Raw genomic sequence first — 115,343 nt, forward strand, 5'->3', positions numbered from 1 at the left:
GCTGCTGTGCGACGAAGCCACCAGCGCACTGGACCCGGCAACCACACGTTCGATCCTCGAATTACTGAAGGACATTAATCGTCGCCTCGGTCTGACCATTCTGCTGATCACACACGAGATGGATGTGGTTAAGCGTATCTGTGACTGCGTGGCCGTGATCAGCAACGGCGAACTGATAGAACAGGATACGGTCAGTGAAGTGTTTTCCCACCCGAAGACCCCGCTGGCGCAAAAATTTATCCAGTCCACGCTGCATCTCGACATTCCGGAAGATTATCTGGAGCGTCTGAAACCAGCCCCCGAAGCCGATAGCGTACCGATGCTGCGCATGGAGTTCACCGGTCAGTCGGTTGATGCGCCGCTGCTTTCCGAAACAGCGCGTCGCTTTAACGTCAATAACAACATTATTAGCGCGCAAATGGATTACGCTGGCGGCGTGAAGTTCGGCATTATGCTGACGGAAATGCACGGCACTCAAGAAGAAACACAAGCCGCCATTGCCTGGCTGCAAGAACACCATGTAAAAGTAGAGGTACTGGGTTATGTCTGAACCGATGATGTGGTTGCTGGTTCGTGGCGTCTGGGAAACGCTGGCGATGACCTTTGTATCCGGATTCTTTGGTTTCGTTATCGGTTTACCGGTTGGCGTGTTGCTCTACGTCACGCGTCCCGGGCAAATTATCGAAAACGCGAAGCTCTACCGCATTCTTTCCGCGGTGGTGAATATCTTCCGGTCAATTCCGTTTATTATTCTTCTGGTCTGGATGATTCCGTTTACTCGCGTCATTGTCGGAACCTCAATCGGACTGCAGGCCGCGATTGTGCCGCTTACCGTTGGCGCCGCGCCGTTTATCGCCCGCATGGTGGAAAACGCGCTGCTGGAAATCCCAACAGGATTGATTGAAGCGTCACGCGCGATGGGTGCGACGCCGCTGCAAATCGTGCGTAAAGTTCTGCTGCCCGAAGCGCTGCCGGGTCTGGTGAACGCGGCGACTATCACGCTGATTACCCTTGTCGGCTATTCAGCCATGGGAGGCGCTGTGGGCGCTGGCGGTCTGGGCCAGATCGGTTACCAGTATGGCTATATCGGCTACAACGCGACCGTGATGAACACGGTGCTGGTATTACTCGTCGTTCTGGTTTATTTAATTCAGTTCGCAGGCGATCGCATCGTTCGGTCTGTAACGCACAAGTAACGTTAACCACAACACAAATAACTCATTAAGGAAATAAGCATGGCGTTCAAATTCAAGACCTTTGCGGCAGTAGGAGCCCTGATTGGTTCTCTGGCTCTTGTGGGTTGCGGACAGGATGAGAAAGATCCCAACCACATCAAAGTGGGCGTTATCGTCGGTGCTGAACAGCAGGTTGCCGAAGTTGCGCAGAAAGTCGCAAAAGAAAAATACGGGCTGGACGTAGAACTGGTGACGTTCAATGACTACGTGCTGCCTAACGAAGCGCTGAGCAAAGGCGACATTGATGCCAACGCCTTCCAGCACAAACCGTATCTGGATCAGCAGATCAAAGATCGCGGCTACAAACTGACGCCTGCGGGCAATACTTTTGTCTACCCGATTGCGGGCTACTCCAAAAAAATCAAATCGCTGGATGAACTGCAGGATGGCGCGCAGGTCGCCGTACCAAACGATCCGACCAACCTCGGTCGTTCGCTGCTACTACTGCAAAAAGTGGGTTTGATCCAACTGAAAGACGGCGTGGGCCTCCTGCCAACCTCACTGGACATTGTCGGAAACCCGAAAAATCTGAAAATTGTCGAACTGGAAGCCCCGCAACTGCCCCGTTCTCTTGATGATGCGCAGATCGCCCTGGCGGTGATCAACACCACCTATGCCAGCCAGATCAACCTAACCCCGGCGAAAGACGGTATCTTTGTGGAAGACAAAGATTCCCCGTACGTCAACCTGATCGTCACCCGTGAAGATAACAAGGATGCGGAAAACGTGAAGAAATTCGTGCAGGCCTATCAGTCTGACGAAGTCTACGAAGCTGCCAATAAAGTCTTTAACGGCGGCGCAGTGAAAGGCTGGTAATTTTTAGGCTCTTTTCTCAAACTGTAATATCATTCAGGACGGGCACTTGCCCGTCTTGTCATTTATGCAAGCTCCTGATTCAATATCTGACAGTTAGATCATTCATTGAGGAAATATTATGCGTGCTTTACCGATCTGTTTATTGGCACTCATGCTGAGCGGCTGTTCCATGCTAAGCAGATCCCCCGTTGAACCTGTTCAAAGCACTCCAACCCCACCTAAAGCGGAGCCGGAAAAACCTAAAGCGCCGCGCGCAGCTCCTGTCAGAATTTATACCAGTGCTGAAGCGCTGGTCGGCAAGCCGTTCCGCGATCTGGGTGAAGTCAGCGGCGACTCATGCCAGGCAACGAATCAGGATTCTCCACCGAGCATCCCTACGGCGCGTAAGCGTATGCAGATTAACGCGTCAAAAATGAAAGCGAATGCCGTCCTGCTGCACAGCTGTGAAGTGACCAGCGGTACGCCGGGCTGCTACCGTCAGGCTGTCTGCATTGGTTCTGCGCTTAACATTTCGGCTAAATGAGTCATTTTCAGTTTGAGCAAATCGGTGTCATTCGCTCACCTTACAAAGAAAAGTTCGCCGTCCCTCGCCAGCCGGGTCTGGTAAAGAGCGCGCATGGCGAACTGCACCTGCTGCCGCCCTTTAATCAGGCCGATGCCGTCCGTGGTCTGGAGGCGTTCAGCCATCTGTGGGTGCTCTTTGTGTTTCATCAGACAATGGAAGGCGGATGGCGTCCGACCGTACGTCCGCCTCGCCTTGGCGGCAATGCGCGCATGGGGGTCTTTGCCACCCGCTCGACGTTTCGCCCAAACCCTGTCGGCATGTCGCTGGTTGAGCTAAAGGACATTTCCTGCCACAAAGAACGCGTCATTCTGAAGCTCGGCAGTCTGGATCTGGTTGATGGAACGCCGGTTATCGACATTAAGCCTTATTTGCCGTTCGCCGAATCGCTTACAGATGCCCGGGCCAGCTATGCGCAACATGCGCCAGTGGCCGAAATGCAGGTAAGCTTTAGTGATGAACTTGAGCGGCAATTCCCGACGCTGGAAAAACGCTACCCGCAGCTTAAAACATTTATTCGCGATGTGCTGGCGCAGGATCCGCGTCCCGCTTATCGTAAAGGTGAAGAAACAGGGAAAACGTACGCGGTCTGGTTGCATGATTTCAACGTGCGCTGGCGCGTAACGGAAACGGGATTTGAAGTCTTTGCGCTCGAACCCCGCTAATTTCATGCCCTTCTCTTTTGACATCCCTTTCTCGCTGGTAAACTAAATCACTTTTTTTGTGTCAGGCTCACGTTGAGCCTGTTCGATCGTCCAACTGGAACCGTAACAACATGCGTACTAGCCAATATCTGCTCTCCACTCTGAAGGAGACACCTGCCGACGCCGAGGTTATCAGCCATCAGCTGATGCTGCGCGCCGGGATGATCCGCAAGCTCGCCTCCGGGTTATATACCTGGCTGCCGACTGGCCTGCGCGTTCTGAAAAAAGTCGAAAACATCGTGCGTGAAGAAATGAACAACGCCGGCGCGATCGAGGTGTCTATGCCAGTGGTTCAGCCAGCTGACCTGTGGCAAGAGAGTGGCCGTTGGGAACAGTACGGTCCGGAACTGCTGCGTTTTGTTGACCGTGGCGAGCGTCCGTTCGTACTCGGCCCAACCCACGAAGAAGTCATCACCGATCTGGTGCGTAACGAACTCAGCTCATATAAGCAGCTGCCGCTGAACTTCTTCCAGATCCAGACGAAGTTCCGTGACGAAGTGCGTCCGCGTTTCGGCGTCATGCGCTCCCGCGAGTTCCTGATGAAAGATGCCTATTCTTTCCACACCTCGCAGGAATCCTTGCAGGAAACCTACGACGCGATGTACGCAGCCTACAGCAAAATCTTCACCCGTATCGGTCTGGAATTCCGCGCAGTGCAGGCTGACACGGGTTCGATTGGCGGTAGCGCGTCTCACGAATTCCAGGTGCTGGCGCAGAGTGGCGAAGATGACATTATCTTTTCTGACACCTCCGATTACGCCGCCAACATCGAGCTGGCTGAAGCCGTCGCGCCAAAAGCCCCGCGCGCTGCCGCGACGCAGGAGATGACGCTGGTTGATACGCCAAACGCGAAAACTATCGCGGAGTTAGTTGAACAGTTTGCTCTGCCGATTGAGAAAACCGTGAAAACGCTGTTGGTGAAAGCGGTCGAAGGCAGCAGCTATCCGCTGGTCGCGCTGCTGGTTCGCGGCGATCACGAACTGAATGAAGTTAAAGCGGAAAAACTGCCGCAGGTCGCCAGCCCGCTGACCTTCGCAACCGAAGCGGAAATCCGCGCCATCGTCAACGCAGGCCCGGGTTCACTTGGTCCGGTCAACATGCCGATCCCGGTTGTCATCGACCGTACCGTTGCGGCGATGAGCGATTTCGCGGCAGGCGCTAACGTTGACGGCAAGCACTACTTCGGCATCAACTGGGATCGCGACGTGGCAACGCCGGAAGTGGCAGACCTCCGTAACGTGGTCGCAGGCGATCCGAGCCCGGATGGTCAGGGTACGCTGCTTATCAAGCGCGGCATCGAAGTGGGTCATATTTTCCAGTTGGGTACCAAATACTCCGAGGCGCTGAAAGCCGCCGTTCAGGGTGAAGATGGCCGTAACCAGATCCTGACCATGGGCTGCTACGGAATCGGCGTAACACGTGTGGTTGCAGCCGCGATTGAACAAAACTACGACGAGCGCGGCATCGTGTGGCCCGACGCTATCGCACCGTTCCAGGTCGCTATTCTGCCTATGAATATGCATAAATCTTACCGTGTGCAGGAACTGGCGGAAAAACTGTATGCCGAACTGCGAGCCCAGGGCATTGAAGTGCTGATGGACGACCGTAAAGAACGTCCAGGCGTGATGTTCGCGGATATGGAGCTGATCGGTATTCCTCACACTATCGTGCTGGGCGACCGTAACCTCGACAATGACGACATCGAATACAAATATCGTCGTAATGGCGAGAAGCAATTGATTAAAACCGGTGACATCGTTAGCTATCTGGTCAAACAGATCAAAGGCTGATGCACAAAAAACCCCGCAGCCGCGGGGTTTTTCTTTTTCATACTCATGCGCTATTGCTGAGCACAGCTTTTACCCGGCATAAACGTAATCGCTTTATCCGCGTTCAGGGTCTTCACTGGCGCTCCCGTGTCCGGGTTGGCTTCAAGCGTGAAGTGCCCTTCTACCGACAACAGGACGGGTTTTTCGCTGTTCCCCCTGGCAGCAAGATAACCGCGCTCAAGCTCGGCGTTATTCGCCACAGAAACACGCTTACCGGTTGCACAATCGGTAAAGGTCGCTGCATCTGCCATATAGAAATACATACCGCGCATCGGCATTGGGGTTACCGGTAAAGTGGCCTTCACGGGTTCAAGCGTATAGTTAAACTGCGACTCAACCGGGTTGCCTTCACGGTCGAGCATCTCAAGCGCATCGCCTTTAGCGCGATAATACGCTTTCTCGCCCTTACTGTCGGTGAGCACCAGCTTATCGGCGGTACGCGCCCAGGTACCATAGGAAGCAAAGGAAGATGGTTCGTCACGGACGCCCTGGTAGCGTTCATTCATCACCCAGGTGCCATCTTTTTCAAGAAACAACGAGGTTTCAATTCCTTCACAATCTGCGCACGGTAAAATGCCCCGCCAGCTTTGCTGCATCGGTTTAAGTTCCGCAGCCTGCGTCGGTTGAAGGACATCGACTTCTGAACGGTTGTTACAACCTAACAATGAAAAAAGCGAAAGCGCTGCTATCGCCGAAATGAGTGTCTTTTTCACCCCGAATTCCTTCTGCATTTTTATTCCTGCCCGTCAATCCACGCGACGGACTTTACCGCGGAGGGCTTTCACTGTGGATTTTTGCGCTTTCGAAGACAATCTTCGTTCTTTCGAGGCGCGCGTTGGCCGGGTTGCCCGTCGGCTTTTTTGTTCCGCGGTGAGTTCTTTGATCACTGCCACCAGTCGGGCCAGCGCCGCTTCACGGTTTAGCGTCTGGCTTCGGTATTCCTGCGCCTTAATGATAATGACGCCATCAGGGCTAATCAGGTGATGACTGGCAGCAAGTAAACGTTCTTTGTAATACTCTGGCAGGCCAGAGGCCCGGATGTCAAAACGCAAATGGATCGCCGTTGAGGCTTTATTCACATGCTGTCCGCCTGCGCCCTGCGCGCGAATTGCCGTAATTTCCAGCTCATCATCGGCGATAGAGACGTTTCGCGAAATAACAATCATGCCGGTTGTTGCCAGGCAGCCAGATGAATTTCCAGATTATTCTGAGCATCCGAAAGCCAGATGGCTCCGTCCTGAATGGTGGCTTGCAACGTCATCGTCCGTTCCGCGAAGGCGCTTAACTTCGCCAGTTGCTCATCATCAAGATACCAGACTGCCAGATTCGGAAACTGTGCGCACTTATTCTGGTTCTGCTGCCACCAGATCTGCGCCGCTCGGCTGTTGTAAGCAAACAGCGCAACGTTTTTTGCCTGGGTGCAGGCTTTCTTGATCCGCCGCTCTTCCGGTAACCCCAGTTCAATCCACAGATCGATCCCCAAATGGTCGTTACGCAGCCAGGCTTCCGGCTCGTCTTCTGCGCTCAAACCTCGCGTAAACTGCAAGCGCTCATCCGCATATTTGATCCACGCCAGCAGGCGCAGCATCATGCGCTCCTGGGTTTCTGAAGGATGACGGGCCAGCGTCAACGGCGCGTCCAGAAACTGGTTGCGGTCCAGGTCCGCCACATTTACCACGGCTTTGTATATTGTCGCTTTAAGCGCCATGAAAAAACTCCTTTCGAATCAGGCAAACATTGTAACGAAAACGACGACAAAAGGCTGTTAATGGTTCGGCTATCAAGCTGCTGATTTCGGCGGAATGGCTGTGGTATAGTCACCTTGCTAAACAGAGTTTATCTTCGTAGGCTTAGACTTGCATCCACGGTGAAGTCAGAATACTGACAGGAGGGCATGTGGAAAAATATTGTGAGTTAATACGCAGGCGGTATGCGGAAATAGCCAGCGGAGACTTAGGGTATGTCCCGGATGCGCTGGGGTGCGTTTTAAAGGTGCTTAACGAAATGGCCGCAGACAGCGACCTTTCAGAGTCGGTCAGGGAAAAGGCGGCGTATGCTGCTGCGAACTTACTGGTGAGCGATTATGTCAATGAATGAAACATATCAACCCATCAACTGCGATGACTACGACAACCTTGAGCTCGCCTGCCAGCATCATCTGTTGCTGACGCTGGAACTGAAAGATGGCGAAGTTCTGCAGGCAAAAGCCAGCGATCTGGTGTCGCGTAAAAATGTGGAATACCTGATTACCGACGTTGCAGGTGAAACGCGCGAACTGCGTCTCGACAAAATCGCCAGCTTCAGTCACCCGGAAATCGGTACCGTGGTGGTCAGCGAATCCTGAATAGTGGTCGCCGGATGGCGCTACGCTTACCCGGCCTACAATGTGCGGTTACTGTAGGAGGAATAAGCGTAGCGCCATTCGGCATTTTAGTCTGCTTCCCGCCATAACAGCTGTAGTCCCTCTTCCTCCACCGCCATCCCTTCATCAGTGACAAAAACGCCAGCGGCAGCAATGAGCGTATCGCCGTAAAACAGCAAAGGCGTAGTATCACGTCGCCAGGGCGGAACCCCGTGTTCCTGCCAAATCTTCTTCAGCTTACGTCCACCGTTCCGTCCGACGATATGCAGCAGGCCCGGCGCTTTAAAGCGAATGGAAACCGGTTCATCCGTTCGCGGTGTTCTCAGTTCACCGCCGGGCGCCAGCGCGACTTCGCCCAGCCCGGCGGGTAGCATGAGCGGCTTGCGCCTGTCGCGCCACGCCAGCGTCGTTTCACTCTGACCGCCAACCGATTTTATCCACCACAGCTGCGCCTGGTAGCGGCGAACCTCATACACGCCAAAACGCAAACAGGGCGCAGCGTCTTCACGCGCCAGCGCCACTTCCTGCCAGATGCGCTCAAGGCCGTCACGCGAGGGCATCGGCGCATCCTTCGTCGCCAGCCAGCGGCGGATCACTGCGGCGCGGCGAGACTGGCTCATCGACAGCAGCGGCGCAAGCTGAAGCGTACCGTGCGGGGTAACGCAGCCTGACAGCTCTTCCGCCAGCAGTTCATCCAGCAGGCTTTCCTGGCTGGCGCACAGCGCCGCGCTGCGCGCCGTCGCTTCAGCAAAATGCGGCCAGCGCTGTTGCAGAAGCGGCAGCACACGCAGGCGCAGGAAGTTACGATCGAAGGCATCATCCTGATTGCTTTCATCTTCAATCCAGCGAAGCTGATGATCCGTTGCCCACTTTTCCAGGTCGCGACGGCTTTGCTGCAGCAAGGGACGAATAAGGTGGGTACCCGCAAACGCGGACACCTCGGCCATTGCGGAAAGTCCCGCCGGCCCACTACCGCGCTTGAGCGCCAGCAGAAATGTTTCACATTGATCGTCAAGATGCTGGGCGGTCGCCAGCACTTCCCCTGGCAACAGCGCCTGTGCGAATGCTTTATAACGCGCCTGTCTGGCATGCGCTTCCGTGCCCAGCCCTTCATGCGCCAGCTGTACGCGCTCAACCACCAGCGGCACCTGCCACTGCGCGCATACCGCCTCACAGTGCGCCACCCACGCATCGGCATGAGTGCTCAGGCCGTGATGAATATGAATCGCCCGTAGCGTGATACCTGGCTGCTGGGCCCGCCATTGCACGAGTTGATGCAGGAGAACGGTAGAGTCCAGCCCGCCGCTGTATGCGACGAGAATTTGCTGAGCGCTAAACAGTGAAGTCTTCAGGGTGAGTGTAGTCATGGCGATTATTTACAGTGACGTTGCCCGGCACGTTACCGGGCAATCCTCGCGATCGCAAGTCTCACTGTTCATACAGTTCGAGCGGCAGGCCATCCGGATCGTTAAAAAAGGTGAAACGCTTGCCGGTAAACGGATCAACGCGTACAGCTTCGCATTTGACGTTTTTCGCCGCAAGGTGCGCGATAGCCTTCTCCACGTCATCAACGCTGAAAGCCAGATGGCGCAGACCGCAGGCCTCCGGTCGGCTTGGGCGCTGCGGCGGAAAGGGGAACGAAAACAGCTCAATAACATATTGCCCGTTCAGCGCGAGATCGCCTTTCCAGGAATCACGCTCCTCTCTGTAAGCTTCACTCATCAGGGTAAAGCCCAGCACATCGCAGTAGAACGCCTTACTTACCGCATAGTCGGTGGCGATAATTGCAATATGATGAACCTGTTTTAATCCCAGCATAGTGTCAGTGTCTCCATGTTATGTTATCTGCACGTTACCCGCCCGGGGTCCGCAAAAGCAAGCCGTTACGCGCTTTTTAAGACTCGTACGTGGTACACGCCATCATCATCCTGTTTTGCGCCGTGAATATCCGTTTCAAAGCCAGGATAGTGGTGCCCTATCGAGCAAAGCATCAGGAGAAAGTCGAGCACCGCGCGGCTCTGCTCGGTGATCATCTCCCCCGGCATCAGCAGCGGCACGCCCGGCGGATACGGCAGGATCATATTAGCTGACACTCGCCCAACCAGTTGATCCAGCGTTACCGTCTCCACCTCGCCTTTGATCTGCCGCTGCCACGCCTGATGCGGCGTCATAATCATATCCGGCAGCGTGTCGAACGCCCGCAGCATGAGCCCGGAAAGATCGTGTTGGCGAATCAGTTTATGGATCCCCTGCGCCAGATCCTGAATGCGCATATTGCGATAAAAATCAGGATCTTCAGCGTACAGATCCGGCAACATGTTCTTCACTCGCAGGTTAAGATCATAGGCCCGCTTAAATTCGGTCAAACCGCGCAACAGGCCCATTGCCCGGGTTTTATCAATGCCGATACTGAACAAAAACAGTAAATTGTAGGGGCCGGTTTTCTCAACGACCACGCCGCGTTCATCAAGAAATTTCGCCACCAGCGCGGCGGGGATGCCCTCGTCGCTCATGTTCCCTTGCTCATCCATCCCCGGCGTCAGGATCGTGACTTTCACCGGATCGAGAAACATATGATCGTCGTCTGCGTCGGTGAAACCGTGCCAGTCCGCGCCTGGCGCGACAGGCCAGCATTCGGCTTCATCGACCTCCTCCGGCTGCCAGATATCAAAGAACCAGCCCTCGGACTCCTCTCGAAGCCGCTGAATCTCTTTGCGAAAATGCAGCGCCCGCTCCACCGAGCGGTTAATTAACCGCTTGCCCGGGTTACCGCGCAGCATCGCCGCTGCCGTTTCAATGGAGGCGACAATGGGATAGCTCGGCGAAGTGGAAGTGTGCATCATAAACGCTTCATTAAAGGTCTCTTCGTCATACTCACCTTTAATATGAATCAGAGAAGCCTGGGATAGCGCGGCCAGCATCTTGTGCGTCGATTGCGTTTCGAAAATCACTTTGCCGGGCACCCGATCGCCGCTCATGCCGCTTTTACCCTGGTAGATGGGATGAAAATGCGTATATGGCACCCAGGCGGAATCAAAGTGGATCGACGGCACATCCAGCGTCTGCTTGATCCAGTTGGTGTTGTAGAGCAAGCCGTCATAAGTTGAGTTGGTAATGACGGCGTGTACCGGCCACTGCGCCTGCGGCGTTTCGGTGACTTTACGTTCAATACTCGCGCGCGTGAACTCGCGTCGGGGGATGCCGCCCAGGATGCCGAGCGCATTCCGCGTCGGTTTCAGCCATAAAGGGACAACGTCGCTCATCATCAACAAATGCGCCAGCGACTTATGGCAGTTGCGGTCAATCAGCAGCGAGCTCCCCGTCGGCGCGGCGTACATGCCAACGATTTTATTCGATGTCGATGTCCCGTTGGTCACCATGTAGCTCTGTTCAGCGCCGAAGGTGCGGGCAATATACTCCTCGGCTTCCAGATGCGGGCCGCTATGATCGAGCAGCGAACCAAGTTCAGTGACAGAAATCGAGACATCCGCCTTCAGCGTATTGCCGCCGAAAAAATCATAGAACAGGCAGCCTACCGGACTCTTTTGATAGGCGGTTCCCGCCATGTGTCCCGGCGTACAGAAGGTGTATTTCCCCTCTTTCACATAGGTGAATAACGCTTTGGTGAAAGGCGGCGTAATATTGTCGAGATACTCACCGGTATATTGACGGATACGCGTGGCGATATCCTCCGCCTGTCCCAGCGCGTACTCAAAAAACCACAGCGCCATACGCATATCATGTACGCTGACATCCATGGTGGAATGGGTATTGATAAAAGCGTACAGCGGCAGATATTCGTTTAACTGATTAATGTCGCTGCACAGATCGAGACTGTATTCATCCCAATCAAAAATAACGCCGCAAATACGCGGATTGTGTTCAATAAACTTCAGCAGGTCGACGCTGTTTTGTGGCCAGATAATCTGGAACCCTTGCGATTGCAGCGCGCGCTCAAGCTCCTTAATGGGCTCATCTTTATAAAAAACGCCGTGCGGTCCCATAATGGCAATGATATTCATGCGCTCCTCCTGGAAAATCCTTAGCTAATCATAGACTGTTCAAACCGCAGGTAAAAAAAAGGGCCACAATTCGTGGCCCTTTTCAGAATGGTCAACGCTTACGCGTAGCCGTAGCTCATCAGACGCTGATAGCGACGGTTTTTCAGATCGTCAGTGCTTAGCACATCAAGGTCCGCAAGGTCAGCCAGCAGTTGCGCTTTCAGCGACGCGGCCATTGCTTCCGGGTTACGGTGCGCGCCGCCCAGCGGTTCCTGAATAATGGAATCGATCAGCTTCAGCTCTTTCAGGCGTGGCGCGATAATCCCCATCGCTTCTGCGGCCAGCGGCGCTTTATCTGCGCTTTTCCACAGAATGGACGCACAGCCTTCCGGGGAGATAACCGAATAGGTGCTGTATTGCAGCATATTCACTTTGTCACCCACACCGATCGCCAGCGCGCCGCCGGAGCCGCCTTCACCGATAACGGTGCAGATGACCGGCACGCTGAGGCGCGACATTTCGCGCAGGTTACGCGCGATGGCTTCAGACTGGCCGCGCTCTTCCGCCCCGACGCCCGGGTAAGCGCCCGGGGTGTCAATGAAGGTCACGATCGGCATCTTAAAACGTTCGGCCATTTCCATCAGACGCAGCGCTTTACGGTAGCCTTCTGGCGCCGGCATACCGAAGTTACGACGGATTTTTTCTTTGGTTTCACGGCCTTTCTGATGGCCAATGACCATCACCGGACGACCATCCAGACGCGCGATACCGCCGACAATTGCTTTGTCGTCCGCATAGGCGCGGTCGCCCGCCAGTTCGTCAAATTCCTCAAACGCCAGGCGAACATAATCCAGGGTGTAAGGACGCTGCGGGTGGCGCGCCAGTTGGGCTACCTGCCATGCGCCGAGATCGGCGAAGATTTTGCGCGTCAGTTCTACGCTTTTTTCACGCAGACGATGCACTTCTTCATCGATGTTAATATCCAGTTTCTCGTCCTGACGGCTCACCGCAGTCAGAGAATCGATTTTTGCTTCCAGCTCGGCAATCGGCTGTTCAAAATCAAGGAAATTCAGACTCATAGTATTCCTGTATTAGTCAAACTCCAGTTCCACCTGCTCCGAACCAATGAGGCCACGGAGATCGTTGAGTAAACGATCGCTCGGAGAAACGCGCCACGTCGCGCCAAAACGCAACCGCGCGCGCGCATCCGCCCTCTGATAGTAGAGATGTACTGGAATTGTCCCCGAGCGGTGGGGTTCCAGAGACTGACGGAGTCGGTTTAAAAGCTGGTCATCAATTTGCCTGTCCGTCAGCGAGATAGCAAGCCCGCGAGCATATTTTTCCCGGGCTTCGTCAATATCCATCACTTCGCGGGCGGTCATTTTAAGCCCCCCGCTGAAGTCATCAAAGCTGACCTGTCCGCTGACGATAAGTATGCGGTCTTTTTCCAGCAGTTGCTGGTATTTATCCAGAGCGTCGGTAAATAACATGACTTCAAGACGTCCGGAACGGTCATCCAGCGTACAGATGCCGATACGATTGCCGCGCTTGGTGACCATAACCCTTGCGGCAATGACGAGCCCCGCAGCCGTGGTGACTTTACCACGTTCTGTCGGATGCATGTCTTTCAGCCTGTAGCCTCCGACATAGCGCTCAATTTCTTTTAAATACTGGTTGATGGGGTGCCCCGTCAGGTACAGACCCAACGTTTCGCGCTCGCCATCCAGCACCACTTGTTCCGGCCACGGCTGGCAGCTGGCGTAGGACTGTTCAATTTGTTCCGGCTCTTCCGCCAGTACGCCGAACATATCGGCCTGACCAATCGCTTCCGCTTTGGCATGTTGATCGGCGGCCTTTAACGCATCGCCAAGCGAATTCATCAACGCGGCGCGGTGGGGTCCCAGGCGGTCAAACGCCCCGGACATAATTAACTTTTCCAGTACCCGGCGGTTCAGTTTTTTGGTGTCAGTACGGGCGCAAAGATCGAACAGCTCGCGGAAGTATCCGCCGTTGTTGCGCGCCTCGATGATCGCCTCAATCGGGCCTTCACCAACACCTTTGATCGCCCCGATACCGTAAACGATCTCACCTTCGTCGTTAACGTGAAAGTGATACAGGCCGGAATTGATGTCCGGCGGCAGGATCTTCAGCCCCATCCGCCAACATTCGTCCACCAGACCTACCACTTTTTCCGTGTTATCCATATCGGCGGTCATAACCGCCGCCATAAATTCGGCGGGATAGTGCGCCTTCAGCCATAGCGTCTGATAGGAGACCAGCGCATACGCGGCGGAGTGTGACTTGTTAAATCCGTAACCGGCGAATTTCTCCACCAGGTCAAAGATTTTCATCGCCAGTTCGCCGTCGATCCCGTTCTTCTTCGCGCCCTCTTCAAAGACAGATCGCTGTTTGGCCATCTCTTCCGGCTTTTTCTTACCCATCGCACGACGTAACATGTCCGCGCCGCCGAGGGTATAACCAGACAGCACCTGGGCGATCTGCATGACCTGTTCCTGATACAGGATGATGCCATAGGTCGGTTCCAGTACGGGCTTCAGGCTTTCGTGCTGCCACTGTACGTCAGGATAAGAAATTTCTTCACGCCCGTGCTTACGGTCGATGAAGTTATCCACCATCCCCGACTGCAGCGGGCCCGGGCGGAACAGCGCCACCAGCGCGATCATATCTTCAAAGCAGTCAGGTTGCAGACGCTTGATCAAATCTTTCATGCCGCGGGATTCAAGCTGGAACACCGCCGTGGTTTCCGAGCGTTGCAGCATGTCGAAGCTTTTCTTGTCATCCAGCGGGATGGCCGCAATATCCAGCGGCGGCTCGCCGTTTTTCTCACGACGGGCGTTAATCATTTCCAGCGCCCAGTTGATAATCGTGAGCGTTCGCAGGCCGAGGAAGTCAAACTTCACCAGCCCGGCGTATTCCACGTCGTTTTTATCAAACTGCGTAACCGGATGCAGCCCCTGCTCATCGCAATACAGCGGCGCAAAATCGGTAATTTTCGTCGGGGCGATAACCACACCACCGGCGTGCTTACCGGCGTTACGCGTGACGCCCTCCAGCTTACGCGCCATGTCGATCAGCGCTTTGACCTCTTCGTCGGCTTCGTAGATTTCCGGCAGTTGCGGCTCAGCTTCAAACGCTTTTGCCAGCGTCATGCCCGGATCGGGCGGCACCAGCTTTGAAATACGGTCTACGAAGCCATACGGATGGCCCAGCACGCGGCCCACGTCACGGATAACCGCTTTCGCCGCCATGGTACCGAAAGTAATAATCTGCGATACCGCATCACGCCCATACATATCCGCCACGTGCTCGATCACCTGGTCGCGTTTCTCCATACAGAAGTCAACGTCGAAGTCAGGCATCGAAACACGCTCCGGGTTAAGGAAGCGTTCGAACAGCAGGTCAAATTCCAGCGGGTCGAGGTCGGTGATTTTCAGCGCGTAGGCCACCAGCGATCCCGCGCCGGAACCACGGCCTGGCCCGACCGGCACGCCGTTATCCTTCGACCACTGGATAAACTCCATCACGATCAGAAAGTAGCCGGGGAACCCCATCTGGTTAATAACCTGTAGCTCAATGTCCAGACGCTCGTCATATTCCGGGCGGCGTTTTTTACGCTCTTCTGCATCCGGGAACAGGAATTCAAGACGCTCTTCAAGACCTTCTTTCGATTTCTTGACCAGATAGTCTTCGGTGGTCATATCACCGGTCGGAAACTGCGGCAGGAAATATTCGCCCAGACGCACCGTCACGTTACAGCGTTTGGCGATCTCAACGGTGTTTTCCAGTGCTTCCGGAATGTCCGAGAAGAGCTCGCACATCTCCTCTTCCGTACGCATATACTGCTGCGGCGAATAGTTACGTGGGCGCTTAGGGTCGTCGAGAGTAAAACCGTCGTGAATGGCGACGCGAATTTCATGCGCGTCAAAATCATCGCTGTTAATAAAGCGCACGTCGTTGGTAGCGACGACCGGCAAGCCGCGCGCTTCCGCCAGTTCTACGGCTGCGTGCAAATAGCTTTCTTCATCCTGTCTGCCGGTACGGATCAGCTCAAGGAAGTAACGATCCGGGAAATGCGTTTCATAGAACGAGACGCACTCCTCAACCAGCGCGCTATTTCCCCGCAACAGGCTGCGGCCAACGTCGCCCATGCGTCCACCGGAAAGCAGAATTAACCCCTCTTTCAGTTCGATCAGCCAGTCGCGATCGATAACCGGACCCGCCGCGCCGTAACCGCGTTGATAAGCTTTAGAAATAAGCAGCGTAAGGTTCTGATAACCGGTGTTATTCGACGCCAGCACCGTTAAATGAGTGAGTTCTTCACCCATTTGTTCGCTCTGAACGTGGAAATCGGCGCCAACAATGGGTTTAATCCCGGCGCCATGACCCGCCCCGTAGAACTTCACCAGACCGCAAAGGTTGGTAAAATCGGTGATCGCCAGCGCGGGCATGCCCAGTGCGGCCGCCTTTTTCACCAGCGGTCCGGTTTTGGCCAGCCCATCGATCATGGAGTAGTCGCTGTGCACCCGCAGGTGGACGAAACGAGGTTCAGACATCTTCAGATTCCTTTAACCCAGAGATCAGGACGCGAGTCCCAGTGCGCGTTTGACCGGGCCAAAGCTGCGTCGATGGTGCTCTGTCGCGCCATGAGCAGCCAGCGCCTCCAGATGAAAAGCGGTTGGATACCCTTTGTGCTGGGCAAAACCGTACTGCGGGAAAACGCTATCCAGCGCGGCCATTTCCGCATCCCGCGTGACTTTCGCCAGAATAGACGCAGCGCTGATTTCCGCCACACGGCTGTCGCCTTTTACCACCGCCATTGACGGTACCGGCAGCGCGGGGCAGCGATTGCCGTCGATGAGCACGTATTCCGGCGCGATATGCAGACCAGCGACCGCACGCTGCATCGCCAGCATGGTGGCATGAAGAATATTCAGCTCATCTATCTCATGCGGCTCCGCACGGCCCAGACTCCAGCTTAACGCTTTTTCTTTGATTTCGTCATACAGCGCCAGACGGCGCTTTTCAGATAATTTTTTAGAATCGTTAAGACCCACAATCGGACGCGCCGGGTCGAGAATCACAGCGGCTGTCACCACCGCGCCGACCAACGGTCCCCGTCCAACTTCATCCACACCGGCGACTAAATGCATGTGCGGATAAACAAATTCGATCATTGTGCTAACTCCAGAACCGCGTCAGCCGCCTGCTCGTCGGCATTGCAGCGGATCTGCTGATGCAGCTCGCGGAAAGTATCATGCATCGCATGGCTGGTTTTACCGTTAGCCAGAAGCGGCAGTAGCGCTTGCGCGAGTTTCTGCGGCTCGCACTCTTCCTGCAGCAGCTCTTTGACGAGTTCTCTCCCTGCCAGCAGATTCGGCAACGACACATAGTCGGTTTTCACCAGCCGCTTCGCCAGCCAGAAGGTAAACGGCTTCATGCGATAACCTACCACCATCGGGCACTTCGCCAGCATACACTCAAGCGCGGCGGTTCCCGACGCCAGCAGCGCGGCGTCGCTGGCGACCATCGCTTCGCGTCCCATCCCGTCAAGCAGATGCACGGACAGTTCCGGTGCGACATCCGCTTTGATTTTCTCAAACTGTTCACGCCGTTTGGCATTCACTAACGGCACCACGACTTCGAGATCGGGGTAATGCTGACGCAAAAGCTGCGCCGTTTTCAGGAAGTCGGCGCTGAGCATCTCCACTTCTGCGCCACGGCTACCAGGCAGCAACGCCAGGCAATGGGCGTCATGCGGAATGCCCAGGACATCACGGGCCGCGTTTTTATCCGGGTCAAGCGGCATGGCATCCGCCATCGTGTGTCCAATAAAACGGCACGGCACGTTATATTTATCGTAAAACGCTTTTTCGAAAGGCAGAAAAGCCAGCACCATATTGGTGGATCTGCCTATTTTGAAAACACGTTTCTGCCGCCACGCCCAGACGGACGGACTGACATAATGAATGGTTTTGATACCCTGTTTTTTCAGGTTGCCTTCCAGGGTGATGTTGAAGTCAGGCGCATCAATCCCTACAAAGACATCCGGCTTAAGCCCGGTAAAACGACGGGTTAAATCGGCGCGAATGTGCAGCAGGCGACGGAGGCGTCCAAGCACCTCAACAATCCCCATAACCGCCAGTTCTTCCATTTCGTACCAGGCTTCACAGCCTTCAGCCTGCATACGCGGACCCGCTACGCCGACAAAACGGGCGTGAGGGACACGCGCCTTCAGGGCACGGATCAAGCCTGCGCCAAGAATATCGCCGGAGGTTTCTCCGGCGACCAAGGCAATCGTTAAAGGACGCTGTTCAGCCATTAACGAATCAAACCGCGCGTTGAGCGGGCAAAAAAGTCGCTGAACGGTTGCACTTCCGGATACTGCTTCGCCAGCTCGGCGATTTCCGGTTTTGCTTCATCCAGCGTTTTACCGCTGCGATACAGCGCTTTATATGCGTTGCGGATCGCGGTGATCGCTTCGCGGGTAAAGCCGCGGCGCTTCAGCCCTTCAATGTTCACGCCAAACGGCGTGGCGTGGTTGCCCTGTGCGATAACGAACGGCGGAACGTCCTGAGCGACGCCAGAACAGCCGCCCACCATCACGTGCGCGCCGATAATACAGAACTGGTGCACGGCGGTCATGCCGCCGATGATGACGTAATCGTCCAGCGAAACATGGCCCGCGAGGGTTGCGTTATTCGCCAGAATACAGCGATCGCCTATTGTGCAATCGTGCGCCACGTGGGCGTTGATCATCAGCAGGTTATCGCTGCCCACCTTCGTTAATCCACCGCCCTGCACCGTGCCACGATGAATGGTTACGCTTTCGCGAATGCGGTTACGATCGCCAATTTCCACACGGGTCGGTTCACCAGCGTATTTCAGATCCTGGTTCACTTCACCGATAGAGGCGAACTGATAAATCTCGTTATCGCGGCCAATTTTGGTGTGGCCATTCACGACAACGTGAGACTTCAGTACGGTACCCTCACCAATTTCAACATGGGGTCCAACGAGACAAAAAGGTCCAATGTGGACGTTAGCGCCAAGAGAAGCGCCTTCTTCCACAATGGCGGTTGGATGAATAAAGGCGGATTTATCAATCACGTATCAGGCCTCCCGGCTACGAGCGCACATCATCGTTGCTTCGCAAACTACTTTACCGTCGACCAGAGCAACCCCTTTGAAGCGGGTCAGGCCACGGCGCGTTTTCTCGAAAGTCACTTCCATGATCATCTGATCGCCAGGCACGACAGGACGCTTAAAGCGCGCTTCATCAATACCTGCGAAATAGTAAAGTTCTCCCGGCTCCAGTTTACCCACGCTTTTAAACGCCAGAATACCGGTAGCCTGTGCCATTGCTTCCAGAATCAGAACGCCCGGAAAGATCGGCTTGCCCGGGAAATGTCCCTGGAAAAACGGCTCGTTAACGGAAACATTCTTCACTGCGCGGAGAAAGCGACCTTCTTCAAAATCCAGCACCCGATCCACCAGCAAAAACGGGAAACGGTGCGGCAGAAGTTCTAAAATCTCTTCAATGTGCAGAGTATGAGTGTTAGTAGTCAAAATACTCTTCCTGTCCAAATATACTAAAAGCCAATAATAACACGGCCTGCCGCAATCGTATGAATGCCGACAGGCCGTAAAGTATGTGTGACCGGGTGAGAGTTTAGTCTTGTTGATTAACCTTGCGCTCAATCGCTTTGAGACGCTTGCTCATATCATCAATGTTCATCACCAGTGCGGCTGTCTTACGCCATACTTTGTTAGGTTGCAGCGGAATGCCTGAGGAATAGACGCCAGGCTCCGTGATGGGACGCATCACCATCCCCATGCCCGTCACCGTCACCTTGTCGCATATTTCCATATGGCCATTAATGACGCTGGCGCCGCCAATCATACAGTAACGGCCAATCTTCAGGCTGCCCGCCATAATGACGCCACCGGCAACCGCCGTATTGTCGCCAATCACAACGTTATGCGCAATCTGACACTGGTTATCAATGATAACACCGTTGCCGATCACCGTATCATCCAGCGCACCACGGTCGATGGTGGTACAGGCGCCGATCTCCACGCGATCGCCAATAATAACGCGACCAAGCTGCGGGATCTTCACCCAGTTGCCGCGATCGTTGGCATAGCCAAAACCGTCGGCGCCAATCACCGTACTGGACTGGATCAGGCAATTCTCACCTATCTGGATGTCGTGGTAAACCGTTACATTCGCCCATAAGCGCGAGCCGGCACCAATTTTCGTATTTTTCCCGACGAAGCAGCCCGCGCCGATAACCACGTTATCGCCCAGCGCTACGCCTGATTCAATGACCGCATTTGCGCCGATTGAAACATTGCTACCCAACGTCGCCGTCGCATCTACCACCGCACTTGGTGCGATATTCTGCGCCGGCTGCGGCGTGGTATCTAAAATTTGCGCCATTCGCGCATACGTGAGGTAGGGATTCTTCACTACCAGCGCGGCGCTTTTAGCAAAAGGAAGATCGTCCTGCGTCATGACAACGGCAGACGCCTGGCATAAAGCCAGGTGCTCACGGTATTTCGGATTCACCATGAACGTAATGTGACCCGTTTGCGCAGATTGCATGGACGCAACGCCGGTGATGACGATATCGCCATCACCGTGTAATTCTGCATCCAACTGCTCTGCTAAATCAGACAGTCGAATTGAAGGCATTACTTATTTAACCTGTTTCAGTACGTCAGCGGTAATATCTTTTACATCGCTGCTGTTGTAAGCAACGCTGTTCGCGTCAACGACCAGATCGATGCTCTGGCTGTTGGCAACGGATTTCACCGCAGTCTGGATACGGGTAACCAGTTTGCCACGTTCTTCGTTGGAACGACGTGCGCGATCCTGCTCAAAAGCCTGCGCTTTCTGAGAGAACGTCTGGCGCTGCGCCATCACGTCTTTTTCCAGCTTGGTACGTTCGCCACCTGCTTTCATGGACTGCAGACGCTGCATTTTGGACTGCAGGTCAGTTTCCATACGTTGCAGTTCGCTGGCGCGGCTTTTGAACTCGTTTTCCAGCGTTTTGGAAACGCCAGTCTTCTGCGCAACCTGCTGGAACAGGCTACCCATGTTGACGATTGCAATTTTGTCAGCAGCCTGTGCAGACGTAACCATTGCTAAACCGAGACCTGCCGCTAATAACCACTTTTTCACAATAAACTCCTTACCATCCCATTTGCACCCGAAGGTGCAGTTCTTTGCGTGGCCAGGCGACCCCATGCAAGATCGCCTAAAGTCATCGCTACACTACCATTACATTCCCTTGTGAAGAACCGTTACCAGGTTTTACCAATGTTAAACTGGAACTGTTCTGCTTTGTCTCCATCGTACTTTTTAAACGGCTGGGCGTAGGAGAATACCAACGGCCCCAATGGGGACATCCATTGTAATGCGATACCAGCGGACATACGGATATTGCTCGGATCGCTGTAATCAGGATAGCCTGAGAAACGGCTGGAATCCCAGTTTGTATCCCAAACGGTACCCATATCCCAGAAGAAGGAGGTACGTACCGAGTTCGCGTATTTATCGCTGATAAACGGCGTTGGGGTAATGAACTCAAGGCTGGCGACAGCCATTGCGTTACCGCCCACTGCGTCATCGGATTCACACGGTGCCGTGTTGGTGCTTGCACATTCGTTATCGTAGTCATCATCGCCATCATGACGGCTGCTGGCTGGCAGATAGACCGCTTTCGGACCGATGGTGTTCGACTGGAAACCACGTACGGTGCTGGAGCCGCCCGCATAGAAGTTTTCATAGAACGGCATCTCTTTGCCGCCGATACCATCACCGTAACCCCAACGCGTACGACCCAGCACAACCCATTTGTGGTCGTCGTCGATCGGCACATAAGTCGCGGTGTCCAGCGTCGCTTTGTAGTATTCGTTATCAGAACCCGGAATGGTCACTTTACCGTTCAGGTTGATACGCGTACCTTCCGTCGGGAAGAAGCCACGGTCGAGCTTGTTATACGTCCAGCCGTAGTTAAAGGTGAAGTCATCCGCGGCGAAGCTGTTGCGATCGTTCGTCGGATCCGGGTTTTCCCCCATCGAGTTCAGATAACGCCACATGGCGACCTGCGGCTGCATGTTGGACAGTTTGTTATGCACATAACCGAGGCCCGCGCGCAGCGTGTTGTATTCATTCACCGGGAAGCCCAGCGTCACGTCCGTACCGTAGCTCTTGTTGGTATAGTCGGACAGATCGGCGTCATCCGCCTGGAAATCGTTATAGAACACGCGACCGCCGAGACTTACGCCGTCAACGGTGAAGTACGGGTTGGTCACAGACAGTTCGGTATAGGTCTGGTAGTCGTTCTTCGTACCATTGATCCCTACCGCATAACCGGTACCCAACCAGTTATCCTGCTGTACGCCCGCCTGGAAGCTGACGCCGCTTTCTGTACCGTAACCGATACCGAAGTTGAAGCTACCGGTGTTACGCTCTTTCACCTTGTAGACCACGTCCACCTGGTCCGGGCTACCCGGAACGCGCTGGGTGTCAGTATCGACGGTTTCGAAGTAACCTAAACGGTTCAGACGTTCTTTACCCTGGTCGACCAGATCGCTGCCCAGCCATGCCCCTTCCATCTGACGCATTTCACGACGCAGAACGGCATCTTTAGAGGTGTCATTGCCTTCAAAACGGATCTTACGTACGTAGAAACGGTTACCCGCATCAACGTTGACGCGCAGGTTAACGGTTTTATCCGTATCGTTGATTTCCGGCTGAGACTGAACGCGTGGATAGGCGTAACCATAGCGACCAAGAAGCTTTTTAATGTCATCTTCCATTTTGGTCACTTTGGTGCCGTTATACAGCTCGCCCGGCTCGATTTTGGTCAGGCTTTCGATCTCAGCAGAGTGACCCGCCAGGTTACCGCTCACCTGCACGCCAGAAAGCTTGTACTGATCGCCTTCCGTGACGTTAACGGTGATATAAATGCCTTTCTTGTCCGGCGTCAGGCTGACCTGAGTAGAGTCAATGTTGAAGCGCGCGTAGCCGCGATCCAGATAGTAGCTGCGCAGGGTCTCTAAGTCGCCCGCCAGTTTCTGTTTCTGGTATTTGCGATCGCCAACCACGTTCCACCACGGCACTTCGTCGCGCAACTGGAAGTGAGAGATCAGTTCGTTGGTACTGAAAGCATGGTTGCCAACGATGTTGATCTGCTGGATCTTCGCGGACACGCCTTCCTGGAAGACCAGTTTCAGGTCAACACGGTTACGCGGCAGCGGAGTCACCACCGCTTTAACGCTGGCGCTGTATTTACCGACACTGTAGTAGAAGTCTTCCAGCCCTTTTTCGATATCGGCAATGGTGGTGCGATCCAGAGATTCGCCGACACGCACGCCAGACGCCTCGAGGTTTTGCTTCAGCATATCGTCTTTCACCGATTTGTTACCGGAGAACGTGATGCTGGCAATAGTCGGGCGTTCTTTTACCTGAACCAGAAGGGTATCACCATCACGAAGGACGCGGACGTCCTCAAAGTTGCCGGTGGCAAACAGAGCGCGAATGGTATTACTGATATCTTCATCATTAACCGTGTCGCCTGTGCGCACCGGCATACTGAGGAGGGCCGCACCAACGGCGACACGCTGCAGGCCTTCGAAATGAATGTCCTTCACTACGAACCCTTCAGCACCGTATACGGTGGCGCTGCTAAACAGCAGCGACGCTATGAGCAACTTTTTCATCGCCATCGTTATTATGCGTTCTTCCTAACTAACTCTCTTACAACCGAGAGAAATCATTGAAAAGTGCAAGCCCCATTAACAGCACCAGCAAAATCGAGCCAATGCGATAACTAAAGTCTTGAACCCGCTCGGATACCGGCCCGCCCTTAAGCTTTTCAATCGCCAGGAACAGCAGATGCCCCCCGTCAAGAACGGGCAGCGGAAACAGGTTGATTATCCCGAGGTTCACGCTGATAAGCGCAAGGAACATCAGGTAATATATCACCCCGAACTCCGCTGACATCCCAGCCCCCTGAGCGATAGAAATCGGCCCACTGAGGTTGTTCAGTTTCACATCACCGGTTATCAATTTTCCCAGCATACTGACCGTCAGCTTCATCAACTGCCACGTTTTATCCGTGGCCTGTGCGATGGCGCTAAACGGCCCATACTGGCGTACTGTCTTGTACTCATCCGGCAGAGGAATGATTTTCGGCACAACGCCGGCAAAACCTTCCGCCTTTCCGTTACCCGATTTGGTATCCGGAATTAACGTCAAAGACAAGGCACTCCCCTGCCTTTCAATTTCCAGCGCTAACGGCTTACCGGGATTATCGCGCACAAGCGTCACGAAATTCATCCATTGCGTTAACGGTTGACCATCGACTTTAACGATCCTGTCGCCAGCTTGCAAACCCGCTTTACTTGCCGCGGACTGCGCCTGCACTTCTGACAGCACCGGTTCGATCTGAGGCCCGCGCGGTCGAATCCCCAAAGAAGATACAGGATCTTCCTTGTCTGGCTCAAATGCCCAATGACGCAAATCCAGCGTTTTCTCCTGACGCTGGTTACTGCCAAAAGGCGCGACGCTGAGCGTCGTCTGCTCGTCGCCGATTTTCGCGACCAACTGTAAACGCACCGCATCCCAATCAGGGGTTTCGATACCGTCAATGGCTTTAAGTTCCGTTCCCGGCGCAATTTGCGCGTCGGCGGCAATCGAGTTGGGGGTTATTTCACCAACCACCGGACGAACGCCAGGGACGCCGATGATAAACACCAGCCAGTAAGCGAAGATGGCAAAAAGGAAATTAGCAACCGGGCCGGCGGCGATAATTGCCGCACGCTGACCTACGGTTTTGTTGTTGAACGCGTGGTGGCGCAGTTCCGGAATCACCGGCTCAGCGCGCTCATCCAGCATTTTGACGTAACCGCCCAGCGGGATAAGGGCGATAACATATTCAGTACCAGACCTGTCGGTACGGCGCCAAAGCGCTTTACCAAAGCCAATGGAAAAGCGCTCTACACGGACACCGCAACGCCGTGCAACCCAGAAATGACCAAATTCATGCACGGTGATAAGCACGCCCAGTGCAACAATGAATGCAGCCAGATTCCAGAGAATACTCAGCATAAAACCTTCCGTTAAAGCGTTTTGAATACCAGTAACAACAGGCACGCAAAGACCGGTACTGCCGCCGTCAGGCTATCAATACGGTCCAGAACACCACCGTGTCCTGGAATCAAATGACCGCTGTCTTTAATTCCTGCTTCACGCTTGAACATGCTCTCAGTAAGATCGCCCAGCACAGAGGCCAGCGCGGCAATAATAGAGCAAATTAACAAGGTGACCGGCGCAACGTCCAGGTTCGCCCACATGCTGTAACCCCAGGAGATTACCGCTGCTGTCGCGAGACCGCCAAAAAAGCCCTGCCAGGTTTTCCCTGGCGACACCTTCGGCGCCAGCTTATGTTTGCCAAACAGTTTGCCAAACATATACGCCCCGGAGTCCGCGCCCCAAACGAGGATCATGACATAGAGTAGCCATATCGCGCCACTGTAATGATTATCGTCATAATGCCAGGCGCGAAGCGCCAGCATGCCCCAGAAAAAGGGAACGATAGTCAACACGCCGAAAATTATGCGTAATGTCTTCGAATTACGCCAGATCGCCGCTGAACCGGGATAGAAAAACACCAGGAGTAAAGCAACGATCCACCAGCCTAACGACGCCCAAAGTGAGACCTCGACCAGCGGCTGGTGAATATTATGATGGTATTCCGGCAGTAAAAACAGCATTAGCGCGAGTAACAGCCCGCACAGTACCGCCAGCCATACGCGTTGCGTGCGAGTGGCAAAACCGCTTAACTGTCCCCATTCCCACGCAGCCAGCATACACACCAGCAGCGTAACAATAGCGAACCCCACCGGCGGCAGCAGAAACAGCGCCGCGATGACCACGGGTATTAAAACAAAAGCAGAAATCAGGCGATACTTCAGCAAAAGCGACCCCCATCAGGCTTTGTCATCACCGGGCTCGGTGCCGCCGAAACGACGCTCTCGATTAGCAAAGGCATGCAGCGCACCTTCAAAGTCTTGTTCATCGAAATCGGGCCAGAGCACATCAGTAAAGTAAAGTTCGGCGTAGGCAATTTGCCAAAGCAAAAAGTTACTTATTCTATGCTCTCCCCCAGTCCTAATTACTAAATCCACAGGAGCCAGCTCATGCATACAGATTTGTTGGTTGAGCATTTCTTCATCAATCTGTTCCGGGCGCAGTACACCGTCCTGCACCTGTTCCGCCAGTTTTCTGACTCCCTGGACAATATCCCAACGTCCGCCGTAATTCGCCGCAATGTTCAGCGTCAGCCCGGTATTCTGGGCAGTTAGCGCTTCCGATTTACGAATACGTTCCTGCAAACGCGAGTTAAATCGACTGGTATCGCCAATGATGCGCAGGCGGACGTTATGGCGGTGCAGGCTTTTGACTTCGCTGTCAAGCGCCCACACAAACAGCTCCATTAACGCGCTAACTTCCTGCGCTGGTCGGTTCCAGTTTTCACTACTAAAGGCATACAGCGTTAACGCATCAATACCGTTGTTGGCAGCAAAAGAGACGGCCCGGCGGACGGATTTCGCTCCGGCCTTATGCCCGAATGCCCGTATCTTCCCTTGCTTTTTTGCCCAGCGACCATTGCCATCCATAATGATCGCGACATGACGACAGCCATGTGCTGGCAAATTTTCGCTTACTGGTTGAGTTGCAGACAACATAACGCGTTTTTAGTCCCTGAAAGGATTTAGCGGTACTCAGGAATACAGAAGCCTTTTACACTTCATCTTTCAGGCTGCCTCTTGTCAGCTTGCTGTCCCGCGTCACGTACCGCTGTACGCGCCCGGGAACGCATCCACTCGCCGCCCTGATGCAACCTGAATGATTTTGCGTATCCACAAAAAAGCCGTGTCAAACCACGGCTTGCCTGACCGAAAAAAGCCAAATACCTGCGATCAGGTGGCGCAGACTATATCACTGAAGCCCAACGCTAACAAATAGCACGATCTTCTGTAGCCGGATTATCCTCAGCTTGCGAGACGCGTCACTTGTTTTCTGGCGACTTCTCGCGCAATGGCATCCACTCGCAGGACGTCATCCACACTCTGAGGCTCTTGCAGGTCCATCTGTTCCAGCACAGCTAAATTGAGATCGGCAATATCGGTAAAGCGAAGTTCTTCAGCAAGAAATGCAGCTACGACGATTTCGTTTGCCGCATTCAACGCAGTGGTTGCCGCCTGCCCTTGCTCAAACGCTTCCATTGCCAGTTTCAGGCACGGATAGCGCTCATAGTCCGGCGCGCTAAAAGTCAGCGCGCTGAGCTGGCAGAAATCGAGCGGCTTAACACCCGAGGTCACGCGATTCGGCCAGGCCATGGTATGGGCAATTGGCGTACGCATATCCGGCTCCCCCAGTTGCGCCAGAACGCTGCCGTCCTGATAACGCACCATTGAGTGAATAACCGACTGCGGATGAATCAGCACGTCCATCTGGCGGGCACTGGCGTTGAACAACCAACGCGCTTCTATGTATTCCAGACCTTTATTCATCATGGTGGCGGAGTCGACGGAAATTTTACGCCCCATCGACCAGTTCGGGTGACGGCATGCCTGCTCGGGCGTCATTGAGGCCAGATCGCGCAGCGGCGTTTCCCGAAACGGGCCACCAGACCCGGTAAGCAAAACCGACATCACGCCATTTTGCTCAAGGTCAGCGTATCCCAGATTGTGTTGAATGGGTTGGGGCATACTCTGAAAAATAGCGTTATGCTCGCTGTCCACCGGTAAAAGCCGTGCGCCACTTTGCTTTACCGCATCCATAAACAGGCGTCCGCAGGTGACCAGCGACTCTTTATTAGCCAGCAGAATGGTTTTACCGGCGCGAATGGCGGCCAGCGTCGGCAACAGCCCTGCTGCGCCCACAATGGCCGCCATGACTTGATCCACGTCATCCAGCGCCGCCATCTCACAGGCTGCCTGTTGCCCGCTAAGAACCTCTGTGCGGCAACCGTGTTGCTGCAACGTGGCTTTAAGCAGCGCTGCGCTGGCTTCGTCATCCATCACCGCGTAATGCGGGGAGAATTCCAGGCACTGCTCCACCATACGGGTGACATTTTTACCTGCCACCAGCGCGACAACGCGAAAGTCGTCAGGGTTCTGGCGCACCACGTCAAGCGTGCTGCAACCAATAGAGCCGGTCGAGCCCAGAAGGGTTATGTGCTTCATTGAACGTCCAGTCTGAAAGTGAGACAGGGTAAAAGGTAAAAAGCAAAACGCCGCCAGCCGATCCAAAAGATCTTCTGAGCGGCGTTTTCGTCGTACCGGTGAATCAGAACTGCATCAGTTCCGCTTCTTTGTCTGCCAGCGCCGCTTCCACTTTCTTGATAGCGGCATCGGTCAGTTTCTGAATATCGTCCTGAGAACGACGGTCATCATCTTCGCTGATCTCTTTGTCTTTCAGCAGCGCCTTGACTTTATCGTTAGCGTCACGACGCACGTTACGCACGGCAACGCGAGCCTGCTCCGCTTCGCCACGCACGATTTTCGTCAGGTCTTTACGACGTTCTTCAGTCAGCGGCGGCAGTGGAACACGGATATCGCTGCCGGCAGAACTTGGGTTCAGACCGAGGTCAGACGCCATGATCGCTTTTTCAACGGCCGGGCTCAGAGAACGGTCAAATACGTTGATTTTCAGGGTACGGGAATCTTCTACCGTTACGCTTGCCAGCTGACGCAGCGGCGTCGGCGTACCGTAATATTCCACAACAATGCCATCCAGCAGGCTGGGAGAAGCACGACCCGTGCGAATTTTGCTGATTTGGGTTTTGAATGCTTCAACGCATTTGTCCATGCGTACTTCAGCATCTTTTCTGATATCGCTAATCACGTTACGAATCCTTGGAAACTAGTCTCAGTCAGACCAGACAATTGCACATAGTGGAAATGCGCTTAGTATAGCCCTGATTAAAATATTACGGGTAATCCCGCGATACTGACGCAAAATCTTACCGCGATTTCTGCACAAAATCATTCAGGTTGTATCAAGACGGCAGCTGAACGACAAATTTGTCAGGAACAAATTTGAACAGCCGCAGGCGTCCTTCAGTGAGGGACAAGGATGCCCCTCATTTATTCCCAGCAGCTTACACATGTAAGTGACTGGGGTGAGCAAAGGCAGCCAACGCAGAGACAGCCTGAAAGATGAAGTGTAACACGGGAATTACTCCGTGATTAACGTCCCTTCTTTCTCACCCATGACCACACGACGCAGCGCGCCCGGCTTGTTCATGTTGAACACGCGAATCGGCAATTTGTGGTCACGCGCCAGCGTAAACGCCGCCAGATCCATCACTTTTAGCTCTTTTTCCAGCACTTCGCTGTAGGTCAGCTGCTCGTACATGGTGGCCGACGGATCTTTTGCCGGATCGGCGGTGAATACACCATCCACCTTGGTTGCTTTCAGGACAACGTCCGCTTCAATTTCAATACCGCGCAGGCAGGCTGCAGAGTCGGTAGTAAAGAACGGGTTACCGGTCCCGGCAGAGAGGATCACCACGCGGTTATTACGCAGCAGGCTGATCGCTTCCGCCCAGCTGTAGTTGTCGCACACGCCGTTAAGCGGAATCGCCGACATCAGGCGAGCGTTCACATAGGCGCGATGGAGCGCATCGCGCATCGCCAGGCCGTTCATCACGGTGGCCAGCATGCCCATGTGGTCGCCCACAACGCGGTTCATTCCCGCTTTCGCCAGACCTGCGCCACGGAACAGGTTACCGCCACCAATAACCACACCAACCTGAATCCCCAGTTCAACCAGTTCTTTGATTTCCTGAGCCATACGATCCAGTATGCTTGCGTCAATACCGAAGCCTTCCGAACCCTGCAGAGCTTCGCCACTCAACTTAAGCAGAATACGTTTATAGACGGGTTTTGCATTGGTAGCCATGTTTCTTTCCTGAGACTGTCAACGATTTAAAAAGGGGGTAAATTCTGGCGACAATGATATGTCGCTTCTCAGTACAACGAAATAAGAGCCATACTGATTTTGCGTGACGGGTGACAAAAAGAAGCCGCCCTCAGGCGGCTCCTTTTCAATCATTAAGACTGCTTGGACATTGCAGCAACTTCTGCTGCGAAGTCAGTCTCAACTTTTTCGATGCCTTCGCCCACTTCGAAGCGGATGAAGCCAGTCACGTCAGCGTTGTGCTCTTTCAGCAGCTGACCAACAGACTTGCTCGGATCCATAACGAAAGGCTGGCCAGTCAGAGAAACTTCGCCGGTGAATTTCTTCATGCGGCCTTCAACCATTTTCTCTGCGATTTCTTTCGGTTTGCCAGACTGCATGGCGATGTCCAGCTGTACCTGGTATTCTTTCTCTACCACTTCAGCAGACACGTCTTCCGGCTTAACGAATTCCGGCTTGCTTGCCGCAACATGCATTGCCAGCTGCTTAACCAGTTCTTCGTCAGCGCCTTTCGCGGCAACCAGAACACCGATGCGCGCACCGTGCTGGTAGCTACCCAGAACGTCGCCTTCCAGGGAAGCGATACGGCGGATGTTGATGTTCTCGCCGATTTTCGCAACCAGCGCAACGCGCTCTTCTTCGAACTGCGCTTTCAGTACTTCAACGTCAGTGATTTTACCCGCAACCGCTGCGTCCAGAACTTTGTCAGCGAAAGCCTGGAAACCGCCGTCTTTCGCAACGAAGTCAGTCTGGCAGTTAACTTCCAGAATGAACGCGATATTGCCTTCGATTTTGGTTTTGATTACGCCGTCAGCAGCAACGTTGCCTGCTTTTTTCGCTGCTTTGATCGCACCGGACTTACGCATGTTTTCGATTGCCAGCTCGATGTCGCCATTCGCTTCAGTCAGTGCTTTTTTGCAATCCATCATGCCTGCGCCAGTACGCTCACGCAGCTCTTTTACCAGGGATGCGGTAATTTCAGCCATTCTAAAATCCTCGGAAGATTTGATCTGCCCGGCGTCAAACCGCACAGATTTAAAAGTGAAAAAGGGGGCCATTGATAGGCCCCCTAACCAAACGTGATACTACCTGGTCCAAAAAGGGGCTCGAACGAGCGTTCCTTATTATTCAGCTTCTACGAAGCTTTCTTCCGCCTGGGAAGCCAGATCCTGAGAACGGCCTTCACGAACGGTTGCAGCGACAGCGCCCAGGTACAGGCTAACAGCACGGATTGCGTCGTCGTTACCCGGGATAACGAAGTCAACACCGTCCGGATCAGAGTTGGTATCAACGATGGCAAATACCGGAATACCCAGGTTGTTTGCTTCTTTGATAGCAATGTGCTCGTGGTCGGCATCGATAACGAACAGCGCGTCCGGCAGACCGCCCATGTCTTTGATACCGCCCAGGCTGTTTTCCAGTTTCTCAAGCTCACGCGTACGCATCAGCGCTTCTTTCTTGGTCAGCTTTTCGAAAGTACCGTCCTGAGACTGAGTTTCCAGGTCTTTCAGACGTTTGATGGACTGACGAACGGTTTTCCAGTTAGTCAGCATACCGCCCAGCCAGCGATGGTTCACGAAGAACTGATCGCAGCTGTTAGCAGCTTCTTTCACCGCTTCGCTTGCAGCGCGTTTAGTACCAACGAAAAGGATTTTACCTTTACGAGAAGCAATCTTGTTCAGCTCAGCCAGCGCTTCGTTGAACATCGGTACCGTTTTCTCAAGGTTGATGATGTGAACTTTGTTACGCGCACCGAAGATGAACGGCTTCATTTTCGGGTTCCAGTAACGGGTCTGGTGACCGAAGTGAACACCAGCCTTGAGCATGTCGCGCATGGAAACAGTTGCCATGATTAAAACCTCTATAGATAAAGTTGGGGTTATGCCTCCACGTATCCCATATTACCGACCCCAAAGGGCACCCCGGAATATGTGCCGATACGTGTGTGTTGTTACACAAAGTGAGATATGTCGCTTCCGTCCATCTTGTGTAGTCTCGAATGGAACGGAAGTCCGGCGCGCTTTATACCACAAATACGCCGCCGACACCAATAATTGTTGGCTGAGTGTGCTGTTAATGATTCTCAATTTGGCACGGGGTGCGCCTGACTGATACCATTGACAATACTTACACTAGTATTGTCGAAAAAATCGACACCGATGGACAGATTACATGGCTATCTCAATTAAGACTCCTGAAGAAATCGAAAAAATGCGCGTCGCGGGCCGTCTGGCCGCAGAAGTGCTGGAGATGATCGAACCGCATATCAAACCGGGCGTCAGCACGGGCGAACTGGATCGTCTTTGTAACGACTACATCGTCAACGAGCAGCACGCGATTTCCGCCTGCCTCGGTTACCATGGTTATCCGAAATCCGTCTGCATCTCTATTAATGAAGTGGTATGCCACGGGATCCCGGACGATGCCAAGCTGTTGAAAGACGGCGATATCGTCAACATTGACGTCACCGTCATCAAAGACGAATACCACGGCGACACCTCAAAAATGTTTATCGTCGGCAAGCCGACTATCCTGGGCGAGCGTCTGTGCCGCGTCACGCAGGAGAGCCTGTATCTGGCCCTGCGTATGGTAAAACCGGGCATCCGTCTGCGCGCCCTGGGCGCGGCGATTCAGAAATACGCGGAAGGCGAAGGCTTCTCTGTGGTGCGCGAATACTGCGGACACGGTATTGGCCGCGGCTTCCATGAAGAACCGCAGGTACTGCATTATGATGCGGACGACGGCGGCGTGGTGCTGCAACCGGGCATGACGTTCACCATTGAGCCAATGCTGAATGCCGGTGATTACCGCATCCGCACCATGAAGGATGGCTGGACGGTAAAAACCAAAGACAGAAGCTTGTCTGCACAGTATGAGCACACTATTGTAGTAACCGAAAACGGCTGCGAAATTCTGACCTTACGCAAGGATGACACCATCCCGGCGGTCATTACGCACGACGAATAACTGATTGCCTGATGGCGCTGTCGCTTATCAGGCCTGGAAATTGCAGTGTTCCCTGGGCCGGATAAGGCGTTTCGCCGACATCCGGCTTTTTAATGGGTGGCGCATAATGAATACTCTTCCTGAACAGCACGCGAATACCGCACTTCCCACCCTTCCCGGCCAGCCGCAGAACCCAGGCAGTTGGTCGCGTGACGAACTCACCGTCAGCGGGATAAAGTCCCACATCGATACCTTCCAGCAGTGGCTGGGCGACGCGTTTGACAGCGGGATCTCCGCCGAGCAGTTGATCGAAGCCCGCACCGAGTTTATTGATCAACTGCTGCAACGGTTGTGGATTGACGCGGGATTCGGGCAGATTGCCGATCTGGCGCTGGTCGCCGTCGGCGGCTACGGTCGCGGCGAACTGCATCCGCTTTCCGACATCGATCTGCTGATCTTAAGCCGCAAAAAATTACCCGATGACCAGGCGCAGAAAGTGGGTGAACTGCTGACGCTGCTGTGGGACGTAAAGCTGGAGGTCGGTCACAGCGTACGTACGCTTGAAGAGTGTCTGCTGGAAGGGCTGTCGGATCTGACCGTCGCCACCAACCTGATCGAAACCCGGCTGCTGATTGGCGACGTGGCGCTGTTCCTTGAGCTGCAAAAACACATTTTCAGCGAAGGCTTCTGGCCGTCCGACACGTTCTACGCCGCCAAAGTCGAAGAACAGAACCAGCGCCACCAGCGCTATCACGGCACCAGCTATAATCTCGAGCCGGATATCAAAAGCAGCCCCGGCGGCCTGCGCGACATCCATACGCTACAGTGGGTCGCCCGCCGTCACTTTGGCGCCACCTCCCTTGATGAGATGGTCGGTTTTGGCTTTTTGACCCAGGCCGAACGCGCGGAGTTAAACGAGTGCCTGCACATACTCTGGCGGATCCGCTTTGCGCTGCATCTGGTGGTGCCCCGTTACGACAACCGTCTGTTGTTTGACCGCCAGCTTAGCGTCGCCCAGCGTCTCAACTACCGTGGCGAAGGCAACGAGCCGGTCGAGCAAATGATGAAGGATTTCTTCCGGGTGACGCGGCGGGTCAGCGAACTGAACCAGATGCTGCTCCAGTTGTTTGACGAAGCCATCCTCGCCTTGCCGGCGGACGAAAAACCCCGCCCGATCGACGATGACTTTCAACTGCGCGGCACGCTGATCGACCTGCGTCACGACGATCTGTTTATCCGCGAGCCGGAAGCGATCCTGCGGATGTTCTATACCATGGTGCGCAATAGCGCGATCACCGGGATCTACTCCACCACCCTGCGCCATCTGCGCCACGCCCGACGTCATCTGAACCAGCCGCTGTGCTACATCCCGGAAGCGCGTTCGCTGTTTCTCAGCATGCTGCGTCACCCTGGCGCGGTCAGCCGCGGCCTGCTGCCCATGCACCGCCATAGCGTGCTGTGGGCCTATATGCCCCAGTGGTCGCACATTGTCGGACAGATGCAGTTCGATCTGTTCCACGCTTACACAGTGGATGAACACACCATTCGCGTGATGCTGAAGCTGGAAAGCTTCGCCAAAGAAGAGACCCGCCAGCGCCACCCGCTGTGTGTGGATCTCTGGCCCCGTCTGCGTCAGCCGGAGCTGATCCTGATCGCCGCTCTGTTCCACGACATCGCCAAAGGACGCGGCGGCGACCACTCCGTGCTGGGCGCGCAGGACGTGCTCAAATTCGCCGAGCTGCATGGCCTGAACTCGCGGGAAACCCAACTGGTGGCCTGGCTGGTACGGCAACATCTGCTGATGTCAGTTACCGCCCAGCGCCGCGATATTCAGGACCCGGAGGTGATCAAGCAGTTTGCCGAAGAAGTACAGACGGAGCACCGCTTGCGCTTTCTCGTCTGCCTGACAGTAGCCGACATATGCGCCACCAACGAAACGCTGTGGAATAGCTGGAAGCAAAGCCTGCTGCGCGAACTGTACTTCGCCACAGAGAAACAGCTGCGCCGCGGCATGCAGAATACGCCAGATATGCGCGAGCGCGTACGCCATCATCAGCTTCAGGCGCTGGCGCTATTACGGATGGACAATATTGATGAAGAGGCGCTGCACCATATCTGGTCGCGCTGTCGCGCCAACTATTTTGTCCGTCACAGCCCAAATCAACTGGCCTGGCACGCGCGACATCTGCTTCAGCACGACCTGAACAAGCCGCTGATTTTGCTCAGTCCGCAGGCGACGCGCGGCGGAACGGAAATTTTTATCTGGAGTCCGGACCGCCCTTACCTGTTTGCCGCCGTCTGCGCTGAACTGGACAGGCGTAATCTCAGCGTCCACGATGCGCAGATCTTCACCACCCGCGACGGCATGGCGATGGATACGTTTATCGTCCTGGAGCCGGATGGCAGCCCGCTGTCATCGGATCGACATGAAGCGATCCGCTCAGGGCTGGAACAGGCGATCACCCAGCGCAGTTGGCAACCGCCGCAGCCGCGTCGCCAGCCGGCTAAATTGCGTCACTTTACCGTGGATACCGAAGTGACGTTTTTGCCGACGCACACTGACCGGAAATCGTTCCTCGAACTGATTGCGCTCGACCAGCCCGGACTGCTGGCGCGGGTCGGGCAAATTTTTGCCGATCTGGGAATTTCGCTTCACGGCGCCCGAATTACAACCATTGGCGAGCGAGTAGAAGATTTATTCATAATCGCCACCGCGGACCGGCGTGCCCTTAATAATGCGCTCCAGCAGGAAGTGCATCAACGGTTGACAGAGGCCCTCAATCCAAACGATAAAGGGTAGTGTGTTTTTTTATTAGGGAAAGAGTTTACCAATGCAGCAGTTACAGAACGTTATTGAGACCGCTTTTGAGCGCCGTGCCGAGATCACGCCGGCGAATGTAGATACCGTGACCCGTGAAGCGGTGAATCAGGTGATTTCCCTGCTGGATTCCGGCGCACTGCGTGTTGCAGAAAAAATCGACGGCCAGTGGGTAACGCACCAGTGGCTGAAGAAAGCGGTACTGCTCTCTTTCCGTATTAACGATAACCAGGTTATCGACGGCGCGGAAAGTCGCTACTTCGATAAAGTGCCGATGAAATTTGCTGACTATGACGAAGCACGTTTTCAGAAAGAAGGCTTCCGCGTGGTGCCACCTGCGGCGGTGCGCCAGGGGGCGTTCATTGCCCGTAACACCGTGCTGATGCCGTCTTACGTTAATATCGGCGCCTATGTTGATGAAGGTACGATGGTTGATACCTGGGCGACCGTCGGCTCCTGCGCGCAGATCGGTAAAAACGTTCATCTCTCCGGCGGCGTCGGCATCGGCGGCGTACTGGAGCCGCTGCAGGCGAACCCGACCATCATCGAAGATAACTGCTTTATCGGCGCGCGTTCAGAAGTCGTGGAAGGCGTGATCGTGGAAGAAGGTTCCGTGATTTCGATGGGCGTTTACATCGGCCAGAGCACCCGTATTTATGATCGTGAAACCGGCGAAGTGCATTATGGCCGCGTTCCGGCAGGTTCTGTTGTTGTTTCTGGCAACCTGCCGTCGAAAGATGGCAAATACAGTCTTTACTGCGCGGTGATTGTGAAAAAAGTCGATGCCAAAACGCGCGGCAAGGTCGGCATCAATGAGTTGTTACGTACCATCGACTGACAATGATTTGAAAAAGCGGGCATAGCCCGCTTTTTTTATCGCCTGAAGTGGCGGAAACGGGGCTTTTCGTTAATTATTCATAGGTTATGTTGAGATTAAGGGTACCGCTATGTACGACAATCTGAAAAGTCTGGGCATTACCAATCCTGAAGAAATCGATCGTTACAGCCTGCGGCAAGAAGCCAACAACGATATCCTGAAAATCTATTTCCAGAAGGATAAAGGCGAATTCTTTGCCAAGAGCGTGAAGTTTAAATACCCACGGCAACGTAAAACCGTGGTCGCCGACGGTATTGGGCAGGGTTACAAAGAGGTGCAGGAGATCAGCCCCAACCTGCGCTATGTTATCGACGAGCTGGATCAGATCTGCCAGCGCGATCGCACCGAAGTCGATCTGAAGCGCAAGATCCTTGACGACTTACGCCATCTGGAAAGCGTGGTCGCGAATAAGATCACCGAAATTGAGGCCGATCTGGAAAAATTGACGCGTAAGTAAGCGATTGTTGCCAGATGGCGCCGCCCACGTCCAGCCTACGCCCCCCTGTCCTTTGTAGGCCCGTTCAGTGCTGCGCCATCAGGCAAAAATTACCGTTGTTCATCAAGTTGTAGCGCCACATACAATAACAATCTGTCGTCAAAATTCCCCAGATCCAGCCCGGTCAGCTCTGAAATACGGTTCAGTCGGTACTCCAGCGTATTACGATGAATAAACAGCGCCTTTGACGTTGCCAGCGGCTGCACATTATGACGGAACCACGCCGCCAGCGTTCGGCGCAACAGGCCGTTATTATCCATTGCCTTCAGTCGCGCTAAAGGGCGCGCCAGCTCGTTAGCCTGCCAACCGCCGCGCAGACTGTCGAGCAGCACCGGCAACATTAAATCCTGATAAAAATAACTGCGGCTGTCCGGCATGCGCTGCTTGCCGACCATCATGGTAGTGCGGGCGGTACGGTATGAGCGGGCGATACTGCCGGGGCCGGTAAAGTAGTTGCCCAACGCGACGCGAAAACGCAGTTGCCCATTCTCTTTCATCCGCGAAATAAGCTGCTCAACGCGCCTGCGGTGATCTTCTGCATCCCAGCGGCCAAACTGATTCAGCGCCGGTTTTAACACCACCATTTCGGTCAGCGAGACAATCGCGATCAGGTTATTGCGCTCGGGGGTGGTCAGCGCATTTTGCAATTGCTGCAGTTCCGCCATGGCGCTGTCGACGCCAAGCTGTCCGCTGTCGACTTCCACCACCGCCACCACGCGCGGCTGATTGAGATCGATGCCCAGACGCTGCGCCCACTCGGTCAGCGCCGGGGTGTTTTCTTCCGCCTGAATCAGGTTCATCACCAGTTCCTCACGCAGACGGCTGTCCTGCGCCAGCAGGTGCATCAGACGTGACTGCTCCAGCATCATTTCTGCCGTCATGCATACCAGCTCGCCATATTTGCGCAGGTGCTCCGGCTCGCCGGTCAGACCGATCACGCCAACGATCTCCCCTTCCAGACGCAACGGCAGGTTGATCCCCTGACGCACACCGTGTAAGTGCCGCGCCACCGCGTCGTCAATATCAACCACGCGTCCCTGAGAGAGCACCAGCAGCGCGCCTTCGTGCAATTCACCAATACGCTCACGATCGCCGCTGCCGATAATCCGCCCGCGGGCATCCATTACGTTGATATTGGTATCAATGATGCGCATCGTCCGCGCCACGATATCCTGCGCCATTTTGGTATCAAGATGCCAGCCAGCCATAAACCCTCCTGTGAGCAGAGCTCAAGCATAAGGAAGATGACTAATCGCAGCATTGTGCAAATGCACAAAGCGAAGCAAAGAAGTATGGAGTTGTGGGGGGTATCACAAAAAGAGCCCCCTTCCCTGTTCGGGAAGGGGGTGGGGAGATTACTGCATCAGCAAATAGATGGAGCTATCTCCACGCTGAATATTCAGCGCGAGGACAGACGGCTTGCTGTCGAGGATCTTGCGCAGCTCAGCGATGTTTTTCACCGCCTGCTGGTTAGCGCCAACAATCACGTCTCCTTTCTTCAGGCCAATCTGCGCCGCTGGAGAATTCGCTTTCACGTTATTCACCACCACGCCTTGATCCTTGCCTTTGTTGCTCATTTCAGCGCCCTCAATGCCGCTGAAAATAGAGCTGGAATCCACCTGATTCTGGCTGCTCTGCTGCAGTTCCAGATTCACGGTCACCGGCTTGCCGTCACGCAACAGGCCGAGGGTGAGCTTGCTGCCAACCGGCATGGTGCCGACCTGCGCGCGCAGCGCGGCAAAGCTGCTGATGGGCTTGCCGTTCAGGGAGGTAATAACATCCCCGGCTTTAATGCCCGCTTTCGCCGCCGAAGAGTTTGGCATCACCTGGCTGACGAACGCGCCGCGCTGTGCGTCGACTTTCATCGCCTTCGCCAGCTCAGAGTTCAGTTCGGTCCCCATAATGCCCAGCTCGCCGCGTTTCACCTGACCGAATTCCACCATCTGGGATGTGAGGTTTTTCACCATGTTGCTTGGGATGGCGAAGCCGATACCAATGTTGCCGCCGTCCGGCGCAAGGATAGCGGTGTTGATACCGATCAGTTCACCATTAAGGTTAACCAGCGCGCCACCAGAGTTACCGCGGTTGATCGCCGCGTCGGTCTGGATAAAGTTTTCATAGTTTTGCGCGTTCAGACCGCTACGGCCCAGCGCCGAGACGATACCGGAAGTGACGGTTTCGCCCAGACCAAACGGGTTACCGATGGCCACCGTGTAGTCGCCGACACGCAGCGCGTCGGAGTCAGCCAGTTTAATCGCCGTCAGGTTTTTCGGATCCTGGATTTGGATCAGCGCGATGTCAGAGCGCGGATCTTTGCCGACAATTTTGGCGTCGAATTTACGGCCATCGCTCAGCTGTACTTTGATTACCGTGGCGTTGTCCACCACGTGGTTGTTGGTGACGACATAGCCTTTCGCGGCATCAATGATGACGCCAGAACCCAGCGCCATGAATTTTTGTTGCTGGCCGCCGTTACCCCCCGGGCCTCCCTGACAGAACGGGGAACTCTGGAACGGAGAACCCTCCTGGCAGAACGGGGAGTCATCACCAAAGAACTGCTGGAAATTACGCGGCATACGCGGCGTATTTACGGTTGTGCTACCTTCAACGTTAATGCTGACCACCGATGGCATCACTTTTTCGAGCATCGGCGCCAGACTTGGCATCTGCTGAGCGGTCGTTGCTGAGGCGGTTTCAGCAGCCGTGGCAGAAAGCGGAGATAACGCCAAACCTAAACTCAGAGCCAGTGCACTCATTGCTAATGTGGTTTTTTTCATGTGTATCAATCTCGATTAACAGATAACGCAAAATTGCTGTGTACGTCAGATTCATTTTATAGCGCTAAGTTCCGGACAAAAGTTTATGGAAAAAGTAAAAATTTATTGTCCGTCTTTACAAAAGTTGCTTTATTGCTCGACCGCCATGAGCCGTCGATATTCATCCCACGCGTAGAGGTCTGTCATGCCGCTGATATAATCCTGGATCAGACGGCAACGGTAATAATATTCCAGCACCGGATACTCGGGGGAATCTGACGCTAATTTACTGACGGCTTCAATGTACGCCAGTCGATGACGAGTGGAGAGTTTCTGAAATAATCTGGATTCTATCGGAAAGCGTATCAGCCGCTCTTTTTCCACCAGCTCGCTGAAGTCTGCTAATGGAAGACTTAATAAAGGCCGGTAAATGTCTAATAAACCACTGATAACGCGATACCCCTGCAGCTCGAGTTGTTCCACGTCGGGGTGGCTAAACACATGTTTTATGGCGACATTTTTATAGAGCTTAAGCAAACGGCTAACGCTGCTGCCATCTTCCAGTAACGCCTGATTAAAGGTGCCCTCAAAGATCTGCTCAAGATTATCAATAAAACGCTGCGCGGCATAAGGCACCAGCTTATTTAGCGTGTTCACCCGCAAATACATAAAGAATTGATCTTCCGTACTCCGACTCAGCGTATTTGCGCGGGATTTGTCCCACGCATTTTCCACCACCTGCGCAAACAGAGAGCCTTTTTCGTGGTCGCCCCAGGCCTCGTGCAAATGGTGATACAACTGCTCTACGCTGAAAATTCTTTTCTCTACGGCGTCCTCAAGATCGGCCACGCAATAAGAAATATCGTCAGCGGCTTCCATGATCCAGGTTAATGGAAAGCGACTGTAAAGCGCGAGATCAAGTTCCTGACGTAACCTTGCAATATAGGACTCTTCAGAAAGATAGTAGCCCGGTTTTTTCATTAAATAATGATGCGTCGTAGGCGTTTCCCCCCGCCACCATGCCGGACGGGTATATTTTAAAATCCCGCCCACCTGCGCCCAGGTCAGGTTCATGCGCATTAAGGTATGCACCAGACGTATCCCCTGCGCATTGCCTTCGAAATGGCATAAATCCTGGCGGACTTTGCGCCGGATGTCATTCAGGGACTCCTCCCCTTCGCTCAGGCGCAGCGCGGCGACAATACAGCGGTCTTCTGTCAGCGGTTGGCTTTCGGCATCTGCCGGATGCAGACGCTGGCGAAACCAGTCGTTGATTGCCGCTTCGCCAAAATGACCGAACGGCGGATTCCCAATGTCGTGCATCAGGCAGGACATTTCGACAATGCTTTCGAAGGGACCGGTCAGTTCGTCCAGCCCGTAATGCGCCAGCAGTTGCAGTTCCTTAAGACGGCTCAGCACTTCTTTGGCGATATAGCGTCCCACCTGCTGCACTTCCAGCGAATGGGTAAGACGGGTGCGCACCGCCGCGTTGCGCTCCAGCGGAAAAACCTGCGTCTTTTGCTGCAAACGGCGGATCGCCGGAGAGTTAATAATGCGCCCACGGTCACTCTCAAAGATGCGCAGGATCTCATGCTCAGTCTTCACCCCCTGAGGTGAGCGGTAACGACGATGCCAGTTTATTTTTTTGCGGAAATCAATCTGAGCCATCTCCTCCCCCATGAACATGCACTTCCCGTTAAGCGCATGATAGACTATGCCTTTAAATCTCACCTGGCGCGAGTAAATCTATGAAAATCGGCATCATTGGTGCAATGGAAGAAGAAGTTACGCTGCTGCGTGACAAAATCGAAAACCGTCAAACGTTCAGCCTGGGCGGTTGTGAAATCTACACCGGTCAGTTAAACGGCACCGACGTTGCGCTGCTGAAATCCGGCATTGGTAAAGTGGCTGCAGCGCTGGGCGCGACGCTGCTTCTTGAACACTGCAAGCCGGACGTGATTATTAATACCGGTTCCGCAGGCGGTCTGGCGCCAACGTTAAAAGTGGGCGACATCGTGGTGTCTGATGAAGCACGCTATCATGACGCCGATGTTACCGCCTTCGGCTATGAATTCGGTCAGCTTCCGGGCTGTCCGGCAGGGTTTAAAGCCGACGAAACGCTGATCGCGGCGGCGGAATCCTGCATTGCGGCGTTAAACCTGAACGCGGTTCGCGGGCTGATTGTCAGCGGCGACGCCTTCATTAACGGCTCCGTAGGGCTGGCGAAAATCCGCCATAACTTCCCGCAGGCGGTTGCTGTTGAAATGGAAGCTACCGCGATCGCGCACGTCTGCCATAACTTTAAAGTTCCGTTTGTGGTGGTTCGCGCTATTTCTGACGTCGCAGACCAGCAGTCGCACCTGAGCTTTGACGAATTCCTGGCCGTCGCGGCCAAACAGTCCAGCCTGATGGTCGAAACGCTGGTGCAGAAACTGGCGCATGGTTAACGCATTCTTCAGGGCGTTGGTCGCCCTGCTGATTCTGCTGCCGGTGTGGCTGTCAGCCGCACCGCGCGTGATTTCCCTTTCTCCCGCCAATACCGAACTCGCCTTTGCCGCAGGCATCACCCCCGTCGGCGTCAGCAGCTATTCCGACTATCCGCCAGCAGCAAAGAATATTGAACAAGTGTCCACCTGGCAGGGCATGAATCTGGAACGCATTGTGGCGCTGAAACCCGATCTGGTTATCGCGTGGCGCGGCGGCAATGCGGAACGACAGGTTAATCAGCTCACCTCGTTAGGGATCCAGGTGATGTGGGTGGATGCCGTCACCATCGAACAAATTGCCGACACGCTGAAAAAATTAGCCGCCTGGAGCCCGGAGCCGGAAAAAGCGCAACGCGCCGCACAAAGCCTGCTGGACGACTATCATCAACTAAAAGCGGCGAACGCGGCGAAAGCTAAAAAACGCGTCTTTCTCCAGTTTGGCATCAATCCGCCGTTTACCAGCGCAAAAGGATCGATTCAAAACCAGGTGCTGGAGCTGTGTGGCGGAGAAAATATCTTTGCCAATAGCCGGGTTCCCTGGCCGCAGATAAGCCGTGAACAGGTGCTGGCGCGCGCGCCGCAGGCGATCGTGGTGGCAGGCGATGCGGATGAAACCCGCAAAATTCAGCGATACTGGGGCGATCAGCTCACTATTCCGGTTATTCCTTTAACCAGTGACTGGTTTGAACGCGCCAGCCCGCGTATTATCCTCGCCGCAAAACAACTCTGTAGTGCGCTTTCACAGGTGAAGTAAAACCCGTCACAGCACGGCTGGTCTTGAGGATAACGTGATGCTCGTCTATTGGCTGGATATTGTCGGTACCGCGGTATTTGCTATCTCTGGCGTATTGCTGGCTGGAAAATTGCGCATGGACCCGTTCGGCGTACTGGTTCTGGGCGTCGTGACAGCCGTCGGCGGTGGAACGATCCGTGATATGGCGCTGGATAACGGGCCGGTGTTTTGGGTGAAAGATCCAACCGATCTGGTGGTGGCGATGGTCACCAGTATGCTGACGATATTGTTGGTGCGCCAGCCCAGGCGCTTGCCCAAATGGATGCTGCCGGTACTCGACGCCGTCGGTCTGGCGGTATTCGTCGGGATTGGCGTCAATAAAGCGTTTATTGCCGGCACCGGTCCGTTGGTCGCAATCTGTATGGGCGTGATCACCGGCGTCGGCGGCGGGATTATCCGCGACGTGCTGGCGCGTGAAATCCCGATGATTTTGCGGACTGAGATTTACGCCACAGCCTGCATTATTGGCGGAATTGTTCACGCCACCGCGTTTTATACTTTTGCGATCCCGCTGGAAACGGCAAGTATGATGGGGATGATCGTGACATTATTCATTCGCCTGGCGGCGATCCGCTGGCATCTGAAGCTGCCGACGTTTGCATTAGATGAGAATGGGCGTTAAGGCATCGGGGCGAGAAGCGCAGGCCGGATAAAACGTTAGCCGCCATCCGGGACATCGCCCGGCGGCGTTACGCTTACCGGGCCTGTAGAACGGTTAACCGGCGGGACAACCGGCAACTGATCAAATACTGAACGAAGAACCACACCCGCAGGTGCTTTTCGCATTCGGGTTGGTTACGACGAAGCGTGACCCTTCCAGACCTTCAGTGTAATCCACGGAGCCGCCAACCAGATATTGCAGGCTCATCGGATCAACCACCAGACCCACCCCCTGTTTCTCGATGGTCATATCACCTTCGTTGACCTGATCGTCAAAGGTAAAACCATACTGGAAGCCGCTGCAACCACCACCGGTAATATACACGCGCAGCTTCAGATTCGGGTTATCTTCGTCAGCGATCAGGCTTTTCACTTTATTGGCTGCTGCTTCAGTAAATTGCAGTGGCAGCGCTACGTCATCACTCATATTTTTGCTCCAAACGACATCGGCAATTGGGCAAATTCTGACCCAATACGAAAATCATTATCTAATACCCTGGTATTTCATTCAAGTATTCTCGCCAGCGGCCGCCGTCTGGCTTTTTGCCGCCTGTTCCGCTTCCTGCTTCGCCAGGGTGCGGGCAAGAATGGTGGAGTATAGCGGTTTTCCGCCGAGGAATTGCGCCAATAATGTTGCGCCGAGACAGGTAATAATCATTGGCAAAATGAGCTGGTAATTGTCGGTCATTTCCAGCACCAGCACGATGCCGGTCAGCGGCGCGCGTACCGACGCCGCCATCAGCGCCCCCATGCCGGCGATAGCAAAAGTGCCTGCTTCCAGCTGATAGTGCGGAAAGAAGGCCGCCGCCGCCATGCCGAACGCGGTTCCCAGCAGCGTGCCGAGCGCCAGCATCGGGGCGAAGATTCCACCCGGCGCGCCGGAGGAGAAACAAAGCAGCGTAGTGATTACCCTGGCGACAAAGATAAACAACAGCAACCCGACGCTAAAATTGCCCGCCGCAGCGATGGGGATCAGATTAAACCCGCCGCCTGCCGCTTCGGGTTCAATCAACCCGAGAATACCGCACAGTCCGCCAATCGCGCCGCCCATCAGCACCCATTTGGTGATATTGCCGCCGTGAAAGCGCTGGAACATATCCTGCGTACGCAGCACCAATCTATTAAACAGCGGCCCCACGCAGCCAAAAATCATACCGAGGATCAGATAGAGCCACAGCGTATTCACCGGCGCGTTAGACAGTTTACCGACCTCGATAATCGGTGCTTCGCCATTGACCACGCGAAAGACAATGCTCGACATAATCACGCCCGTGAACACAGCCTTAATGGAAATCAGGTTATAGCGAAACTGCGGACGCATCTCTTCGATGATAAACAAAATGCCCGCCAGCGGCGCATTAAACGCCGCGGAAAGACCGGCTGCCGCCCCGGTAGCCAGCAGCGTATGGCGAGCTTCGGCGCTGCGCATACGAAAAATATCCAGCACCATCCGGCCAATGTTGCCGCCGATCTGGACCGTTGGCCCTTCGCGTCCCAGCACCATACCGGCCCCCAGCGTCCCCATCCCGCCGATAAATTTCACTGGCAGCACGCGCCACCAGCGCACCGGACGCAGCTCTTCCAGCGCGCCTTCGATCTCCGGGATCCCGGAACCACCGGCTTCCGGCGCGAATTTGCGCACCAGAAAATAGCCCACCATGGCGAGCAGAGCGGAAAGCACAAATGCCAACGGCCAGACGAGAAACGCGTGATCGGCAACGCTGACCAGCGTGCTGATACGCATGTTCTGCACCCAGGTCACCGCTTTTTCGAACGCCACGCCGACCAGGCCGGTCACCGTGCCAACCACCGCCGCCATCAATAAGATCGCCAGTGGCGTTTTGTCCCGCTCAAGCAATCGAAGGATTTGATCCCGGCGCCGCAAGCGCACGATTTGCTGTGCTTCAAAAGAGGGAGTTTCTGTCTTCATCAGATGATCATTAATTGGTAATACAAATGCAGAGGCGGCATTGTACTCGCCTCTCGCCGGAAAATCCCCTGCAAATCGTGATGTTTCAAATGCGCAAAACTTTCATAACCTTCTCTGAATAATTAGAATAGCGGGCATTCACTTTTTCTACGAACCAGGAATCCATCCATGAGTAAGTCTGAAAACCTCTATAGCGCGGCGCGTGAGCTCATCCCCGGCGGCGTTAACTCTCCTGTTCGCGCCTTTACTGGCGTGGGTGGCACTCCGCTGTTTATCGAAAAAGCTGACGGCGCGTATCTGTACGATGTCGATGGTAAAGCCTATATCGATTACGTCGGCTCCTGGGGACCGATGGTGCTGGGACACAACCACCCGGCCATCCGTAATGCGGTGATCGAAGCCGCCGGGCGTGGCTTAAGCTTCGGCGCGCCAACCGAAATGGAAGTGAAAATGGCGGCGCTGGTGACGGAGCTGGTGCCGACGATGGACATGGTGCGCATGGTAAACTCCGGTACCGAAGCGACCATGAGCGCCATTCGTCTGGCGCGCGGTTTTACCGGGCGCGATAAAATCATTAAATTCGAAGGCTGCTACCACGGCCACGCCGACTGTCTGCTGGTGAAAGCCGGCTCCGGCGCGCTGACGCTGGGTCAGCCAAACTCGCCAGGCGTGCCGGCGGATTTCGCCAAACACACGTTAACCTGCACCTATAACGATCTGGATTCCGTCCGCGCCGCGTTTGAGCAGTTCCCGCAGGAGATCGCCTGCATCATCGTTGAGCCGGTCGCGGGCAACATGAACTGCATCCCGCCGCTGCCGGACTTCCTGCCGGGTCTGCGCGCCCTGTGCGATGAATTTGGCGCATTGCTGATCATTGATGAAGTCATGACCGGCTTCCGCGTCGCGCTGGCGGGCGCGCAGGACTATTACGGCGTAACGCCGGATCTGACCTGTCTGGGCAAAATCATTGGCGGCGGTATGCCAGTGGGCGCCTTCGGCGGCCGTCGCGAAGTGATGGATGCGCTGGCGCCAACCGGTCCGGTGTATCAGGCAGGGACGCTGTCCGGAAACCCAATTGCGATGGCGGCAGGGTTTGCCTGTCTGAACGAAGTGGCCCAGCCGGGGGTCCATGACACGCTGGGCGAACTGACGACCCGTCTCGCCGAAGGTCTGCTGGCAGCCGCACAGGAAACGGGTATTCCACTGGTAGTAAACCATGTCGGCGGCATGTTCGGCCTATTCTTTACCGATGCGAAAACGGTCACCTGCTATCAGGACGTGATGGCATGCGACGTAGAACGCTTTAAGCGTTTCTTCCACCTGATGCTGGAAGAAGGCGTGTACCTGGCGCCGTCGGCGTTTGAGGCGGGCTTTATGTCTATTGCACACAGCATGGACGACATCAACAACACTATCGACGCCGCGCGTCGGGTGTTTGCAAAGCTGTAATAACGAGAAGGTTATCCATCGCAGGCCGGGTGAAGCGAAACCGCTACCCGGCCTTTTTATTGTCTGAAGGCGACGCCAGACGTTTTATCTGGCCGACAACGCAGACTGCCGTCTTATCGACTCTGCTTACGCAGCAGATAAATAAAGTATGGCGCGCCAATAAAGGTGGACAGTATTCCGGCCGGGATCTGATACGGGAACATCAGCATTCTGCCGCACCAGTCAGCAAACACCAGCAGTAATCCCCCCGCCAGGGCCGACATCACCATATGCGGCAGGGTGCGGCGAAAGCCCAGCATTCGCGCGATATGCGGCGCCATCAGCCCGACAAAACTTAACGGGCCGATGGTCATCGTCGCCGTGGCCGTCAGGCATGCCGCCAGCAGCAGCAGCGCAATACGCGACGGCGTCAGCGCCATCCCCACCGCCCGCGCGGTATCGCCACCCAAGGGTAAAATCGTCAACCAGCGACGGCACAGCGGCGCGATCGCCAGCAGAATCACCATCACCACGCCAGTTCGCAGCACCTGCTCTTCCGACGCGTTATAGGTTGACCCTGAAATCCAGGTCAGCACTTCCGCCATGCGCGGATCGCCGCTGGCCTGTAGCATCATCAGCAGCATCGTAAACGCCGTGCTGAGCGCCATCCCCGCCAGCAGCATCCGGTGAGGTGAAAAACCCCCGCGCCCGGCGGCAATCATAATGATCAACAGCGTCCCCGCTGCGCCGAGACTCCCGGCGGGCAGCAGCCAGCTAAACGCGTTGCCTGGCACCAGAAACAGCATCAGGACGACGCCAAACGCCGCACCGGAGCTGATCCCAAGCACTTCCGGACTCGCCATTGGGTTACCGGTCAGACGCTGGATAATACACCCCGCCACCGCCAGCATGACGCCGGCGATAAGCGCCGCCAGAATACGCGGCCAGCGCCACGGCATCAGTTCATCCAGCAGCGCCCCGCTCGCCCAACTCCAGCCATGGGCGTCGCGACCCAGCGAAAGCGCCACATACGCGCCAAGCAACAGAATGACCAGGCCCGCCAGCGCATAACCCGCCACGTGCTGGCGCTCTGCGGCCACGCGATTGCTGACGTTCATATCGGGCGCGCTCATACTGCGTAAACGCGGCAGTAGCCACAGCAGCAGCGGCGCGCCAATCAACGCCGTCACCGAACCGGTAGAGACCTCCATCCACACGCGGCTCAGCCAGATAATCACCTGATCGGAAAGCCAGAGGATCAACGCGCCGATCAGCGGCGCGAGAATCAGGCGCGGCAGCAGGCGTCGCGCGCCGAGCATTTTCGCCAGTAGCGGCGCAAACAGGCCAATAAAGCCGATGATCCCGACCGCGTTGACCAACAACGCGCTAAGCACTATCGCCAGCGTCAGAGCCGCCAGACGCGCCAGCGACAGCGCCAGGCCCAGATTACGCGCCACGCCGTCATCCAGCCCCATCAGCGTCAGCGGACGTAGCAGCAACAGCGTAAGCATCACGCCACCGAGCAGTTGCGGCCAAAGGCGCTGCACGCCGCTCCAGTCAGTCTGGGTCAACGTACCGGTGCTCCAGAGGAACATGCTTTGCAACTGATCGTGATGGAATAACACTAACAGCTGGTTAATCGCCCCGCAGTAGAGGCTTACCACCAGACCTGCGAGGATCAGCGTGACGGGTGAAAGGCGCTTACCCCACGCGACGCCAAATACCAGCGCGCCAACGATACACGCCCCGGTAAGCGCGGCAAACTGCGCCGCCATCGCTCCCGGAATCGCCCATAGCGTCGTTACCGTAATCCCCAACTGAGCGCCCGTCGCCACGCCGAGCGTGGTCGGTTCCGCCAGGGGGTTACGCAGCACCTGCTGGAACAACACGCCCACCAGACCCAGTCCGGCCCCCACCAGCAGAGAAATCACCAGCCGCGGCAGCAGGCTGTAGTGAAACATCATCTGTTCGATAACGTTGATATCCGGCGCCCACAACGCCTGCTGCCACTGGCTACGCGGCAGCGCGAGGGAAAGGTTTCCCCAGGTTAAGCCCGCCGCGATAACACACAGCAGAACCAGCAAAAAAGCCGGGAAGAACGCGATACGTTTACTCACGCTTTGCCTCCCAGCGCGTTATCGAGAATGCGTACAAAGTGCATTGTCGATAACGTTGCGCCATAAAACCACACTGCCGGCACGCGCTGGAAGCGCCCTTCGCGTACGAACGGCATCGCCCGCCATAGCGGCGTACGCATCAGCGTAGCCATCTCTTTAGTGTTGCCATGATCAAAACAGAGCACATCGGCATCTTTGTACGCGGCAAGGCGATCGATCCCCACCGCCGTGCTGCCCCAGAAGTTGGTTTCCCCCTGCCAGGCGTTGCGGATCCCGTACTCATCCAGCACCTCCTGGAACAAACAGTTCGGACCAAAGACCAGCATATGACGGGCATCGAGCAGGGTAATCAGTAGCAACGGACGCGTGCCTCGTTGAACGAAGCGCGGCTTTTTACTTTCGATAAACCGATCGAATTCACTGAGATGCCGGGCTGCCGCCGCGTCCAGATTCAGCAGTTGCGCCATCTCATTCAGCGACTTACGGGCCACCGCCAGGGGTTTATTGCCGTCGCTAAAGTTAAAACCGCGCCCGGGCGCGATGCGCGCCAGCTTCTCCGGGGACGGACCATAACCTGTCGACCAGAACATGTACGAAGGCTTCATTTCGGTTAGCAGTTCGAGATTAGGTTCGGTACGCAAACCAATATCGATGACCGACGCCGGGAGCGGCGGCTCGTTCACCCATAGCCGGTAGTTAGGAATATCTGCAACGCCATATGGCGTGATACCGAGCGCCAGCAGTAGCTCGACCGGCAGCCATTCCAGCGCCACAATGCGATGCGGATCAACAGATGCCGCACGCGCCTGGCTCATCTGCCAGATGAGCGGAGAGAGCGCCATCGCCGTTAATAAACGACGACGCGTTAATTGGTGTAATCCGTTCATTAATAAACAAAACTCACGGGAGCAGCACCGGTCGGATGCGGCAGAATACCCATCGGGATACCGTATATTTGCTCCAGCGTCTCGCTGCGCATCAGTCCGGCAGGTGTGCCCTGGGCTATCATTTCACCGCCGCGTAGCGCAACCAGGTAGTCGCAATAGCGCGCGGCCATGTTGATATCATGCAACACGGCAATGACCGTCAGACCACGCTGCTGACTTAAGCGGTGCACCAGCGCCAGCACATCCACCTGATGGGCAATATCCAGCGCCGAAGTCGGCTCATCGAGCAGCAGGCAGCGGCTGTCCTGCGCCACCAGCATCGCAATCCACGCGCGCTGACGTTCGCCGCCGGAGAGGCTGTCCACCAGACGATGCGCCAGCGGTTTTAAGCCCACCAGCGTAATGGCTTCCTCCACTTTTTCTCTGTCCGCTACGCCAAAACGCCCCAACGCCCCGTGCCACGGATAACGCCCAATCGCCACCAGTTCGCGGACGGTCATGCCCTCCGCCTGCGGCAACTGCTGTGGCAGATAAGCCACCTTTCGGGCGAAAGCTTTGCTGCTCCAGCTGTCCAACGGCTGATCGTCAAGGAGGATCTCCCCTTCGGACGGCGGCTGATGGCGACCCAGCATTTTCAGCAAGGTGGATTTACCGGAGCCGTTGTGACCGATCAGCCCCGTCACTTTCCCCACCGGGAAGGTTAACGACAGAGGATGCAGAAGCGTGCGCCCGGGAACGCGAAAGGCGACATCACGCAGTGCAAAAGTGGTATCGGGAAGAGGGGTGTGTTCCTGCATAGCGGCCAACTTGTAAAACGGGCACGCAAAGCGTGCCCAAAAGAGAAATTAGAAACGGAAGGTTGCAGTTGCAACGACCTGACGTTCCGCGCCCCAGAAGCAGCCATAAGTGTTAAAGCAGCTGGCGACATATTCGCGATCAAACAGGTTGTTCACATGCAGGGCGACATTCGACCCCGCCATGCCCACGCGTGCCAGGTCGTAACGGACCAGCGCATCCACCAGGGTATAGCTGCCGACTTTAAAGGAGTTCGCCGGATCGCCGTAGCTGGAGCTGGTATAGCGAACGCCAGTGCCCAGCGTCAGGCCGGAGAGCGGGCCGTCAAAGACCGTGTAGTCGCCCCATAGGGAAGCCATGTGTTTTGGCACCTGTGCCGGGGTGTTGCCTTTGTAGTTGGTGTCGGTGGTATATTCCGCATCAGTATAAGTATAAGAGCCTACCACGTTAACGCTGGCCGACAGCGCTGCTTTCGCTTCAATTTCCACGCCACGCGAGCGAATTTCACCGCCTTCAACCGAGAAGAATGAACCGTTCGGGTCAGCCATCAGGTTGTTGGTTTTGGTCAACTGGTAAACGGCGCCGGTGATAACGATCGGACGATCGTTCGGCACATACTTCACGCCCGCTTCGTACTGCTTACCTTTTGACGGCGCGAAGATGTTGCCATTTTGTCCAACCTGTGAAGCCGGTTCAAATGACTCGCTGTAGCTGAAGTATGGGGTTACGCCGTTATCAAACAGGTAGTTAACGCCGCCGCGCCAGGTGAACTGGTTATCATCACGCGAGTCCTGGACGCCTGTTTCACGGTTCAGGGAGTCCTGCTTCGCCCAGTCATAGCGACCGCCGAGGGTCACCAGCACTTTATCCCACTGCATCTGATCCTGCACGTACAGGCCGGTCTGCTTCTGTTTGTTCAGCACGCGGTAGGCGCCTGACGGGCCAGGATGCGCACCGAAGTCGAAGTCACCGCGGTCAAGGTTATAGATATCAGATGGCGTTACGGAACCGGCATAGCCAAACCAGGAATCGATATCGTTACGCATACGCATAAAGTCAACGCCGGTCAGCAGCGTGTGATCGACAGAGCCGGTGGCAAACTGACTCTGCAGTTGGGTATCCACCGCGAAGTTCTCCAGCTTCTCATTGTCGATAACATACTGACGGGTCAGGGTGTGGCCCCATTGCGACTGAGGAACGCTGGCGCACGGAGTATTTTTAAGCGCTGCTTCGTCTTTGGTATAGGCAGGGTCCGAGCACATGCCGTAACCGTAGACGCTGTTCTGCTCAACTTTGTTCTGCGCGTAACGCAGGTTCTGACGCACGGTAAAGGTATCGTTGAATTCGTGGTCGAAGCTGTAGCCCACCATCTTCTCGTTACGGGAATAGGTGTTGTTGTTCGCCCCTTCGTTGAAGTCGGTCGGCAGACGCTTACCGTTCGGCAGCGTGGATACCGTCCCCTCTTTCGGCAACCAGCCGTAATAACCGGTTTCCGGCTCGTTCTGGAAATACGAGAGGAAGGTGAAGTTGGTTTTATCATCCGGACGCCAGCTGAATGACGGCGCGATGGCGTAACGTTGTTCTTCCGCGCCCTGCTGCTGGGCATTCGCCGAGCGCGCCAGACCGGTTAAACGGTAAGAGTAAACGCCGTCATCATCCAGCGCGTCGCTGAAGTCGAAGCCGGTCTGGAACAGGCTGTCGGTGCCCATTTTAAACTGCACTTCTTTCAGCGGTTCGGTGGTGGGACGCTTACTGACCATATTCAGCAGGCCACCCGGGTTGCTCTTACCGTACAGGACGGAAACAGGACCGCGCATCACTTCTGCGCGTTCCAGCATGTAAGGGTCGATCACCGCGTCGTTATAGAAGTTACCCTGCATCTTCAGACCGTTCAGATAGTTATTCTGGCTTTGGCCGTCAGCAGCGAAACCGCGGATGATCAGATAATCATAGGTATTGGACGCGCCGCGAGTGCCGACAGCAACGCCTGGCGTATAGCTCAGCGCCTCTTTCACTGATTTAGGCTGATGCAGCGCCATCTCTTCCGCAGTGACCACTGAAATGGACTGCGGTACTTTTTGGATCGGGGTATCGGTTTTGGTCGCCGTGGCAGACTGTCGCGCCGCGATGGTCGCCGCCGGACCCCAGGCGCTTTCCTGCGGAGCAGGCGCAGCAGTTACGGTAATGGTTTCTTCTTTCGGTTGAACCGCCGCCTGTGCATAGACAGACATGCCGCTAACCGCTGTGGCTACTACAACTGCGATTTTACGCAGAGAGTATGTTGGCTGAGCAGTTTTATAACGCGCCATTGGTATATCTCTGATGGAAAGTGAATGATAACGTAAACGAGAATTATTATTATGACGGCAGAATAATATTCGAAACGCTGGCGAGATAGCAAGCAATACGCGTCCCTGGCAAAACTAAGGGGTTAAGAATTATCCAGATGAAAAGAAAGGGTTAAAACAAGCGCCCTGAGGTTAACAAAATGCTCAGGGCTCAGAGAGAACAAAGAGAGAGGTTTACCGATAATAAACCTCAAAGGTCGCTACAGCATCGACCTGTCCGCCCTTTATCGTACCGGTTTTGATATATCGGGCTTTAAGCGGAATGGTTACTGACTGGTCCTGAACCGTGTTACCTGTTGCGGTGTAGTCCCGATCAAACTGAAGCACCGTATCATTGTTGTCAAGAATCTGGATGCCAATGCCCTCAGCCGCATTTTCGCCTGTCGCAATAGAAAGCACATCCCCATCCTGCACGCCCGTTGAGCCTGACGTTGTGAAGCGATAATCAACCTTAATGCCCGCATCACACCGCTCAAGCTGAATTTTAAAACTGTCGTCAGAAACCACTTTCGAGAGATTGTTCGTAAAGTCGTGCGCCGTAATCGCCGCTAACGGTACCGTGATATTGTTTTCCATCAGTTGGCAAGTATTGGATTTAATATCGATTGTGGTTGCATTAAAGCGTAACTGACCGACGACTTTATCGTCGTATTTCCAGTCCGCGATCAGTTTACTGGTGTCGAGCACACCCGATGAAACAGGTCCGGTAACCACGAGCTGAACGGCAGCATGGAGAGTAATGGGATAGGCAGCATCTATTTTTTTAACCATGGCGCTTCCCATGTGCCAGGGGGTGATCAGGTTTTGAGCGCCTAACGCTTCATTCGGGAAATTAGCCCATGCAGCGCGAAAGCCAATTCCTGGAATGCCCGTTGCGTAAACCCCCTCAAGGGAACCCGTTGTAACCAGATCGGCGTCACTAAGTCCGCCGGTATATCCTTGATGAATATTGCCGTCAGCATCGCAGGCAACCGTTATTTGCGCACTGGTCAGTTCCTCGGAATAAAGAATTTGACCGACAGCGGCATCTTTACTGACGACCAGTGGCGGCAAGGTAAAGGTAACCTGCGCTGCATCAGGTCCACCCTGAGTAATGACACAGCTTGCCGTGGCGTAAAAACTCAGGCCATTGCCAGTAAGCACCAGCAGTGCAATGGCAAGTCCCCGTAAAATCCTCTCGCGTATTCTGTTCATCTTTTTACCTGCTCTGTAGGCATGCGACGGACGCCGTATAGATTCTGGCCTCCAGGGTTTCCGGCACAGTGACGCTTCCTTCACATTGCGTATCCGGCGTTTTTCCCCACTGGACGGTAAACCGCTGTGTCCCGTTTAAGCCCGTGACGTACGCTTCGCCGTCGTCACCGACAAGGGCTGTCGTCCCCTCCAGACTCAGCACCGCGCCGAAAGGCACTTTCCCCTGACCCAGGTTGAGCGTGAGCAGCGCGCGTTTTCCTTTACGCGCAGTGAAATCCGCTGCCACCGCTGCGCCTTTTGTCGGCGTGACATCAACCGAAGCATCCTGAATATCAATGTCATCGTGGCCAAGCGTGTTTACCGTTACGGTATTTCGTCGATAGTTGGTCAGCGTAGGGACAATCGCATTTCCCCAAAAATCGGTATAGATCCCCTGAGAATTCTGCACTTTCACATTGTCGCCATGATCAATATGAACGACTGCAAACGCATCCTGCAGCGACTGTCCGAGCGTGATGCCATGAGGATGGGCCACCACGGAGCCTTGTACGCCATAGCTCCACTGTTTCGTCTCTTTTTGATAGCTATAGCTGGTGTTGAACTCGCCATAGGAGGCGCGATAGCGAGAGGATAAATAGGCGCCATAACCTTTATCATGGTTAGCATAGGTTTGCTGCACGTTATAACTTAAGTTATTGTCTTGTAATAAGGTTCCACTGACGCCCACCTGATGGGAGGTTTCTCCGTGCCGGGTGCTGCTCAGATTGTATGTCGCCCAGGAATTAGCCATCCAGCGCGACAGCGGAACGGTAAAGCTCAATGACACTTGCTGATCGTTATCCGATGAGGGCGTCTTCGTCAGGCTGTAGTTCAGTGACCAATTGATCCCCTCCCAACTGCTGCTGTAGCCCATACTGATGCTACGTTCATGCCCGTCCATATCCCAGTAGTCTTGCTGGTAAGCATTGGCGTAAATCGATCCCCAATCATTGAGCGACTGAGAGAGATTTAACTGCAAGCGGCTACGGCGATTATTGGTGCTGCGATAGCTGTAAATATCATCTTCATCGTAGTCATCGTTACGCTGATCAAGCGCTTCCTGAAACGTGTAAAAACCCGATGTGGAATAGCGATAGCTGGCCAGGGTTAACGTGGTGTCGGTTACGGGAAAATCTTTGGCGTACTGGGCGCGCCAGGATTGCCCTTTCGCGTCATTGCTATCGTGATTAAATGCGGTTTTCGCCGTAGTAAAATCGAGAGAGAAGGAGCCGTACCCCTGGAGATCGGCGCCGATACCAAGCAGAGCCGCATGGTACATCGACGCGCCAAGTCCTCCACCGTAAACGGTGATGCCATACGGTAACCCGTAGATCAGCGTTGCCTGACCAAAACCGGGCTCTTCACCGTTATCGACATCACGGTACTTCCCGGCGGCAACGCTGTATTTCACCGCGCCGTCTCGTAACATAACGGGAACCGACGAACTCACCTGGATGAAACTGCGTTCCGTACCATCCGATTCCTGTACAGTCACCTCCAGGTCCGCGCCAGCCGTCACTTGCGAAAGGTCGTGAATTTCAAACGGTCCGGGGGAGACATTGGTCTGATAAATGGTGTACCCGTTTTGCTTAACCGTCACTTTTGCGTCGCTATTCGCAATGCCGCGAACCACGGGGGCAAATCCTTGCAAACTGCCTGGCAGCATACTTGTGTCCGTTTCCAGCTTCACGCCAGTCATCTGTACGCTGTCAAACAGCTCGCCATTTGTGTACGTTTGCCCTACCTCAAGCTGGCTTCTTAGCCACTTGATATCGCGTTCCAGCGTAGTACTAAGCGACTGCCATCCCTCTTCGTCACCCCAGTTACTGCTGTTCCGCAAGCGCCATGCGCCAAGATTGATACCCGAGTTCAAACTTGCCCAGTTAGAGATATTGCTCGTGCTATTTGAATGCTGACGAGAGCCGGAAAAATAATAGCTCGTCCACACAGCGGGCATTCCGTCATCCCAGGTTCTCGGGTTGCTGTCCCCTGCCAGGAGAAGATCCCGGTAAATTTGCGGAATGCGCAGCTGCAGCACATGTGTATCCTGATTAAAGTCATAACTCGCGTCAGGAATATATTGACTGATATCATCGACAAGCGCGTCATCGTCCAGGTGACTAAAGCTGGAAAGCGTGTCCACCTTAACGCCCAATTCACGGAGTTCACCTTTGGTCAACTCCGGAAGCAGTTTCTTTTTATCTTTGGAAAGCGTGTAATTAAGATTGCGAGCGTCGAGGCGCTGTTGGTCCCACACTATCGTTGTCAAATATTGGCCTGGCGATAAACCGTTATTTTTCAGATAGGCTTCCAGTGCGCCTGTATTCTCGAGCGGCGTATCCGTTTCAAGTACGCTGAGATTAAAATAATCTTCTGCAAAAACAGGGAAATTTAACGCCAGTATCGATAATGTGCACGCATTTAACGTAAATGCCCGAAGTTTGCGATATATAGCCATTATGACGCTCTCTAAATACAAGGTTCTCGAAAAAAATCATAAAGGCCGCTTTTGCACTTCCGTTTCAGATCCAAAGTCATTCATTGCAGACCACGCAACGTCCCCTTTTGCGCCCGCAGGTATCTCGAAAGATTGCTCGCTAAAGGGGGCCAACATCATGCTGAGCGCACTTGGCATATTTGAATTTCCTACCGGTTTAGCGTCACGCCCACCCACGGTTAGCTGTCCGAAAGTGATGAAAAAGGGAGAAGGATTTTTGACTGCCATACGATTACCGGTTCGCTTAAATACTAAGGATTTCCAGGCATCTCTTGCATCGCTATCGCTTAACCCCGCAGGGCGATAAAAAAGCTTCAGTTTCGTCTTTATGGCAAATTGCAGCATATTTTTATCGCGCATATTTTCCGGGATCGCAGAAACAGATTTCACATTTGTCATAAAAATGGACTCGCGATCCTGAGGCAGCGCGTTTTCATGTCCCGTATAAACAATATGCAGTAGGGTTTGTCGGTTTTCATCAATCTTATAAATGGGGGGCGTAATAACAAAGGGGGCTTTGCTATCGTCGAGGTTGCTCACCCAACTTTGTACGAGATAACGTTTATCGGTATCTTTATTTTTTAACGCTATCTGGACTTCCGCCTGCTTAGCGGGGTAGATGATGCGCGTTCCGCCCAACACGATACCTGCCATTGCGGAATGCGATAACATGTAGAAAATAAAAGCGTATATATAGCGAAAGTTATTCATACTCTTTTTCAGTCCGTTGAAAAAACTGGCCCGCCCTGGGCCAGCAAAACTATCCTTAACGATAGAGCAAGGTATAGGTTGTTTCAGCAGAGTAATCACCCACCGTTGGCGCTGTGCTTCCTACCTGAATGACTTCAGCGGTATAGTTAAAAGCAACGTTCGCGCTATTGGCCTTATCCAGTGATGAGTCGGGTTCTGAACCATCAAATTTCACATAACTACTGCTTCCCTCAGGCAACAAGCGAACCCCTAAGTTTTTAGCTTTACCAGTAGTTGTTAATACTTCATCGGAATAACCGTCGATGCGGGTGCCTTCGAATTTAACGTTCAGTTTGCTGATAGAAGCATCACATTCCGTCAGGGCGATTTCGACTTTTTGCGTGTCGCCCACCTTTTTATCGGCGCCAAAAGCAGTCGCGGACAAATCATTAAATGTCACCGTTCCGTTAGTTGCCGTCCCGTTGATATTAACGACACAACTATCATTAAGGATTTTGCCGCTAAACGTTATCGTTCCTGTATCAACAGCCATGGCTGGTGCAGAGAGCGCCGCGGTTAAACTGATTGCCAGCAGTGATAACACTGATTTTTTGCACATATAGCATTCCTTACTTATGCTCAATAATTGATAAAATGAATAAATACTGGAGAAAATAACAGATAAGGCGGACGTTACGGAGAACTCCATTACGCCTTCAATATTTACATTTACAGTTTCAATATTGAAAACAGCACATATCCTTTGCCTGAAAACCTCTCCTAAAAATATTATTATATTAAACCATGGGAATGAACACCCTACGGAATGAGGAAAACGACAAGATTATACGCAAATGCCTGTATTATCTAGGAAATAAAAAACCTGATTTTTATTTAAAACGAAATTAAGTTAAATTAAAATTCATGAAATAAATATAACTAATATTATATTTGACATTATCTAACCATTGACGCCGTTTGCTTTTATAAAAGAAAAAGCCAGATGTTATTCTGGCTTTTTCTCATGACATCAACGGACACAGCGTCGCGTTAGTTACCGCCAAACATATCTTTGATCCAACCAGCCACGCCGTCGCTGTCTTTCTCCTCTTCCTGTGGCGCCTGCTGCTGTTGCGGCTGCGGCTGCGGCTGAGAAGATTGATCGAACGGGTTACCTGACGGTTGCTGCTGTTGCAGCATTTCACCCTGTTGGCAAAGCGCGTCAGGATCGGTTGTCCACACCGGCAATGTACGCATCCCGCCGCTGCAAACAAAGTTGCCGTCATAGTCCACGCCCATATCAACGATATCTTCCGGCGGCGTTAAGGTCAGCGGCGTCGGCGTCTGATTCGCCAGATAGCGCTGGTAAATCGACATCGCCCCGCTCGCGCCATAGAGCTTCGTCGGCTGGTTGTTATCACGGCCGACCCAGGTAATCGTCACCTGACTACCGTCGATCCCGGCAAACCAGGTGTCCACGTTGTTATTGGTGGTCCCGGTTTTGCCCGCCAGATGCAGACCCGGATACTTCGCGCCAAGCTGGCGACCGGTACCGCGCTGGACAACCTGCTGCATCGTCCACAGCGTCATGTACGCCGCTTGCGCCGGAACGGCGCGCTCCGCCTGCGGGAAGCTTTGATACAGCACGGTGCCATCTTCCGCAATCACCGAACGCAACGCGGAGAGCGGCGCACGGTTACCGCCGCTGGCGATTGTCTGGAACGCTTGCGCCACTTCGACAGGCGTCAGGTTAAGCGCCCCCAGCAGCATGGCCGGAACCGGATGCAACTGATCTTTTGGTACGCCCAGTTTTGCCCAGGTGTCAGTCACCGCAGGCAGGCCCAGCGCCATCCCCAGATTCACCGTCGGCACGTTCATCGAACGCGTCAGGGCATCGACCAGCATTACTTTTCCGCTTTCGCTATAGCGACGGTCATCGTTCTGCGGCGACCAGACCTGGCCGTTTGGCTGACGCAGCGCAATCGGCGCATCAGCGATCCACGTATTCAGGCGATAAATCTTTGGCTGGCTCAGGGCGGTCAGATAAGTAGCCGGTTTTGCCAGAGAACCAATCGAACGGCGCGCCTGCATCGCACGGTTATAGCCCGCAAACTGCGGTTCTGCGCCGCCGACCATCGCGCGCACTTCGCCGCTGAAGCGGTCCACCACCACGATCGCGGTTTCGAGATCGCTCAGCTTACGCTGCTTTTTCAGTAGCGGAATGCCTTCCACCGCCGCTTTCTCGGCGGCATCCTGCGCCACGGAATCGAAGGTGGTGAAAATCTTCACGCCGGAGAGATCTTTCACCTTATCGCCGAGCTTCGCCTGCAGTTCCTGACGCACCATCTGCATGAATGCCGGCTGCGGCGAGATCACCCCACCACGCGGCTGCACGCCCAGCGGACGCGCGCTCAGCATATCGTACAGTTCCTGATCGATGATCTGCTGCTGTTGCAGCAGGCGCAGCACAAGGTTGCGACGCTCCAGCGCCAGCGTCGGGTTACGCCAAGGGTTATAAATGGACGCCCCTTTCACCATTCCGACCAGCAACGCCTGCTGATCAAGGCTTAACTCTTCCACCGGGCGGCCAAAGTAGTACAGACTCGCCAGCGGGAAGCCGCGGATTTCGTTATCGCCGCTCTGTCCGAGATACACCTCGTTCATATACAGCTCAAGGATGCGGTCTTTGCTGTAGCGGGCGTCCATCAGCAGCGCCATATAAGCTTCGTTGGCCTTACGCCAGTACGAACGCTCGCTGGTCAGGAACAGGTTTTTCACTAACTGTTGCGTCAGCGTACTTGCCCCCTGCACCGTCCGTCCGGCGGTCAGGTTCGCCAGAACCGCGCGGCCAATAGAGTACAGACTGACGCCGTCATGCTCGTAAAAGTGACGGTCTTCGGTCGCCAGCAGCGTATCCACCAGCAGATCCGGGAAGCCGCTGCGCGGCACAAACAGACGCTGCTCGCCGTTTGGCGAAGAGAGCATGGTGATCAGACGCGGATCGAGACGGAAAAACCCGAACTGGCGGTTATTATCCATGTTCACGATCGTATTCAGATGGCCGCCATCAAAGGTCAAGCGCGCGCGCACCTGCCCCTCTTTGCTGTCCGGGAAATCAAACGGACGGCGGATCATTTCAATGCTGTTGGCCTGCACGGTAAACTCGCCGGGACGCGTCATCTTCGTCACCTGGCGATACTGCGTCGCTTCCAGCAGCCGCACCATTTCGTTCTTGCTGACCGGCATTTCCGGCTCGAGATTCACCATCCGGCCATAAACGGCCGCGGGCAATTGCCAGACTTTGCCATCAATACGACTGCGGATTTTTTGATCCAGATAAACGCCGTAAATGGCGAACAGCACCAGAAAAACAATCGCTATTTTCAGCAGCAGCCACAACCAGCCGCGCTTACCACGAGGCTTACGCCCTTTGCCCTTACCTTTACGCGGCATCGGTTCTTCATCCTCATAGTCATCATCATAATCGTCGTCGTACTCATTATCTCTGAGTTGGCGACGGCTCACCTTTTGTTTCACCGGACGCGAGGGTTTCCCTTTGCGTCCAATCGGCTCGCGGTCATTCCCGGCCATGTTTTTTCTCCGCAACGTTCAGGCGCAAAGGCCCGATTTTCAGTTCTTCTGTCACCCGACAGAAGAAGAAATCTCTCAATTTATCGCTCGCTGTTTTACCAGATAACGCTTTGCTTACCGGCTTACAGAGGACATTCGTCCCACTATGAATACTTTTTGGTACGCCGCGTGGGCGCGGTATTCGCCGGGTCGTCAGGCCAGACATGTTTGGGGTAGCGTCCTTTCATCTCTTTTTGTACCTCGCGATACGCCCCCTGCCAGAACGCGCTTAAATCACGCGTAATCTGTAAGGGCCGCTGGGCGGGCGATAAGAGTTCCAGTACCAACGGCACGCGCCCTTCGGCGATGGTCGGCGTACTGGCCTCGCCAAACATTTCCTGCATTCGGACCGCCAACGCGGGCGGGTTATCCTCATGATAACGAATGGCTATCCGACTTCCTGTCGGCACAGTGTAATGTGTGGGCAGCGAACTCACCAGACGTTGCTGCAGAGGATAGTCGAGCAGTCCCAGCAAAGCCTGATGAATATTCAGCGATTTCAGATTTTTTAACGAATGCACACCGGCCATATGCGGCAGTAACCAGCGCTCAAGATTCGCCTGTAGCGTCTGATCGTCCACCGCAGGCCAGTCATATTCCGGCAGCCACTTCGCCGCACACTGCAAACGCAGACGCAACTGCACCGCTTCCGGCGTCCAGTTGAGCACATCCAGCCCCCTGTCGCGGATCCCGTTCAGCATCGCCAGATGCAGCTCGTCTTCCGAGGGTTTCGCCAACGGCTGTACTTTCACCGTCAGTTGTCCGATGCGCATCCTGCGCCACGCTTTGAGCGTCCCCTGCGCCTCATCCCATTCAATCGTGTCCGACTGCTGCAACAGTTCCGGACATTGCCGGACAAGCGCGTCGATGTCCAGCGGCAACGCCAGCAGGATCCGCGCGTCCGGCGACGCACTGCCCTGCAGCAAGAGCGGGGCGATCAGCCATTCATGACGTCCCAGCGCATCATCGGCGTCCAGCACTGCGCCCATGCCGTTTGCCAGTTGATAACGTCCGTCCAGGCCGCGCCGTCGCGCCACGCGATCGGCAAAGGCGTACGCCAGCAATGGCGCGATCCGCGAGACGTCCGCGACGCCGCGGCGGCTATTCAGGCGTTTCAACAGTTGCTGGCTGCGCTGCTGCCAGGCGGGCTGGTGGCGTGAAAACGCTACGCCAAGATCGGTATTGCCTCCGCGCGGCGGCTCTTCGAGGATCGCCGCAAGCTGGGCGGCGGTTGCGGCGGCGTCGGGATCGGAAGCGCTCACTAACATAGCAGCCAGCCGCGGGTCGTTGCCCAACGCCGCCATCTTTTGCCCTCTTGCGCTCAGGCGTTCGCCATCCAACGCGCCCAGCATCTGTAACAGCCGTTTCGCCGCCTGTAAGTGTATCGCGGGCGGCAGATCCAGCCAGGTTAACTGTGCGGGATCGCTGCATCCCCATTGCAACAGCTCCATCAGCAGGCCGGAGAGATCGCTATGCAGGATTTCGGGATCCCCTTGCGCAGCGGCGCGTTCCGCCTGTTCTTTGGCGATCAGATGCAGGCAAATGCCCGGCGCCAGACGTCCGGCGCGACCGGCACGCTGGGTCATTGACGCCTGACTGACGCGCTGCGTAATCAGCCGGGTCAGCCCAGTACGCGCGTCAAATCTGGCGACACGCTCCTGGGCGCAATCGACCACCAGTCGAATGCCTTCGATGGTCAGACTGGTTTCGGCGATATTGGTCGCCAGCACCACTTTACGCATTCCCGGCGGCGCAGGCAGGATCGCCGTACGCTGGGCATTCAGCGACAGCGCGCCATACAGCGGACAGAGAAGGACATCGCTGCCGACACGCGCGCTCAGATGTTCCTGTACGCGCTGGATCTCGCCGACGCCGGGTAAAAACAACAGCAGCGATCCCGGTTCCTGGCGCAGCAGTTCGGCGGTGGCGACGGCAACGGCCTCATCAAAACGCAGTTGCGCCGCCAGGGGGTGATAACGGCGCTCAACGGGGTAAGCTCGCCCTTCGGACACCACCACCGGCGCATCCGGCAGACGCTGCCGCAGGCGATCGTTATCCAGCGTGGCGGACATGATCAGCAGCGTCAGGTCGTCGCGCAGCCCCTGCTGCACATCAAGCAACAGCGCCAGCGCCAGATCCGCCTGCAGACTGCGCTCGTGGAATTCATCAAGGATCACCAGGCTGACGCCGCTTAGCTCCGGGTCGCGTTGTATCATTCGCGTCAGCACCCCTTCGGTGACCACCTCCAGCCGCGTGGTTGGCCCCACGCAGGATTGCGCGCGCATCCGGTATCCCACCGTTTCGCCGGGCTTTTCGTTCAACAGCTCCGCCAGCCGCTGCGCCACATTACGCGCCGCCAGACGACGCGGCTCAAGCAGGATAATCCGCCCGTCAAAGCGTTGATGGGAAAGAAACTGCAGCGGCAGCCAGGTGGATTTACCGGCGCCGGTCGGCGCGCTCAGCAGAACCTGCGGCGCAGAATCCAGTGCGGCAAGCAGTTCAGGCAGTACGGCGGCAACAGGCAATGACGTCACAAATGGCTCCAGAGGGTTAACATTCTTCGCGCTGCATTGTAGCATCGCGTTAATTCATAACCGAGTACCGAAGATGTCTGAGCCGAAACGGCTGTTCTTTGCCATTGAGCTGCCCGCTGACGCGCGCGCGCAAATCGTTCACTGGCGCGCGGCGCACTTTGCACCCGAGGCGGGGCGACCCGTAGCGGCCGACAACCTGCACGTAACGCTGGCGTTTTTAGGCGACGTTAGCGCCGACAAACAACAGGCGTTAGCTACGCTGGCCGGACGCATTCGCCAGCCTGCTTTCACGCTGACGCTGGACGATGCGGGGCAATGGCTGCGCTCCCGGGTGGTCTGGCTCGGAACGCGCCAGTCGCCGCGGGGTTTACTGCAACTGGCCAATATGCTGCGCGCCCAGGCCGCGCGCAGCGGCTGCTACCAAAGCCCGCAGCCGTTTCATCCGCACGTAACTTTGCTGCGCGACGCCAGTCATGCGGTCGCCATTCCCGCGCCCGGTTTTTGTTGGTCGTTTCCGGTAACTGAGTTTACGCTTTACGCCTCCTCGTTCACCCGGGGACGAACCCGATACACGCCGTTGCAGCGCTGGACGCTCAGCGAATAATTTAAGGACACGCGTGATGCAGTTTTCTCCCCCCCTCCAGCGCGCCACGCTGGTTAAGCGTTACAAACGTTTTTTAGCCGATGTGATCACACCCGACGGAACCGAACTCACGTTACACTGCCCAAATACTGGCGCAATGACCGGTTGCGCAGAACCCGGGGACACCGTCTGGTATTCGACGTCAGAAAATACTAAACGCAAATATCCGCATACCTGGGAATTAACTGAAACCCAAAATGGCGCGCTTATTTGTGTTAACACATTATGGGCGAACAGGCTGACGAAAGAGGCTCTGGAACAAGGCAGGGTTTCAGAACTTTCAGGATACAGTACCCTGAAAAGCGAAGTAAAATACGGCGCCGAACGAAGCCGCATCGATTTTATGTTACAGGCAGATTTCCGGCCTGACTGCTATATTGAAGTGAAATCGGTAACGCTGGCGGAAAAGGATTTCGGTTTTTTTCCCGATGCCATCACTGAACGAGGTCAGAAACATCTTCGGGAATTGATGAGCGTAGCGGCTGAGGGCAAACGCGCCGTGATTTTTTTCGCCGTTCTGCATTCCGCCATTACACGGTTTTCACCTGCGCGCCATATTGACGCGAAATACGCGCAACTATTGATTGAGGCACAGCGTAAGGGGGTAGAAATTCTGGTTTATAAAGCGGAACTTTCTGCCGGGAGTATGACTCTTAATGAGCCATTACCCATTACTTTTTAGTGATGTAAAATTTTGGTTATTTAGTATTCTGGTCGCGTGCGCAAATACGCTTTTCCTCACAGGGTTGTCAAGTGTTACGTTTAGTTAATTGCTATCCGGAAAAGCATCTGCTATTTATAGCGACCTGATTTTTCCCCCGAACATGGGGATCGATAGTGCGTGTTAAGGAGAAGCAACATGCAAGAAGGGCAAAACCGTAAAACATCGTCCCTGAGTATTCTCGCCATCGCTGGGGTGGAGCCGTACCAGGAGAAACCGGGCGAAGAGTATATGAACGAAGCCCAGCTGTCGCACTTCAGGCGTATTCTTGAAGCATGGCGTAATCAACTTAGGGATGAAGTCGATCGCACCGTTACTCATATGCAGGACGAAGCTGCCAACTTCCCTGACCCGGTAGACCGTGCCGCGCAGGAAGAAGAGTTCAGCCTTGAGCTGCGTAACCGTGACCGTGAGCGCAAACTGATCAAAAAGATCGAGAAAACGCTGAAGAAGGTTGAAGATGAAGATTTCGGCTACTGCGAATCCTGCGGTGTGGAAATCGGTATTCGTCGCCTGGAAGCGCGTCCGACAGCCGATCTCTGCATCGACTGCAAAACGCTGGCTGAAATTCGCGAAAAACAGATGGCGGGTTAACCCCCACCGTTTGATCACGTTTACACCAGGCGGGGACTTCCCCGCCTTTTCATTTGTCCGTAACGATGACTGACTCACACTATATTGGCCGCTTCGCCCCTTCCCCTTCCGGCGCACTGCATTTTGGCTCCCTGATTGCCGCGCTCGGCAGTTATTTACAGGCGCGCGCCCAAAACGGCATCTGGCGCGTACGCATCGAAGATATCGATCCTCCTCGTGAAGTTCCCGGTGCCGCTGACACCATTCTGCGCCAGCTGGAACATTACGGTCTGCACTGGGATGGCGAAATACTCTGGCAATCCCGTCGCCATGAGGCGTATCGCGAGGCGCTCGCCTGGCTGCGCGATCACGGGTTGAGCTATTACTGCACCTGCCCCCGCGCGCGCATTCAACGCATCGGCGGTATTTATGACGGCCACTGCCGCGACAAGCATAACGGGCCGGATCAGGCAGCGGTACGCATCAGGCAACGTCATCCGGTCACCCGCTTTCACGATCGCCTGCGCGGTGATATTCAGGCCGACAAACGGCTGGCGCAGGAAGATTTTATTATTCATCGCCGGGATGGGTTGTTTGCCTATAACCTGGCGGTGGTGGTGGACGACCATTTCCAGGGCGTCACGGAAATCGTGCGCGGCGCCGATCTCATCGAACCAACGGTTCGACAAATTTCGCTCTACCAGTTGTTCGGCTGGACAGTGCCCGACTATATTCATTTGCCGCTGGCGCTGAATGCGCAGGGCGCAAAACTGTCTAAACAAAATCATGCGCCTGCTTTGCCGCAGGGCGACCCGCGTCCCGTCCTCATTGACGCGCTGCGCTTCCTCGGACAGCGTATTGCGCCAGACTGGCAGGCCATGCCAGTGGAGGCGATTCTTCAGTTCGCCACAGAGAACTGGCGCCTGGCAGACGTGACGGAATCGGCATCTGTAAATCCGCCATTCTCAAACGCGTCGTGCTGAGCTATGATTAGCCGCTATTTTTGCTCGTTGTCTTTCGCATTTTCATAATCCGAAAGCCCGCGGGTAAATTGATTTGATTGATGATTGACACTACCGAGGTGCACTATTTTTACCCGAGTCGCTAATTTTTGCCGCAAGGTGCTAAGCCGCGAGGAGAGCGAGGCAGACACTGCCGTCGCCCGTCCACATATGACGGTCATCCCACGCGAGCAGCACGCTATTTCCCGCAAAGATATCAGTGAAAATGCCCTGAAGGTAATGTACAGGCTCAACAAAGCGGGATATGAAGCATGGCTGGTTGGCGGCGGCGTCCGCGACCTGTTGCTGGGCAAAAAACCCAAAGATTTCGACGTGACCACCAACGCGACGCCGGATCAGGTACGCAAACTGTTCCGCAACTGTCGCCTGGTCGGTCGCCGATTCCGTCTGGCGCACGTGATGTTTGGTCCGGAAATTATTGAAGTCGCCACCTTCCGCGGTCACCACGAAGGCAGCGAGAGCGATCGCACGACCTCCCAACGTGGGCAAAACGGTATGCTGCTGCGCGACAATATTTTCGGCTCCATTGAAGAGGACGCCCAGCGCCGCGACTTTACCATTAACAGCCTGTATTACAGCGTCGCTGACTTTACTGTCCGTGATTACGTGGGCGGTATGAAGGATTTACAGGACGGCGTCATCCGTCTGATCGGCAATCCGGAAACCCGCTACCGTGAAGATCCGGTGCGGATGCTGCGCGCGGTGCGTTTCGCCGCCAAGCTGGACATGCGCATCAGCCCGGAAACCGCAGAGCCGATCCCGCGTCTGGCGACGCTGCTGAACGACATTCCGCCAGCCCGTCTGTTTGAAGAGTCGCTGAAGCTGCTCCAGGCAGGCTACGGCTACGAGACCTATCTTAAGCTGCGCGAATACAGCCTGTTCCAGCCGCTGTTCCCGACCATTACCCGCTATTTCACCGAAAACGGCGACAGCCCAATGGAGCGCATCATCGCCCAGGTGCTGAAGAACACCGATAACCGTATTCACAACGACATGCGGGTGAACCCGGCGTTCCTGTTTGCCGCCATGTTCTGGTACCCGTTACTGGAGATGGCGCAGAAAATCGCCCAGGAAAGCGGCCTGGCCTACTACGACGCATTCGCTCTGGCAATGAATGACGTGCTGGATGAGGCCTGCCGTTCGCTGGCGATTCCAAAACGCCTGACCTCGCTGACCCGTGATATCTGGCAGCTTCAGCTACGGATGTCCCGCCGTCAGGGAAAACGCGCGTGGAAGCTCATGGAACATCCGAAATTCCGTGCGGCTTACGATCTGCTGGCGCTGCGCGCCGAAGCGGAAAAAAGCGCCGAGCTGCAACGCCTGGCACAATGGTGGGGCGAATTCCAGGTCTCTGCGCCGCCAGAGCAGAAGGGCATGCTCAACGAACTGGATGAAGATCCGATGCCACGCCGCCGCAATCGTCGCCCGCGCAAACGCGCCCCGCGTCGCGAGGGTACCGCGTGACCCTCGCTTATATCGCGCTTGGCAGCAACCTGGCCTCCCCCCTGGAACAGGTCAATGCTGCCATAAAATCGATTGGCGACATTCCGCAGAGCCGGATTGTCGCCGTCTCCTCTTTTTACCGCACTGCGCCCTTAGGTCCCCAGGATCAGCCGGATTACCTGAACGCGGCGGTCGCGCTGGACACCGACCTTGCGCCGGAGACTCTGCTCGATCATACCCAACGGATTGAACTGCAGCAGGGGCGCGTACGCAAAGCCGAGCGCTGGGGTCCGCGCACGTTGGATCTCGACATTATGCTGTTTGGCGATCGTGTCATTCAGACCGAGCGCCTGACTGTTCCCCATTACGATATGCACAACCGCGGCTTTATGCTTTGGCCGCTGTTTGAGATTGCGCCCGATCTGCGGTTTCCGGATGGAAAATCGTTACAACAACGCCTCGTCGAACTCGGCGAAGAAAAACCCGAACGCGGGTAAATCCCCCTCCCCTTTAGCGTTTACTGCTTTCACGCCAATCGATTGCTTAAAACAATTGCCCCCCTGAATGTGACTGTTAGAATGCCGATAAATATGACGTTCACCATCAGGAAATGTTATGAAACCAACCACTATCTCACTGTTGCAAAAGTGCAAACAGGAGAAAAAACGCTTCGCCACCATTACGGCTTACGACTACAGCTTCGCTAAGTTATTTGCCGACGAAGGCATCAACGTGATGCTGGTGGGCGACTCGCTGGGGATGACCGTTCAGGGCCATGACTCCACCCTTCCTGTTACCGTTGCGGATATCGCCTATCACACGTGCGCGGTACGGCGCGGCGCACCGAACTGCCTGCTGCTTTCTGACCTGCCGTTTATGGCTTACGCGACGCCGGAGCAGGCCTTTGAAAACGCGGCGGCGGTGATGCGCGCCGGGGCGAACATGGTCAAGATTGAAGGCGGCGCATGGCTGGCGGATACCGTAAAAATGCTCACCGAGCGTGCCGTTCCGGTCTGCGGTCACCTGGGGCTGACGCCGCAATCGGTCAATATTTTCGGCGGTTACAAGGTTCAGGGGCGCGGTGACGCCGGGCAAGCGCTGCTTGATGACGCGCTGGCGCTGGAAGCCGCGGGCGCACAGTTGTTAGTGCTCGAATGCGTGCCGGTTGAACTGGCAAAACGCATCACTGACGCGCTCACCATTCCGGTGATCGGCATTGGCGCGGGCAACGTGACTGACGGTCAGATTCTGGTGATGCATGACGCTTTCGGCATCACCGGCGGTCATATTCCGAAATTTGCCAAAAATTTCCTTACCGAAGCAGGCGACATGCGCGCCGCGGTGCGGCAGTATATTGCCGAGGTGGAGTCCGGCGTCTATCCGGGCGAAGAACACAGTTTCCATTAAGGAGTTTTGTTGTGTTGATAATTGAAACCCTGCCGCTGCTGCGCCAGCATATCCGCAGAGCCCGCCAGGAAGGAAAACGCATTGCGCTGGTTCCAACCATGGGCAACCTGCACGACGGTCATATGAAGCTGGTTGATGAAGCGAAAGCCCGCGCCGATATCGTGGTGGTCAGCATCTTCGTTAATCCGATGCAGTTCGACCGCCCGGACGATCTGGTGCGTTATCCGCGCACGCTGCAGGAGGACTGTGAGAAGCTGAACAAACGTAAAGTCGATTTTGTTTTCGCGCCGGCAGCCGATCAAATCTACCCGCAGGGCACCGAAGGCCAGACGTATGTTGATGTTCCTGGTCTTTCCACAATGCTGGAGGGCGCCAGCCGCCCGGGCCATTTCCGCGGCGTTTCCACCATCGTCAGCAAGCTGTTTAACCTCGTTCAGCCGGATATCGCCTGTTTCGGTGAAAAAGATTTTCAGCAACTGGCGCTGATCCGCAAAATGGTGGCCGATATGGGCTACGACATTGAAATCGTCGGCGTACCGATTATTCGCGCCAAAGACGGTTTAGCCCTCAGTTCACGCAATGGTTATTTGACCGCGGAGCAGCGCAAAATCGCCCCGGGTTTATACAAGGTCATGTGTGAGATTGGTGAAAAACTGCAGGCCGGCGAGCGCGAACTGGATGAAATGATCGCCCTTGCGGAAAAAGCCCTGAATGAGAAAGGCTTCCGCGCCGATGATATTCAGATCCGCGACGCCGACACCCTGCTTGCGCTGACGGAAACCAGCCAGCGGGCGGTCATTCTGGTGGCCGCGTGGCTGGGACAGGCGCGCCTGATTGACAACCAGACGGTAACATTAACCCAGTAGACAGGGGTTAAAAATCGGGCAATACTGCCTGAGAAAATTCTCAAGGCAGGGCGCGCCCTGCCGGGTTAACGACAGTACATACTCATCAATCTTCTCAGGCGTCCTGTACAGGGACAGCCTGAATGATGACGAATATTTTAAGGTAGACGTTATGATTCGCACTATGCTGCAGGGCAAACTCCACCGCGTGAAAGTGACTCAGGCGGACCTGCACTATGAAGGTTCCTGCGCCATCGATCAGGATTTCCTCGACGCCGCCGGGATCCTTGAAAATGAAGCTATCGATATCTGGAATGTATCGAATGGCAAACGCTTTTCCACCTATGCAATTGCCGCCGAGCGCGGTTCGCGCATTATCTCCGTCAATGGCGCGGCGGCGCATTGCGCCAGCGTGGGGGATATTGTGATCATCGCCAGCTTCGTCACCATGTCCGACGAAGAAGCGCGCCGCTGGCGGCCAAATGTCGCCTACTTTGAAGGCGACAATGAAATGAAACGCACCGCAAAAGCCATTCCGGTTCAGGTTGCCTGATATCTACCCCTGCGGCTGATTGCTGATCAGCCGCGACATCGTCTCCAGCGAGTCCGTTCTCATGATGTACAGGCGCTTCAGCAAAAACGGATTATCTCCCGGCTTAACCTTCCCTTTTACCGTCGTCACCGCCAGATGAAATCCGGCGTCTTTCGCGGCCTTAACCGCCGTCGCGTTATAACCGCCAAACGGATACGATAGGTAACGCACCTGCGGCGTAAACTGCGCCAGCGCCCGGCGTGAACGTTTGAAATCAAAGAGAATATTATGGTGGCTGCGGCTTAACAGAATGGGATGACGATAGCCATCAACCCGATGCAAAAAGTGGGTATGCGACTGAAGGTCAAAAACATCACGGATGTGGTTAAGCTCGGAAACACTCATAAACTGTAGCGAACGTGGATCCCACTTCTGCGGTCGACCTTTTATGCGCGAGGTGATAATGAACGCGGTGGCCCTCATGCCGTACTGCTTCAACACCGGATACGCATAGCGGCTGACGGACTTGAGACCGTCATCAAAGGTAATGACCACCGCCTTCCCGGGCAGGTTCATTTTATTGCGCACATACCCTTCAAGCTGCGCCATCGTCAGCGTGGCGTAACCCTGGTCCCGCAGCCAGGTCATCTGGTTACTGAATGCCCGCACGCTGGTGGTTGTCGAAGTATGACGAAAGCGGGTGTTTTCTTCATCACGTAGAATGTGGTGGTAAGTGAGCACCGGCAGCCCCTTGTCCTCCTGGGCATCCAGCGCGCTTATCCAGGCCAGCCGCTCGCCAATGCGGATTTGATACCAGGTCTGGTTAAGCCGATCCTTCAGCTTACTGATGACGGGATAACGTAAGTTTTCCGCCAGCACGCCAAACGGCGCGCTGCCCACATTCGGGGCGTTGTAAACGGGCGTCGCTTTCCAGGTCAGCAGGTTTTGGTTACTGAGTGGCTTATTGAGATCGCCTAAGCTGTCTTCAACCCGCTGCTTGCCCTGTACCGGCGCCAGGTGCCCTTTATCGATAAAGCCGGTTCCGAAGCCAAATGAAAATTCATAATAGTCAGCCGCCACGGGGATGACCGCAAGGATTTGCCCGGCGCGAATGTTCCCCACCGTTATCATTTTGTCGCCAATCTGCGCCCAGATCGCCGCATCTTCGGTGGTTTGCATATAACGGGCAGGCAAAGCCGCGCTGACGACTGTAGAGACACACAGCAGCAGAAAGAGAAGGTATTTTTTCATGACACGAACCGGGAAAGAGACAACGCGAGGATTGTATCAATTCATCTCAGTGATCAAAATGCCCCAGCGCCTGTCCCGTCAGGCGCTAGCAGTCATACAGATCGTGCAACAGCACAAACGGTGGATTCTTTTGCTGCTGATGCCAGAGACTGGTTACCTCCGGCGCGCCACGCGACACAATATGATGGCGAAACGCCTCGCTGCTCATCGTTGCGCGGAAGGGGAGCATCTGCTCCAGCAAGGGAAAATGGATGCCGGAAATGACTTCACAACGGGGATGTTTGTGGCTCATCAGTGACGCCACCCGATACGGCGCAGCACCAGACGTATCGGTTAAAAAGATGACGCCGTCGCCGGTATCCGTTTCGTGCAGCGCATCGCACAACATCCTGCTCAGCATGTTGGCGCTCAGACCGCGCCAGAAATTCACCGCCCGGCATTGCGCCAGTGGGCCATATTTCGTTTCCAGACGCTCCAGCAGTTCCTCTGCTTTATCGTCATGACAGGTAATCACCCAGCCTAACATTGTTTGCCTCCTTAGCAGGCAAGTAGTTTATCAGGGTGATAAATAGAGAATGATGACAGCGGTCAAATGTTATCCCCTCCCCGAACGGAGAGGGGAATGAGGCCATTAGCTACGCAGGCCGCGACCGCGCTGGATCAGCGTCCAGCACAGCAGATAAAACGCGACGATAAATACCACCAGCACACCGAACGTGGTCACCAGCGGCACATCGTGAATGCCGAGGAAACCGTAGCGGAAGCCGCTGATCATGTAGACGATCGGGTTCAGATGCGACAGCCCCTGCCAGAACGGCGGCAGCAGCGTCAGGGAGTAGAACACCCCGCCCAGATAGGTCAGCGGCGTCAGCACGAAGGTTGGGATCAGGCTGATATCGTCGAAGGTTTTTGCAAACACGGCGTTAAGCAGACCCGCCAGCGAAAACAGTACTGCGGTCAGCACCAGCGTCAGTGCGACAAACACCCACGAATGCACCTGAAAGGGCACGAAGAACAGCGAAATCGCCGTCACCAGAATACCCACGCATAAACCACGCGCCACGCCGCCGCCGACAAACCCGGCGATGATGACGTGGGTAGGCACCGGCGCCACCAGCAGTTCTTCGATGTTGCGCTGAAACTTGGCGCTGAAGAACGAAGAGGCAACGTTCGCGTAAGCGTTGGTAATGACCGCCATCATGATCAGGCCCGGCACGATAAACTGCATGTAGCTGAAGCCATGCATTTCGCCGATTCGCGAACCGATCAGGTTACCAAAAATAATAAAATACAGCGTCATGGTGATAACGGGCGGCACCAGCGTCTGCACCCAGATGCGCATGAAGCGATGAATTTCTTTCGCCCAGATACTTTTCAGCGCGACCCAGTAAAGCTGCATCATGCGCGATCTCCTTGTTTTTCATGAACCAGTGACACAAACAGCTCCTCAAGGCGGTTCGCTTTGTTACGCATGCTCAATACCTGAATGCCCTGCTCGCTGAGCTGGCTGAACACGCTGTTGATCCCCTGTTCGCGCAGGACTTCCACTTCCAGCGTGGAGGTATCCACCAGCCGGTACTGATAGCCGTTCAGCTTTGGCAGCGGGCTTTTCGGCGCCAGGTCGAGAATGAAGGTTTCGGATTTCAACTTCGACAACAGAGTCTTCATTGAGGTGTTTTCCACCAGCTCGCCATGCTGAATAATACCGATGTTGCGGCACAGCATTTCCGCTTCTTCCAGATAGTGGGTGGTGAGAATGATCGTGGTGCCTTTGTCGTTTAAATCCTTCAAAAAACCCCACATTGAGCGGCGAAGCTCAATATCCACCCCGGCGGTTGGCTCATCAAGAATCAACAGTTTCGGCTCATGCATCAGGGCGCGGGCGATCATCAGGCGACGCTTCATCCCGCCGGATAACATCCGCGCGCGTTCGTTACGCTTCTCCCATAAATCGAGCTGTTTCAGATACTTTTCGCTGCGCTCGACCGCTTCTTTACGTTCGACGCCGTAGTACCCCGCCTGATTCACGACAATTTGCTGCACCGTCTCAAAAGGGTTGAAGTTAAACTCCTGCGGCACCAGTCCCAGCTGGCGTTTGGCGTTGACGATATCTTTTTCAAGATCGTAGCCAAACACGCTAACGCGCCCGGATGTTTTGTTAACAAGCGAACTGATGATGCCGATGGTGGTCGACTTTCCTGCCCCGTTTGGTCCCAGAAGCGCATAAAAATCACCCGCTTCGACCTGCAAATCGATACCGCGCAGCGCCTGAACGCCCCCCGGATACGTTTTTTTAAGTTGTTGAAGTTCCAGTGCAATGGTCATAAATTTTTACTTACCTTACGTTCTTACACTTTATATGTGGTTTAAATAATCGCGGAGTTGCCCTATATTAGCCCAACGCACTTATTTGGTTACAGGTCGTTAACCTCCATGAAAGACATAGATACACTCATCAGCAACAATGCACTATGGTCAAAAATGCTGGTGGAAGAGGATCCCGGATTTTTTGAGAAACTGGCGCAAGCGCAGAAACCGCGCTTTCTATGGATTGGATGTTCCGACAGTCGCGTTCCCGCAGAACGTTTAACCGGACTCGAGCCGGGCGAATTATTTGTTCACCGTAATGTGGCCAACCTGGTCATCCACACCGATCTCAACTGCCTCTCTGTGGTGCAGTATGCCGTCGATGTGCTGGAAGTTGAACACATTATTATCTGCGGCCACTACGGATGTGGCGGCGTGCAGGCGGCGGTTGAAAACCCGGAACTGGGTTTAATCAACAACTGGCTGCTGCACATCCGCGATATCTGGTTCAAACATAGCTCATTGCTCGGTGAAATGCCGCAGGAGCGTCGGATGGACACCTTGTGTGAGCTGAACGTAATGGAACAGGTGTACAACCTGGGCCATTCCACCATCATGCAGTCGGCGTGGAAGCGCGGTCAGAAAGTAACGATTCACGGCTGGGCGTACGGTATTCACGACGGGTTGCTGCGCGATCTGGAAGTGACGGCCACCAACCGCGAGTCGCTGGAACAGCGGTATCGTCAGGGCGTGTCTAACCTCAGTAAGAAACACATCAATCACCGCTAATTGACCATGCCGGGCGGCAACGCCATCCGGCATGTCTTTGCTTACTCGTCCAGCAGAACCACTTTACCGACATACGGCAGATGGCGATAACGCTGCGCGTAATCAATGCCGTAGCCCACCACGAACTCATCCGGAATCGAAAAACCGATAAATTCCACCGGCACGTTCACTTCACGACGGGAGGGTTTATCCAGCAGAGTGCAGATCGCCAGCGATTTCGGTTCGCGCAGCCCCAGGATCTCGCGCACTTTCGACAGTGTATTCCCGGAATCAATAATATCTTCCACAATCAGCACGTCTTTGCCGCGAATATCTTCGTCCAGGTCTTTGAGGATTTTCACGTCTCGGGTAGTAGACATGCCGCTACCGTAGCTGGAGGCGGTCATAAAATCGACTTCATGAGATACCTGCACTTCACGACACAGGTCCGCCATAAACATGAATGACCCCCGCAGCAGACCCACCAGCACCATTTCACTGCCGCTGTCTTTATAACGTTCAGTAATCTGACGACCCAGTTCGGCAATACGCGCTTTGATCTCCGCTTCAGGGATCATGACTTCTACAGTATGTTTCATATCTCTAACCATATGATTTAAAAACAAATCACTCAATGCCTGCTCCAGATGAACCGGCATCGAAATGCAAGGCACGCAGTATACCAGTAAAAGTATTTATTCGCGGCATCTGTTGATAAAGCTCATTTTGTGATGACGATCACACATGTTAAATCCTATAATTAATTGCTATTAAAAATTTAACAAATTGAGATGGTGTCTTTTTATGGCTGAAAACAATGCACGTTCGCCACGGCTTCTCGTGACGCTAACGGCCCTCTTTGCCGCGCTCTGCGGGCTGTATTTACTGATCGGCGGCGGCTGGCTGGTCGCTATCGGCGGCTCCTGGTACTACCCGATCGCCGGTCTGGCGATGCTGGGCGTCGCCTGGCTGCTCTGGCGCAGCAAGCGCTCCGCGCTGTGGCTGTATGCCGCTCTGCTGCTCGCCACTCTGATCTGGGGCGTATGGGAAGTCGGCTTCGACTTCTGGGCGCTGACGCCGCGCAGCGACATTCTTGTCTTCTTCGGCATCTGGCTGATTTTACCTTTTGTCTGGCGTCGCCTGATAATTCCTTCCGGCGGCGCGGTCGCCGCCCTGCTGGTCGCCCTGCTGATCAGCGGCGGGATCCTGACCTGGGCGGGCTTCAACGATCCGCAGGAAATTGACGGCACGCTCAGCGCCGAGTCCACGCCAGCCGAGCCTATCTCGCCGGTGGCTGACGGTGACTGGCCTGCCTACGGGCGCAACCAGGAAGGCCAGCGCTATTCACCGCTGAAGCAGATTAACGCCGATAACGTTCACAAGCTGAAGGAAGCGTGGGTGTTTCGTACCGGCGACCTGAAGCAGCCGGACGATCCGGGCGAACTGACTAACGAAGTCACGCCTATCAAAGTGGGTGACACGCTGTATCTATGCACCGCCCACCAGCGACTGTTCGCGCTGGATGCGGCGACGGGGAAAGAGAAATGGCATTACGACCCGGAACTGAAACCGAACGAGTCTTTCCAGCACGTCACCTGCCGCGGCGTCTCCTACCATGAAGCGAAGGCCGACACAGCCTCTCCGGAAGTGATTGCCGACTGTCCGCGCCGCATCATCCTGCCGGTAAACGATGGACGTCTGATTGCGCTGAACGCGGAAAACGGCAAGCTGTGCGAAACCTTTGCCAACAAAGGCGTGCTGAACCTGCAAACCAATATGCCGGATCAAACGCCGGGTCTGTACGAACCGACCTCGCCGCCAATCATTACCGATAAAACGATTGTGATTGCCGGGTCGGTCACCGATAACTTCTCCACCCGCGAAACGTCCGGAGTGATCCGCGGTTTCGACGTTAACAACGGTAAACTGCTGTGGGCGTTCGATCCGGGTGCGAAAGATCCAAATGCCATTCCTTCGGATGAGCACACCTTCACCTTTAACTCACCGAACTCGTGGGCGCCTGCGGCCTATGATGCGAAGCTGGACCTGGTTTATCTGCCGATGGGCGTCTCCACGCCGGATATCTGGGGCGGCCACCGTACGCCGGAGCAGGAACGCTACGCCAGCTCCGTTCTGGCGCTGAATGCCACTACCGGTAAGCTCGCGTGGAGCTATCAGACCGTTCACCACGATCTGTGGGATATGGACCTGCCCGCTCAACCGACGCTGGCGGATATTACCGTCAACGGCCAGACCGTGCCTGTTGTCTACGCCCCGGCGAAAACCGGCAACATTTTTGTCCTTGACCGTCGTAACGGCAAGCTGGTCGTCCCGGCGCCGGAAACCCCGGTACCGCAGGGCGCCGCAAAAGGCGACTACGTCACCAAAACCCAGCCGTTCTCCGAGCTGAGCTTCCGTCCGACGAAAGATTTGACCGGTGCGGATATGTGGGGCGCCACCATGTTCGACCAGTTGGTGTGCCGCGTGATGTTCCACCAGTTGCGCTATGAAGGTATCTTCACCCCGCCATCTGAGCAGGGTACGCTGGTGTTCCCGGGTAACCTCGGGATGTTCGAATGGGGCGGTATCTCCGTCGATCCCAACCGTCAAGTGGCGATTGCCAACCCGATGGCGCTGCCGTTCGTTTCGAAGCTGATCCCGCGTGGTCCGGGTAACCCGATGGAGCAGCCGAAAGACGCCAAAGGCACCGGCACCGAGTCGGGTATTCAGCCGCAGTACGGTGTGCCCTATGGCGTGACGCTGAATCCGTTCCTGTCACCGTTTGGTCTGCCGTGTAAGCAACCGGCCTGGGGGTATATCTCAGCGCTGGATCTGAAAACCAACGAAATAGTCTGGAAGAAACGCATTGGTACGCCGCAGGACAGTATGCCGTTCCCGATGCCGGTTCCGGTTCCCTTTAATATGGGAATGCCGATGCTCGGCGGCCCCATCTCAACCGCCGGTAACGTGCTGTTTATTGCCGCGACTGCCGATAACTACCTGCGAGCTTATAACATGAGCAACGGGGAAAAACTGTGGCAGGGTCGTCTGCCCGCAGGGGGCCAGGCGACGCCGATGACCTATGAGGTCAACGGTAAGCAATACGTGGTGATTTCCGCCGGGGGTCACGGTTCGTTTGGTACGAAGATGGGCGACTATATTGTCGCGTATGCCCTACCGGACGGCGAGAAGTAACGCTTATGCCCGGGTAACGCCAGGCATACCGCCGGGGGCGCCATCACAGCCGCCCCCGGCATTTTTATACGGTAAATCCTAACATCATCCCCGTATCTTCATGTTCCAGCAGATGACAATGCGCCATATAAGCATGTTCTTTTGGCGCGTCGTGATCGAACTTCACTAACACTTCACTCACCCCGCCTTCAACCCGAACCGTGTCCTTCCATCCGCGGCGATGCGCCACTGGCGGCTGTCCATTTTCTGACAGAATACGGAACTGCGTACCGTGAATATGGAACGGATGCAGCATCATGTCGCCAACGCCAGAAATCACCCAACGCTCATGTTGTCCTTTGCTGGCGGCAAACATCGGTTTGTTCATGTCAAAGGCGACGCCGTTGATCATATTGGCATTGTGGAAGTCAACATGCCCGCCGTGGTTCATCTTCTCCATACCGCCGTGCTGCATATGGCCCTTATGCCCCTGCATCTGGCCATGATTCATACCCGACATCGCCTGCGGACCATACTTCTTCATCAGCAATTGCATGCCCATCATGTCAAGCATCGGGTCCATAGATAGCTGCAATTTACGTACGGTCAACCCGTCAAGCGACGGCAGGGCTGGCAATGTCGCGAGCGTGTCCGGCAGCGTCCCGGAGGCGTTTACCGCCACTGGCTGGATGCGCATCACCGGGTGCGGCTTATCAAACGGCGCGACCGCCATCCCCATCTGGCTGACCGGCAGGGTCACAAGGTCGAACGGCTTACCGTCGCTCACGTCCACCAGCACCTCAAAGCGTTCGCCCATCAACATCGGCAGTTCAGCCACTTTTACCGGCTCAGGCAGCAGGCCGCCATCGCTGGCAATGACATAGAATGGACGCTTATCGCTGGTCGCAAAATTAAGCGAACGGGCGTTACAACCGTTGAGCAGACGCAGACGCAGCCAGCCGCGCGGCGCAGCATGTTGTGGGTAAAGCGCCCCATTGGTCAGCAGCGTATCGCCAAACCATCCGACGGCGGCAGTCATGATGTCCAGTTGATAGTCTATCTGTCCGGCGTCGGTAAAGCGCTTGTCCTGAACAATGACCGGCACATCGTCAATGCCCCACTGTTTCGGCAACAGCAGTGTGTGGATCTCGTCGTCTTCAATCATCACCAGACCGGCCAGCCCCATCGCCACCTGACGCCCGGTTTTGCCATGCTGATGGGGATGAAACCAGCAGGTCGCCGCGCGCTGTTCGGGCGTTAAGGTCACGGTGCGTTTTCCCCCGGCGGGAATAATGCCCTGCGGGCCGCCATCCACGTCGCCGGGCACTTCCAGCCCATGCCAGTGCACCGTGGTCTCTTCCGCCAGTTGGTTATGAATATCCACCGTCACCGTTTTACCGCGCTGTAATTTCAGGGCCGGACCAAGCACGTTGCCGTTATAACCCCAGGTCGTCGCCGTCTTCCCGGCAAACGTTGACTGCCCTGCCTGAATCGTCAACGAGAGACGATGACGGGCATCGGTAGTCAGAAGATTCGGAATGGGAAGCGCAGGACGCTCAGCGGCAAAAACAGCGCGGCTCCACAGCGGCAAAGCCGACGCCACCCCAAGCGCCACAGAATATTTTAAGAAATCACGACGTTGCATAATCACTTCCTTATTTTGCAGCAGGCGAAAACAGCCCAATCCTTGAGCATAGACCCTCCCCTTACGGGAAGGTCAAGTTTATGACATCACGCTGAACAATAATAAAAGTCGTCGCCTTGCCAACAGTGTGCTAACGTTTAGTTTCCGTGATGCCGTGGTAGAAGCAATGAAGACGTTTTTCAGAACCGTGCTGTTCAGCAGTCTGATGGCTGTTTGCGCGAACAGTTATGCGCTCAGTGAATCTGAAGCCGAAGATATGGCCGATTTAACAGCCGTTTTTGTTTTTCTGAAAAATGACTGCGGCTACCAGAATTTACCCAACGGGCAAATTCGGCGCGCGCTGGTCTTTTTTGCTCAGCAAAACCAGTGGGACCTCAGTAATTACGACTCCTTCGATATGAAATCGCTCGGCGAAGACAGCTATCGCGATCTGAGCGGTATCGGTATTCCCGTCGCTAAAAAGTGCAAAGCGCTGGCGCGCGACTCGCTGAGTCTGCTCGCCTACGTCAAATAAAATCATGCTACCCTGTTGTTGACATCATGACCGTGCATCCGCGGTCATAGTTAGCTATTATGTTGCGCCCTTTTTAACGGGTGTTAACAATGGAGGTATCAACCTTTGGCCGACAAACAGCAGTGGCATGAAACGCTACACGACCAGTTTGGACAGTACTTTGCCGTCGATAACGTGCTTTATCACGAGAAGACCGAACATCAGGATCTGATCATCTTCGAAAACGCCGCCTTTGGCCGCGTCATGGCGCTGGATGGGGTGGTGCAAACTACCGAGCGCGATGAGTTTATTTATCATGAAATGATGACACACGTTCCGCTACTGGCCCACGGCCACGCGAAGCACGTGCTGATTATTGGCGGCGGCGACGGTGCGATGCTGCGTGAAGTCACCCGCCACAAAAACGTTGAAACCATCACCATGGTGGAGATCGATGCGGGCGTGGTCTCTTTCTGCCGCCAGTATCTGCCTGCGCACAACGCTGGCAGCTATGACGATCCGCGTTTTACCCTGGTGATCGACGACGGCGTTAATTTCGTCAACCAGACGCAGCAAACCTTTGATGTGATCATCTCCGATTGCACCGATCCGATCGGCCCCGGCGAGAGCCTGTTCACCTCGGCGTTCTACGAAGGCTGCAAACGCTGCCTGACCCCCGGCGGGATCTTTGTCGCCCAGAACGGCGTATGCTTCCTGCAACAGGACGAAGCTGTCGACAGCCACCGCAAGCTCAGCCATTACTTCGCCGACGTCGGGTTTTATCAGGCAGCCATTCCCACCTATTATGGCGGCATCATGACCTTCGCCTGGGCGTCCGATAACGACGCGCTACGTAGCCTGTCGACCGAAATCATCCAGGCGCGTTTCCACACCTCAGGTCTGAAGTGCCGCTATTACAACCCGGCTATCCATACAGCAGCCTTTGCCTTACCCCAGTATCTGCTAGACGCACTGACCGCCTCGTCGTCCTAAGGAGAAGATAAGAAATTGAAAAAACTGAAACTGCATGGCTTTAACAACCTGACCAAAAGTCTGAGTTTTTGTATTTATGATATCTGCTACGCCAAAACCGCCGAAGAGCGCGACGGCTACATCGCCTATATCGATGAACTGTATAACGCCAATCGTCTGACCGAAATCCTGTCAGAAACCTGCTCCATCATTGGCGCCAATATTCTGAACATCGCCCGTCAGGACTACGAACCGCAGGGCGCCAGCGTCACCATTCTGGTGAGCGAAGAACCCGTCGATCCGCGGCTTATCGATAACACCGAGCATCCAGGTCCCCTACCGGAAGCAGTGGTCGCCCATCTCGATAAAAGTCACATCTGCGTGCATACCTACCCGGAAAGCCATCCGGAAGGCGGTTTGTGCACCTTCCGCGCGGATATCGAAGTGTCAACCTGCGGCGTGATTTCCCCGCTTAAAGCGCTAAATTACCTGATCCACCAGCTTGAGTCCGATATCGTGACCATCGACTACCGTGTTCGCGGCTTTACCCGCGACATTAACGGCATGAAGCACTTCATCGACCATGAGATCAACTCTATTCAGAACTTTATGTCTGAAGACATGAAGTCGCTGTATGACATGGTGGACGTCAATGTGTACCAGGAAAATATTTTCCATACCAAAATGCTGCTTAAAGAGTTCGATCTTAAGCACTATATGTTCCATACCCGACCGGAAGATCTGACCGAAGCCGAGCGCAAAGACATTACCGCGGCGCTCTGGAAAGAGATGCGTGAGATTTACTACGGGCGCAATATCCCGGCGGTCTAACGTTTACCAACGTGCCGGATGGCGTCATCCGGCAAATCGGTTCTGTGTTTCGCCCGAAGTGTTTCATACAATATGGACATGGCCGTGGTCGGCCCCGCCAGGGACGATGGGCGCTATCTGACAGTGATATGGAAGCGCAGGCGGCAAGATTAGGCCCCGGTCTGGCCTACGTCCCCGAGGAGTAAGCTCGTGAAGATTTAGCCCACGGCAGGCTTATCCGGATGCTACAGAACCACAGTTTTCGCCTGGATGGGGCGTTTTTGTATTATCCGCGTCGCAACGTGTCGCCCGCCCTGAGAGCGGTGATCGCTCCCTTTAAATTTCAGGCTGTACCAGCGTAAGAGCCACGGAGTGGGCTTTCAGCTCAGCCTGGACAGGGAATGGCAGATTCACATCGGTCACCACATCGGTAAAACGGCTCAGCGGCGCTACGTTGAACAGCGAATGCGCGCCATATTTGCTGCTATCGGCCAGCAGAACCTTGCGTTGGGCGTTAGCGATAATCTCCTGCTTCAGCCCTGCTTTGTCTTCCGTCGGCGTCGTGACGCCCTTTTCCATACTCCAGGTGTTACAGCTCATGAAGGCGATATCGGGATAGACGCTACGCAACATTTTGCGACCAAACTCGCCGATGCAGGACTGACTGCTGTCATCAATGCGGCCACCCACAATGGTGACTTCAATCTGGCGAAACTCGGACAAAAACAGGGCGATATGCAGATCGACGGTGATCACCCTGAGCGGCAGATGAGTCAGGCATTTTGCCAACTCCAGCATGGTGGTGCCGGCGTCCAACACCACTGCGTCGCCCGCCTGTACCATTGAGGCGGCAAAACGCGCGATCGCCCGCTTTTCAGCAGGCGATCGTAATTGCTTTTCATTGGTTGTGGGTTGCGCCGGTTCAAAACGCCGCAGAGCAACACCGCCGTGGCTGCGGCTGATCACGCCCTGTTCATCCAGCTTGATCAGATCGCGTCGGATCGTCGCGGGCGATGCTTCTACCGCATCTACCAGCTGTTCCACGGTCACCAGCGTATGATTTTTCAAATACGCCACAATCTTATCCAGACGGTGTTGTCCTTTCATAACAGGAAATTACGCCAGTTGCATTGCCAGTTTAATCGATACGGCCATGCTCTCAGATTTTGCTTTTCCCGTCCAGGCGATATCAAACGCCGTCCCGTGATCGGCAGAGGTACGAATAAACGGCAGACCGGCGGTGATGTTCACGCCATCATAGAAACCGAGCAGTTTGAGCGGAATATGCCCCTGATCGTGGTACATCGCCACCACCATGTCATATTGGCCTTCGTACGCCTGTAAAAACACGGTATCCGGCGGACATGGGCCGTAAACGTCTGTTCCCTTCGCCTTCATGTTTTCAATGGCTGGCGACACAATGCGAATTTCTTCATCGCCAAACAGACCGTTTTCACCTGCATGGGGATTGACCCCGGCAACGGCGATGCGCGGTTGGGCGAAACCAACACGCTTCAGGAAGCGATCCGCGATGCCGATGACCGTCTCCACGCGTTGTCCGTTGAGGGTGTCGAGAAACTTGCGTAACGCAATATGGGTCGAAACGTGAATCACCTTCAGCTTGTCGGTGTAAAGCACCATCGCATAGTCACGGCTTTCGGTAAGCGTCGCCAACAGTTCGGTATGTCCCGGGTAATGATGCCCCGCCAGATGCAGCGCTTCTTTATTCAGCGGCGCGGTGGCGATGGCGTGTACATCGCCTTTCAGTGCCAGCTCTGTCGCACGTTTTACGCAACGGTAGGCGAGATCGCCCGCCTCGGCCTGCACTTTACCTGGCTCCAGCGCCTCCGGCTGCGCCAGCGGCTCGTCGATGACGTGAATCACGCCCGGCGTAAATCGCGCCTGCGTGACACCGTCAATCGCGCGAAAGGTCACCCCTTCCGCCAGCCCTTTGGCCTGCAAACGTTTGAGGGTTTGCAGGCATCCCACCACCACCAACGGCGCGCCGTTAAGTTCATCTTCACAAAGCGCTTTGACAATGATTTCCGGACCGATACCCGCCGGGTCGCCCATCGTAATCGCAATTGTTTTAGTTACCACTGTACATCTCCTCAATAAAATAAAGCGCATCACAAAGGGTGCTGTCTGAACCGAATCCGCCTGCTTTCGTGATCACCGGAAGGTCGTCGATTTCGCTGTTCACAAACGTCCCGCAGGGAATGCAGGGCGCGACCTCGCTCTGGATGCGATAGCCTTCCGCGCCAAGCGCGCTGGCAACCGCAGTGGCGATATCTCCTCCGGTCAGGAACAGCCCGCCAATACGCGCCTGTTCGATAATGCGCAGCGTAATGGTCCCGAGGCGTTGGCTGAGCATCTCACCAAGCTGCTGGCGGCTCACGCCTGCTTCAGTACACAGCGCGTCGATCATCTGCCGATCGTCCGCGCTCCGGCTGGTGCGGAGAATCGTGTGCTGCTGGCGGTCGAGCAGCGCGCAGGCCTGCTCCACCACCGCGGCGATTTCCTGTTCGGCCTGCGCCGAAATCAGCCGTGAGGCATCAATGTCCACCACGCTGGCGCGCGCCTGGCAGAGCGCTTTTTCAACCTGCCGCCGCGTGGCTTCGCTCATCGACCCCGCCACCACCAGCACCGGCAGTTCCTGCTTCTCCTGCATGAACATTCTGACCGGTAGCGCGTTCGCCAGTCCGGCAGCGCCGACCAGCAGCGGCAGCGTAGCCTGTTCACAAATAGCCTGGGCAATCAGCGACAGATCGCGATCTTCTACCGCATCGACCACCACCATACATTCCCCCTCGGCGGCAAAAGCCCTCAGCAACGCGCTGAGCTGTCCGCGTCGCACGTCATCGAGCGACACGTCATGTACCGGGATATCGCTTTGTAGCGCAATCAGCTCCGCAATGCGCGAGGAGAGAATCGGCGTTTTCGGATCGCTGGCAAATTCGGTTTCCAGTAGCGGCGTACCGTTGACCAGACATAATCCGTCACGGGTGGTGCGCCCGGCAGCCGGGATCGCCGCCGCGATCACCGCCAGCGTCCGGTTGGCGGCACGCATCGCCGCCGTCACTTCCGCGCCGACGTTGCCGCGAAAGGTGGAGTCGATTTTCTTGTATACCAGCGGGAGCGTCTCACCTTCGCACCAGGGCGCTAACGCCTGCGCTACCGCTTTCGCCGCCTGCTCTGCGGGTATCGCGCGGCTTTCGGTGTTGATCACCAGCACATCGGCACGACGCGAGGGCTTTTGCTCCGGCGTCAGCATCACCTCGGTGCGCGCCCCTTTCTTCGCCAACTGCACGCCGGTATCGTTAGAGCCCGTAAAGTCGTCGGCGATAACGATCATCTTCATGCTTTTTTCTCCTCAGCGACCTGACGCGCCTGCTTTTTGGCGACCCACGAAGTCAGGACAGGCGTCAGAATCGCGGTTGTGATCACCGATGCGGCAATCAGCGGGGCGGCAGCGGCAGCCACTTCCGCCAGCGACGGGTCTGCCTGGGCAATCGCCAGCGGCGTCGCCACCGCGTTCCCGGCGGTGCTGGAGGCCGCCGCGCCGGCAATGCCGGTTCCCCCCACCAGACGGTCGGCGCGAATGTTAAAGAAACCGCCGACGAAGGTGGTCAGTACGCCAAGCAGAATGCCTGCCAGACCGCCCTGCAGCAGCATTTCAAGGTTGATCCCCGCACCCAGCGCAAACGCGAAGAATGGGATCAACAGTGGTCCCCCTTTGGTCAGGAAGTCGCGCATGTTGGGATCAAGGTTACCGAGGATCATCCCCACCACCAGCGGAACCAGCACCGCGACCAGCGCCATGATCGGTATGTTCGCCATACCCGCCGCGCCCAGCGCGATCATCGTAAAGAACGGCCCGTCATTCAGAGACAGAATGGAAATAGCGCCGACATCTCGCTCGTTGCCAAACTCCCCCACCAGCGCCGCGTAAAGCCCGCCGTTTGAGTTACTCATCGCCGCAATGATCGCCACGCCGCTTAAGCCGAAGATCCCTTCCGCACCGAACAGATGCTCAACGCCCAGGCCAATCGCAATGGCGACCAGCAGTTTGGTCAGGGTTATCGTACCGCCCTGCAACAGCGCCTGAGGTGCGGCTTTCACGCTAATCCCCGCCCCCATACAGAGCAGGAAGGCGCCAATCAGCGGCGCCGCGCCGTTTTTGAACAGCGCGGTGGTGAACCCGCCGATCTCCAGCGCCTGTGGGGCAAAGGTATTGATAATGGCGCCGATCACCAGTGGCACAACCATCATGCCGCCGGGTACGCGTTCTATTGCCTTTTTGATGTTCATGGTCTTCCCGCCTGTTGTTATGTTGTGATTAAATAAAATCACAAAGATTATATTTAATCAAATTTAAAGCACAAACGCGCCAGATCACAGATTCAAAATGATTGATAAAAATCAACAAGGACTTTTACGGTTAAAAAAAAGCCGGACACTGGCGTCCGGCCTTGTGGATGATTGAATTCACTCAGGATTGCGCTAAAAAATCCCGATAAGCCCGCACCACCTGAAGAAAATCCTCCACGCCGCACAGCGACAGGCTCTCTTCATCGTAGTAGTTCATGCCTTCTTCCATCTCATCGCCCGTAAACTCCAGTTGGTTCGCGCGGATCATCACCTCCTCGCCGTCCATCCAGAGCGTGTATTCATGACCCGCCCGCTGCCAGGAACGTTCACTGCCTTTTACCGCGCGTGCGGCCTGTTCCACTTCATCGAGCAACGCCAGGTTATCCTTCACTTCTTCATTAAACCAGTGCCCGACCACTTCGTGGCCCATCGACATACGCACTTTTACCCCACCGGTAACATCGCGCAGAAATTCGTAATCCATAAGGTGTTCCTCTGCAAAGCTCTTGAGCTAATTATCGCAGCAGAGAGGAAGAAAAAAAGCGTGAGAGGCGGGAGGAATGAAAATAAAAAACCCACCGCCGTTGCGATGGGTTGTCTCAGCCTGTGGGCCTGATAAGCGCAGCCGTCAGATTAACCCGTACCGGATGGCGGCGTAACGCCTGTCCGGCACGGGAAAACCATCAAAACTACACTGCCGTCTGGAAGATCACCCCGTCAGCTTTCTCGGTGTACTGAGACAACTGGTCGAAGTTCAGGTAGCGGTAAGTATCGACAGCGGTTTTATCCACCTGCGCCACATAGGTTTGATACTCTTCCGGCGTCGGCAGTTTACCGATCAGCGCCGCAACCGCCGCCAGCTCCGCAGAAGCCAGGAAGACGTTCGCCCCGGTCCCCAGACGGTTCGGGAAGTTACGGGTAGAGGTGGAGACCACCGTCGCGCCGTCAGCCACGCGCGCCTGGTTACCCATGCACAGCGAACAGCCCGGAATTTCGATACGCGCGCCGCTCTTACCGAAGACGCTGTAATAGCCCTCTTCCGTGAGCTGCGCGGCATCCATGCGGGTTGGCGGCGCGACCCACAGACGGGTCGGCAACTGGCCTTTGTGCGCATCCAGCAGCTTACCGGCCGCACGGAAGTGACCGATGTTGGTCATACAGGAACCGATAAACACTTCGTCGATCTTCTCGCCCTGTACGTCGGAAAGCAGACGCGCATCGTCCGGATCGTTTGGCGCACACAGGATCGGCTCTTTGATATCCGCCAGATCGATGTCGATTACCGCCGCGTACTCTGCGTCAGCATCGGCTTCCAACAACTGCGGATCCGCCAGCCATTTTTCCATGCCCTGAATACGGCGTTCCAAAGTGCGACGATCGCCGTAGCCTTCCGCAATCATCCACTTCAGCAGGACGATGTTGGAGTTCAGATACTCAATGATCGGCTCTTTGTTCAGCTTGATGGTGCAACCGGCAGCAGAACGCTCGGCAGAGGCGTCGGTCAGCTCGAACGCCTGCTCGACTTTCAGATCCGGCAGACCTTCGATTTCCAGGATGCGGCCAGAGAAGATGTTTTTCTTACCTTTCTTCTCAACGGTCAGCAGACCCTGTTTGATGGCATACAGCGGGATCGCATGAACCAGATCGCGCAGGGTGATGCCCGGCTGCATTTTGCCCTTAAAGCGCACCAGCACGGACTCAGGCATGTCGAGAGGCATCACGCCGGTCGCCGCGGCAAACGCCACCAGGCCGGAGCCCGCCGGGAAGGAGATGCCGATCGGGAAACGGGTATGGGAGTCACCGCCGGTACCCACGGTATCCGGCAGCAGCATGCGGTTGAGCCAGGAGTGGATCACGCCATCGCCCGGACGCAGCGACACGCCGCCACGGTTCATGATGAAGTCCGGCAGCGTGTGGTGCGTGGTGACGTCGACCGGCTTCGGATACGCCGCAGTGTGGCAGAAGGACTGCATGACCAGATCAGAGGAGAAGCCCAGGCACGCCAGGTCTTTCAGTTCATCACGTGTCATTGGGCCGGTGGTGTCCTGAGAACCAACGGAAGTCATCTTCGGCTCGCAGTACGCGCCAGGACGGACACCGGTTACGCCGCAGGCGCGGCCAACCATTTTCTGCGCCAGCGAGAAGCCGCGGCTGCTTTCCGCTACATCTTTCGCCTGACGGAACACGTCTGAATGCGGCAGACCCAGCGCTTCGCGCGCTTTGGTGGTCAGGCCACGACCGATGATCAGCGGGATACGGCCACCGGCGCGCACTTCGTCGATCAGCACGTCCGTTTTTAACTCAAACGTGGCCAGCAGTTCGTTGGTTTCATGGTTACGCACTTCCCCTTTGTACGGGTAAACGTCAATCACGTCGCCCATGTTCAGGTTGCTCACATCCACTTCAATTGGCAGCGCGCCCGCGTCTTCCATGGTGTTAAAGAAGATAGGGGCAATTTTACCGCCGAGGCACAGGCCGCCGCCGCGCTTGTTCGGCACGTGCGGAATGTCATCGCCCATGAACCACAACACAGAGTTGGTGGCGGATTTACGGGAAGAGCCGGTCCCCACGACGTCGCCGACGTAGGCCAACGGGAAGCCTTTTTGCTGCAGGGCTTCGATTTGTTTGATCGGACCGACCACGCCAGGCTGATCCGGTTCGATACCTTCACGGGCGTTTTTCAGCATCGCTAACGCGTGCAACGGGATATCCGGGCGGGACCAGGCGTCCGGCGCCGGGGACAGATCGTCGGTGTTAGTTTCACCGGTGACTTTAAACACGGTAACGGTCATTTTTTCGGCCAGCGGCGGACGGTTCAGGAACCATTCGGCATCCGCCCACGACTGCATTACCTGTTTTGCAAATGCGTTACCCGCTTTGGCTTTTTCTTCCACATCGTAGAAGTTATCGAACATCAGCAGGGTATGGGACAGCGCTTTGGCGGCAATCGGTGCCAGCGTGTCGTTGTCGAGCGCGTCGATCAGCGGATGGATGTTGTAACCACCCTGCATGGTGCCAAGCAGTTCGATGGCTTTTTCTGGCGTAACCAGCGGGGAGGTCGTTTCGCCTTTGGCGACGGCAGCGAGAAAACCCGCTTTAACGTAGGCGGCTTCATCGACGCCAGGGGGAACACGGTTGATTAACAGGTCTAACAGGAATTCTTCTTCACCCGCAGGCGGGTTTTTCAGCAGCTCGACGAGCGCGGCCATTTGGGTTGCATCTAAGGGTTTGGGCACAATCCCCTCGGCGGCACGTTCAGCTACGTGCTTACGGTATTCTTCTAGCACGACGGTTCTCCTCGCTCTCATTGTCATAGTGCGGCGCTTTTATCGATGGGCGATTTTCTTCACGCTCCTGTGAGACAGCAGTTAGTAGGGTAAATGCCCGGTACCGCAACGGGCAGAATAACAGGATTTTAGTGGGGTGTTAATCTGTTTACAAAAAAGCAACATAAAAAAGTGGCTGAATCGTTAAGGATGGTCTAATGCGCTTTTCGGTATCCCTTAAAGGGCAGGAAGCACTGTTACGAATGGATACATTATTTTCGATTTTAATAATCACTCAGCTGTAACGATCCCAAGATTAGTCAAAAATTAAACTATCGTCTCTTTATACTCCCGCAACACTGCACCTGCGGGTGGCAGCAATTCGACCATAGCGATTTCTTCAGGAATCGGGAGTAAGAAAATGACGTTGCCCTTCAAACCCCACGTGCTGGCGCTGGTCTGTAGCGCTGGGTTATTCGCCGCATCCGGCGTGATGTATGTAAAAAGCCGGACGCCAGAAGCCCCCACTCAGCCGGTTCCTGTCACCGCGCCTGCGCCTGCTCCCGCCGCGCCGGTGGCGAAACCCACATTTACCACCGCGCAAATCGATCAATGGGTCGCCCCCGTGGCGCTGTATCCCGATCCGCTGCTGTCCCAGGTGTTAATGGCCGCCACCTACCCGGCAAACGTGGTGCAGGCGGTACAATGGTCGCGTGATAATCCCACATTGCAGGGCGATGCTGCGATTCAGGCCGTTTCCGGACAACCCTGGGACCCGAGCGTGAAATCACTGGTGGCGTTTCCGCAACTGATGGCGTTGATGGGAGAAAACCCGGAATGGGTGCAAAATCTGGGCGACGCCTTTCTGGCGCAACCGCAGGATGTGATGGATGCGGTACAACGACTGCGTCAACTGGCGCAGCAGACGGGTTCACTGAAATCCACGCCGCAGCAAACCGTCACCAGTACGCCAAAGAAAAACGTCGCCACACAGGCCTCGTCAACGTCCCAGACCACGAACGTGCAGTCGACCACGCCGACGGTCATTAAAATTGAACCGGCAGACCCGCAGGTCGTCTACGTACCCAACTACAACCCCACAACGGTGTACGGCGCCTGGCCAAATACGGCTTATCCGCCCGTCTACCTGCCGCCGCCTCCGGGAGAGCAGTTCGCCAGCAGCTTTGTACGAGGCTTCGGTTACAGCCTCGGCGTTGCCACCACTTACGCGCTGTTCAGCAATATTGACTGGGACGACGACGATGACCACCACCATGATGACGATCATCACCATCATGATGATGGTGACTCTCATCATGACGGTTATCAGCATAACGGCGATAACATCAACATTAACGTTAACAACTTCAACCGTATCACCGGGCAGAACCTGAAAGAACAGAATCTGACCTGGCGCCATAATCCGGCATACCGTGACGGCGTTCCCTACCGCAACAGCGCCACCGCACAGCGTTTTCATCAGACCAGCGTCAGCGGTGGGTTAAGCGCAACGCCGCAGCCCGCTCCAGCCAGCCGTGACAGCCAGCGCCAGGCGGCAATGGCGCAGTTGCAACAGCGTCAGACATCTTCACGTGACGTCCAGCGTAACGCCGCCTCGCAGCAGTTAAACCAGATTGCCCAGCGCAATAATTACCGCGGCTACGATACGGATCGCGCCAGCGCCCATCACCAGACGGTACATAAACCGACAGTTGGGCAGCAGCAACAGCACCGTGAAGCGCGTAAAACGAAGGTACAGCAGCACCCGATTTCAGAACAGCAGAGGGACAACGCACGTCAGCGAATCGCCTCCGCCACGCCTGAGCAGCGCCAGACGTTCCGGCAACATCATGCCAATGTGTTTAGCGGCAACGACAGCCGTTCGCCAGACTGGCAATCGCAGCAGCGACGCGGTCAGGAAAGCCGTCGTATCAGCCACTTAAGCGATGAGCAGCGCGCCACCGCGCGTGAACATATATCTGAGCATCATGAATTTCGTCGTCGTTGATCGGAGCCGATAATGAAAAATATCCTGTTTAGCGCCCTTCTGTTCTCCCTGCCGCTGATGGGCTATGCGCAGCAGAACTTCGCCTCGCCGGACGAGGCGGCCAACGCCTTCGCCTCCGCAATCGCCAGTAAAAACGACACGCAGCTCACCGCGCTTTTAGGGGATAACTGGCGGCAATTTCTCCCGCCGGAGGGCGCCGACCCGGAAGCGGTCGCGCGTTTTAACCGCGACTGGAAAATCAGCCATCAGGTGGTGCAAAACGACAACGTTGCGCATCTGAACGTGGGGAAAGAAGGCTGGCAGCTTCCTGTTCCTGTCGTGAGGTCCGCAGCGGGATGGCATTTCGATATGGCCGCCGCGCAGGAGGAGATCCTCACCCGCGCCATTGGCCGTAATGAGCTATCGGCTATTCAGGCCATGCGCGCCTACGTGGATGCCCAGTATGATTACTGGCAGCGCAAGCAGATGTTCGCGACCAGACTGATCAGCAGCGAAGGTCAGCAGGATGGGCTTTACTGGCCAACGCGGCCAGGCGAAAGGCCCAGCCCGTTAGGCCCGGCGTTCAGTTCCGATCGTCACGCCGAGGGTTACCATGGTTATCGGTTCCGCGTAATTGCCAACGACAACGACAAAGGTTTTGCCCTTCTGGCCTGGCCCGTCTCGTGGGGAGAGACAGGGGTCATGAGCTTTATGGTGAATCAGGATGATCGGGTGTATCAGGCTGATTTAGGGAAAGAGACGGAGAAGCGCGTTACGGCAATAAATCAATACAGTGAAGATGAACCGTGGAAGCCTGTTAACTAGCAGACACAAAAAAGCGGCTTACAAGCCGCTTTTTATTTGCCCGACGGCACGTTGCTTATCGGGCTTACAATCGAACCGGGAAGATTATTTCTTCTTCGCTTTCGGGTTCGGCAGGTCGGTGATGCTGCCTTCAAACACCTCAGCCGCCAGCCCCACGGATTCGTGCAGCGTCGGGTGAGCATGGATGGTCAACGCGATGTCTTCCGCGTCGCAACCCATTTCGATCGCCAGACCGATTTCACCCAGCAGCTCGCCGCCGTTAGTACCGACAATCGCACCACCAATGACACGATGAGACTCTTTGTCGAAAATCAGCTTGGTCATGCCGTCCGCGCAGTCGGAAGCGATAGCACGGCCAGAAGCAGCCCACGGGAAGGTGGCGGTTTCGTAGCTGATGCCTTTCTCTTTCGCTTCTTTCTCGGTCAGACCGACCCACGCCACTTCTGGTTCAGTGTAGGCGATGGACGGAATTACTTTCGGGTCGAAGTAGTGTTTCTTGCCGGCGATAACTTCAGCGGCAACATGGCCTTCATGGACGCCTTTATGCGCCAGCATCGGCTGACCGACAATATCGCCGATAGCGAAGATGTGCGGCACGTTGGTGCGCAGCTGTTTGTCAACGCGGATAAAGCCACGGTCGTCCACTTCCACGCCCGCTTTACCGGCGTCGAGGTTTTTACCGTTCGGCACACGGCCAATCGCTACCAGCACCGCGTCGTAACGCTGGGCTTCAGCAGGCGCTTTTTTGCCTTCCATGGAAACGTAGATACCGTCTTCTTTCGCTTCAACGGCAGTCACTTTGGTTTCCAGCATCAGGTTGAATTTCTTGCTGATGCGCTTGGTGAAGACTTTAACGATATCTTTGTCAGCCGCCGGGATCACCTGGTCGAACATTTCAACCACGTCAATCTCTGAACCCAGCGCATGGTACACGGTTCCCATTTCCAGGCCGATGATACCGCCGCCCATAACCAGCAGGCGCTTAGGAACGGTTTTCAGTTCCAGAGCGTCAGTGGAATCCCAGACGCGTGGATCTTCATGCGGAATAAACGGCAGTTGGATCGGACGGGAACCCGCCGCGATGATCGCGTTGTCGAAGTTGATTACGGTTTTGCCGTTTTCACCTTCCACTTCCAGGGTGTTCGCCCCGGTAAATTTACCCAGACCGTTGACCACTTTCACTTTACGGCCTTTGGCCATACCCGCCAGACCACCGGTCAGCTGAGTGATAACTTTCTCTTTCCAGGTACGAATCTTGTCGATATCGGTTTTCGGCTCACCGAAGACGATACCGTGTTCAGCCAGCGCTTTGGCTTCTTCGATCACTTTCGCAACGTGCAGCAGCGCTTTAGAAGGGATACAGCCGACGTTCAGACAGACACCACCGAGGGTGTTGTAACGTTCTACGATTACGGTTTCCAGACCTAAATCAGCGCAACGGAAGGCTGCAGAGTAACCTGCCGGGCCTGCCCCAAGTACCACGACCTGAGTTTTGATTTCAGTACTCATCATGACCTCTTAATTGATTTCCGGCGATCCCTGGTCTTGTCGCCCATCGTCCACCGGGTCGTTCTATCCGCCCGTATTTTACAAAATTGTTAACAATTTTGAAACAACAAAACGGCAACGATTTATCTTTAGCACCAATAACCCCAATGACAACATGAGATTACCAGAAAAAAGCCGGCCGTCGGGCCGGCTTTTTTGCTTACATCACCAGACGGCGAATGTCAGACAGCATATTGTTAATGATGGTAATGAAACGCGCACCATCAGCACCGTCGATCACACGGTGGTCGAAGGAGAGAGAGATCGGCATCATCAGACGCGGCACAAACTCTTTACCGTTCCAGACCGGCTCCATCGCAGACTTGGAAACGCCAAGGATAGCGACTTCCGGCGCGTTGACGATCGGCGCGAAATGGGTGGTGCCCAGGCCGCCGATGCTGGAGATGGTGAAGCAACCGCCCTGCATTTCGCCCGCAGTCAGTTTGCCGTCACGCGCTTTCTTCGAGATCGTGGTCAGTTCACGAGAAAGCTCAGTCACGCTCTTCTTGTTCACGTCTTTAAAGACCGGAACCACCAGACCGTTCGGGGTATCAACCGCAACACCGATGTTGATGTATTTCTTCAGCGTCAGGCGCTGACCGTCTTCAGACAGTGAGCTGTTGAAGCGTGGCATCTGCTCAAGCGCAGCAGCAACGGCTTTCATGATGAACACAACCGGCGTGTATTTGACGTCCAGTTTGCGTTTTTCAGCTTCAGCGTTTTGCTGTTTACGGAACGCTTCCAGATCGGTGATATCGGTCTTGTCGAAGTGCGTAACGTGCGGGATCATCACCCAGTTACGGCTCAGGTTCGCACCAGAGATTTTCTGGATACGGCCCAGTTCCACTTCTTCGATCTCGCCGAACTTGCTGAAGTCCACTTTCGGCCATGGCAGCATGCCCGGGATACCGCCGCCAGCGGCTGCAGCAGGTGCAGCTTCAGCGCGTTTCACCGCGTCTTTCACGTACGCCTGAACGTCTTCGCGCAGGATACGACCTTTACGGCCTGTACCCTTCACTTTCGCCAGGTTCACGCCGAATTCGCGCGCCAGGCGGCGAATCAGCGGGGTGGCATGGACGTAAGCGTCGTTCTCAGCGAACTCGGTTTTGCCTTCCGCTTTTGCCGCAGGCGCCGCAGCAGGGGCTTCAGCTTTCGCCGCCGGCGCAGCCGCTTCCTGCTTAGCCGGAGCCGCAGCAGGCGCCGCGCCTTCCACTTCGAAGACCATAATCAGAGAACCGGTTTTGACTTTGTCGCCGGTGCTGATTTTGATTTCTTTAACGGTACCCGCGAACGGTGCCGGTACTTCCATCGAAGCCTTGTCACCTTCTACGGTGATCAGGGACTGCTCGGCTTCAACCTTGTCGCCGACCTTGACCATCACTTCGGTCACTTCAACTTCGTCACCGCCGATGTCCGGTACGTTAACGTCTTTCGCGCCGCCAGCCGCAGCCGGCGCAGCAGCCGGAGCCGCTTCCGCTTTTGCTGGCGCCGCAGCGCCTTCAGCACCCGCCACCTCGAAGACCATGATCAGAGAGCCAGTGGACACTTTGTCACCGGTGTTGATCTTGATCTCTTTCACGGTACCTGCGAACGGCGCCGGTACTTCCATCGAAGCTTTGTCGCCTTCAACGGTGATCAGAGACTGTTCCGCCGCAACGGTGTCGCCCACTTTGACCATGATTTCGGTGACTTCAACTTCATCACCGCCGATGTCCGGCACGTGAACGTCTTTCGCTGCCGCTGCAGCAGGCGCCGCCGGGGCCGCTTCTTTCTTCTCTTCTGCCGGAGCAGGCGCAGCGTCAGCTGCACCGTCGGCGGAATCGAAAATCATAATCAGTTTGCCGGTCTCGGTTTTGTCGCCAACGGAGACTTTGATCTCTTTGACGATGCCAGCCTGCGGAGACGGAACTTCCATAGAGGCTTTGTCGCCTTCTACGGTGATCAGCGACTGTTCAGCTTCAACTTTGTCGCCAACCTTGACCAGGATCTCGGTGATTTCAACTTCATCTGCCCCGATGTCCGGTACTTTGATTTCGATAGCCATTATTCTTTTACCTCTTACGCCAGACGCGGGTTAACTTTTTCTGCATCGATGTTGAATTTGGTAATTGCATCCGCAACCACTTTCTTATCGATTTCGCCACGTTTAGCCAGTTCGCCCAGTGCCGCTACCACCACGTAGGACGCATCCACTTCGAAGTGATGACGCAGGTTTTCACGGCTGTCAGAGCGACCGAAACCGTCGGTACCCAGTACGCGGTAATCATCTGCCGGTACATAAGTACGAACCTGTTCAGCAAACAGTTTCATATAGTCAGTTGATGCGACAGCTGGTGCGTCGTTCATCACCTGAGCGATGTACGGTACGCGCGGGGTTTCCAGCGGGTGCAGCATGTTCCAGCGCTCACAATCCTGGCCGTCACGCGCCAGTTCGGTGAAGGAGGTCACGCTGTATACATCAGAACCCACGCCGTAATCTTTCGCCAGGATCTCTGCCGCTTCACGGACGTGACGCAGGATAGAACCCGAGCCTAAGAGCTGAACTTTACCTTTGCTACCTTCGAGGGTGTCGAGTTTATAGATACCTTTGCGGATACCTTCCTCAGCGCCTTCCGGCATAGCCGGCATGTGGTAGTTTTCGTTCAGCGTGGTGATGTAATAGTAAACGTTCTCTTGTTTTTCACCGTACATGCGCTCCAGACCGTCATGCATGATGACCGCCACTTCGTATGCGTAAGCCGGATCGTAAGAGATACAGTTCGGGATAGTCAGAGACTGAATATGGCTGTGACCATCTTCATGCTGCAAACCTTCGCCGTTCAGGGTCGTACGACCGGAAGTACCGCCAATCAGGAAGCCGCGCGCCTGCTGGTCGCCCGCTGCCCAGCACAGATCGCCGATACGCTGGAACCCGAACATGGAGTAATAGATGTAGAACGGGATCATCGGCAGATCGTTAGTGCTGTAAGAGGTCGCAGCCGCCAGCCAGGAAGAACCTGCGCCCAGCTCGTTGATACCTTCCTGCAGGATCTGACCTTTCTCGTCTTCTTTGTAGTACGCAACCTGCTCACGGTCCTGCGGGGTGTACTGCTGGCCGTTCGGGCTGTAAATACCGATCTGACGGAACAGACCTTCCATACCAAAGGTACGCGCTTCGTCGGCGATGATCGGAACCAGACGATCTTTGATCGACTTGTTCTTCAGCATCACGTTCAGGGCGCGAACGAAAGCGATAGTGGTGGAGATCTCTTTGTTCTGCTCTTCCAGCAGCGCGCCAAAATCTTCCAGGGTCGGCAGCTCCAGCTTCTCGGTGAAGTTCGGCTGGCGGCTCGGCAGGTAGCCGTGCAGCGCCTGACGACGTTCGTGCAGGTACTTGTGCTCTTCAGAACCTTCCGGGAAGGTGATGTACGGCAGTTTTTCAATGTCAGCATCGGATACCGGCACGTTGAAACGATCGCGGACGTAGCGAACGCCGTCCATGTTCATTTTCTTCACCTGGTGAGCGATGTTTTTACCTTCGGCAGAGTCGCCCATGCCGTAACCCTTAATGGTATGGGCGAGGATGACAGTCGCTTTGCCTTTGGTTTCCTGCGCTTTTTTCAGTGCAGCGTAGACTTTCTTCGGATCGTGACCGCCACGGTTCAGGGCCCAGATCTGCTCATCAGTCCAGTCTGCCACCAGCGCGGCGGTTTCCGGATACTTGCCGAAGAAGTGCTCACGTACGTACGCGCCGTCTTTTGATTTGAAGGTCTGGTAGTCGCCATCAACGGTTTCGTTCATCAGTTGGATCAGCTTACCGCTGGTATCTTTACGCAGCAGCTCATCCCAACGACCGCCCCACATGACTTTAATCACGTTCCAGCCCGCGCCGTCGAAGATGCCTTCCAGTTCGTTAACGATTTTGCCGTTACCGGTGACCGGGCCGTCCAGACGCTGCAGGTTACAGTTGATGATGAAGACCAGGTTGTCCAGTTTTTCGCGGGTCGCGATGGTGATAGCGCCTTTGGATTCCGGCTCGTCCATTTCACCGTCGCCCAGGAAGGCGTAAACGGTCTGTTTGGAGGTGTCTTTCAGGCCACGGTGTTCCAGATATTTCAGGAATTTAGCCTGGTAAATAGCGCCGATTGGACCCAGCCCCATAGAGACGGTCGGGAACTGCCAGAATTCCGGCATCAGTTTCGGGTGCGGGTAGGAAGACAGGCCGTTGCCATGCACTTCCTGACGGAAGTTATCCATCTGCTCTTCGGTCAGACGGCCTTCCAGGAATGCGCGTGCGTAAACGCCCGGCGAGATGTGGCCCTGGAAATACACCAGGTCGCCGCCATCCTGCTCGTTGCGGGCGCGGAAGAAGTGGTTGAAGCAAACGTCATATACGGTTGCGGAAGACTGGAAGGATGCCATGTGGCCGCCCAGCTCGAGGTCTTTTTTAGACGCACGCAGTACCGTCATGATGGCGTTCCAGCGGATAGCAGAACGAATACGACGCTCCAGCTCCAGATTGCCCGGGTATTCCGGTTCATCTTCAACGGCAATAGTGTTGATGTAATTGCTTGCCCCTGCACCTGCCGCCACTTTCACGCCGCCTTTGCGGGCTTCGGAAAGCAGTTGGTCGATCAGATACTGAGCGCGCTCAACACCTTCTTCACGGATGACCGATTCGATCGCCTGTAGCCAGTCGCGAGTTTCGATCGGATCCACGTCATTTGGGAAACGTTCTGACATGGGTTATTCCTTATCTATCTAGTACGTTGAGTTATCTGGAACCTGTCCCATTAAACTTTCGTCGGAAAGCTTAATAAGACAGGTTCTGCGTTTAGTTGCCGCGCACATTTTTGCGCTTTATTAACAACATCTTCTGGTAAACGAGCTGCCAGAAAAAACTAATTCTTGCGCTGTTCCAGACGGCGTAAGGCGCGTTCACGACGACTTTCCTCACGGCTTCTGTCCAGCAATATCTCTTCGATAAACGCCAGGTGGCGATGCGATGCTTCGCGCGCCTCCTCGGGGTTACCGGCCATGATCGCTTCGAAAATACGGGTGCGGTGACTGCTCACCAGCGGAAGCATCTCGCGACGCGAATAGAGTAATTCGAAGTTTTGCCGGACATTCTGGGCCAACATCGGCTCCATACACCTTAGCAGATGGAGCAAAACCACATTGTGTGCCGCTTCGGTGACAGCAATTTGATATTGCAGAACCGCATCGGACTCAGCGTCCAGGTCACCCGACTCCTGCGCCAGCTCAATCGCATGGTGCAGTTCGCGAATCCGCGTTTTGTCTTCGTCCGTGCTGCGCAGCGCCGCGTAATAGGCCGCAATGCCTTCCAGCGCGTGGCGCGTCTCGAGCAGGTCAAACTGGGATTCAGGATGATCGGAGAGCAATTCTACCAGTGGGTCGCTGAAGCTCTGCCACAGGCTGCTCTGAACAAAAGTGCCGCCGCCCTGGCGACGAAGCAACAGGCCCTTCGCTTCGAGACGTTGGATCGCCTCACGCAGGGAGGGACGGGAGACGTCGAACTGTTTCGCCAGTTCGCGTTCCGGTGGGAGTTTTTCGCCGGGGCGCAAGGTGCCCTCAAGAATCAAAAACTCCAGCTGTTGCTCAATCACATCTGATAATTTTGGTTGGCGGATTTTGCTGTAGGCCATGATGTCCTGTCTTAAGCCATTTGCCCGGAGTCAATTGGTCTTACCAATTTCATGTCTGTGACGCTAAAGTAACAAAGTATTCACCTTCTGTCCATACAGGTTTTGATTGAAATCAGGAAACCACGCACATTTTAACAACATTACAGAAATAACGTTTCAAACATGTAACTATGCACAAATGTTAAATTTACCGCCCCCGCGCCAGTTTTAACCTTATTGAAACGAAATAAAATCCAAATTGAACCGATTCACTTGCATATTCATGCAAATAAAATAAATTAATACGCAATCTGTTGGGCTGAGATATGGCGTGTGAGATTAACGAAGGGCTGTTACATCTGCTTTCTTTTTATGCAACTCGTCATCAACCATTCATAAAGCAGGTGCATTCGCCTGCGCATACCATTATTCTTATCCAGACAAAAGAGTTCCGGCGACATTTCATTAAACACAACTGTAAACAAAAAAATACAACAAACGGAATTGTTAACTTACACACGCATCCTGCGTCGTTACTACATAAACGCTCATCACAGAAAGAGCGCACCACACACGAGGTTTCATGATGGACAGTCAGCAGCACGGCGAGCAGCTTAAGCGCGGGCTAAAAAACCGCCATATCCAGCTAATCGCGCTGGGCGGCGCAATCGGGACAGGCCTGTTCCTGGGAAGCGCCTCCGTTATCCAGTCAGCCGGTCCCGGTATCATTCTGGGTTATGCGATCGCAGGGTTTATCGCTTTTCTGATCATGCGTCAGTTAGGGGAAATGGTTGTGGAGGAGCCGGTTGCCGGTTCGTTCAGCCACTTTGCCTATAAGTACTGGGGCAGTTTTGCCGGTTTTGCCTCCGGCTGGAATTACTGGGTGTTGTATGTGCTGGTCGCGATGGCGGAACTGACCGCCGTCGGTAAATACATCCAGTTCTGGTATCCGGAGATCCCGACCTGGGTCTCGGCGGCGGCCTTCTTTGTGCTGATCAACGCGATCAACCTGACCAATGTGAAAGTGTTCGGTGAAATGGAGTTCTGGTTCGCCATTATTAAAGTGATCGCCGTGGTGGCGATGATTCTGTTCGGCGGCTGGCTACTGTTCAGCGGCAACGGCGGCCCGCAGGCTACCGTGCGCAACCTGTGGGAACAGGGCGGCTTCCTGCCGCATGGCTGGACCGGGCTGGTCATGATGATGGCGATCATTATGTTCTCCTTTGGAGGGCTTGAGCTGGTGGGGATCACCGCGGCGGAAGCCGATAACCCGGAGCAAAGCATTCCGAAAGCGACCAACCAGGTTATCTACCGTATTCTGATTTTCTATGTGGGCTCACTGGCAGTGCTGCTTTCCCTGCTGCCGTGGACGCGCGTAACCGCTGACACCAGCCCATTTGTCCTTATCTTCCACGAGCTGGGCGACACCTTTGTGGCGAATGCGCTGAACATCGTGGTGCTGACCGCGGCGCTGTCGGTGTATAACAGTTGCGTCTACTGCAACAGCCGAATGTTGTTTGGCCTTGCGCAGCAGGGCAACGCGCCAAAAGCGCTGCTTTCCGTCGACAAACGCGGCGTACCGGTCAATACCATTCTGGTTTCTGCGTTGGTCACCGCACTGTGCGTACTCATTAACTATATGGCGCCGGAGTCGGCGTTTGGCCTGCTGATGGCGCTGGTGGTTTCCGCACTGGTCATTAACTGGGCGATGATCAGTCTGGCGCACATCAAGTTCCGTCGCGCGAAACAGCAACAGGGCGTTAAAACGCGCTTCCCGGCTCTGCTCTATCCGCTCGGAAACTGGGTTTGCCTGCTGTTTATGGCTGCGGTACTGGTAATTATGTTAATCACGCCGGGAATGGCGATCTCAGTCTATTTGATCCCCGTATGGCTGCTGGTCCTGGGCGTCGGTTATCTGTGCAAGCAGAAAACGGCGAAGACCGCCAAAGCGCATTAATTCTCTTCCCCTCGCCCGCCCGCCGGGTGAGGGGTGTTATCTGCTTCACACTTTCCTGCCAATAGCTATTTCGTCCATATCAGCGGCGCTATCCTGCAACGCAATTATTCACTCGCAGACGAATAATTCACTCCATCACCTGATGGGGAGACGTCTCAATGGAAAAGGGTAAACTTTCGGTACGAGAGAAGATTGGTTATGGCATGGGCGACGCCGGATGTAACATCATCTTTGGCGCCATCATGTTGTTTGTTAACTATTTTTATACGGATATTTTTGGTCTGGCACCCGCATTGGTGGGTGTACTGTTACTGTCTGTGCGCGTCATTGACGCGGTCACCGACCCGGTGATGGGCGCCATCGCCGATCGCACCCAAAGTCAATATGGTCGTTTCCGCCCCTGGCTGCTGTGGATCGCTTTCCCCTATGCGCTGTTCAGTATCCTGATGTTCACCACCCCAGACTGGACGTATAACAGCAAGGTTATCTATGCGTTTGTCACCTATTTCCTGCTGTCGATCACTTATACCGCCATCAATATTCCCTATTGCTCGTTAGGCGGCGTGATCACCAACGATCCTAAAGAACGCGTGGCCTGCCAGTCTTATCGCTTTGTGTTAGTCGGTATCGCGACGTTGCTGCTGTCGCTTACGCTGCTGCCAATGGTCGACTGGTTTGGTGGCGGCAACAAAGCCAAAGGCTACCAGATGGCGATGACCGTGCTGGCGATTATCGGCATGTGTATGTTCCTGTTCTGCTTTGCCACCGTTCGCGAACGCGTCCGCCCTGCCGTTCCCACCCACGATGACATGAAAAACGATTTTAAAGACGTGTGGAAAAACGATCAGTGGGTGCGCATTTTGTTGCTGACGCTGTGCAATGTCTGCCCGGGCTTCATTCGGATGGCGGCGACCATGTACTACGTGACCTGGGTGATGGGACAAAGCACCCACTTCGCCACGCTGTTTATCAGCCTGGGCGTGGTTGGCATGATGATCGGCAGTATGCTGGCGAAAGTGCTGACCGACCGCTGGTGCAAGCTGAAAGTGTTCTTCTGGACCAACATCGCGCTGGCCCTCTTCTCCTGCGCATTTTACTTCTTCGACCCGAAAGCCACCGCGTTGATTGTCGTGCTCTATTTCCTGCTGAATATTCTGCATCAGATCCCGTCGCCGCTGCACTGGTCGCTGATGGCGGACGTTGACGACTACGGCGAATGGAAAACCGGCAAACGTATCACCGGCATCAGCTTCTCCGGTAATCTCTTCTTCCTGAAGCTGGGCCTGGCGATCGCCGGGGCGATGGTAGGCTTTCTGCTCTCCTGGTACGGCTATGACGCTGGCGCGAAAACCCAGAGCGACACGGCAATCAACGGCATCGTACTGCTGTTTACGGTGATCCCGGGCGTCGGTTATCTCATTACCGCGGGCGTGGTTCGTCTGCTAAAAGTCGACCGTGAACTGATGAAACACATACAGGACGATCTGGAAAAGCGCCGCACCAATTACCGCGAGCTTAACGAATATCAGGAACTGAAAGCCGCTGAAAGCGTAAGGAAAGCCTAATGCAAGACTGGCCAAACCCCTTTATTGAGCAACGCGCCGATCCGTTTATTCTGCGAGACGGCTGCGACTACTACTTTATTGCCTCGGTGCCGGAATATGATCGGCTGGAAATCCGACGGGCGAACACCCTGGAGGGCCTGCGCAGCGCGGAACCGGTTATCGTCTGGCGTAAACCGGAAACCGGCCCGATGTGCGAGCTGATCTGGGCGCCGGAAATTCACCGCATCAACGGTAAGTGGTATATCTATTTCGCCGCTGCCCATACCCAGGCGCTCGACAAACTGGGGATGTTCCAGCACCGGATGTATGCGCTGGAATGTGCGGATGCCGACCCGCTCACTGGCGTCTGGTACGAAAAAGGCCAGTTCAAAACGCCGTTTGACACGTTCGCGCTCGATGCCACTACCTTTCATCATCAGGGAAAACAGTGGTATCTGTGGGCGCAAAAATCCCCGCATATCGCCGGTAACTCCAACATCTATCTTGCCGAAATGGAAAACCCGTGGACCATTAAAGGCGAACCTGTGATGCTCAGCAAACCGGAATATGACTGGGAATGTCGGGGATTTTGGGTCAATGAAGGCCCGGCGGCGCTCACTCATGGCGATAAACTGTTTGTCAGCTACTCCGCCAGCGCGACGGATGAAAACTACTGCATGGGGCTTCTGTGGATTGATATGAATGCCGATCCGCGAAATCCGGCAAACTGGCGCAAATCGCCGCGTCCGGTCTTTACCACCAGCCACGAAAACCGTCAGTACGGCCCGGGCCATAATAGCTTTACGCAAACACCGGAAGGAGTAGATGTGCTGGTGTATCACGCACGCAACTACACCGAAATTGAAGGGGACCCGCTCTACGATCCCAACCGTCACACCCGCCTGAAGCGCGTTCGTTGGGATGAAAACGGGATGCCTGATTTTGGCGTGCCGCCAGCGGATACGATTTGAATACGTAGCCCGGTAGCGCAACGCTTACCGGGCGCCCCCTGCCGGATAAGCGCTGTACGCCGGCCACTCAATCCGCTACACCAGCGCCCCGTAAATGGTCAGGAAAGCGATCGCCACTACCACCACCAGCGACGTTTTCTTGGCCATCGATACCGCCGCTTTCGGCGTCTCGACCTTATCGGTATGCGGTTCCCGCGCCAACGAGAACTGCGCCAGTCGGGTTAACACCTGGTACTGCGCGGTATGCATGTCGGCCAGCGAGGCAAACCACGCAGGAAGCGCTTTCTCTCCGTGCCCGATCAAGGCGTAAACCACGCCTGCCAGACGCACCGGGATCCAGTCCAGCACGTGAAGAATGGCGTCAATACCCGACTGCAAACGCTCATGCGGCGTCAGGTAACGCGCCAGCCACGACTGCCATGAGCGCAGAAAAGCATAGCCCACCAGCAGCACCGGCCCCCACTGACCGCCGACGATCAGCCAAAACAGAGGCGCAAGATAGAAACGGAAGTTAATCCACAGCAGCGCGTTTTGCAATTCACGTAAAAACTCGCGCTCATCGCAATCCGGCGGGACGCCGTGGATCAGGGTGAGCTCACTGGCCATTGCTTTACGGGCGTGGGCGTCATCGCGCGAAGCCGCCTGGAGATAGGCGTGATAATGCATCCGCACTTTCCCGGCGCCAATGCACAGCAGCCCCAGCAGGATCCACGCCAAAATCGTCGGCACATTGAACAACAGCCCCTGAAGCGCGCGTAAAAGCAGGAATGCGACCGCCATCGCAATAAACGTCATCCCCAGCGTGCGCGCCATCGAAAAACGCGTAATGCGCCGAAATAACGCTTCCAGGCGGTGATCGAGCTGCCAGTGCTCTCCCAGTTTGAACAGGCGCTCAACAAACAGCACCAGTAGAGTCGTAAACAGCGTCATGTCATCTCCTTATCTGACGAGGGGGTGACCAGAGCGCGAAACCTCGCCCAGTCAAAAGCGGGGCCGGGATCGGTCTTGCGATCAGGCGCAATATCACAATGTCCGGTTATGTTATCGGCAATCGCCGGGTAATACGTTATCAGCGTGCGCGTAATGGTCGCCAGCTGTTGGTACTGCGCATCGGTGTAGGCCAGCGTATCGGTGCCTTCCAGCTCAATGCCAATCGAAAAATCATTGCAGCGCTCGCGACCACGGTAACGGGAAACGCCAGCGTGCCACGCGCGTTTATCGAAAGGAACATACTGAACGATTTCACCGTCACGGCGAATCAGACAATGTGCGGAAACACGAAGATGCGCGATTTCCGCAAAAAAGGGGTGAGCGGTGGGATCAATTGTTCCAGTGAATAGCGCATCGATCCACGGGCCGCCAAATTCGCCCGGCGGCAGGCTGATATTGTGCACCACCAGCAGAGAAGGATGATCGTCATCCGGGCGGCAATCATAATGAGGAGAAGGGACGCGCCGCGCCTCTGCCAGCCAGCCCTTGTCTAACAACATGCAGGATCTCCTTTTGAGTGGTGCTTATAGCCGCTTCAGAGTAGCATGTTTCTACCTTATGATTCGTTAGCAATTTGGAGTTTTATCATGCCGCCTCGCCGTTATAACCCTGACTACCGACGTGACGCGCTGTTGGAACGCATTAATCTGGATATCCCTGCCACTGTCGCCCAGGCGCTGCGCGAAGATTTAGGTGGCGAAGTGGATGCCGGCAACGACATTACGGCGCAACTTTTGCCGGAAAATACCCGCTCTCACGCGACCGTTATCACGCGTGAAAATGGCGTTTTTTGTGGCAAACGCTGGGTGGAAGAAGTGTTTATTCAGCTGGCTGGCGATGATGTCACTGTTACCTGGCACGTCGATGACGGCGACAGCATCCTCGCGAATCAGCCGCTGTTCGAGCTGGACGGTCCTTCCCGGGTATTGCTCACGGGTGAGCGTACCGCGCTGAACTTCGTACAAACCCTTTCCGGCGTCGCGAGCGAAGTGCGTAAATATGTCGAACTGCTGGCAGGGACCAAAACTCAACTGCTGGACACACGTAAAACGCTGCCGGGACTGCGCACCGCATTGAAATACGCCGTGCTGTGCGGCGGCGGCGCCAATCACCGCCTGGGCCTTTCCGATGCCTTTTTAATCAAAGAAAACCACATTATTGCTTCCGGATCCGTTCGTCAGGCGGTGGAAAAAGCCTTCTGGCTGCACCCGGATGTGCCGGTGGAAGTCGAAGTTGAAAACCTTGATGAGCTGGATGAAGCGCTGAAAGCGGGCGCAGACATCATCATGCTGGATAATTTTGAAACCGAGCAGATGCGTGAAGCGGTTAAACGCGCCAACGGGCAAGCGCGACTGGAAGTTTCCGGCAACGTGACGGACAAGACGCTGCGCGAATTTGCGCAAACCGGTGTCGATTTCATTTCCGTCGGCGCGCTCACTAAGCACGTGCGCGCGCTGGACCTTTCGATGCGTTTCCGTTAACCCTCTTTGCCCGGTGACGCTGTCGCTCACCGGGCCTGTCTGGCGCTTTTCTCGAGCCGCCTCGTAAATCCCTTGTCCTGTGATGAAACGCTGACAACTTCCTCTGAACCCTGATTCCCGTTTCTCTTTTTGATGCTCGCGTGTCTTTATCCCGTTTGCCAAAGTGACCGCCACTGACTCAAGGAGCGAACAATGGATAAACAACGTGGATTTACCCTGATCGAACTGATGGTGGTCATCGGCATTATCGCCATTCTCAGCGCCATCGGCATTCCGGCGTACCAAAACTATCTGCGCAAGGCTGCGCTAACGGACATGCTGCAAACATTTATTCCTTACCGCACTGCAGTCGAACTGTGCGCGCTTGAACATGGCGGCATCGTCACCTGCGATGGCGGAAGCAACGGCATCCCCTCACCCACTACAACGCGCTATGTCTCAGGAATGAGCGTGGCGAAGGGCGTGGTATCACTCAGTGGTCAGGAGAGCCTGAACGGTCTGAGCGTCACGATGACGCCGAACTGGGATAACGCAAACGGCATTACGGGCTGGACGCGTAACTGCACTATTCAGAATGACGGTGCGTTACAGCAGGCTTGTGAAGATGTTTTTCGTTTTGACGGCAACTAAGGAGCAGCGATGAATACCACTCAACTTACCGCCCTTTGTCAGCGTCATAACGGCATCTTACTTGATGCAGACAGTGACGTGGTACACGTCGCCGTCGTGGACGCGCCGTCTCATGAACTGCTTGACGCTTTGCATTTTGCGACGACAAAACGCATTGAGATCGCCTGCTGGACACGCCAGCAAATGGAAGGGCATTTGCATCATCCGCCACAAACGCTGCCTGCGGTCGTACCGGAAGCCAGCCTCAGCGCGGCAGCATTGCTGGATAAAACCCTTCAGGCGGCGATGACTAAACGCGCATCCGACATCCACATTGAGCCTGCGGAACACCATTTCCGCATTCGACTGCGTGTTGACGGGGTGTTATACAACCTGCCCACTGTCGCCAAAGAAACGGGATTAGCCCTGACGGCCCGCCTGAAGGTGTTAGGTCAACTGGATATTGCTGAACACCGCCTGCCGCAGGATGGGCAGTTCACCGTCAGGCTGGCCGGTTCCACCGTCTCGTTTCGTATCGCCACGTTACCCTGTCGTCATGGCGAAAAGGTTGTTTTGCGTTTGTTGCACCAGGTTAGTCAGGCGCTGGATGTCACCGCCCTGGGGATGCACGACTCGCAGCTTTCGGCGTTCATTCATGCCTTGCAACAACCCCAGGGGCTGGTGCTGGTGACCGGACCGACGGGCAGCGGAAAGACGGTGACACTGTACAGCGCTCTCCAGATGCGAAACGCCACGGAGGTGAATCTGTGCAGCGTTGAAGATCCAGTGGAAATCCCGCTGGACGGCATCAACCAGACGCAGATCCATCCGCGTGCGGGGCTCACCTTTCAGGGCGTCTTACGGGCGCTGTTACGCCAGGATCCCGATGTTATTATGATCGGAGAGATCCGCGACGGCGAAACAGCCGAAATCGCCATTAAAGCCGCGCAAACGGGTCATCTGGTGCTTTCCACGCTGCACACCAACTCCAGCTGCGAGGCACTGATCCGCTTGCAGCAAATGGGAGTGGCGCGCTGGATGCTCTCCTCCGCCTTAAATCTTGTGGCGGCGCAACGGCTGGTCAGAAAGCTCTGCCCTCACTGTCGACGGCTGACTAACGACCCGATCCGTTTGCCGCAGACATTATGCCCAACCGCGCTGCCGCGCTGGCAGGCGGTAGGCTGCGAGCACTGTTATCACGGCTTTTATGGGCGTACGGCGCTGTTTGAAGTTCTCCCCGTTACCGCTGAACTGCGCCAGCACATCGCCAGTGGCGCGCCCGTTGAAGCACTGGAAGGTTATGCCCGACAAGCCGGTATGCTCACGCTTTTTGAAAGCGGCTGCCGCGCCGTCGACCAGGGGTTAACGACCTTTGAAGAGCTGGTACGCATTCTGGGGATGCCCAATGAGCAGTAAAACGCTTTGGCGATGGCAAGGCATCGACAGCGATGGCTTACCTGGCGAGGGCGCATTATGGGCCGAAAGCCAGGCTTTACTGCTGCTGGCGCTCGAACAACGCAAGATAACGCCACTGCGCGTGAAGCCGCTGCGCGTTAACCGCGCGCTGTGGCGCGCCGGGAGATGTTCGGAAGTGATTCATCAACTCGCCACGCTGCTGAAGGCGGGCCTGACGCTCTCCGACGGGCTGGCGCTTCTCGCCGGACAACAACCGGGAAAACAGTGGCAAGCGCTGTTGCAGAGCCTGGCGCACGAACTGGAGCAGGGTACGCCCCTCTCCAGCGCGCTGGCGCAATGGCCAGATGTTTTTCCTCCGCTGTATCAGGCGATGATTCGCACCGGTGAACTGACCGGAAAGCTCGACGAATGCTGCTTCGAACTGGCCCGGCAGCAAAACGCCCACAAACAGTTAAGCGATAAGATCAAGAAAGCGTTGCGTTATCCCTTTATCATTTTGGCGATGGCTTTCTTTGTGGTGTTGGCCATGTTGCACTTTGTCTTACCCGAGTTTGCCGCCATTTACCGGACCTTCAACACGCCCCTACCGGCGCTGACGCAGGGGATCATCACGTTCGCCGACTGGAGTGCAAACCAGGGCTGGTTGATTTTACTGCTGAGCGGCGGAGTCATTGCGGCAAACAGCGCGGTGAAGCACCGTTCCTCATGGCTGATAACGCGCCAGCGCTGGCTGCTGCGCATACCGGTAATGGGTCGCCTGCTCAGGGGGCAAAAACTCACGCAGATTTTTACCATTCTCGCGTTAACACAACGCGCAGGGATCGCATTTTTACCGGCGCTGGAGAGCGTACGGGAAAGCCTGCAATGTCCCTACTGGTCCCAGCGACTGGCGCAAGTCCAACGTGATATCAGTCACGGTCTTCCGGTCTGGCAGGCATTTCAAAATGCGCAAGTCTTCAGCCCGCTGTGCCTGCAACTGATTAGAACAGGAGAAGTTTCCGGTTCACTGGACACGATGCTGCATAATCTTGCCCGGCATCATAGTGAGAACACGCTGGCGCTGGCCGACAGTCTCGCCGCATTGCTGGAACCTGCTTTGCTGGTCATTACGGGGTTAATTATTGGCACGCTGGTGGTTGCCATGTATCTGCCGATATTCCATCTGGGGGATGCGATGAGCACAGTAGGCTGAAGCGATTGAAGAGCGGGAACAGAACTCAAAGCCGGATTAGGCATTCATGCCTAATCCGACAAACGGAAAGGATTACAGGCTGTTGAAAATGCGGTTTTCCTGTTCCTGTACGCGGATAAAGGTCGTGCGTTTGGTCAGTTCTTTAAGACGCGATGCGCCAACGTAAGTGCAGGCAGAACGCAGGCCGCCGAGGATATCACGGGCTGTGTTTTCCACCGGGCCACGCAGAGGAAGCTTAACGGTTTTGCCTTCCGCTGCACGGTACTGTGCAACGCCGCCAACGTGACGGGTCATGGCCGATTCGGAACTCATCCCGTAAAACAGCATGAACTTCTCGCCATTTTCTTCAACGATCTTGCCGCCGCTCTCTTCATGCCCTGCCAGCATACCGCCGAGCATCACGAAGTCAGCGCCGCCACCGAAGGCTTTAGCCACATCACCTGGCATAGTGCAACCGCCGTCACTGACAATCATTCCGCCCAGACCGTGCGCCGCATCAGCGCATTCGATCACCGCAGAAAGCTGCGGATAACCAACACCGGTTTTGACCCGCGTGGTGCAGACAGACCCTGGCCCGATCCCGACTTTGACGATATCGGCGCCTGAGAGGATCAGTTCTTCGCACATCTCGCCCGTCACAACGTTACCGGCGCAGATCGTTTTCGTCGGCCAGGCTTCACGCGCTTTTGACACGAACTGAACGAAGTGCTCAGAGTAACCATTAGCCACATCAATGCAGACAAAGTTCAGCGCCGGGCTTAATGCCAGAATCTGTTTGGTTTTCTCAAAGTCCGCGTCAGAAGTACCGGTAGAGACCATCACGTGTTTCAGCACGTTGGCAGGCGCTTCACCGATAAACGCGGACCACTCTTCAACGGAGTAATGCTTATGGACGGCGGTCAGAATATCGAATGAGGCAAGCGCGGTCGCCATCTCGAACGTCCCGACGGTATCCATATTGGCGGCAATGACAGGTACGCCAGACCAGGTCTGACCTGAGTGTTTGAAGGTAAACTGACGTTCCAGCTCAACATCGGAACGGCTTTTAAGAGTAGAACGCTTAGGGCGGATAAGAACGTCTTTAAAACCTAACTTCAGATCTTCTTCAATACGCATGTGCGGATTCCTGGGGTTAAGGGCTATAAGTATGAGAGCGCAACTCCAGTGACGCTATCATACGCACTAATCAGTGCCGCGCAAGACTGCGAAATTCTCTTTTTTTACGCTACAATCCCATAAATTTACCTGGTGAAAGGCGGGACAGCTTTTGCGCCATTTCACTCTGATGCGATCAATATTCAACCAATTGATTATTAAAATAAATGACCGGGAACTGAGCTTATGAGGTATACAGTGGCCTTAACGGGCGGCATTGGCAGCGGCAAGAGTACCGTCGCCAACGCGTTCGCTGACCTCGGAATTCAGATTGTTGATGCAGATATGATTGCCCGCCAGGTCGTCGAGCCTGGCCAGCCCGCGCTGGCCGCTATTGCCGACCACTTCGGTCAGGCGTTACTCGACGCAGACGGTAGGCTACAGCGTCGTCTGCTACGCGAGCGGATCTTCGCCAATCCGCACGAGAAAGCCTGGCTAAATGCCCTGCTGCACCCGCTTATTCAGCAGGAGACGCAGCGCCAGTTTCAGCAGGCGACATCCCCTTATGTACTTTGGGTTGTTCCTCTGCTGGTTGAAAATGGCCTGACGACCAAAGCGAACCGCATTCTCGTGGTCGACGTGACGCCCGAGACGCAGCTTTTACGCACCATGCAGCGCGACGATGTTACCCGCGCACATGCCGAACAGATCCTCGCCGCCCAGGCAACACGTGAAGCGCGCCTTGCCGCGGCAGACGATGTTATTGATAATAACGGCGCACCAGAGTCCATCAGGTCGGATGTCGCCCGCCTGCACGCGCTGTATTTACAGCTTGCGTCGCAGTTTGTCTCACAGGAAAAACCGTAATGCACACCCACGTCCTTTTTGAACACCCGCTCAATGAAAAAATGCGTACATGGCTGCGCATTGAGTTTTTAATTCAACAACTTTCGGTTAATCTCCCCATCGCCACCCATGCGGACGCACTGCATTTTTTTCGCAATGTCGGGGACTTGCTGGACGTGTTCGAACGCGGGGAAGTGCGTACAGAATTGCTGAAAGAGCTTGAACGCCAGCAGCGTAAACTTCAGGCATGGATAGAAGTACCCGGCGTCGATCAAAGCCGTATTGAAGCACTGCGCCAGCAGCTAAAAACGACGGGAACTGTTTTGATTTCCGCGCCGCGTATCGGGCAGTTTTTACGCGAAGATCGGTTAATTGCGCTGGTTCGCCAGCGCCTGAGCATTCCTGGCGGCTGCTGCAGTTTTGATTTACCCACGCTGCACATGTGGCTGCATTTGCCACAGGCTCAGCGTGACGCACAAGTGGATGCCTGGCTTGCCAGCCTGAATCCGCTAAACCAGGCGCTGACGCTGATCCTCGATCTCATTCGCAACTCCGCGCCGTTCCGCAAACAGACCAGCCTGAACGGTTTTTATCAGGATAACGGCGAAGATGCTGATTTACTGCGTCTCAATTTGCCGTTCGAATCTCTGCTTTATCCGCAAATTTCCGGTCACAAGAGCCGTTTTGCCATTCGTTTTATGCCGCTTGATAGCGAACACGGCGTGGTACCTGAGCGCCTCGATTTTGAGCTGGCCTGCTGTTAAGGAGTAAAAATGTCAGAAACGATCACCGTCAACTGCCCTACCTGCGGTAAAACGGTCGTCTGGGGCGAGATTAGCCCGTTTCGCCCGTTCTGTAGTAAACGCTGTCAGTTAATCGATCTGGGAGAATGGGCCGCCGAGGAAAAACGCATTCCGAGCAGCGGCGATTTGTCAGACAGCGACGACTGGAGCGAAGAAAAACAGTAACCGTCGCCTGGAGGTCGGATGGCGCAATTCAGTGTGCTTATCCGGCCTACAAAAGTGTTTAACCCTGAAAAGCGTGTTTTAGCTTCGCAATGACCGGTTCGTTAGCGGGTGGAAAATCATCTTCCCTGAGCGCCTCAATAGCAACCCACTTGCCTGGTTGACCTTCCTTGCCCCACGGCTCTCCCAGCCAGGCTTCCACCAGCCAGAACCACAGGGTGACATGCCGGTCCGGAAATTGATATTCCAGCTTTTCAAACAGCGTGACGGTCGTCGGGGTAATCCCCACCTCTTCCTGTAACTCCCGGCCCAGGGCTTGCTCCGGCGTTTCACCCGTTTCAAACTTTCCTCCGGGAAATTCCAGCTTATTCGCCATATGCGCATCAGCGGCGCGCTGGGTGATAAAAATTTCATTTTGCGGATTACGGATAATCCCGACCGCGATGTGCAGTGTTTTCATCTTGTCGCATCCATAAAAAAGGCGCAGTCTCCCGCGCCTTTTTGTTGGTCACTTACCGTTAACCGGATAAACGTAGCGTTACCCGGCAATGATGCCTGGGCTCAGCTCAGGCGGCCATGGCACTGTTTGTATTTCTTGCCGGAACCGCACGGGCACGGATCGTTACGGCCAACTTTGCGTTCGCCGGTTTGCGCTGCCAGATCAGCCGCCGCCGCGCTATCGTCGTCCTGATGGCTCAGCTGTTGCATCTGCGCCAGACGTTCCGCTTCTTCGCGACGCTGCTGCTCCATCGCTTCCACTTCTTCCGGCATACGTACCTGGACCTTACTCAGCGTGCTGATCACTTCATACTTCAGCGATTCCAGCATCGCGGCGAACATCGCAAAGGACTCACGCTTATATTCCTGCTTCGGATCTTTCTGCGCATAGCCGCGCAGGTGGATACCCTGACGCAGATAGTCCATCGCCGCCAGGTGTTCTTTCCACAGAGAGTCGAGCGTCTGCAACATCACGCCTTTTTCGAAGTGACGCATCATCTCAGCGCCGACCACTTCTTCTTTACGCTGATACACCTCGATAGCCTGCGCAAGAATACGCTCGCGTAGTGTCTCTTCGTGCAGTTCCGGCTCTTTATCCAGCCACTCCGCGATCGGCATGTCCAGGTCGAAGTCATTTTTCAGACGTTCCTGCAGGCCAGGGATATCCCACATTTCTTCCAGCGACTGCGGCGGAATGTAAGCATCGATGGTTGCTTTAAACACATCCTCGCGAATGCTGTTAATGGTTTCGCTCACATCAGAGACATCCAGCAGTTCGTTACGCTGGGTGTAGATCGCGCGACGCTGATCGTTGGCGACGTCATCGTATTCCAGTAACTGTTTACGAATGTCGAAGTTACGGCTTTCCACTTTGCGCTGGGCGTTAGCAATAGCTTTGGTTACCCACGGATGCTCGATGGCTTCACCCGGTTTCATGCCGAGCTTACGCATCATGCCGGACACGCGGTCAGAGGCGAAGATACGCATCAGCGCATCTTCCATTGACAGGTAGAAACGGGAAGAACCCGCATCCCCCTGACGGCCCGAACGACCGCGCAGCTGGTTATCGATACGACGGGATTCGTGACGCTCTGTACCAATAATATGCAGACCCCCCGCAGCCAGTACGGCATCATGACGCACCTGCCAGTCTGCTTTGATCTGCGCAATTTGTTCTGGCGTCGGATTTTCCAGCGCGGCGACTTCCGCCTGCCAGCTGCCGCCCAGCATGATATCCGTACCACGACCCGCCATGTTGGTCGCGATGGTCACGGCTGCCGGATACCCCGCCTGGGCAACGATAGCCGCTTCGTTGGCGTGGAACTTGGCGTTCAGGACGTTATGTTTGATGCCCGCTTTCGTCAGTTCATTAGACACCACTTCCGATTTCTCAATCGAGATGGTCCCCACCAACACCGGCTGGCCTTTTGCGGTACGCTCTTTAATATCTTCAATGATGGCCTGAATTTTTTCCGCTTCGGTCATGTAGACCAGATCCGGCATATCTTTACGGATCATCGGACGGTTAGTCGGCACCACCACGGTGTCCAGCTTGTAAATGGAGCTGAATTCGAACGCTTCGGTATCTGCCGTACCGGTCATACCGGCCAGTTTTTCATACAGACGGAAGTAGTTCTGGAAGGTAATCGAAGCCAGCGTCTGGTTCTCGTTCTGAATGTCCACGCCTTCTTTGGCTTCAACCGCCTGGTGCAGACCATCAGACCAGCGACGCCCCTGCATAGTACGCCCGGTGTGTTCGTCAACGATAATGACTTCACCGTCTTTAACGATGTAATCAACGTCGCGGGTAAACAGCGCGTGCGCGCGCAGCGCGGCGGTAACGTGATGCATCAGCATGATGTTGCCCGGAGAGTACAGCGACTCGCCTTCATCCATAATGCCTTCTTTTACCAGCAGTTCTTCAATCAGCACCAGACCGCGTTCGGTCAGGTTAACCTGGCGCGCTTTTTCATCCACCGAGAAGTGTCCCTCACCCTGGAAGGTGTCGGAGTCCTCTTTTTCCTGACGAATCAGGTGTGGGATGATTTTGTTCACTTTCTTGTACATTTCCGAGCTGTCTTCAGCCGGACCGGAAATGAT

The 115,343-nt window shown here is 55.2% G+C and carries 102 protein-coding genes and 1 pseudogene (2 of these 103 only partly in view); 43 read left to right on the forward strand and 60 right to left on the reverse strand.

The genetic code is table 11. The annotated features are described in order from the left end of the window. The 6 genes from metN to proS form a co-directional block, all read left to right on the forward strand. A protein-coding gene (gene metN, locus JY391_RS17340) for a methionine ABC transporter ATP-binding protein MetN (protein ID WP_211934733.1) crosses the window boundary here: on the forward strand, positions 1 to 550 show its 3' portion. 482 nt of this gene lie to the left of the window's left edge; 550 of the gene's 1,032 nt are visible here — the last part of the coding sequence; its start codon lies beyond the left edge, outside the window; the stop codon is at positions 548 to 550. Then, positions 543 to 1,196 (forward strand): methionine ABC transporter permease MetI, encoded by a 654-nt coding sequence (locus JY391_RS17345; RefSeq protein ID WP_042289812.1) that lies wholly within the window; start codon positions 543 to 545, stop codon positions 1,194 to 1,196. The genes metN and JY391_RS17345 overlap by 8 nt, the downstream gene beginning before the upstream one ends. 39 nt (positions 1,197 to 1,235) lie before the next feature. After that, a complete protein-coding gene (metQ, locus tag JY391_RS17350) occupies positions 1,236 to 2,051 on the forward strand; it encodes a methionine ABC transporter substrate-binding lipoprotein MetQ (RefSeq protein WP_060570041.1) in 816 nt (271 codons plus the stop codon). A gap of 118 nt (positions 2,052 to 2,169) precedes the next feature. Beyond that, positions 2,170 to 2,574: an envelope stress sensor lipoprotein RcsF gene (rcsF, locus tag JY391_RS17355; RefSeq protein WP_042289817.1), complete on the forward strand. Its 405-nt coding sequence runs from the start codon at positions 2,170 to 2,172 to the stop codon at positions 2,572 to 2,574. Beyond that, positions 2,571 to 3,278 carry a tRNA (N6-threonylcarbamoyladenosine(37)-N6)-methyltransferase TrmO gene (gene tsaA, locus JY391_RS17360; protein ID WP_060570040.1) on the forward strand — a complete coding sequence of 236 codons (708 nt, stop codon included), beginning with the start codon at positions 2,571 to 2,573 and terminating at the stop codon, positions 3,276 to 3,278. The genes rcsF and tsaA overlap by 4 nt, the downstream gene beginning before the upstream one ends. A gap of 110 nt (positions 3,279 to 3,388) precedes the next feature. Further along, entirely contained in the window at positions 3,389 to 5,107 is a 1,719-nt protein-coding gene (proS, locus tag JY391_RS17365; RefSeq protein ID WP_060570039.1) for a proline--tRNA ligase, read from the forward strand. Positions 5,108 to 5,157: 50 nt separating this feature from the next. On the opposite strand, the gene nlpE is transcribed toward proS, so the two are convergent. Genes nlpE through JY391_RS17380 form a run of 3 tightly spaced genes read right to left on the reverse strand, consistent with a single transcriptional unit; the run spans position 5,158 to position 6,854 of the window. Beyond that, positions 5,158 to 5,877 carry an envelope stress response activation lipoprotein NlpE gene (nlpE, locus tag JY391_RS17370; RefSeq protein WP_042289824.1) on the reverse strand — a complete coding sequence of 240 codons (720 nt, stop codon included), beginning with the start codon at positions 5,875 to 5,877 and terminating at the stop codon, positions 5,158 to 5,160. A gap of 15 nt (positions 5,878 to 5,892) precedes the next feature. Beyond that, complete coding sequence (gene arfB, locus JY391_RS17375; protein ID WP_042289827.1) at positions 5,893 to 6,312, reverse strand: alternative ribosome rescue aminoacyl-tRNA hydrolase ArfB; 420 nt, start codon at positions 6,310 to 6,312, stop codon at positions 5,893 to 5,895. Continuing rightward, positions 6,309 to 6,854, reverse strand: coding sequence for a YaeQ family protein (locus JY391_RS17380; RefSeq protein WP_042289829.1), 546 nt, complete (start codon positions 6,852 to 6,854; stop codon positions 6,309 to 6,311). Before JY391_RS17380 ends, arfB begins: the two co-directional genes overlap by 4 nt. Before the next feature lie 188 nt (positions 6,855 to 7,042). Between JY391_RS17380 and JY391_RS17385 the strand changes: the two genes are divergently transcribed. Both JY391_RS17385 and rof read left to right on the forward strand, forming a co-directional pair. Beyond that, positions 7,043 to 7,243: a YaeP family protein gene (locus tag JY391_RS17385; protein ID WP_042289831.1), complete on the forward strand. Its 201-nt coding sequence runs from the start codon at positions 7,043 to 7,045 to the stop codon at positions 7,241 to 7,243. Further along, positions 7,230 to 7,490 carry a Rho-binding antiterminator gene (gene rof, locus JY391_RS17390; protein ID WP_042289833.1) on the forward strand — a complete coding sequence of 87 codons (261 nt, stop codon included), beginning with the start codon at positions 7,230 to 7,232 and terminating at the stop codon, positions 7,488 to 7,490. The genes JY391_RS17385 and rof overlap by 14 nt, the downstream gene beginning before the upstream one ends. A gap of 86 nt (positions 7,491 to 7,576) precedes the next feature. On the opposite strand, the gene tilS is transcribed toward rof, so the two are convergent. From tilS to rpsB, 20 genes are all read right to left on the reverse strand, one after another. Beyond that, positions 7,577 to 8,875, reverse strand: coding sequence for a tRNA lysidine(34) synthetase TilS (tilS, locus tag JY391_RS17395; RefSeq protein WP_211934734.1), 1,299 nt, complete (start codon positions 8,873 to 8,875; stop codon positions 7,577 to 7,579). Positions 8,876 to 8,936: 61 nt separating this feature from the next. Further along, positions 8,937 to 9,326: a VOC family protein gene (locus JY391_RS17400; RefSeq protein ID WP_042289838.1), complete on the reverse strand. Its 390-nt coding sequence runs from the start codon at positions 9,324 to 9,326 to the stop codon at positions 8,937 to 8,939. 65 nt (positions 9,327 to 9,391) lie between these two features. Next, positions 9,392 to 11,530: a lysine decarboxylase LdcC gene (gene ldcC / locus JY391_RS17405; RefSeq protein ID WP_211934735.1), complete on the reverse strand. Its 2,139-nt coding sequence runs from the start codon at positions 11,528 to 11,530 to the stop codon at positions 9,392 to 9,394. Between the two features lie 98 nt (positions 11,531 to 11,628). After that, positions 11,629 to 12,588: an acetyl-CoA carboxylase carboxyl transferase subunit alpha gene (gene accA, locus JY391_RS17410; protein WP_042289841.1), complete on the reverse strand. Its 960-nt coding sequence runs from the start codon at positions 12,586 to 12,588 to the stop codon at positions 11,629 to 11,631. A gap of 12 nt (positions 12,589 to 12,600) precedes the next feature. Continuing rightward, positions 12,601 to 16,083: a DNA polymerase III subunit alpha gene (dnaE, locus tag JY391_RS17415; RefSeq protein WP_042289844.1), complete on the reverse strand. Its 3,483-nt coding sequence runs from the start codon at positions 16,081 to 16,083 to the stop codon at positions 12,601 to 12,603. Positions 16,084 to 16,107: 24 nt separating this feature from the next. Then, the gene (gene rnhB / locus JY391_RS17420) at positions 16,108 to 16,704 is read right to left on the reverse strand and encodes a ribonuclease HII (protein ID WP_205612753.1); all 597 of its coding nucleotides are present in this window, start codon (positions 16,702 to 16,704) and stop codon (positions 16,108 to 16,110) included. Further along, positions 16,701 to 17,849: a lipid-A-disaccharide synthase gene (gene lpxB, locus JY391_RS17425; RefSeq protein ID WP_199956855.1), complete on the reverse strand. Its 1,149-nt coding sequence runs from the start codon at positions 17,847 to 17,849 to the stop codon at positions 16,701 to 16,703. The genes rnhB and lpxB overlap by 4 nt, the downstream gene beginning before the upstream one ends. Next, positions 17,849 to 18,637, reverse strand: coding sequence for an acyl-ACP--UDP-N-acetylglucosamine O-acyltransferase (gene lpxA / locus JY391_RS17430; protein WP_042289853.1), 789 nt, complete (start codon positions 18,635 to 18,637; stop codon positions 17,849 to 17,851). Before lpxA ends, lpxB begins: the two co-directional genes overlap by 1 nt. Positions 18,638 to 18,640: 3 nt before the next feature. Further along, positions 18,641 to 19,096 carry a 3-hydroxyacyl-ACP dehydratase FabZ gene (gene fabZ, locus JY391_RS17435; protein ID WP_003018528.1) on the reverse strand — a complete coding sequence of 152 codons (456 nt, stop codon included), beginning with the start codon at positions 19,094 to 19,096 and terminating at the stop codon, positions 18,641 to 18,643. A 103-nt stretch (positions 19,097 to 19,199) separates the two neighbouring features. Next, positions 19,200 to 20,225 carry a UDP-3-O-(3-hydroxymyristoyl)glucosamine N-acyltransferase gene (lpxD, locus tag JY391_RS17440; RefSeq protein WP_199956857.1) on the reverse strand — a complete coding sequence of 342 codons (1,026 nt, stop codon included), beginning with the start codon at positions 20,223 to 20,225 and terminating at the stop codon, positions 19,200 to 19,202. A 3-nt stretch (positions 20,226 to 20,228) separates the two neighbouring features. After that, complete coding sequence (gene skp, locus JY391_RS17445; RefSeq protein WP_042289857.1) at positions 20,229 to 20,714, reverse strand: molecular chaperone Skp; 486 nt, start codon at positions 20,712 to 20,714, stop codon at positions 20,229 to 20,231. A 122-nt stretch (positions 20,715 to 20,836) separates the two neighbouring features. Next, positions 20,837 to 23,266 carry an outer membrane protein assembly factor BamA gene (gene bamA / locus JY391_RS17450; protein WP_042289859.1) on the reverse strand — a complete coding sequence of 810 codons (2,430 nt, stop codon included), beginning with the start codon at positions 23,264 to 23,266 and terminating at the stop codon, positions 20,837 to 20,839. 31 nt (positions 23,267 to 23,297) lie between these two features. After that, positions 23,298 to 24,650, reverse strand: a complete 1,353-nt coding sequence (gene rseP, locus JY391_RS17455) for a sigma E protease regulator RseP (RefSeq protein ID WP_042289862.1) — start codon at positions 24,648 to 24,650, stop codon at positions 23,298 to 23,300. Positions 24,651 to 24,661: 11 nt separating this feature from the next. Further along, positions 24,662 to 25,519 carry a phosphatidate cytidylyltransferase gene (gene cdsA, locus JY391_RS17460; protein ID WP_211934736.1) on the reverse strand — a complete coding sequence of 286 codons (858 nt, stop codon included), beginning with the start codon at positions 25,517 to 25,519 and terminating at the stop codon, positions 24,662 to 24,664. Positions 25,520 to 25,531: 12 nt separating this feature from the next. Next, complete coding sequence (gene ispU, locus JY391_RS17465) at positions 25,532 to 26,290, reverse strand: (2E,6E)-farnesyl-diphosphate-specific ditrans,polycis-undecaprenyl-diphosphate synthase (protein WP_042289866.1); 759 nt, start codon at positions 26,288 to 26,290, stop codon at positions 25,532 to 25,534. 306 nt (positions 26,291 to 26,596) lie between these two features. Continuing rightward, a complete protein-coding gene (gene ispC, locus JY391_RS17470; protein WP_211934737.1) occupies positions 26,597 to 27,793 on the reverse strand; it encodes a 1-deoxy-D-xylulose-5-phosphate reductoisomerase in 1,197 nt (398 codons plus the stop codon). Positions 27,794 to 27,896: 103 nt separating this feature from the next. Beyond that, positions 27,897 to 28,454 carry a ribosome recycling factor gene (gene frr, locus JY391_RS17475; protein ID WP_042289871.1) on the reverse strand — a complete coding sequence of 186 codons (558 nt, stop codon included), beginning with the start codon at positions 28,452 to 28,454 and terminating at the stop codon, positions 27,897 to 27,899. 333 nt (positions 28,455 to 28,787) lie between these two features. Beyond that, the gene (pyrH, locus tag JY391_RS17480; RefSeq protein ID WP_042289874.1) at positions 28,788 to 29,513 is read right to left on the reverse strand and encodes a UMP kinase; all 726 of its coding nucleotides are present in this window, start codon (positions 29,511 to 29,513) and stop codon (positions 28,788 to 28,790) included. A 152-nt stretch (positions 29,514 to 29,665) separates the two neighbouring features. Further along, positions 29,666 to 30,517: a translation elongation factor Ts gene (gene tsf, locus JY391_RS17485; protein ID WP_042289878.1), complete on the reverse strand. Its 852-nt coding sequence runs from the start codon at positions 30,515 to 30,517 to the stop codon at positions 29,666 to 29,668. A 138-nt stretch (positions 30,518 to 30,655) separates the two neighbouring features. After that, positions 30,656 to 31,381 (reverse strand): 30S ribosomal protein S2, encoded by a 726-nt coding sequence (gene rpsB, locus JY391_RS17490; RefSeq protein ID WP_012904553.1) that lies wholly within the window; start codon positions 31,379 to 31,381, stop codon positions 30,656 to 30,658. A gap of 322 nt (positions 31,382 to 31,703) precedes the next feature. On the opposite strand from rpsB, the gene map reads away from it, so the two are divergent. The 4 genes from map (at position 31,704) to JY391_RS17510 (ending at position 36,629) form a co-directional block, all read left to right on the forward strand. Next, the gene (gene map / locus JY391_RS17495; RefSeq protein WP_042289882.1) at positions 31,704 to 32,498 is read left to right on the forward strand and encodes a type I methionyl aminopeptidase; all 795 of its coding nucleotides are present in this window, start codon (positions 31,704 to 31,706) and stop codon (positions 32,496 to 32,498) included. Between the two features lie 106 nt (positions 32,499 to 32,604). Then, positions 32,605 to 35,277 carry a bifunctional uridylyltransferase/uridylyl-removing protein GlnD gene (gene glnD, locus JY391_RS17500; protein ID WP_181821940.1) on the forward strand — a complete coding sequence of 891 codons (2,673 nt, stop codon included), beginning with the start codon at positions 32,605 to 32,607 and terminating at the stop codon, positions 35,275 to 35,277. A 31-nt stretch (positions 35,278 to 35,308) separates the two neighbouring features. Further along, the gene (gene dapD / locus JY391_RS17505; RefSeq protein ID WP_042289888.1) at positions 35,309 to 36,133 is read left to right on the forward strand and encodes a 2,3,4,5-tetrahydropyridine-2,6-dicarboxylate N-succinyltransferase; all 825 of its coding nucleotides are present in this window, start codon (positions 35,309 to 35,311) and stop codon (positions 36,131 to 36,133) included. A gap of 109 nt (positions 36,134 to 36,242) precedes the next feature. Beyond that, the gene (locus JY391_RS17510) at positions 36,243 to 36,629 is read left to right on the forward strand and encodes a DUF3461 family protein (RefSeq protein ID WP_042289892.1); all 387 of its coding nucleotides are present in this window, start codon (positions 36,243 to 36,245) and stop codon (positions 36,627 to 36,629) included. 89 nt (positions 36,630 to 36,718) lie between these two features. On the opposite strand, the gene cdaR is transcribed toward JY391_RS17510, so the two are convergent. The 3 genes from cdaR to dgt all read right to left on the reverse strand — a co-directional run bounded on the left by cdaR (position 36,719) and on the right by dgt (position 41,092). Then, entirely contained in the window at positions 36,719 to 37,876 is a 1,158-nt protein-coding gene (cdaR, locus tag JY391_RS17515) for a DNA-binding transcriptional regulator CdaR (RefSeq protein ID WP_042289894.1), read from the reverse strand. A gap of 147 nt (positions 37,877 to 38,023) precedes the next feature. Then, entirely contained in the window at positions 38,024 to 39,445 is a 1,422-nt protein-coding gene (gene degP, locus JY391_RS17520; protein WP_042289896.1) for a serine endoprotease DegP, read from the reverse strand. Between the two features lie 129 nt (positions 39,446 to 39,574). Continuing rightward, positions 39,575 to 41,092 carry a dGTPase gene (gene dgt / locus JY391_RS17525; RefSeq protein ID WP_211934738.1) on the reverse strand — a complete coding sequence of 506 codons (1,518 nt, stop codon included), beginning with the start codon at positions 41,090 to 41,092 and terminating at the stop codon, positions 39,575 to 39,577. Positions 41,093 to 41,172: 80 nt separating this feature from the next. Here dgt and mtnN point away from each other — a divergent pair, with 80 nt between their 5' ends. From mtnN to JY391_RS17540, 3 genes are read left to right on the forward strand one after another with little or no spacing between them, the layout of a single operon-like run. Beyond that, the gene (gene mtnN / locus JY391_RS17530) at positions 41,173 to 41,871 is read left to right on the forward strand and encodes a 5'-methylthioadenosine/S-adenosylhomocysteine nucleosidase (RefSeq protein ID WP_042289900.1); all 699 of its coding nucleotides are present in this window, start codon (positions 41,173 to 41,175) and stop codon (positions 41,869 to 41,871) included. Further along, positions 41,864 to 42,664 (forward strand): vitamin B12 ABC transporter substrate-binding protein BtuF, encoded by an 801-nt coding sequence (gene btuF / locus JY391_RS17535; protein WP_211934739.1) that lies wholly within the window; start codon positions 41,864 to 41,866, stop codon positions 42,662 to 42,664. The genes mtnN and btuF overlap by 8 nt, the downstream gene beginning before the upstream one ends. Positions 42,665 to 42,701: 37 nt before the next feature. Next, positions 42,702 to 43,325, forward strand: a complete 624-nt coding sequence (locus JY391_RS17540; protein WP_042289905.1) for a TRIC cation channel family protein — start codon at positions 42,702 to 42,704, stop codon at positions 43,323 to 43,325. Between the two features lie 120 nt (positions 43,326 to 43,445). Here the strand turns inward: JY391_RS17540 and erpA are convergent, their stop codons facing one another. From erpA to clcA, 3 genes are read right to left on the reverse strand one after another with little or no spacing between them, the layout of a single operon-like run. Further along, positions 43,446 to 43,790, reverse strand: coding sequence for an iron-sulfur cluster insertion protein ErpA (erpA, locus tag JY391_RS17545; protein ID WP_012904541.1), 345 nt, complete (start codon positions 43,788 to 43,790; stop codon positions 43,446 to 43,448). Further along, positions 43,787 to 43,837, reverse strand: a complete 51-nt coding sequence (gene yadW, locus JY391_RS24000; protein ID WP_350396263.1) for a small protein YadW — start codon at positions 43,835 to 43,837, stop codon at positions 43,787 to 43,789. Before yadW ends, erpA begins: the two co-directional genes overlap by 4 nt. A gap of 34 nt (positions 43,838 to 43,871) precedes the next feature. Next, positions 43,872 to 45,293 (reverse strand): H(+)/Cl(-) exchange transporter ClcA, encoded by a 1,422-nt coding sequence (gene clcA, locus JY391_RS17550; protein WP_211934740.1) that lies wholly within the window; start codon positions 45,291 to 45,293, stop codon positions 43,872 to 43,874. Between the two features lie 168 nt (positions 45,294 to 45,461). Here clcA and hemL point away from each other — a divergent pair, with 168 nt between their 5' ends. Beyond that, positions 45,462 to 46,742, forward strand: coding sequence for a glutamate-1-semialdehyde 2,1-aminomutase (gene hemL / locus JY391_RS17555; RefSeq protein ID WP_042289910.1), 1,281 nt, complete (start codon positions 45,462 to 45,464; stop codon positions 46,740 to 46,742). 113 nt (positions 46,743 to 46,855) lie between these two features. Here the strand turns inward: hemL and fhuB are convergent, their stop codons facing one another. The 10 genes from fhuB to hrpB all read right to left on the reverse strand — a co-directional run bounded on the left by fhuB (position 46,856) and on the right by hrpB (position 63,452). Continuing rightward, positions 46,856 to 48,838, reverse strand: a complete 1,983-nt coding sequence (fhuB, locus tag JY391_RS17560; protein ID WP_211934741.1) for a Fe(3+)-hydroxamate ABC transporter permease FhuB — start codon at positions 48,836 to 48,838, stop codon at positions 46,856 to 46,858. After that, positions 48,835 to 49,725 carry a Fe(3+)-hydroxamate ABC transporter substrate-binding protein FhuD gene (gene fhuD / locus JY391_RS17565; RefSeq protein WP_060570026.1) on the reverse strand — a complete coding sequence of 297 codons (891 nt, stop codon included), beginning with the start codon at positions 49,723 to 49,725 and terminating at the stop codon, positions 48,835 to 48,837. The genes fhuB and fhuD overlap by 4 nt, the downstream gene beginning before the upstream one ends. Beyond that, positions 49,725 to 50,522, reverse strand: coding sequence for a Fe3+-hydroxamate ABC transporter ATP-binding protein FhuC (gene fhuC / locus JY391_RS17570; RefSeq protein WP_042289917.1), 798 nt, complete (start codon positions 50,520 to 50,522; stop codon positions 49,725 to 49,727). Before fhuC ends, fhuD begins: the two co-directional genes overlap by 1 nt. Positions 50,523 to 50,570: 48 nt before the next feature. Beyond that, positions 50,571 to 52,829, reverse strand: coding sequence for a ferrichrome porin FhuA (gene fhuA / locus JY391_RS17575; RefSeq protein WP_211934742.1), 2,259 nt, complete (start codon positions 52,827 to 52,829; stop codon positions 50,571 to 50,573). 213 nt (positions 52,830 to 53,042) lie between these two features. Beyond that, positions 53,043 to 54,062, reverse strand: coding sequence for a fimbrial protein (locus JY391_RS17580; protein WP_211934743.1), 1,020 nt, complete (start codon positions 54,060 to 54,062; stop codon positions 53,043 to 53,045). Between the two features lie 4 nt (positions 54,063 to 54,066). Next, entirely contained in the window at positions 54,067 to 56,559 is a 2,493-nt protein-coding gene (locus JY391_RS17585; RefSeq protein ID WP_211934744.1) for a fimbria/pilus outer membrane usher protein, read from the reverse strand. 36 nt (positions 56,560 to 56,595) lie between these two features. After that, on the reverse strand, positions 56,596 to 57,309 hold the full coding sequence (locus tag JY391_RS17590; protein ID WP_211934745.1) for a fimbrial biogenesis chaperone: 714 nt from the start codon (positions 57,307 to 57,309) through the stop codon (positions 56,596 to 56,598). 55 nt (positions 57,310 to 57,364) lie between these two features. Further along, complete coding sequence (locus JY391_RS17595) at positions 57,365 to 57,907, reverse strand: fimbrial protein (protein ID WP_181821948.1); 543 nt, start codon at positions 57,905 to 57,907, stop codon at positions 57,365 to 57,367. Between the two features lie 431 nt (positions 57,908 to 58,338). Further along, on the reverse strand, positions 58,339 to 60,879 hold the full coding sequence (mrcB, locus tag JY391_RS17600; RefSeq protein WP_211934746.1) for a bifunctional glycosyl transferase/transpeptidase: 2,541 nt from the start codon (positions 60,877 to 60,879) through the stop codon (positions 58,339 to 58,341). Between the two features lie 143 nt (positions 60,880 to 61,022). Continuing rightward, positions 61,023 to 63,452 (reverse strand): ATP-dependent helicase HrpB, encoded by a 2,430-nt coding sequence (gene hrpB, locus JY391_RS17605; RefSeq protein WP_211934747.1) that lies wholly within the window; start codon positions 63,450 to 63,452, stop codon positions 61,023 to 61,025. 73 nt (positions 63,453 to 63,525) lie between these two features. Here hrpB and thpR point away from each other — a divergent pair, with 73 nt between their 5' ends. From thpR to panD, 9 genes are all read left to right on the forward strand, one after another. After that, on the forward strand, positions 63,526 to 64,056 hold the full coding sequence (gene thpR, locus JY391_RS17610) for an RNA 2',3'-cyclic phosphodiesterase (RefSeq protein ID WP_060570020.1): 531 nt from the start codon (positions 63,526 to 63,528) through the stop codon (positions 64,054 to 64,056). A gap of 16 nt (positions 64,057 to 64,072) precedes the next feature. Continuing rightward, entirely contained in the window at positions 64,073 to 64,777 is a 705-nt protein-coding gene (gene sfsA / locus JY391_RS17615; protein WP_211935818.1) for a DNA/RNA nuclease SfsA, read from the forward strand. 177 nt (positions 64,778 to 64,954) lie between these two features. After that, positions 64,955 to 65,410, forward strand: a complete 456-nt coding sequence (dksA, locus tag JY391_RS17620; RefSeq protein WP_003829221.1) for an RNA polymerase-binding protein DksA — start codon at positions 64,955 to 64,957, stop codon at positions 65,408 to 65,410. A gap of 65 nt (positions 65,411 to 65,475) precedes the next feature. Then, positions 65,476 to 66,372, forward strand: coding sequence for a tRNA glutamyl-Q(34) synthetase GluQRS (gene gluQRS, locus JY391_RS17625; RefSeq protein ID WP_211934748.1), 897 nt, complete (start codon positions 65,476 to 65,478; stop codon positions 66,370 to 66,372). A gap of 105 nt (positions 66,373 to 66,477) precedes the next feature. Next, a complete protein-coding gene (gene pcnB, locus JY391_RS17630; protein WP_204375587.1) occupies positions 66,478 to 67,875 on the forward strand; it encodes a polynucleotide adenylyltransferase PcnB in 1,398 nt (465 codons plus the stop codon). After that, the gene (gene folK, locus JY391_RS17635) at positions 67,872 to 68,351 is read left to right on the forward strand and encodes a 2-amino-4-hydroxy-6-hydroxymethyldihydropteridine diphosphokinase (protein ID WP_211934749.1); all 480 of its coding nucleotides are present in this window, start codon (positions 67,872 to 67,874) and stop codon (positions 68,349 to 68,351) included. Before pcnB ends, folK begins: the two co-directional genes overlap by 4 nt. Before the next feature lie 118 nt (positions 68,352 to 68,469). Then, positions 68,470 to 69,261, forward strand: coding sequence for a 3-methyl-2-oxobutanoate hydroxymethyltransferase (gene panB, locus JY391_RS17640; RefSeq protein WP_060570017.1), 792 nt, complete (start codon positions 68,470 to 68,472; stop codon positions 69,259 to 69,261). 11 nt (positions 69,262 to 69,272) lie between these two features. Beyond that, the gene (panC, locus tag JY391_RS17645) at positions 69,273 to 70,127 is read left to right on the forward strand and encodes a pantoate--beta-alanine ligase (RefSeq protein WP_042289945.1); all 855 of its coding nucleotides are present in this window, start codon (positions 69,273 to 69,275) and stop codon (positions 70,125 to 70,127) included. Positions 70,128 to 70,278: 151 nt separating this feature from the next. Continuing rightward, entirely contained in the window at positions 70,279 to 70,659 is a 381-nt protein-coding gene (gene panD / locus JY391_RS17650; RefSeq protein ID WP_042289947.1) for an aspartate 1-decarboxylase, read from the forward strand. 3 nt (positions 70,660 to 70,662) lie between these two features. On the opposite strand, the gene JY391_RS17655 is transcribed toward panD, so the two are convergent. The 4 genes from JY391_RS17655 to JY391_RS17670 form a co-directional block, all read right to left on the reverse strand. Further along, positions 70,663 to 71,889, reverse strand: a complete 1,227-nt coding sequence (locus JY391_RS17655; protein WP_211934750.1) for a polysaccharide deacetylase family protein — start codon at positions 71,887 to 71,889, stop codon at positions 70,663 to 70,665. Between the two features lie 85 nt (positions 71,890 to 71,974). Next, the gene (locus tag JY391_RS17660) at positions 71,975 to 72,415 is read right to left on the reverse strand and encodes a PTS sugar transporter subunit IIA (RefSeq protein ID WP_042289954.1); all 441 of its coding nucleotides are present in this window, start codon (positions 72,413 to 72,415) and stop codon (positions 71,975 to 71,977) included. Positions 72,416 to 72,520: 105 nt separating this feature from the next. Further along, positions 72,521 to 73,291, reverse strand: a complete 771-nt coding sequence (locus tag JY391_RS17665; protein WP_042289957.1) for an ABC transporter permease — start codon at positions 73,289 to 73,291, stop codon at positions 72,521 to 72,523. Beyond that, complete coding sequence (locus tag JY391_RS17670) at positions 73,288 to 74,214, reverse strand: ABC transporter ATP-binding protein (protein WP_042289958.1); 927 nt, start codon at positions 74,212 to 74,214, stop codon at positions 73,288 to 73,290. Before JY391_RS17670 ends, JY391_RS17665 begins: the two co-directional genes overlap by 4 nt. A 108-nt stretch (positions 74,215 to 74,322) precedes the next feature. Here JY391_RS17670 and can point away from each other — a divergent pair, with 108 nt between their 5' ends. After that, positions 74,323 to 74,985: a carbonate dehydratase gene (gene can / locus JY391_RS17675; protein ID WP_042289961.1), complete on the forward strand. Its 663-nt coding sequence runs from the start codon at positions 74,323 to 74,325 to the stop codon at positions 74,983 to 74,985. Positions 74,986 to 75,026: 41 nt separating this feature from the next. Here can and hpt read toward each other — a convergent pair whose 3' ends face one another. Beyond that, the gene (gene hpt / locus JY391_RS17680; protein ID WP_042289964.1) at positions 75,027 to 75,563 is read right to left on the reverse strand and encodes a hypoxanthine phosphoribosyltransferase; all 537 of its coding nucleotides are present in this window, start codon (positions 75,561 to 75,563) and stop codon (positions 75,027 to 75,029) included. Between the two features lie 205 nt (positions 75,564 to 75,768). Here hpt and JY391_RS17685 point away from each other — a divergent pair, with 205 nt between their 5' ends. Then, positions 75,769 to 78,159 carry a glucose/quinate/shikimate family membrane-bound PQQ-dependent dehydrogenase gene (locus tag JY391_RS17685; RefSeq protein ID WP_042289966.1) on the forward strand — a complete coding sequence of 797 codons (2,391 nt, stop codon included), beginning with the start codon at positions 75,769 to 75,771 and terminating at the stop codon, positions 78,157 to 78,159. A 64-nt stretch (positions 78,160 to 78,223) separates the two neighbouring features. Here the strand turns inward: JY391_RS17685 and cueO are convergent, their stop codons facing one another. Next, positions 78,224 to 79,783 (reverse strand): multicopper oxidase CueO, encoded by a 1,560-nt coding sequence (cueO, locus tag JY391_RS17690; protein ID WP_211934751.1) that lies wholly within the window; start codon positions 79,781 to 79,783, stop codon positions 78,224 to 78,226. A gap of 166 nt (positions 79,784 to 79,949) precedes the next feature. Here cueO and JY391_RS17695 point away from each other — a divergent pair, with 166 nt between their 5' ends. From JY391_RS17695 to JY391_RS23825, 4 genes and pseudogenes are all read left to right on the forward strand, one after another. Continuing rightward, positions 79,950 to 80,297, forward strand: a complete 348-nt coding sequence (locus JY391_RS17695; protein WP_042289971.1) for a YacC family pilotin-like protein — start codon at positions 79,950 to 79,952, stop codon at positions 80,295 to 80,297. 105 nt (positions 80,298 to 80,402) lie between these two features. Next, positions 80,403 to 81,269 (forward strand): polyamine aminopropyltransferase, encoded by an 867-nt coding sequence (gene speE, locus JY391_RS17700; protein WP_060570712.1) that lies wholly within the window; start codon positions 80,403 to 80,405, stop codon positions 81,267 to 81,269. 15 nt (positions 81,270 to 81,284) lie between these two features. Next, positions 81,285 to 82,079, forward strand: coding sequence for an adenosylmethionine decarboxylase (gene speD / locus JY391_RS17705; protein ID WP_199956904.1), 795 nt, complete (start codon positions 81,285 to 81,287; stop codon positions 82,077 to 82,079). Positions 82,080 to 82,171: 92 nt separating this feature from the next. After that, positions 82,172 to 82,420, forward strand: a pseudogene (locus JY391_RS23825) (LysR substrate-binding domain-containing protein); the annotation flags it as partial. Here the strand turns inward: JY391_RS23825 and JY391_RS17710 are convergent. From JY391_RS17710 to acnB, 6 genes are all read right to left on the reverse strand, one after another. Continuing rightward, positions 82,395 to 83,165 carry a DeoR/GlpR family DNA-binding transcription regulator gene (locus tag JY391_RS17710; RefSeq protein WP_060570714.1) on the reverse strand — a complete coding sequence of 257 codons (771 nt, stop codon included), beginning with the start codon at positions 83,163 to 83,165 and terminating at the stop codon, positions 82,395 to 82,397. The pseudogene JY391_RS23825 and the gene JY391_RS17710 overlap by 26 nt on opposite strands. A 9-nt stretch (positions 83,166 to 83,174) precedes the next feature. Further along, on the reverse strand, positions 83,175 to 84,158 hold the full coding sequence (locus JY391_RS17715) for a D-threonate 4-phosphate dehydrogenase (RefSeq protein ID WP_082636854.1): 984 nt from the start codon (positions 84,156 to 84,158) through the stop codon (positions 83,175 to 83,177). Then, positions 84,148 to 85,419: a D-threonate kinase gene (gene dtnK / locus JY391_RS17720; RefSeq protein WP_211934752.1), complete on the reverse strand. Its 1,272-nt coding sequence runs from the start codon at positions 85,417 to 85,419 to the stop codon at positions 84,148 to 84,150. The genes JY391_RS17715 and dtnK overlap by 11 nt, the downstream gene beginning before the upstream one ends. Next, positions 85,416 to 86,369 (reverse strand): 2-keto-3-deoxygluconate permease 1, encoded by a 954-nt coding sequence (locus JY391_RS17725; protein WP_042289988.1) that lies wholly within the window; start codon positions 86,367 to 86,369, stop codon positions 85,416 to 85,418. The genes dtnK and JY391_RS17725 overlap by 4 nt, the downstream gene beginning before the upstream one ends. A gap of 181 nt (positions 86,370 to 86,550) precedes the next feature. Continuing rightward, positions 86,551 to 86,913 (reverse strand): protein YacL, encoded by a 363-nt coding sequence (yacL, locus tag JY391_RS17730; protein WP_042289991.1) that lies wholly within the window; start codon positions 86,911 to 86,913, stop codon positions 86,551 to 86,553. A gap of 205 nt (positions 86,914 to 87,118) precedes the next feature. Continuing rightward, positions 87,119 to 89,716, reverse strand: a complete 2,598-nt coding sequence (gene acnB, locus JY391_RS17735) for a bifunctional aconitate hydratase 2/2-methylisocitrate dehydratase (protein WP_205612766.1) — start codon at positions 89,714 to 89,716, stop codon at positions 87,119 to 87,121. Between the two features lie 400 nt (positions 89,717 to 90,116). Between acnB and JY391_RS17740 the strand changes: the two genes are divergently transcribed. Continuing rightward, a complete protein-coding gene (locus tag JY391_RS17740; RefSeq protein WP_211934753.1) occupies positions 90,117 to 91,703 on the forward strand; it encodes a DUF3300 domain-containing protein in 1,587 nt (528 codons plus the stop codon). A gap of 12 nt (positions 91,704 to 91,715) precedes the next feature. Next, positions 91,716 to 92,507 (forward strand): DUF2950 family protein, encoded by a 792-nt coding sequence (locus tag JY391_RS17745; protein ID WP_060570718.1) that lies wholly within the window; start codon positions 91,716 to 91,718, stop codon positions 92,505 to 92,507. 84 nt (positions 92,508 to 92,591) lie between these two features. Here the strand turns inward: JY391_RS17745 and lpdA are convergent, their stop codons facing one another. The 4 genes from lpdA to pdhR all read right to left on the reverse strand — a co-directional run bounded on the left by lpdA (position 92,592) and on the right by pdhR (position 99,700). Beyond that, positions 92,592 to 94,016: a dihydrolipoyl dehydrogenase gene (lpdA, locus tag JY391_RS17750; protein ID WP_042290330.1), complete on the reverse strand. Its 1,425-nt coding sequence runs from the start codon at positions 94,014 to 94,016 to the stop codon at positions 92,592 to 92,594. A gap of 199 nt (positions 94,017 to 94,215) precedes the next feature. Beyond that, positions 94,216 to 96,099: a pyruvate dehydrogenase complex dihydrolipoyllysine-residue acetyltransferase gene (gene aceF, locus JY391_RS17755; protein WP_211934754.1), complete on the reverse strand. Its 1,884-nt coding sequence runs from the start codon at positions 96,097 to 96,099 to the stop codon at positions 94,216 to 94,218. A 14-nt stretch (positions 96,100 to 96,113) separates the two neighbouring features. After that, positions 96,114 to 98,777 carry a pyruvate dehydrogenase (acetyl-transferring), homodimeric type gene (gene aceE, locus JY391_RS17760; RefSeq protein WP_042290001.1) on the reverse strand — a complete coding sequence of 888 codons (2,664 nt, stop codon included), beginning with the start codon at positions 98,775 to 98,777 and terminating at the stop codon, positions 96,114 to 96,116. 158 nt (positions 98,778 to 98,935) lie between these two features. After that, the gene (gene pdhR, locus JY391_RS17765; protein ID WP_042290003.1) at positions 98,936 to 99,700 is read right to left on the reverse strand and encodes a pyruvate dehydrogenase complex transcriptional repressor PdhR; all 765 of its coding nucleotides are present in this window, start codon (positions 99,698 to 99,700) and stop codon (positions 98,936 to 98,938) included. A 562-nt stretch (positions 99,701 to 100,262) separates the two neighbouring features. On the opposite strand from pdhR, the gene aroP reads away from it, so the two are divergent. The 3 genes from aroP (at position 100,263) to JY391_RS17780 (ending at position 104,151) form a co-directional block, all read left to right on the forward strand. After that, a complete protein-coding gene (gene aroP, locus JY391_RS17770; RefSeq protein WP_120714903.1) occupies positions 100,263 to 101,636 on the forward strand; it encodes an aromatic amino acid transporter AroP in 1,374 nt (457 codons plus the stop codon). 158 nt (positions 101,637 to 101,794) lie between these two features. After that, positions 101,795 to 103,201, forward strand: coding sequence for a glycoside-pentoside-hexuronide (GPH):cation symporter (locus JY391_RS17775; protein WP_211934755.1), 1,407 nt, complete (start codon positions 101,795 to 101,797; stop codon positions 103,199 to 103,201). Then, positions 103,201 to 104,151, forward strand: a complete 951-nt coding sequence (locus tag JY391_RS17780) for a glycoside hydrolase family 43 protein (protein WP_211934756.1) — start codon at positions 103,201 to 103,203, stop codon at positions 104,149 to 104,151. Before JY391_RS17775 ends, JY391_RS17780 begins: the two co-directional genes overlap by 1 nt. Before the next feature lie 75 nt (positions 104,152 to 104,226). On the opposite strand, the gene ampE is transcribed toward JY391_RS17780, so the two are convergent. Both ampE and ampD read right to left on the reverse strand, forming a co-directional pair. Beyond that, the gene (ampE, locus tag JY391_RS17785) at positions 104,227 to 105,081 is read right to left on the reverse strand and encodes a beta-lactamase regulator AmpE (RefSeq protein WP_060570721.1); all 855 of its coding nucleotides are present in this window, start codon (positions 105,079 to 105,081) and stop codon (positions 104,227 to 104,229) included. Then, positions 105,078 to 105,641, reverse strand: coding sequence for a 1,6-anhydro-N-acetylmuramyl-L-alanine amidase AmpD (ampD, locus tag JY391_RS17790; protein WP_211934757.1), 564 nt, complete (start codon positions 105,639 to 105,641; stop codon positions 105,078 to 105,080). The genes ampE and ampD overlap by 4 nt, the downstream gene beginning before the upstream one ends. Before the next feature lie 87 nt (positions 105,642 to 105,728). Between ampD and nadC the strand changes: the two genes are divergently transcribed. The 4 genes from nadC (at position 105,729) to hofC (ending at position 109,839) form a co-directional block, all read left to right on the forward strand. Next, complete coding sequence (gene nadC / locus JY391_RS17795) at positions 105,729 to 106,622, forward strand: carboxylating nicotinate-nucleotide diphosphorylase (RefSeq protein WP_060570723.1); 894 nt, start codon at positions 105,729 to 105,731, stop codon at positions 106,620 to 106,622. A gap of 192 nt (positions 106,623 to 106,814) precedes the next feature. Beyond that, positions 106,815 to 107,252, forward strand: a complete 438-nt coding sequence (gene ppdD, locus JY391_RS17800) for a prepilin peptidase-dependent pilin (RefSeq protein WP_042290020.1) — start codon at positions 106,815 to 106,817, stop codon at positions 107,250 to 107,252. 9 nt (positions 107,253 to 107,261) lie between these two features. Beyond that, entirely contained in the window at positions 107,262 to 108,647 is a 1,386-nt protein-coding gene (gspE, locus tag JY391_RS17805; RefSeq protein WP_211934758.1) for a type II secretion system protein GspE, read from the forward strand. After that, entirely contained in the window at positions 108,637 to 109,839 is a 1,203-nt protein-coding gene (gene hofC, locus JY391_RS17810; RefSeq protein ID WP_042290024.1) for a protein transport protein HofC, read from the forward strand. The genes gspE and hofC overlap by 11 nt, the downstream gene beginning before the upstream one ends. 72 nt (positions 109,840 to 109,911) lie before the next feature. Here the strand turns inward: hofC and JY391_RS17815 are convergent, their stop codons facing one another. Further along, positions 109,912 to 110,955 (reverse strand): GMP reductase, encoded by a 1,044-nt coding sequence (locus tag JY391_RS17815; RefSeq protein WP_042290026.1) that lies wholly within the window; start codon positions 110,953 to 110,955, stop codon positions 109,912 to 109,914. A 225-nt stretch (positions 110,956 to 111,180) separates the two neighbouring features. Here JY391_RS17815 and coaE point away from each other — a divergent pair, with 225 nt between their 5' ends. Genes coaE through yacG form a run of 3 tightly spaced genes read left to right on the forward strand, consistent with a single transcriptional unit; the run spans position 111,181 to position 112,748 of the window. Further along, positions 111,181 to 111,801 carry a dephospho-CoA kinase gene (gene coaE / locus JY391_RS17820; protein WP_200034909.1) on the forward strand — a complete coding sequence of 207 codons (621 nt, stop codon included), beginning with the start codon at positions 111,181 to 111,183 and terminating at the stop codon, positions 111,799 to 111,801. Continuing rightward, on the forward strand, positions 111,801 to 112,544 hold the full coding sequence (gene zapD / locus JY391_RS17825) for a cell division protein ZapD (protein ID WP_042290030.1): 744 nt from the start codon (positions 111,801 to 111,803) through the stop codon (positions 112,542 to 112,544). Before coaE ends, zapD begins: the two co-directional genes overlap by 1 nt. A gap of 9 nt (positions 112,545 to 112,553) precedes the next feature. Further along, the gene (yacG, locus tag JY391_RS17830) at positions 112,554 to 112,748 is read left to right on the forward strand and encodes a DNA gyrase inhibitor YacG (protein WP_042290032.1); all 195 of its coding nucleotides are present in this window, start codon (positions 112,554 to 112,556) and stop codon (positions 112,746 to 112,748) included. A gap of 58 nt (positions 112,749 to 112,806) precedes the next feature. Here the strand turns inward: yacG and mutT are convergent, their stop codons facing one another. Together mutT and secA are read right to left on the reverse strand one after the other, a co-directional pair. Next, positions 112,807 to 113,205, reverse strand: a complete 399-nt coding sequence (gene mutT / locus JY391_RS17835; RefSeq protein WP_211934759.1) for an 8-oxo-dGTP diphosphatase MutT — start codon at positions 113,203 to 113,205, stop codon at positions 112,807 to 112,809. Positions 113,206 to 113,306: 101 nt separating this feature from the next. Continuing rightward, a protein-coding gene (gene secA / locus JY391_RS17840; protein WP_042290036.1) for a preprotein translocase subunit SecA crosses the window boundary here: on the reverse strand, positions 113,307 to 115,343 show its 3' portion. 669 nt of this gene lie beyond the right edge of the window; the window shows 2,037 of its 2,706 coding nt (coding positions 670-2,706); its start codon lies beyond the right edge, outside the window; the stop codon is at positions 113,307 to 113,309.

The organism is Citrobacter sedlakii (genome assembly GCF_018128425.1).
Taxonomy (GTDB): domain Bacteria; phylum Pseudomonadota; class Gammaproteobacteria; order Enterobacterales; family Enterobacteriaceae; genus Citrobacter_A; species Citrobacter_A sedlakii.

What these genes read in the sequence shown, in the direction of transcription:
- JY391_RS17745 (WP_060570718.1), top strand. Translation starts at nt 91,716, where the DNA reads ATGAAAAATATCCTGTTTAGCGCCCTTCTGTTCTCCCTGCCGCTGATG.
- lpxB (WP_199956855.1), bottom strand. Translation starts at nt 17,849, where the DNA reads ATGGCTGAACAGCGTCCTTTAACGATTGCCTTGGTCGCCGGAGAAACC.
- nlpE (WP_042289824.1), bottom strand. Translation starts at nt 5,877, where the DNA reads ATGCAGAAGGAATTCGGGGTGAAAAAGACACTCATTTCGGCGATAGCA.
- pyrH (WP_042289874.1), bottom strand. Translation starts at nt 29,513, where the DNA reads ATGGCTACCAATGCAAAACCCGTCTATAAACGTATTCTGCTTAAGTTG.
- gspE (WP_211934758.1), top strand. Translation starts at nt 107,262, where the DNA reads ATGAATACCACTCAACTTACCGCCCTTTGTCAGCGTCATAACGGCATC.
- clcA (WP_211934740.1), bottom strand. Translation starts at nt 45,293, where the DNA reads ATGAAGACAGAAACTCCCTCTTTTGAAGCACAGCAAATCGTGCGCTTG.
- JY391_RS17585 (WP_211934744.1), bottom strand. Translation starts at nt 56,559, where the DNA reads ATGGCTATATATCGCAAACTTCGGGCATTTACGTTAAATGCGTGCACA.
- JY391_RS17590 (WP_211934745.1), bottom strand. Translation starts at nt 57,309, where the DNA reads ATGAATAACTTTCGCTATATATACGCTTTTATTTTCTACATGTTATCG.
- erpA (WP_012904541.1), bottom strand. Translation starts at nt 43,790, where the DNA reads ATGAGTGATGACGTAGCGCTGCCACTGCAATTTACTGAAGCAGCAGCC.
- proS (WP_060570039.1), top strand. Translation starts at nt 3,389, where the DNA reads ATGCGTACTAGCCAATATCTGCTCTCCACTCTGAAGGAGACACCTGCC.
- JY391_RS17670 (WP_042289958.1), bottom strand. Translation starts at nt 74,214, where the DNA reads ATGACCATTGCACTGGAACTTCAACAACTTAAAAAAACGTATCCGGGG.
- lpxD (WP_199956857.1), bottom strand. Translation starts at nt 20,225, where the DNA reads ATGCCTTCAATTCGACTGTCTGATTTAGCAGAGCAGTTGGATGCAGAA.
- tilS (WP_211934734.1), bottom strand. Translation starts at nt 8,875, where the DNA reads ATGACTACACTCACCCTGAAGACTTCACTGTTTAGCGCTCAGCAAATT.
- rcsF (WP_042289817.1), top strand. Translation starts at nt 2,170, where the DNA reads ATGCGTGCTTTACCGATCTGTTTATTGGCACTCATGCTGAGCGGCTGT.
- bamA (WP_042289859.1), bottom strand. Translation starts at nt 23,266, where the DNA reads ATGGCGATGAAAAAGTTGCTCATAGCGTCGCTGCTGTTTAGCAGCGCC.
- pdhR (WP_042290003.1), bottom strand. Translation starts at nt 99,700, where the DNA reads ATGGCCTACAGCAAAATCCGCCAACCAAAATTATCAGATGTGATTGAG.
- rof (WP_042289833.1), top strand. Translation starts at nt 7,230, where the DNA reads ATGTCAATGAATGAAACATATCAACCCATCAACTGCGATGACTACGAC.
- JY391_RS17345 (WP_042289812.1), top strand. Translation starts at nt 543, where the DNA reads ATGTCTGAACCGATGATGTGGTTGCTGGTTCGTGGCGTCTGGGAAACG.
- yacL (WP_042289991.1), bottom strand. Translation starts at nt 86,913, where the DNA reads ATGGATTACGAATTTCTGCGCGATGTTACCGGTGGGGTAAAAGTGCGT.
- ispC (WP_211934737.1), bottom strand. Translation starts at nt 27,793, where the DNA reads ATGAAGCACATAACCCTTCTGGGCTCGACCGGCTCTATTGGTTGCAGC.
- cueO (WP_211934751.1), bottom strand. Translation starts at nt 79,783, where the DNA reads ATGCAACGTCGTGATTTCTTAAAATATTCTGTGGCGCTTGGGGTGGCG.
- rpsB (WP_012904553.1), bottom strand. Translation starts at nt 31,381, where the DNA reads ATGGCAACTGTTTCCATGCGCGACATGCTCAAGGCTGGTGTTCACTTC.
- rnhB (WP_205612753.1), bottom strand. Translation starts at nt 16,704, where the DNA reads ATGATCGAATTTGTTTATCCGCACATGCATTTAGTCGCCGGTGTGGAT.
- JY391_RS17660 (WP_042289954.1), bottom strand. Translation starts at nt 72,415, where the DNA reads ATGTTAGGCTGGGTGATTACCTGTCATGACGATAAAGCAGAGGAACTG.
- can (WP_042289961.1), top strand. Translation starts at nt 74,323, where the DNA reads ATGAAAGACATAGATACACTCATCAGCAACAATGCACTATGGTCAAAA.
- dapD (WP_042289888.1), top strand. Translation starts at nt 35,309, where the DNA reads ATGCAGCAGTTACAGAACGTTATTGAGACCGCTTTTGAGCGCCGTGCC.
- fhuD (WP_060570026.1), bottom strand. Translation starts at nt 49,725, where the DNA reads ATGAACGGATTACACCAATTAACGCGTCGTCGTTTATTAACGGCGATG.
- zapD (WP_042290030.1), top strand. Translation starts at nt 111,801, where the DNA reads ATGCACACCCACGTCCTTTTTGAACACCCGCTCAATGAAAAAATGCGT.
- tsf (WP_042289878.1), bottom strand. Translation starts at nt 30,517, where the DNA reads ATGGCTGAAATTACCGCATCCCTGGTAAAAGAGCTGCGTGAGCGTACT.
- coaE (WP_200034909.1), top strand. Translation starts at nt 111,181, where the DNA reads ATGAGGTATACAGTGGCCTTAACGGGCGGCATTGGCAGCGGCAAGAGT.
- ampD (WP_211934757.1), bottom strand. Translation starts at nt 105,641, where the DNA reads ATGTTGTTAGACAAGGGCTGGCTGGCAGAGGCGCGGCGCGTCCCTTCT.
- ldcC (WP_211934735.1), bottom strand. Translation starts at nt 11,530, where the DNA reads ATGAATATCATTGCCATTATGGGACCGCACGGCGTTTTTTATAAAGAT.
- nadC (WP_060570723.1), top strand. Translation starts at nt 105,729, where the DNA reads ATGCCGCCTCGCCGTTATAACCCTGACTACCGACGTGACGCGCTGTTG.
- JY391_RS17780 (WP_211934756.1), top strand. Translation starts at nt 103,201, where the DNA reads ATGCAAGACTGGCCAAACCCCTTTATTGAGCAACGCGCCGATCCGTTT.
- ispU (WP_042289866.1), bottom strand. Translation starts at nt 26,290, where the DNA reads ATGTTGTCTGCAACTCAACCAGTAAGCGAAAATTTGCCAGCACATGGC.
- gluQRS (WP_211934748.1), top strand. Translation starts at nt 65,476, where the DNA reads ATGACTGACTCACACTATATTGGCCGCTTCGCCCCTTCCCCTTCCGGC.
- metQ (WP_060570041.1), top strand. Translation starts at nt 1,236, where the DNA reads ATGGCGTTCAAATTCAAGACCTTTGCGGCAGTAGGAGCCCTGATTGGT.
- yacG (WP_042290032.1), top strand. Translation starts at nt 112,554, where the DNA reads ATGTCAGAAACGATCACCGTCAACTGCCCTACCTGCGGTAAAACGGTC.
- fhuC (WP_042289917.1), bottom strand. Translation starts at nt 50,522, where the DNA reads ATGCAGGAACACACCCCTCTTCCCGATACCACTTTTGCACTGCGTGAT.
- JY391_RS17665 (WP_042289957.1), bottom strand. Translation starts at nt 73,291, where the DNA reads ATGATGCAGCTTTACTGGGTCGCGCTGAAAAGTATCTGGGCGAAAGAA.
- JY391_RS17580 (WP_211934743.1), bottom strand. Translation starts at nt 54,062, where the DNA reads ATGAACAGAATACGCGAGAGGATTTTACGGGGACTTGCCATTGCACTG.
- JY391_RS17775 (WP_211934755.1), top strand. Translation starts at nt 101,795, where the DNA reads ATGGAAAAGGGTAAACTTTCGGTACGAGAGAAGATTGGTTATGGCATG.
- mrcB (WP_211934746.1), bottom strand. Translation starts at nt 60,879, where the DNA reads ATGGCCGGGAATGACCGCGAGCCGATTGGACGCAAAGGGAAACCCTCG.
- glnD (WP_181821940.1), top strand. Translation starts at nt 32,605, where the DNA reads ATGAATACTCTTCCTGAACAGCACGCGAATACCGCACTTCCCACCCTT.
- cdaR (WP_042289894.1), bottom strand. Translation starts at nt 37,876, where the DNA reads ATGGCTGGCTGGCATCTTGATACCAAAATGGCGCAGGATATCGTGGCG.
- tsaA (WP_060570040.1), top strand. Translation starts at nt 2,571, where the DNA reads ATGAGTCATTTTCAGTTTGAGCAAATCGGTGTCATTCGCTCACCTTAC.
- JY391_RS17595 (WP_181821948.1), bottom strand. Translation starts at nt 57,907, where the DNA reads ATGTGCAAAAAATCAGTGTTATCACTGCTGGCAATCAGTTTAACCGCG.
- btuF (WP_211934739.1), top strand. Translation starts at nt 41,864, where the DNA reads ATGGTTAACGCATTCTTCAGGGCGTTGGTCGCCCTGCTGATTCTGCTG.
- JY391_RS17725 (WP_042289988.1), bottom strand. Translation starts at nt 86,369, where the DNA reads ATGAACATCAAAAAGGCAATAGAACGCGTACCCGGCGGCATGATGGTT.
- JY391_RS17685 (WP_042289966.1), top strand. Translation starts at nt 75,769, where the DNA reads ATGGCTGAAAACAATGCACGTTCGCCACGGCTTCTCGTGACGCTAACG.
- degP (WP_042289896.1), bottom strand. Translation starts at nt 39,445, where the DNA reads ATGAAAAAAACCACATTAGCAATGAGTGCACTGGCTCTGAGTTTAGGT.
- mutT (WP_211934759.1), bottom strand. Translation starts at nt 113,205, where the DNA reads ATGAAAACACTGCACATCGCGGTCGGGATTATCCGTAATCCGCAAAAT.
- hpt (WP_042289964.1), bottom strand. Translation starts at nt 75,563, where the DNA reads ATGAAACATACTGTAGAAGTCATGATCCCTGAAGCGGAGATCAAAGCG.
- JY391_RS17540 (WP_042289905.1), top strand. Translation starts at nt 42,702, where the DNA reads ATGCTCGTCTATTGGCTGGATATTGTCGGTACCGCGGTATTTGCTATC.
- dtnK (WP_211934752.1), bottom strand. Translation starts at nt 85,419, where the DNA reads ATGAAGATGATCGTTATCGCCGACGACTTTACGGGCTCTAACGATACC.
- aroP (WP_120714903.1), top strand. Translation starts at nt 100,263, where the DNA reads ATGATGGACAGTCAGCAGCACGGCGAGCAGCTTAAGCGCGGGCTAAAA.
- hofC (WP_042290024.1), top strand. Translation starts at nt 108,637, where the DNA reads ATGAGCAGTAAAACGCTTTGGCGATGGCAAGGCATCGACAGCGATGGC.
- JY391_RS17510 (WP_042289892.1), top strand. Translation starts at nt 36,243, where the DNA reads ATGTACGACAATCTGAAAAGTCTGGGCATTACCAATCCTGAAGAAATC.
- lpdA (WP_042290330.1), bottom strand. Translation starts at nt 94,016, where the DNA reads ATGAGTACTGAAATCAAAACTCAGGTCGTGGTACTTGGGGCAGGCCCG.
- panB (WP_060570017.1), top strand. Translation starts at nt 68,470, where the DNA reads ATGAAACCAACCACTATCTCACTGTTGCAAAAGTGCAAACAGGAGAAA.
- mtnN (WP_042289900.1), top strand. Translation starts at nt 41,173, where the DNA reads ATGAAAATCGGCATCATTGGTGCAATGGAAGAAGAAGTTACGCTGCTG.
- dksA (WP_003829221.1), top strand. Translation starts at nt 64,955, where the DNA reads ATGCAAGAAGGGCAAAACCGTAAAACATCGTCCCTGAGTATTCTCGCC.
- dgt (WP_211934738.1), bottom strand. Translation starts at nt 41,092, where the DNA reads ATGGCTCAGATTGATTTCCGCAAAAAAATAAACTGGCATCGTCGTTAC.
- sfsA (WP_211935818.1), top strand. Translation starts at nt 64,073, where the DNA reads ATGCAGTTTTCTCCCCCCCTCCAGCGCGCCACGCTGGTTAAGCGTTAC.
- thpR (WP_060570020.1), top strand. Translation starts at nt 63,526, where the DNA reads ATGTCTGAGCCGAAACGGCTGTTCTTTGCCATTGAGCTGCCCGCTGAC.
- JY391_RS17740 (WP_211934753.1), top strand. Translation starts at nt 90,117, where the DNA reads ATGACGTTGCCCTTCAAACCCCACGTGCTGGCGCTGGTCTGTAGCGCT.
- JY391_RS17695 (WP_042289971.1), top strand. Translation starts at nt 79,950, where the DNA reads ATGAAGACGTTTTTCAGAACCGTGCTGTTCAGCAGTCTGATGGCTGTT.
- fhuA (WP_211934742.1), bottom strand. Translation starts at nt 52,829, where the DNA reads ATGGCGCGTTATAAAACTGCTCAGCCAACATACTCTCTGCGTAAAATC.
- panD (WP_042289947.1), top strand. Translation starts at nt 70,279, where the DNA reads ATGATTCGCACTATGCTGCAGGGCAAACTCCACCGCGTGAAAGTGACT.
- map (WP_042289882.1), top strand. Translation starts at nt 31,704, where the DNA reads ATGGCTATCTCAATTAAGACTCCTGAAGAAATCGAAAAAATGCGCGTC.
- JY391_RS17710 (WP_060570714.1), bottom strand. Translation starts at nt 83,165, where the DNA reads ATGAAAGGACAACACCGTCTGGATAAGATTGTGGCGTATTTGAAAAAT.
- JY391_RS17815 (WP_042290026.1), bottom strand. Translation starts at nt 110,955, where the DNA reads ATGCGTATTGAAGAAGATCTGAAGTTAGGTTTTAAAGACGTTCTTATC.
- JY391_RS17400 (WP_042289838.1), bottom strand. Translation starts at nt 9,326, where the DNA reads ATGCTGGGATTAAAACAGGTTCATCATATTGCAATTATCGCCACCGAC.
- dnaE (WP_042289844.1), bottom strand. Translation starts at nt 16,083, where the DNA reads ATGTCTGAACCTCGTTTCGTCCACCTGCGGGTGCACAGCGACTACTCC.
- ppdD (WP_042290020.1), top strand. Translation starts at nt 106,815, where the DNA reads ATGGATAAACAACGTGGATTTACCCTGATCGAACTGATGGTGGTCATC.
- JY391_RS17380 (WP_042289829.1), bottom strand. Translation starts at nt 6,854, where the DNA reads ATGGCGCTTAAAGCGACAATATACAAAGCCGTGGTAAATGTGGCGGAC.
- JY391_RS17655 (WP_211934750.1), bottom strand. Translation starts at nt 71,889, where the DNA reads ATGAAAAAATACCTTCTCTTTCTGCTGCTGTGTGTCTCTACAGTCGTC.
- accA (WP_042289841.1), bottom strand. Translation starts at nt 12,588, where the DNA reads ATGAGTCTGAATTTCCTTGATTTTGAACAGCCGATTGCCGAGCTGGAA.
- hemL (WP_042289910.1), top strand. Translation starts at nt 45,462, where the DNA reads ATGAGTAAGTCTGAAAACCTCTATAGCGCGGCGCGTGAGCTCATCCCC.
- arfB (WP_042289827.1), bottom strand. Translation starts at nt 6,312, where the DNA reads ATGATTGTTATTTCGCGAAACGTCTCTATCGCCGATGATGAGCTGGAA.
- rseP (WP_042289862.1), bottom strand. Translation starts at nt 24,650, where the DNA reads ATGCTGAGTATTCTCTGGAATCTGGCTGCATTCATTGTTGCACTGGGC.
- ampE (WP_060570721.1), bottom strand. Translation starts at nt 105,081, where the DNA reads ATGACGCTGTTTACGACTCTACTGGTGCTGTTTGTTGAGCGCCTGTTC.
- aceF (WP_211934754.1), bottom strand. Translation starts at nt 96,099, where the DNA reads ATGGCTATCGAAATCAAAGTACCGGACATCGGGGCAGATGAAGTTGAA.
- aceE (WP_042290001.1), bottom strand. Translation starts at nt 98,777, where the DNA reads ATGTCAGAACGTTTCCCAAATGACGTGGATCCGATCGAAACTCGCGAC.